At 64.9% G+C, this 110,767-nt stretch carries 107 protein-coding genes, 1 tRNA gene, 2 rRNA genes, 9 pseudogenes and 2 other annotated features (2 of these 121 only partly in view); of the genes and pseudogenes, 77 read left to right on the forward strand and 42 right to left on the reverse strand.

From position 1 onward, the window contains the following. From ACK8CO_RS11630 to ACK8CO_RS11640, 3 genes are all read left to right on the forward strand, one after another. Positions 1 to 1,481: ribosomal RNA gene (locus tag ACK8CO_RS11630) — 23S ribosomal RNA — on the forward strand (it extends 1,379 nt beyond the left edge of the window). Between the two features lie 79 nt (positions 1,482 to 1,560). After that, positions 1,561 to 1,675: ribosomal RNA gene (gene rrf, locus ACK8CO_RS11635) — 5S ribosomal RNA — on the forward strand. Between the two features lie 96 nt (positions 1,676 to 1,771). Then, positions 1,772 to 1,848 (forward strand) — tRNA-Met (locus ACK8CO_RS11640). A 252-nt stretch (positions 1,849 to 2,100) separates the two neighbouring features. Here ACK8CO_RS11640 and ACK8CO_RS11645 read toward each other — a convergent pair. Next, positions 2,101 to 2,301, reverse strand: a pseudogene (locus ACK8CO_RS11645) (transposase); the annotation flags it as partial. Between the two features lie 53 nt (positions 2,302 to 2,354). On the opposite strand from ACK8CO_RS11645, the pseudogene ACK8CO_RS11650 reads away from it, so the two are divergent. Beyond that, positions 2,355 to 2,531 (forward strand): annotated as a pseudogene (locus tag ACK8CO_RS11650) (IS3 family transposase); the annotation flags it as partial. Beyond that, positions 2,498 to 2,609, reverse strand: a sequence feature (AL1L pseudoknot). It overlaps the preceding pseudogene by 34 nt. Here ACK8CO_RS11650 and ACK8CO_RS11655 read toward each other — a convergent pair. The 4 genes and pseudogenes from ACK8CO_RS11655 to ACK8CO_RS11670 form a co-directional block, all read right to left on the reverse strand. Then, positions 2,529 to 2,890 (reverse strand): annotated as a pseudogene (locus tag ACK8CO_RS11655) (transposase); the annotation flags it as partial. Its footprint overlaps the feature before it by 81 nt. The pseudogenes ACK8CO_RS11650 and ACK8CO_RS11655 overlap by 3 nt on opposite strands. Before the next feature lie 359 nt (positions 2,891 to 3,249). Next, positions 3,250 to 3,948 carry a methyl-accepting chemotaxis protein gene (locus ACK8CO_RS11660; protein WP_414896733.1) on the reverse strand — a complete coding sequence of 233 codons (699 nt, stop codon included), beginning with the start codon at positions 3,946 to 3,948 and terminating at the stop codon, positions 3,250 to 3,252. A gap of 24 nt (positions 3,949 to 3,972) precedes the next feature. Continuing rightward, positions 3,973 to 5,126 (reverse strand): IS3 family transposase gene (locus tag ACK8CO_RS11665; RefSeq protein ID WP_414896734.1). Its coding sequence is split into 2 segments (ribosomal slippage): positions 3,973 to 4,874 and positions 4,874 to 5,126, totalling 1,155 coding nucleotides; the frame shifts between segments, so codons are not numbered across the junction. Between the two features lie 194 nt (positions 5,127 to 5,320). Then, complete coding sequence (locus ACK8CO_RS11670; RefSeq protein WP_414896735.1) at positions 5,321 to 6,133, reverse strand: VWA domain-containing protein; 813 nt, start codon at positions 6,131 to 6,133, stop codon at positions 5,321 to 5,323. Between the two features lie 331 nt (positions 6,134 to 6,464). Between ACK8CO_RS11670 and ACK8CO_RS11675 the strand changes: the two genes are divergently transcribed. Next, positions 6,465 to 6,965, forward strand: coding sequence for an Lrp/AsnC family transcriptional regulator (locus tag ACK8CO_RS11675; protein ID WP_080617673.1), 501 nt, complete (start codon positions 6,465 to 6,467; stop codon positions 6,963 to 6,965). 24 nt (positions 6,966 to 6,989) lie between these two features. On the opposite strand, the gene ACK8CO_RS11680 is transcribed toward ACK8CO_RS11675, so the two are convergent. Both ACK8CO_RS11680 and ACK8CO_RS11685 read right to left on the reverse strand, forming a co-directional pair. Continuing rightward, on the reverse strand, positions 6,990 to 7,754 hold the full coding sequence (locus tag ACK8CO_RS11680) for a Hint domain-containing protein (RefSeq protein WP_080617672.1): 765 nt from the start codon (positions 7,752 to 7,754) through the stop codon (positions 6,990 to 6,992). 181 nt (positions 7,755 to 7,935) lie between these two features. After that, positions 7,936 to 8,694 carry a hypothetical protein gene (locus ACK8CO_RS11685; RefSeq protein WP_414896736.1) on the reverse strand — a complete coding sequence of 253 codons (759 nt, stop codon included), beginning with the start codon at positions 8,692 to 8,694 and terminating at the stop codon, positions 7,936 to 7,938. Positions 8,695 to 8,902: 208 nt separating this feature from the next. Between ACK8CO_RS11685 and parA the strand changes: the two genes are divergently transcribed. Both parA and ACK8CO_RS11695 read left to right on the forward strand, forming a co-directional pair. Continuing rightward, a complete protein-coding gene (parA, locus tag ACK8CO_RS11690; RefSeq protein WP_414896737.1) occupies positions 8,903 to 9,538 on the forward strand; it encodes a ParA family partition ATPase in 636 nt (211 codons plus the stop codon). A gap of 501 nt (positions 9,539 to 10,039) precedes the next feature. Beyond that, on the forward strand, positions 10,040 to 10,588 hold the full coding sequence (locus ACK8CO_RS11695) for a YdcF family protein (RefSeq protein WP_414896738.1): 549 nt from the start codon (positions 10,040 to 10,042) through the stop codon (positions 10,586 to 10,588). A gap of 331 nt (positions 10,589 to 10,919) precedes the next feature. Here ACK8CO_RS11695 and ACK8CO_RS11700 read toward each other — a convergent pair whose 3' ends face one another. Continuing rightward, positions 10,920 to 11,321: a MarR family winged helix-turn-helix transcriptional regulator gene (locus ACK8CO_RS11700; RefSeq protein ID WP_414896739.1), complete on the reverse strand. Its 402-nt coding sequence runs from the start codon at positions 11,319 to 11,321 to the stop codon at positions 10,920 to 10,922. A 151-nt stretch (positions 11,322 to 11,472) separates the two neighbouring features. Here ACK8CO_RS11700 and ACK8CO_RS11705 point away from each other — a divergent pair, with 151 nt between their 5' ends. Continuing rightward, positions 11,473 to 11,802, forward strand: a complete 330-nt coding sequence (locus ACK8CO_RS11705; protein ID WP_414896740.1) for a DnaJ family domain-containing protein — start codon at positions 11,473 to 11,475, stop codon at positions 11,800 to 11,802. Positions 11,803 to 12,039: 237 nt separating this feature from the next. On the opposite strand, the gene ACK8CO_RS11710 is transcribed toward ACK8CO_RS11705, so the two are convergent. From ACK8CO_RS11710 to ACK8CO_RS11720, 3 genes are all read right to left on the reverse strand, one after another. After that, positions 12,040 to 12,360 (reverse strand): antibiotic biosynthesis monooxygenase family protein, encoded by a 321-nt coding sequence (locus ACK8CO_RS11710; RefSeq protein ID WP_414896741.1) that lies wholly within the window; start codon positions 12,358 to 12,360, stop codon positions 12,040 to 12,042. 33 nt (positions 12,361 to 12,393) lie between these two features. Next, the gene (locus ACK8CO_RS11715; protein WP_080618092.1) at positions 12,394 to 12,801 is read right to left on the reverse strand and encodes a universal stress protein; all 408 of its coding nucleotides are present in this window, start codon (positions 12,799 to 12,801) and stop codon (positions 12,394 to 12,396) included. 144 nt (positions 12,802 to 12,945) lie between these two features. Further along, positions 12,946 to 13,842 carry a LysR family transcriptional regulator gene (locus tag ACK8CO_RS11720; RefSeq protein ID WP_414896742.1) on the reverse strand — a complete coding sequence of 299 codons (897 nt, stop codon included), beginning with the start codon at positions 13,840 to 13,842 and terminating at the stop codon, positions 12,946 to 12,948. A gap of 141 nt (positions 13,843 to 13,983) precedes the next feature. Between ACK8CO_RS11720 and ACK8CO_RS11725 the strand changes: the two genes are divergently transcribed. The 19 genes from ACK8CO_RS11725 (at position 13,984) to ACK8CO_RS11815 (ending at position 35,465) form a co-directional block, all read left to right on the forward strand. Beyond that, complete coding sequence (locus tag ACK8CO_RS11725; protein WP_414896743.1) at positions 13,984 to 15,534, forward strand: ABC transporter substrate-binding protein; 1,551 nt, start codon at positions 13,984 to 13,986, stop codon at positions 15,532 to 15,534. Further along, entirely contained in the window at positions 15,531 to 16,430 is a 900-nt protein-coding gene (locus ACK8CO_RS11730; RefSeq protein WP_414896744.1) for a dihydrodipicolinate synthase family protein, read from the forward strand. Before ACK8CO_RS11725 ends, ACK8CO_RS11730 begins: the two co-directional genes overlap by 4 nt. 34 nt (positions 16,431 to 16,464) lie before the next feature. Next, positions 16,465 to 17,430, forward strand: a complete 966-nt coding sequence (locus ACK8CO_RS11735; protein WP_080617663.1) for a nucleoside hydrolase — start codon at positions 16,465 to 16,467, stop codon at positions 17,428 to 17,430. Continuing rightward, a complete protein-coding gene (locus tag ACK8CO_RS11740) occupies positions 17,427 to 18,395 on the forward strand; it encodes a nucleoside hydrolase (RefSeq protein WP_414896745.1) in 969 nt (322 codons plus the stop codon). Before ACK8CO_RS11735 ends, ACK8CO_RS11740 begins: the two co-directional genes overlap by 4 nt. Beyond that, positions 18,392 to 19,363 (forward strand): ABC transporter permease, encoded by a 972-nt coding sequence (locus tag ACK8CO_RS11745; protein WP_414896746.1) that lies wholly within the window; start codon positions 18,392 to 18,394, stop codon positions 19,361 to 19,363. The genes ACK8CO_RS11740 and ACK8CO_RS11745 overlap by 4 nt, the downstream gene beginning before the upstream one ends. Position 19,364: 1 nt before the next feature. Next, a complete protein-coding gene (locus tag ACK8CO_RS11750) occupies positions 19,365 to 20,303 on the forward strand; it encodes an ABC transporter permease (RefSeq protein WP_080617660.1) in 939 nt (312 codons plus the stop codon). A 3-nt stretch (positions 20,304 to 20,306) separates the two neighbouring features. Continuing rightward, a complete protein-coding gene (locus ACK8CO_RS11755; RefSeq protein WP_080617659.1) occupies positions 20,307 to 22,130 on the forward strand; it encodes an ABC transporter ATP-binding protein in 1,824 nt (607 codons plus the stop codon). Then, complete coding sequence (locus ACK8CO_RS11760) at positions 22,127 to 23,017, forward strand: ribokinase (RefSeq protein ID WP_080617658.1); 891 nt, start codon at positions 22,127 to 22,129, stop codon at positions 23,015 to 23,017. The genes ACK8CO_RS11755 and ACK8CO_RS11760 overlap by 4 nt, the downstream gene beginning before the upstream one ends. 528 nt (positions 23,018 to 23,545) lie before the next feature. Further along, the gene (locus ACK8CO_RS11765; protein WP_080617657.1) at positions 23,546 to 24,550 is read left to right on the forward strand and encodes a DctP family TRAP transporter solute-binding subunit; all 1,005 of its coding nucleotides are present in this window, start codon (positions 23,546 to 23,548) and stop codon (positions 24,548 to 24,550) included. Positions 24,551 to 24,634: 84 nt separating this feature from the next. Further along, on the forward strand, positions 24,635 to 25,129 hold the full coding sequence (locus tag ACK8CO_RS11770; protein ID WP_414896747.1) for a TRAP transporter small permease: 495 nt from the start codon (positions 24,635 to 24,637) through the stop codon (positions 25,127 to 25,129). Next, entirely contained in the window at positions 25,122 to 26,450 is a 1,329-nt protein-coding gene (locus tag ACK8CO_RS11775) for a TRAP transporter large permease (protein ID WP_414896748.1), read from the forward strand. The genes ACK8CO_RS11770 and ACK8CO_RS11775 overlap by 8 nt, the downstream gene beginning before the upstream one ends. A gap of 770 nt (positions 26,451 to 27,220) precedes the next feature. Beyond that, entirely contained in the window at positions 27,221 to 28,852 is a 1,632-nt protein-coding gene (locus ACK8CO_RS11780; protein ID WP_414896749.1) for a sigma 54-interacting transcriptional regulator, read from the forward strand. Between the two features lie 350 nt (positions 28,853 to 29,202). Further along, the gene (gene nifH, locus ACK8CO_RS11785; protein WP_414896750.1) at positions 29,203 to 30,030 is read left to right on the forward strand and encodes a nitrogenase iron protein; all 828 of its coding nucleotides are present in this window, start codon (positions 29,203 to 29,205) and stop codon (positions 30,028 to 30,030) included. 114 nt (positions 30,031 to 30,144) lie between these two features. Beyond that, complete coding sequence (anfD, locus tag ACK8CO_RS11790; protein ID WP_414896751.1) at positions 30,145 to 31,725, forward strand: nitrogenase iron-iron protein, alpha chain; 1,581 nt, start codon at positions 30,145 to 30,147, stop codon at positions 31,723 to 31,725. A gap of 11 nt (positions 31,726 to 31,736) precedes the next feature. Beyond that, positions 31,737 to 32,084 carry a Fe-only nitrogenase subunit delta gene (anfG, locus tag ACK8CO_RS11795; protein WP_414896752.1) on the forward strand — a complete coding sequence of 116 codons (348 nt, stop codon included), beginning with the start codon at positions 31,737 to 31,739 and terminating at the stop codon, positions 32,082 to 32,084. Positions 32,085 to 32,097: 13 nt separating this feature from the next. After that, positions 32,098 to 33,483, forward strand: a complete 1,386-nt coding sequence (anfK, locus tag ACK8CO_RS11800; protein WP_414896753.1) for a Fe-only nitrogenase subunit beta — start codon at positions 32,098 to 32,100, stop codon at positions 33,481 to 33,483. 70 nt (positions 33,484 to 33,553) lie between these two features. Next, on the forward strand, positions 33,554 to 34,234 hold the full coding sequence (anfO, locus tag ACK8CO_RS11805) for a Fe-only nitrogenase accessory protein AnfO (RefSeq protein ID WP_414896754.1): 681 nt from the start codon (positions 33,554 to 33,556) through the stop codon (positions 34,232 to 34,234). Beyond that, positions 34,231 to 34,794: a gamma-glutamylcyclotransferase family protein gene (locus ACK8CO_RS11810; RefSeq protein WP_414896755.1), complete on the forward strand. Its 564-nt coding sequence runs from the start codon at positions 34,231 to 34,233 to the stop codon at positions 34,792 to 34,794. The genes anfO and ACK8CO_RS11810 overlap by 4 nt, the downstream gene beginning before the upstream one ends. A 23-nt stretch (positions 34,795 to 34,817) precedes the next feature. After that, a complete protein-coding gene (locus ACK8CO_RS11815; RefSeq protein ID WP_414896756.1) occupies positions 34,818 to 35,465 on the forward strand; it encodes a pyridoxamine 5'-phosphate oxidase family protein in 648 nt (215 codons plus the stop codon). 14 nt (positions 35,466 to 35,479) lie between these two features. Here ACK8CO_RS11815 and ACK8CO_RS11820 read toward each other — a convergent pair whose 3' ends face one another. Continuing rightward, positions 35,480 to 36,208, reverse strand: a complete 729-nt coding sequence (locus ACK8CO_RS11820) for a type 1 glutamine amidotransferase (RefSeq protein ID WP_414896757.1) — start codon at positions 36,206 to 36,208, stop codon at positions 35,480 to 35,482. Positions 36,209 to 37,514: 1,306 nt separating this feature from the next. Then, the gene (locus ACK8CO_RS11825; protein WP_414896758.1) at positions 37,515 to 38,351 is read right to left on the reverse strand and encodes a helix-turn-helix domain-containing protein; all 837 of its coding nucleotides are present in this window, start codon (positions 38,349 to 38,351) and stop codon (positions 37,515 to 37,517) included. Between the two features lie 155 nt (positions 38,352 to 38,506). Here ACK8CO_RS11825 and ACK8CO_RS11830 point away from each other — a divergent pair, with 155 nt between their 5' ends. Genes ACK8CO_RS11830 through ACK8CO_RS11845 form a run of 4 tightly spaced genes read left to right on the forward strand, consistent with a single transcriptional unit; the run spans position 38,507 to position 43,692 of the window. Further along, the gene (locus ACK8CO_RS11830) at positions 38,507 to 40,681 is read left to right on the forward strand and encodes a TonB-dependent siderophore receptor (protein WP_414896759.1); all 2,175 of its coding nucleotides are present in this window, start codon (positions 38,507 to 38,509) and stop codon (positions 40,679 to 40,681) included. Positions 40,682 to 40,703: 22 nt separating this feature from the next. Continuing rightward, positions 40,704 to 41,816 carry an ABC transporter substrate-binding protein gene (locus ACK8CO_RS11835; protein WP_414896760.1) on the forward strand — a complete coding sequence of 371 codons (1,113 nt, stop codon included), beginning with the start codon at positions 40,704 to 40,706 and terminating at the stop codon, positions 41,814 to 41,816. Next, a complete protein-coding gene (locus tag ACK8CO_RS11840) occupies positions 41,813 to 42,883 on the forward strand; it encodes a FecCD family ABC transporter permease (protein WP_414896761.1) in 1,071 nt (356 codons plus the stop codon). The genes ACK8CO_RS11835 and ACK8CO_RS11840 overlap by 4 nt, the downstream gene beginning before the upstream one ends. Then, positions 42,883 to 43,692: an ABC transporter ATP-binding protein gene (locus tag ACK8CO_RS11845; RefSeq protein WP_414896762.1), complete on the forward strand. Its 810-nt coding sequence runs from the start codon at positions 42,883 to 42,885 to the stop codon at positions 43,690 to 43,692. Before ACK8CO_RS11840 ends, ACK8CO_RS11845 begins: the two co-directional genes overlap by 1 nt. Positions 43,693 to 44,591: 899 nt before the next feature. On the opposite strand, the gene putP is transcribed toward ACK8CO_RS11845, so the two are convergent. Continuing rightward, entirely contained in the window at positions 44,592 to 46,061 is a 1,470-nt protein-coding gene (putP, locus tag ACK8CO_RS11850) for a sodium/proline symporter PutP (protein WP_080617640.1), read from the reverse strand. Between the two features lie 101 nt (positions 46,062 to 46,162). After that, positions 46,163 to 46,348: pseudogene (locus ACK8CO_RS11855) on the reverse strand (IS3 family transposase); the annotation flags it as partial. 38 nt (positions 46,349 to 46,386) lie between these two features. On the opposite strand from ACK8CO_RS11855, the gene ACK8CO_RS11860 reads away from it, so the two are divergent. The 9 genes and pseudogenes from ACK8CO_RS11860 to ggpS all read left to right on the forward strand — a co-directional run bounded on the left by ACK8CO_RS11860 (position 46,387) and on the right by ggpS (position 52,066). Then, complete coding sequence (locus ACK8CO_RS11860; RefSeq protein ID WP_414896763.1) at positions 46,387 to 46,722, forward strand: transposase; 336 nt, start codon at positions 46,387 to 46,389, stop codon at positions 46,720 to 46,722. Beyond that, positions 46,677 to 46,793: a sequence feature (AL1L pseudoknot), on the forward strand. (Overlaps the previous gene by 46 nt.) 46 nt (positions 46,794 to 46,839) lie before the next feature. Further along, the gene (locus ACK8CO_RS11865; RefSeq protein ID WP_414896764.1) at positions 46,840 to 47,247 is read left to right on the forward strand and encodes an IS3 family transposase; all 408 of its coding nucleotides are present in this window, start codon (positions 46,840 to 46,842) and stop codon (positions 47,245 to 47,247) included. Then, positions 47,175 to 47,345 (forward strand): annotated as a pseudogene (locus ACK8CO_RS11870) (IS481 family transposase); the annotation flags it as partial. The gene ACK8CO_RS11865 and the pseudogene ACK8CO_RS11870, both read left to right, overlap by 73 nt. Positions 47,346 to 47,533: 188 nt before the next feature. Further along, positions 47,534 to 47,710 (forward strand): annotated as a pseudogene (locus ACK8CO_RS11875) (IS3 family transposase); the annotation flags it as partial. Between the two features lie 18 nt (positions 47,711 to 47,728). Then, positions 47,729 to 47,911 (forward strand): annotated as a pseudogene (locus ACK8CO_RS11880) (DDE-type integrase/transposase/recombinase); the annotation flags it as partial. Beyond that, on the forward strand, positions 47,901 to 48,140 hold the full coding sequence (locus tag ACK8CO_RS11885) for an IS3 family transposase (RefSeq protein WP_414899018.1): 240 nt from the start codon (positions 47,901 to 47,903) through the stop codon (positions 48,138 to 48,140). The pseudogene ACK8CO_RS11880 and the gene ACK8CO_RS11885, both read left to right, overlap by 11 nt. 516 nt (positions 48,141 to 48,656) lie before the next feature. Continuing rightward, positions 48,657 to 49,781 (forward strand): NAD(P)H-dependent glycerol-3-phosphate dehydrogenase, encoded by a 1,125-nt coding sequence (locus ACK8CO_RS11890; RefSeq protein ID WP_414896765.1) that lies wholly within the window; start codon positions 48,657 to 48,659, stop codon positions 49,779 to 49,781. Then, a complete protein-coding gene (locus ACK8CO_RS11895; RefSeq protein WP_414896766.1) occupies positions 49,778 to 50,560 on the forward strand; it encodes an HAD-IIB family hydrolase in 783 nt (260 codons plus the stop codon). Before ACK8CO_RS11890 ends, ACK8CO_RS11895 begins: the two co-directional genes overlap by 4 nt. A gap of 3 nt (positions 50,561 to 50,563) precedes the next feature. After that, entirely contained in the window at positions 50,564 to 52,066 is a 1,503-nt protein-coding gene (gene ggpS / locus ACK8CO_RS11900) for a glucosylglycerol-phosphate synthase (RefSeq protein WP_080617634.1), read from the forward strand. A gap of 232 nt (positions 52,067 to 52,298) precedes the next feature. Here ggpS and gyrB read toward each other — a convergent pair whose 3' ends face one another. The 8 genes from gyrB to mutM all read right to left on the reverse strand — a co-directional run bounded on the left by gyrB (position 52,299) and on the right by mutM (position 61,866). After that, positions 52,299 to 54,716, reverse strand: a complete 2,418-nt coding sequence (gene gyrB / locus ACK8CO_RS11905) for a DNA topoisomerase (ATP-hydrolyzing) subunit B (RefSeq protein WP_414896767.1) — start codon at positions 54,714 to 54,716, stop codon at positions 52,299 to 52,301. Between the two features lie 78 nt (positions 54,717 to 54,794). Next, a complete protein-coding gene (locus ACK8CO_RS11910) occupies positions 54,795 to 54,950 on the reverse strand; it encodes a hypothetical protein (RefSeq protein ID WP_155774105.1) in 156 nt (51 codons plus the stop codon). Between the two features lie 366 nt (positions 54,951 to 55,316). Further along, complete coding sequence (recF, locus tag ACK8CO_RS11915) at positions 55,317 to 56,444, reverse strand: DNA replication/repair protein RecF (protein ID WP_414896768.1); 1,128 nt, start codon at positions 56,442 to 56,444, stop codon at positions 55,317 to 55,319. Between the two features lie 79 nt (positions 56,445 to 56,523). Beyond that, a complete protein-coding gene (gene dnaN / locus ACK8CO_RS11920) occupies positions 56,524 to 57,642 on the reverse strand; it encodes a DNA polymerase III subunit beta (protein ID WP_080617631.1) in 1,119 nt (372 codons plus the stop codon). 123 nt (positions 57,643 to 57,765) lie between these two features. Continuing rightward, a complete protein-coding gene (gene dnaA / locus ACK8CO_RS11925; RefSeq protein ID WP_080617630.1) occupies positions 57,766 to 59,136 on the reverse strand; it encodes a chromosomal replication initiator protein DnaA in 1,371 nt (456 codons plus the stop codon). Between the two features lie 588 nt (positions 59,137 to 59,724). Further along, complete coding sequence (rpsT, locus tag ACK8CO_RS11930) at positions 59,725 to 59,991, reverse strand: 30S ribosomal protein S20 (protein WP_080617629.1); 267 nt, start codon at positions 59,989 to 59,991, stop codon at positions 59,725 to 59,727. 184 nt (positions 59,992 to 60,175) lie between these two features. Then, the gene (locus ACK8CO_RS11935; protein WP_042457055.1) at positions 60,176 to 60,952 is read right to left on the reverse strand and encodes an enoyl-CoA hydratase; all 777 of its coding nucleotides are present in this window, start codon (positions 60,950 to 60,952) and stop codon (positions 60,176 to 60,178) included. Positions 60,953 to 61,014: 62 nt separating this feature from the next. Further along, positions 61,015 to 61,866 carry a bifunctional DNA-formamidopyrimidine glycosylase/DNA-(apurinic or apyrimidinic site) lyase gene (gene mutM, locus ACK8CO_RS11940; RefSeq protein ID WP_414896769.1) on the reverse strand — a complete coding sequence of 284 codons (852 nt, stop codon included), beginning with the start codon at positions 61,864 to 61,866 and terminating at the stop codon, positions 61,015 to 61,017. A gap of 87 nt (positions 61,867 to 61,953) precedes the next feature. Between mutM and ubiE the strand changes: the two genes are divergently transcribed. Both ubiE and ubiB read left to right on the forward strand, forming a co-directional pair. Then, positions 61,954 to 62,706, forward strand: a complete 753-nt coding sequence (gene ubiE / locus ACK8CO_RS11945) for a bifunctional demethylmenaquinone methyltransferase/2-methoxy-6-polyprenyl-1,4-benzoquinol methylase UbiE (protein ID WP_080617627.1) — start codon at positions 61,954 to 61,956, stop codon at positions 62,704 to 62,706. Further along, entirely contained in the window at positions 62,707 to 64,239 is a 1,533-nt protein-coding gene (gene ubiB, locus ACK8CO_RS11950; protein ID WP_414896770.1) for a 2-polyprenylphenol 6-hydroxylase, read from the forward strand. Between the two features lie 39 nt (positions 64,240 to 64,278). On the opposite strand, the gene ACK8CO_RS11955 is transcribed toward ubiB, so the two are convergent. Next, the gene (locus ACK8CO_RS11955) at positions 64,279 to 64,941 is read right to left on the reverse strand and encodes a flagellar hook capping FlgD N-terminal domain-containing protein (RefSeq protein WP_414896771.1); all 663 of its coding nucleotides are present in this window, start codon (positions 64,939 to 64,941) and stop codon (positions 64,279 to 64,281) included. 12 nt (positions 64,942 to 64,953) lie between these two features. After that, positions 64,954 to 66,666: a flagellar hook-length control protein FliK gene (locus tag ACK8CO_RS11960; RefSeq protein WP_414896772.1), complete on the reverse strand. Its 1,713-nt coding sequence runs from the start codon at positions 66,664 to 66,666 to the stop codon at positions 64,954 to 64,956. Between the two features lie 117 nt (positions 66,667 to 66,783). On the opposite strand from ACK8CO_RS11960, the gene ACK8CO_RS11965 reads away from it, so the two are divergent. From ACK8CO_RS11965 to ACK8CO_RS11990, 6 genes are all read left to right on the forward strand, one after another. Further along, the gene (locus ACK8CO_RS11965) at positions 66,784 to 67,092 is read left to right on the forward strand and encodes a rod-binding protein (protein ID WP_414896773.1); all 309 of its coding nucleotides are present in this window, start codon (positions 66,784 to 66,786) and stop codon (positions 67,090 to 67,092) included. Then, the gene (locus ACK8CO_RS11970; RefSeq protein WP_080617622.1) at positions 67,079 to 67,417 is read left to right on the forward strand and encodes a hypothetical protein; all 339 of its coding nucleotides are present in this window, start codon (positions 67,079 to 67,081) and stop codon (positions 67,415 to 67,417) included. The genes ACK8CO_RS11965 and ACK8CO_RS11970 overlap by 14 nt, the downstream gene beginning before the upstream one ends. Before the next feature lie 209 nt (positions 67,418 to 67,626). Further along, positions 67,627 to 68,826 carry a flagellin gene (locus tag ACK8CO_RS11975; protein ID WP_080617621.1) on the forward strand — a complete coding sequence of 400 codons (1,200 nt, stop codon included), beginning with the start codon at positions 67,627 to 67,629 and terminating at the stop codon, positions 68,824 to 68,826. A gap of 80 nt (positions 68,827 to 68,906) precedes the next feature. Then, positions 68,907 to 69,287 carry a flagellar biosynthesis regulator FlaF gene (flaF, locus tag ACK8CO_RS11980; RefSeq protein ID WP_080618091.1) on the forward strand — a complete coding sequence of 127 codons (381 nt, stop codon included), beginning with the start codon at positions 68,907 to 68,909 and terminating at the stop codon, positions 69,285 to 69,287. Next, a complete protein-coding gene (gene flbT, locus ACK8CO_RS11985) occupies positions 69,284 to 69,694 on the forward strand; it encodes a flagellar biosynthesis repressor FlbT (protein WP_080617620.1) in 411 nt (136 codons plus the stop codon). The genes flaF and flbT overlap by 4 nt, the downstream gene beginning before the upstream one ends. Next, entirely contained in the window at positions 69,691 to 70,989 is a 1,299-nt protein-coding gene (locus tag ACK8CO_RS11990; RefSeq protein ID WP_414896774.1) for a DUF1217 domain-containing protein, read from the forward strand. Before flbT ends, ACK8CO_RS11990 begins: the two co-directional genes overlap by 4 nt. Positions 70,990 to 71,032: 43 nt before the next feature. On the opposite strand, the gene ACK8CO_RS11995 is transcribed toward ACK8CO_RS11990, so the two are convergent. Continuing rightward, positions 71,033 to 72,385 carry a FliI/YscN family ATPase gene (locus ACK8CO_RS11995; RefSeq protein WP_080617618.1) on the reverse strand — a complete coding sequence of 451 codons (1,353 nt, stop codon included), beginning with the start codon at positions 72,383 to 72,385 and terminating at the stop codon, positions 71,033 to 71,035. 84 nt (positions 72,386 to 72,469) lie between these two features. Here ACK8CO_RS11995 and ACK8CO_RS12000 point away from each other — a divergent pair, with 84 nt between their 5' ends. The 9 genes from ACK8CO_RS12000 to ACK8CO_RS12040 are packed head-to-tail and all read left to right on the forward strand — an operon-like array spanning position 72,470 to position 77,110. Next, positions 72,470 to 72,859: a FlgB family protein gene (locus tag ACK8CO_RS12000; protein WP_414896775.1), complete on the forward strand. Its 390-nt coding sequence runs from the start codon at positions 72,470 to 72,472 to the stop codon at positions 72,857 to 72,859. A 21-nt stretch (positions 72,860 to 72,880) separates the two neighbouring features. Beyond that, positions 72,881 to 73,273, forward strand: a complete 393-nt coding sequence (flgC, locus tag ACK8CO_RS12005; RefSeq protein ID WP_080617616.1) for a flagellar basal body rod protein FlgC — start codon at positions 72,881 to 72,883, stop codon at positions 73,271 to 73,273. Between the two features lie 12 nt (positions 73,274 to 73,285). Then, positions 73,286 to 73,576, forward strand: coding sequence for a flagellar hook-basal body complex protein FliE (gene fliE, locus ACK8CO_RS12010; RefSeq protein WP_080617615.1), 291 nt, complete (start codon positions 73,286 to 73,288; stop codon positions 73,574 to 73,576). Positions 73,577 to 73,580: 4 nt separating this feature from the next. Next, entirely contained in the window at positions 73,581 to 73,847 is a 267-nt protein-coding gene (locus ACK8CO_RS12015) for a flagellar biosynthetic protein FliQ (protein ID WP_080617614.1), read from the forward strand. Between the two features lie 3 nt (positions 73,848 to 73,850). Continuing rightward, a complete protein-coding gene (locus ACK8CO_RS12020) occupies positions 73,851 to 74,573 on the forward strand; it encodes a flagellar hook-basal body complex protein (protein ID WP_414896776.1) in 723 nt (240 codons plus the stop codon). A 19-nt stretch (positions 74,574 to 74,592) separates the two neighbouring features. Continuing rightward, the gene (gene flgG, locus ACK8CO_RS12025; protein ID WP_080617612.1) at positions 74,593 to 75,378 is read left to right on the forward strand and encodes a flagellar basal-body rod protein FlgG; all 786 of its coding nucleotides are present in this window, start codon (positions 74,593 to 74,595) and stop codon (positions 75,376 to 75,378) included. Beyond that, a complete protein-coding gene (gene flgA / locus ACK8CO_RS12030; protein WP_414896777.1) occupies positions 75,378 to 75,815 on the forward strand; it encodes a flagellar basal body P-ring formation chaperone FlgA in 438 nt (145 codons plus the stop codon). The genes flgG and flgA overlap by 1 nt, the downstream gene beginning before the upstream one ends. Positions 75,816 to 75,830: 15 nt before the next feature. Continuing rightward, positions 75,831 to 76,568, forward strand: a complete 738-nt coding sequence (gene flgH, locus ACK8CO_RS12035; RefSeq protein WP_414896778.1) for a flagellar basal body L-ring protein FlgH — start codon at positions 75,831 to 75,833, stop codon at positions 76,566 to 76,568. 8 nt (positions 76,569 to 76,576) lie between these two features. Beyond that, entirely contained in the window at positions 76,577 to 77,110 is a 534-nt protein-coding gene (locus tag ACK8CO_RS12040) for a flagellar basal body-associated FliL family protein (protein WP_414896779.1), read from the forward strand. A 107-nt stretch (positions 77,111 to 77,217) separates the two neighbouring features. On the opposite strand, the pseudogene ACK8CO_RS12045 reads toward ACK8CO_RS12040, so the two are convergent. From ACK8CO_RS12045 to fliL, 10 genes and pseudogenes are all read right to left on the reverse strand, one after another. Then, positions 77,218 to 77,355 (reverse strand): annotated as a pseudogene (locus ACK8CO_RS12045) (IS481 family transposase); the annotation flags it as partial. Positions 77,356 to 77,426: 71 nt separating this feature from the next. Continuing rightward, a complete protein-coding gene (locus ACK8CO_RS12050) occupies positions 77,427 to 77,771 on the reverse strand; it encodes a hypothetical protein (protein WP_414896780.1) in 345 nt (114 codons plus the stop codon). After that, a complete protein-coding gene (locus ACK8CO_RS12055; protein WP_414896781.1) occupies positions 77,771 to 78,850 on the reverse strand; it encodes a flagellar biosynthesis protein FlhB in 1,080 nt (359 codons plus the stop codon). The genes ACK8CO_RS12050 and ACK8CO_RS12055 overlap by 1 nt, the downstream gene beginning before the upstream one ends. Next, complete coding sequence (locus ACK8CO_RS12060) at positions 78,847 to 79,617, reverse strand: flagellar biosynthetic protein FliR (RefSeq protein WP_414896782.1); 771 nt, start codon at positions 79,615 to 79,617, stop codon at positions 78,847 to 78,849. Before ACK8CO_RS12060 ends, ACK8CO_RS12055 begins: the two co-directional genes overlap by 4 nt. Continuing rightward, positions 79,614 to 81,701, reverse strand: a complete 2,088-nt coding sequence (gene flhA, locus ACK8CO_RS12065; protein ID WP_414896783.1) for a flagellar biosynthesis protein FlhA — start codon at positions 81,699 to 81,701, stop codon at positions 79,614 to 79,616. The genes ACK8CO_RS12060 and flhA overlap by 4 nt, the downstream gene beginning before the upstream one ends. Positions 81,702 to 82,041: 340 nt before the next feature. Then, the gene (locus ACK8CO_RS12070) at positions 82,042 to 84,432 is read right to left on the reverse strand and encodes a hypothetical protein (protein ID WP_414896784.1); all 2,391 of its coding nucleotides are present in this window, start codon (positions 84,430 to 84,432) and stop codon (positions 82,042 to 82,044) included. Beyond that, positions 84,429 to 85,298: a flagellar motor stator protein MotA gene (gene motA, locus ACK8CO_RS12075; protein WP_080617603.1), complete on the reverse strand. Its 870-nt coding sequence runs from the start codon at positions 85,296 to 85,298 to the stop codon at positions 84,429 to 84,431. The genes ACK8CO_RS12070 and motA overlap by 4 nt, the downstream gene beginning before the upstream one ends. A gap of 64 nt (positions 85,299 to 85,362) precedes the next feature. After that, complete coding sequence (locus ACK8CO_RS12080) at positions 85,363 to 85,974, reverse strand: MotE family protein (RefSeq protein ID WP_414896785.1); 612 nt, start codon at positions 85,972 to 85,974, stop codon at positions 85,363 to 85,365. After that, complete coding sequence (locus tag ACK8CO_RS12085) at positions 85,971 to 86,405, reverse strand: hypothetical protein (RefSeq protein WP_414896786.1); 435 nt, start codon at positions 86,403 to 86,405, stop codon at positions 85,971 to 85,973. The genes ACK8CO_RS12080 and ACK8CO_RS12085 overlap by 4 nt, the downstream gene beginning before the upstream one ends. A 10-nt stretch (positions 86,406 to 86,415) precedes the next feature. After that, positions 86,416 to 86,922 (reverse strand): flagellar basal body-associated protein FliL, encoded by a 507-nt coding sequence (fliL, locus tag ACK8CO_RS12090; RefSeq protein ID WP_414896787.1) that lies wholly within the window; start codon positions 86,920 to 86,922, stop codon positions 86,416 to 86,418. A 143-nt stretch (positions 86,923 to 87,065) separates the two neighbouring features. Between fliL and fliF the strand changes: the two genes are divergently transcribed. Genes fliF through fliP form a run of 4 tightly spaced genes read left to right on the forward strand, consistent with a single transcriptional unit; the run spans position 87,066 to position 90,313 of the window. Beyond that, positions 87,066 to 88,688 (forward strand): flagellar basal-body MS-ring/collar protein FliF, encoded by a 1,623-nt coding sequence (fliF, locus tag ACK8CO_RS12095; RefSeq protein WP_414899019.1) that lies wholly within the window; start codon positions 87,066 to 87,068, stop codon positions 88,686 to 88,688. Beyond that, entirely contained in the window at positions 88,688 to 89,284 is a 597-nt protein-coding gene (locus tag ACK8CO_RS12100; protein WP_414896788.1) for a flagellar biosynthesis protein, read from the forward strand. The genes fliF and ACK8CO_RS12100 overlap by 1 nt, the downstream gene beginning before the upstream one ends. After that, the gene (locus tag ACK8CO_RS12105; RefSeq protein ID WP_080617598.1) at positions 89,277 to 89,570 is read left to right on the forward strand and encodes a FliM/FliN family flagellar motor switch protein; all 294 of its coding nucleotides are present in this window, start codon (positions 89,277 to 89,279) and stop codon (positions 89,568 to 89,570) included. The genes ACK8CO_RS12100 and ACK8CO_RS12105 overlap by 8 nt, the downstream gene beginning before the upstream one ends. Positions 89,571 to 89,575: 5 nt before the next feature. Further along, a complete protein-coding gene (gene fliP / locus ACK8CO_RS12110) occupies positions 89,576 to 90,313 on the forward strand; it encodes a flagellar type III secretion system pore protein FliP (protein ID WP_080617597.1) in 738 nt (245 codons plus the stop codon). Positions 90,314 to 90,643: 330 nt separating this feature from the next. Here the strand turns inward: fliP and ACK8CO_RS12115 are convergent. Further along, positions 90,644 to 90,772: pseudogene (locus tag ACK8CO_RS12115) on the reverse strand (IS3 family transposase); the annotation flags it as partial. 126 nt (positions 90,773 to 90,898) lie between these two features. Between ACK8CO_RS12115 and ACK8CO_RS12120 the strand changes: the two are divergent. From ACK8CO_RS12120 to ACK8CO_RS12155, 8 genes are all read left to right on the forward strand, one after another. After that, on the forward strand, positions 90,899 to 92,011 hold the full coding sequence (locus ACK8CO_RS12120) for an S-(hydroxymethyl)glutathione dehydrogenase/class III alcohol dehydrogenase (RefSeq protein ID WP_414896789.1): 1,113 nt from the start codon (positions 90,899 to 90,901) through the stop codon (positions 92,009 to 92,011). A gap of 924 nt (positions 92,012 to 92,935) precedes the next feature. Beyond that, complete coding sequence (locus ACK8CO_RS12125; RefSeq protein WP_080617594.1) at positions 92,936 to 93,736, forward strand: S49 family peptidase; 801 nt, start codon at positions 92,936 to 92,938, stop codon at positions 93,734 to 93,736. A gap of 189 nt (positions 93,737 to 93,925) precedes the next feature. Beyond that, positions 93,926 to 94,909, forward strand: coding sequence for a calcium/sodium antiporter (locus ACK8CO_RS12130; protein WP_080617592.1), 984 nt, complete (start codon positions 93,926 to 93,928; stop codon positions 94,907 to 94,909). Next, positions 94,906 to 95,688 carry an SDR family oxidoreductase gene (locus ACK8CO_RS12135; RefSeq protein ID WP_414896790.1) on the forward strand — a complete coding sequence of 261 codons (783 nt, stop codon included), beginning with the start codon at positions 94,906 to 94,908 and terminating at the stop codon, positions 95,686 to 95,688. Before ACK8CO_RS12130 ends, ACK8CO_RS12135 begins: the two co-directional genes overlap by 4 nt. Before the next feature lie 299 nt (positions 95,689 to 95,987). After that, the gene (gene uvrC / locus ACK8CO_RS12140; RefSeq protein ID WP_414896791.1) at positions 95,988 to 97,865 is read left to right on the forward strand and encodes an excinuclease ABC subunit UvrC; all 1,878 of its coding nucleotides are present in this window, start codon (positions 95,988 to 95,990) and stop codon (positions 97,863 to 97,865) included. 17 nt (positions 97,866 to 97,882) lie between these two features. Beyond that, positions 97,883 to 98,449: a CDP-diacylglycerol--glycerol-3-phosphate 3-phosphatidyltransferase gene (gene pgsA / locus ACK8CO_RS12145; protein WP_414896792.1), complete on the forward strand. Its 567-nt coding sequence runs from the start codon at positions 97,883 to 97,885 to the stop codon at positions 98,447 to 98,449. Then, positions 98,446 to 98,694 carry a molybdopterin converting factor subunit 1 gene (gene moaD, locus ACK8CO_RS12150; protein ID WP_414896793.1) on the forward strand — a complete coding sequence of 83 codons (249 nt, stop codon included), beginning with the start codon at positions 98,446 to 98,448 and terminating at the stop codon, positions 98,692 to 98,694. The genes pgsA and moaD overlap by 4 nt, the downstream gene beginning before the upstream one ends. A 1-nt stretch (position 98,695) precedes the next feature. Further along, positions 98,696 to 99,142: a molybdenum cofactor biosynthesis protein MoaE gene (locus ACK8CO_RS12155; RefSeq protein ID WP_080617587.1), complete on the forward strand. Its 447-nt coding sequence runs from the start codon at positions 98,696 to 98,698 to the stop codon at positions 99,140 to 99,142. A 108-nt stretch (positions 99,143 to 99,250) separates the two neighbouring features. On the opposite strand, the gene ACK8CO_RS12160 is transcribed toward ACK8CO_RS12155, so the two are convergent. Then, complete coding sequence (locus tag ACK8CO_RS12160) at positions 99,251 to 100,849, reverse strand: phosphoenolpyruvate carboxykinase (RefSeq protein ID WP_080617586.1); 1,599 nt, start codon at positions 100,847 to 100,849, stop codon at positions 99,251 to 99,253. A 333-nt stretch (positions 100,850 to 101,182) separates the two neighbouring features. On the opposite strand from ACK8CO_RS12160, the gene ACK8CO_RS12165 reads away from it, so the two are divergent. From ACK8CO_RS12165 to ACK8CO_RS12195, 7 genes are read left to right on the forward strand one after another with little or no spacing between them, the layout of a single operon-like run. After that, positions 101,183 to 101,884 carry a response regulator transcription factor gene (locus ACK8CO_RS12165; RefSeq protein ID WP_080617585.1) on the forward strand — a complete coding sequence of 234 codons (702 nt, stop codon included), beginning with the start codon at positions 101,183 to 101,185 and terminating at the stop codon, positions 101,882 to 101,884. 24 nt (positions 101,885 to 101,908) lie between these two features. Then, positions 101,909 to 103,606, forward strand: a complete 1,698-nt coding sequence (locus tag ACK8CO_RS12170; RefSeq protein WP_414896794.1) for an ATP-binding protein — start codon at positions 101,909 to 101,911, stop codon at positions 103,604 to 103,606. Between the two features lie 34 nt (positions 103,607 to 103,640). Further along, on the forward strand, positions 103,641 to 104,069 hold the full coding sequence (locus ACK8CO_RS12175; RefSeq protein WP_080617583.1) for an HPr kinase/phosphorylase: 429 nt from the start codon (positions 103,641 to 103,643) through the stop codon (positions 104,067 to 104,069). Continuing rightward, positions 104,069 to 104,995: an RNase adapter RapZ gene (gene rapZ / locus ACK8CO_RS12180; RefSeq protein ID WP_414896795.1), complete on the forward strand. Its 927-nt coding sequence runs from the start codon at positions 104,069 to 104,071 to the stop codon at positions 104,993 to 104,995. The genes ACK8CO_RS12175 and rapZ overlap by 1 nt, the downstream gene beginning before the upstream one ends. Continuing rightward, the gene (locus ACK8CO_RS12185) at positions 104,992 to 105,384 is read left to right on the forward strand and encodes a PTS sugar transporter subunit IIA (RefSeq protein WP_080617581.1); all 393 of its coding nucleotides are present in this window, start codon (positions 104,992 to 104,994) and stop codon (positions 105,382 to 105,384) included. The genes rapZ and ACK8CO_RS12185 overlap by 4 nt, the downstream gene beginning before the upstream one ends. Positions 105,385 to 105,406: 22 nt before the next feature. Next, the gene (locus tag ACK8CO_RS12190; RefSeq protein WP_369822796.1) at positions 105,407 to 105,673 is read left to right on the forward strand and encodes an HPr family phosphocarrier protein; all 267 of its coding nucleotides are present in this window, start codon (positions 105,407 to 105,409) and stop codon (positions 105,671 to 105,673) included. A gap of 12 nt (positions 105,674 to 105,685) precedes the next feature. Further along, positions 105,686 to 106,525, forward strand: a complete 840-nt coding sequence (locus ACK8CO_RS12195) for a lysophospholipid acyltransferase family protein (protein ID WP_080617579.1) — start codon at positions 105,686 to 105,688, stop codon at positions 106,523 to 106,525. Between the two features lie 85 nt (positions 106,526 to 106,610). On the opposite strand, the gene ACK8CO_RS12200 is transcribed toward ACK8CO_RS12195, so the two are convergent. Then, positions 106,611 to 107,486: a 3-hydroxybutyryl-CoA dehydrogenase gene (locus ACK8CO_RS12200; protein ID WP_080617578.1), complete on the reverse strand. Its 876-nt coding sequence runs from the start codon at positions 107,484 to 107,486 to the stop codon at positions 106,611 to 106,613. Between the two features lie 150 nt (positions 107,487 to 107,636). Between ACK8CO_RS12200 and ACK8CO_RS12205 the strand changes: the two genes are divergently transcribed. Then, on the forward strand, positions 107,637 to 108,470 hold the full coding sequence (locus ACK8CO_RS12205; RefSeq protein ID WP_080617577.1) for a DUF6473 family protein: 834 nt from the start codon (positions 107,637 to 107,639) through the stop codon (positions 108,468 to 108,470). Positions 108,471 to 108,549: 79 nt separating this feature from the next. On the opposite strand, the gene ACK8CO_RS12210 is transcribed toward ACK8CO_RS12205, so the two are convergent. The 3 genes from ACK8CO_RS12210 to ACK8CO_RS12220 form a co-directional block, all read right to left on the reverse strand. Continuing rightward, positions 108,550 to 109,476: an electron transfer flavoprotein subunit alpha/FixB family protein gene (locus ACK8CO_RS12210; RefSeq protein ID WP_414896796.1), complete on the reverse strand. Its 927-nt coding sequence runs from the start codon at positions 109,474 to 109,476 to the stop codon at positions 108,550 to 108,552. A gap of 1 nt (position 109,477) precedes the next feature. Next, a complete protein-coding gene (locus ACK8CO_RS12215; RefSeq protein ID WP_414896797.1) occupies positions 109,478 to 110,239 on the reverse strand; it encodes an electron transfer flavoprotein subunit beta/FixA family protein in 762 nt (253 codons plus the stop codon). Between the two features lie 199 nt (positions 110,240 to 110,438). Beyond that, positions 110,439 to 110,767 carry the end of an SDR family NAD(P)-dependent oxidoreductase gene (locus tag ACK8CO_RS12220; RefSeq protein WP_414896798.1) on the reverse strand. The gene runs 502 nt beyond the window's last position, so 329 of the gene's 831 nt are visible here — the last part of the coding sequence; its start codon lies beyond the right edge, outside the window; it ends in the stop codon at positions 110,439 to 110,441.

Below are 110,767 nucleotides of genomic sequence, written 5' to 3' on the forward strand. Positions count from 1 at the left end.
GGAGGGTGAGAGACCCTCCCGCCGAAAGTCCAAGGGTTCCTGCTTAAAGCTAATCTGAGCAGGGTAAGCCGGCCCCTAAGGCGAGGCTGAAAAGCGTAGCCGATGGGAACCACGTTAATATTCGTGGGCCAGGAGGATGTGACGGATCGCAGGTGTGGTGAGACCTTATCGGATTGGTCTTGCCGCTGAGCGGTTCCTGGAAATAGCCCTCCATCAGACCGTACCCTAAACCGACACAGGTGGACTGGTAGAGAATACCAAGGCGCTTGAGAGAACGATGTTGAAGGAACTCGGCAAAATGCCTCCGTAAGTTCGCGAGAAGGAGGCCCGGTTCGTGGGCAACCATGGGCCGGGGGCACAAACTAGGGGGTGGCGACTGTTTACTAAAAACACAGGGCTCTGCGAAGTCGCAAGACGACGTATAGGGTCTGACGCCTGCCCGGTGCCGGAAGGTTAAAAGGAGGGGTGCAAGCTCCGAATTGAAGCCCCGGTAAACGGCGGCCGTAACTATAACGGTCCTAAGGTAGCGAAATTCCTTGTCGGGTAAGTTCCGACCTGCACGAATGGCGTAACGACTTCCCCGCTGTCTCCAACATCGACTCAGCGAAATTGAATTGCCTGTCAAGATGCAGGCTTCCCGCGGTTAGACGGAAAGACCCCGTGCACCTTCACTACAGCTTCACACTGGCATCAGGCATGCGATGTGCAGGATAGGTGGTAGGCTTTGAAACCAGGACGCCAGTTCTGGTGGAGCCTCCCTTGAGATACCACCCTTCTCCTGCTTGATGTCTAACCGCGGTCCGTTATCCGGATCCGGGACCCTGTGTGGCGGGTAGTTTGACTGGGGCGGTCGCCTCCCAAATAGTAACGGAGGCGCGCGAAGGTTGGCTCAGAGCGGTCGGAAATCGCTCGTTGAGTGCAATGGCAGAAGCCAGCCTGACTGCAAGACTGACAAGTCGAGCAGAGACGAAAGTCGGCCATAGTGATCCGGTGGTCCCGAGTGGAAGGGCCATCGCTCAACGGATAAAAGGTACGCCGGGGATAACAGGCTGATACTGCCCAAGAGTCCATATCGACGGCAGTGTTTGGCACCTCGATGTCGGCTCATCTCATCCTGGGGCTGGAGCAGGTCCCAAGGGTACGGCTGTTCGCCGTTTAAAGAGGTACGTGAGCTGGGTTTAGAACGTCGTGAGACAGTTCGGTCCCTATCTTCCGTGGGTGTAGGATACTTGAGAGGAGTTGCCCCTAGTACGAGAGGACCGGGGTGAACGATCCACTGGTGGACCTGTTGTCGTGCCAACGGCAGTGCAGGGTAGCTATGATCGGACAGGATAACCGCTGAAGGCATCTAAGCGGGAAGCCCCCCTCAAAACAAGGTATCCCTTGAGGACCGTGGTAGACCACCACGTCGATAGGCCGGAGATGTAAGCGCAGCAATGCGTTCAGTTGACCGGTACTAATTGTCCGATAGGCTTGATTTGATCCAGTAATAGCCAAGCTATACTGCTCAAAAGCAACACATCCCCAGTGTATGCGACTTGGAATATGGCTCTTCCTCGGTTTGGTGGTCATAGCACGAGCAAAACACCCGGCTCCATTCCGAACCCGGCCGTTAAGTGCCGTCGCGCCGATGGTACTGCGTCTCAAGACGTGGGAGAGTAGGTCGCCGCCAAACCTAGAAAGAGCCATGTAACTCTCAATACGATATCTCGTCCCAATACCGATAAACCAATGGGACGAAACCCCTGTGCACTCAAAAGCACAGTATTGGCGCGGGGTGGAGCAGCCCGGTAGCTCGTCAGGCTCATAACCTGAAGGTCGTAGGTTCAAATCCTACCCCCGCAACCAAATATCGAAAACATATCAGGTGCTTAGAGCTCGACGCAAGCCGTTGGGCTTTTGGCGTTCCGGCTTGCATCAACAGTAAGCGTTACAATGGGCCCCCTAGGGTGCAGACTCATTGAGTTTCACAGCCAGAACAAGACGGTTGCGGCGGGCATGATCGCAGAGAAGAAGGTTTCTGGGCAGGCCGACCATGATCCGGGCGAAGACCCCGTGTTCGTGGCTTCTCTCGAACCAGTGGCGTTCAACCACTCACCTCCAGCGCTTCCAACGGTTATAGAGGGTCTTCGCCGGGCCGTATTCCTTCGGCGCATCGCGCCAACGCAACCCATTGCGATTGATGAAGATTATGCCGCTGAGGACGCGACGATCATCGACGCGGGGCTTACCATGGCTCTTGGGAAAGAACGGCTTCAGGCGTTCCATCTGTGCATCGCTCAGCCAGTAAAGATTGCTCATCGATCAGGTCTCCTTGCGGAGCCTGAATCATGCCAAATGCCTCAAATCAATGGGGCTGCAGCCTAAGCCCTGCCCGCCGCCGCCGTTGCATCGACCACGTCGGGCAGAAGTTCTCCCTCTCGGAGCGCTTCGCCTGCCGGACACTTGGTCAGCATCGCTCGACACAACGCAAGGTGCCGCGGGGCCGTCCCGACGAAGACGCGCTGACCGCGGACATCATCGCACTCGCCATGCGCATCCCAGTGCGCCTCGATAAAATCCACCATCACTTCGACCGGCGGTCGAGCTCCGCCATCGCAAAATATGCGCTCGCCTTACGCAGGATCTCGTTCGCCTGCCGGAGCTCTCGGTTCTCGCGCTCAAGGGCCTTCATCTTGTCAGCTATGTCGCTCGGGATACCGGCACGCATCCCGCTGTCGACTTCGGCCTTCTTGACCCAATCGTTCAGCGTGTTCGCCGAACATCCGATCTTCGCGGAGATCGACGTGATCGCCTGCCAGCGAGAGCCGTGCTGGCCCTCGTTGTCGAGAACCAACCGCACGGCGCGCTCGCGCACTTCAGGGGAAAACTTATTCGTGGTCTTGCTCATGATGCTCCATCCTACTCAGGAGTTGGAGCCTCCGGCAAACCCGGCGCGATTCACGGCGGTTCGTGGCGTCGTCCCTGGACGGCACGAAATCGCAGAAACCTGTCTTTGCAACGTCGAGCGCGCGCTGAGCCGCGCAGGGCGCTCGCTGCCGAGAGGCGACGTTCGTACCAAATGCGGCAGAGGTCTGCAGGCAGCCCCAAAGCGGAACGCTAGCGCTTCAAGTCTCTATAATAATTTTTTGGATTGAGTGACGATGATGGCGGATCGGGACCCCAACGGCATTGGTGTGGCGAAGTGAAGGCGGCGCGGAGAACATTTCAATGGCCCAGAACGGGCGGTTGCGATCCAATCCAAGCCGATCACTCCGCAGCAAAAGGGTGCATACCGGAGCGCTCTTGGGCAGGCAGCTTGAACTTCCGCACTAACTCAACCAGAGTGTCTGCCTCAGTGGTCAATTCTTGGCCTGCCGTAGCTGTTTCATCCAGAATGGCCGCATTCTTCTGCACATCATGATCGAGGCTTCCGACCGCGGTGTTGATCTCGGTTATGCTGGTCGCCTGTTCGACTGCCGTTGCAGATATTTCGGTGACCTTGTCGTATACGTGGACAACAGCGTCTTGAATGGACGACAGGGCATCGACCGTCTCAGAGACGTGCCTCACGCCATCGACGACATGCCCTTCGCTGCTCCGGATAAGGCTGTTGATCTCTCCCGCAGCTTCGGTCGCGCGCTGTGCAAGGGCACGCACCTCGGAGGCAACGACTGCAAAGCCCCGCCCGGCCTCGCCCGCTCGGGCGGCCTCTACTCCAGCATTGAGAGCCAGAAGATTGGTCTGGAACGCCACATCTTCGATCATGTCAGTGATTCGCCCGATCGATTGCGAGGATTGCTCGATCTTGCGGATCGAATCCACAGCGCTGTCCGCAACGGAACGGGTGGCCTCGGCCCGTTCCCGTGCGGTCGTCACATGGCGTTCGGCGCTCTTGGCGTTCTCGGTTGCGCCGCGGACATTGTGTTCGAGCGTCTGCAGCGCCGCTGCGGTTGAGCTACTCCCCATCGGTTGGACAGTATCTGGCGTAATTTAAGCTACTCTTTGCACCTGCTGATCGGGTTTTTTGATATCATTTCTCTGCCAATAAACCAGCGCCGGTGGCTTGCCGCCGAGGGCTGAGTGAGGACGCTGGTGGTTGTAGAAGGTCATCCATTTCCGGATAGCCCCTTTCGTCTCTGATCCGGTCTCCCAGGCATGCAGGTAGACGCATTCGTATTTCAGGGTTCGCCACAGCCGCTCGATGAAGATGTTGTCGAGGAATCGGCCTTTCCCATCCATCGAGATGCGCACACCGGATCGGCGGAGCCGGTCGGTCCAGGCGAAGGACGTGAACTGGCTGCCCTGATCCGTGTTCATGATCTCGGGCGGGCCGAACTTGTGGATGGCCTCGCTCAGTGCTTCGACGCAGAAGTCGGCCTCCAGGGTGTTCGAGATCCGCCAGGATAGAACCTTGCGCGTGTGCCAGTCCATGATCGCTATGAGGTATAGGAACCCGCGGCGCATGGGCAGGTAGGTGATGTCCGAGCACCAGACCTGGTTCGGACGATCCACGTGCAGCCCTTTCAGAAGGTAAGGATAGGTCTTGTGTCCTTTCGCCGGCCTGCTCGTGTTGGGCTTCTGGTAAATCGGCATCAGCCCCATGAGGCGCATTAGCCGGCGTATTCGCTTCTCGTTCACGAGATGCCCGTCATTGCGCAGGTGCCAGGTCATCTGGCGGACACCGAAGAACGGCGTCTCCAGGAACTGCTCGTCGATCTGCCGCATCAGGCCGAGGTTCTGTGCGGTCTCTCCCTTCGGCTCGTAGTAATAGGACGAGCGCGCAATCGACAGCAGCCTGCACTGCTGACCGATGGACAGCTGAGGATGGTCAGGCTCGATCATACCGCGCCTCACTTCCCGCCCCAGGGCTTCAGCTTTCGTTCCAAAAAAGAGTCGGCCACCGCCAGCTCCCCGATCTTGGCGTGGAGCTCCTTCACCTGCTCCTCGTCGATCTCGGGTCTCTTGCGGCCGCCGCGCTCGAACACGCCGGACGCGCCTTCGAGCAGGGCGCGCTTCCATTGATGGATCATCGTCGGATGCACTCCGAACCGGCTCGCCAGCTCGGCCGCCGTCTCTTCACCCTTCAGGGCTTCCAGCGCGACCTTCGCCTTGAACTCAGGCGCGTGCTGCTTGCGTTTCGACATCTCTGATCTCCTTCTCGTCGAAGATCAGCAGACTGCAAATCGTAGCTTACGTCACTGTCCGAATTTCGGGGGGTAGCTCATTGACCTGGAATGAGGCTGGAGCCTGTACGAAAAAGTCGGGGTCCGCGTTTCTGCGCAGACCCTCATGTCTTTCGCATCCGCGACCGCCTCGGGGGATCCGGATGGCCTCGGTCTCAGGTCGTCGTCTGACGGCGCCGGACGAAACCGAAGACGCCCAGACCGGCCAGCAGCATCGGCATCGCCGCCGGCAGCGGAACCACCCCGGTATTGCCGCCGGTATCGTCGATCACCTGGCCGATCTTCGCCTCGATCGCCGCGCCATAGGCGTCGAAATCGGCGACCGGGATCACGAAGCCCGTCTCGGTCGCGTTCGGCAGGTTGCCGAGATCGGCCGCGATGACCCCGTCATCGGCATCGCCGCTGGTGCCGAGCCCCGCGATCCGGGCCATGTTCGACAGCGCATAGGGGCTGCTGACCCCGCTGCCGACCGCCTCGAGGCTGATCCCGTCGACCCCGGCCGTATTCGCGGCCAGCGCCGCGCTTTCGGTCAGATATTGCGAATTCGGCGAGCCGTCGGTGGTGGTGTTGATGAGGGTTGTATCCCCCAGCCCCTCATCGAGGAAAAGATCGGTGATATAGGTGATGGCCCCGGCGGTGTCGGTACCGCCGTCGTCCTTGTAGGCGGTCAGCACGGCGGACTGGATCGAGGCGATGTTGGCGGCGGTCACGACGGTTGGCGGGACCACCGTGTAGCTGGAGTAACCGTAAGAGGTCACCGCCACCCGGTATTGATTGTCGCCGCTGGTCGGGATCTGCGACAGGGCAGCCGAGAGCGCTGCTGTCGCGCTGTCGAAGTCATATGAGCTCACGCTGCCAGAGCCGTCCAGTACGAAGCCGAGATCGATGACCGCAGCACTGGCCGTTCCCGCGCCGAAAAGGATGGAAATCGCCGCCGTCGCGGCCCGCAGGGTCTTATTCCTTGTCATACTGACATTCCTTCCTGAAAAAATGGAAGGGGCAGGAAAAAATGCACTTTTCGAAAACGAGTTTGGATTCCCCCAAGCCTACCCCGGGTGAAATGTCACCGAACAACCGTTCTTCGGCAACTGATTCGAACCGCTCCCCCGGGGTTTTCGGTATTGCCGCCCGGACCGGCTGGCGCTACGGGTGCCGGTGCGTTTCCGCTGGTCCGCAGGTCGCGACTCCCGTTGCCGCCAGGGTGGTGGAAATTTAAAGATCTTGCGTGGACAAGAAATATTATTGCGCATGAGCGAGCGCAGACATATGATCCGCGAAAAAAGAACCGAAGGAGCAGCCATGCCGGGCAGCCGACTTGACGCCATCGACCGCAAGATCCTCGCCGAGTTGCAGGCCGACGGTCGCATGACCAATGTCGAACTGGCGCGCCGGGTGGGGATCTCGGCTCCGCCTTGCCTGCGCCGCGTCCGTACGCTCGAAGAGGCGGGCTTCATCCGCGGCTATCATGCCGATATCAACACCCGCGAGCTGGGCTTCGAGGTTCAGGTCTTTGCCATGGTCGGGCTGCAGAGCCAGGCCGAGGCCGATCTGTCGCGGTTCGAGGCCCGTTGCCGGGCCTGGCCGCTGGTGCGCGAATGCCACATGCTGAACGGCGAGGTCGATTTCATCCTGAAATGCGTGGCGCCCGATCTGTCGACCTTCCAGAGCTTCCTGACTGAAGAGCTGACCGCCGCCGATAACGTGGCCAGCGTCAAGACCTCTCTGGTGATCCGCGGCGCCAAGGACGAGCCCGGCGTGCCCTTCGAGGTGCTTGAGGCGCGGCTGAGCAAGAGCGCCTGATCGGGCCCGCCCGCGCGGCGCCGGTCAGGCCGCGTTCAGCTTCTCCATCTCGAAGGCGGTCAGCCTCGGCACCTGCATCGGGCCGAAGCCGCCGAAACCGCTGACATGCGGAAACAGCGACAGGAACCGCAGGCGGTTGGCCTTGTCGATGAGAAGGCTGGCATTCTCGCCCGGGTGATAGCTTTCCACCTCGACCCCGTTGGCCAGAAGCACCTGCTGTCCGTGCAGGGCCAGATGATAGACCCGGGTCGGGCGCAGCACGCGCAGCGCGATCAGCGCGGTGCCGTCGACGAAGCCGGTGGCGGGGGCGAAGGCCGTCTCGGCGCCGGTCAGGGCGCGGCAGCGGGGATGGCGCATCAGCAATCGCGCGCGCGGCCCCAGTACCAGGTCGGGCATCGGCCGGCCGAGGCCGAGGCTGTCGGCGGTGAGCCGGGTGAGCGTGACGGTCTCGCGGCCTCGTCCGGCAGGCGGCACCAGCATGGTCGAGCCGACCCAGAGCAGCGGCTGTGCTCCGGCTCCGGCGGTGTCGATCTCCATCCCGGGTAGCAGGTCCTCGACCGCCACCGGTCCTTGCGGAGTGGCGATCAGGGTTCCATGCGCGAAGGCGCAGAAGGCTTCGTCGACATGCGGATCGGCGGGCATGGCGCGGGCGACGTCATGCGGCCTGCCGTCGGGGGTCATGCCCCGGACCTCGTAGCGGCGCATCGCCGGCTGCGGCCCGGTCATCCCGGAGGCGGGCCGGGCCTGCTGCGGGAAAAAGCCCGAGGCGCCACGAAAATGGGTTGCCATGCGATCGTTCCTTCCGGTCAGGTCCGGTCACATCTGCCACGGCCCCCACCAGGACGCAGAGAGACGTCAGGACTCTGCCAGAGCCGCGGGCTTTCGTCAAAACGCCGGGCTTTCAGCACCGGCATTCCGGCTGAACTTCGAGACAATTTCGCGTCTGAAACGGCTTTGATGCCGGATCAGGTCAGAATTCGATCCGGCTGCCGATCACCAGCCCGATCGACCGGTCGTTATGGATCCCAACGATTCCCCCAATCCGCAGCCAGGTGTCCTTTCCGATCCGGCGCGAGACGGCGGGCGACAGCTTCACCGTCCGTGGTTCGGTGGCGGCCTCCTCGCCCCATATTTCCAGCGTCAGCTGGGTGCGCGGGTTGGGCATGACGCCCAGCGTGATGTCGAGCTTGTAGTCGACCATGGCGCTTTGCGGACGGCTATCGGTGCGCGCGTCCAGACTGATCCAGCCGCTGCCGTCGGGGGTCGTGAAACCGGTGCCCCAGCTCAGGCCTGCCCGGATCACCGGCTCGGTCATCCCGCCCGGCGCGCCCGCTGCCCCGGCGCCGAATTCCGTCGCCAGTCGCCCGGGCAGCCAGTCGATCTCGGATCCGAACCGCAGGAAGGCGATGGCCTTCCAGTCATCGGCGGCCTCGCCCTTGCCCGCGTCGAGCCCGAGCGTCAGCTTCGGCGTCATGCCGTATTCGCCATAGACCGAGCTGTAGCCCCAGCGGCTGCCCCAGGTCCGGTCGCGATTGGCCTCGTGCGAGAAGGCCAGAAGCCCAGATCCCTTCTCCTGCAACCAGGCCCCGGCCAGCGCCGCAGGGGCCGCGCCCAGCGTCGCAGCCAGCACCGTCAGGGTCAGGACCATAGGGCGGGCCCCAGCGCGCAGCGTTGCGACGGCATCCGGGATGCCGGGCGCGGCCGGCGCAGGGGGGGCACCTGGGCGCATGGGGCGCTCCTTTCTCCGCGAGTTTCCGTCTGACGTGGTTAACTCAACGTTAACCCCGGGGCTCGGATAGCGGGGGGCAGGGTTCTGGCGCCGGATCGGTGCGGGCGGTCATGGCGTCCGGAGGCGATGCGAGCGGCTGCGGCGGATTGGGGCTGTGCAACCACGCCGGCTGCGGTATTCTGCGCTGCGGCATGGCAGGGGGGATCACATGGCTGGCACGATCATCACCATCGCGCAGCAGAAGGGCGGCTCGGGCAAGACCACGCTTGCGGCCAATCTGGCCGTGGCCTTCCGGCGCCGCGGCATGGCTGTCGCGCTGATCGACACCGATCCGCAGGGCAGTCTCGGCCGCTGGTTCATGACCCGGATCGAGGGGCGCGAGGCGCCCGACATGGAATTCTCGACAGCCTCGGCCTGGGGGGTCGGCTACGAGACCGCCAAGCTGGCGCGCGACCATGACGTGGTGCTGATCGACACCCCGCCCAAGGCCGACAGCGATCTCAGGCCCGCTCTGCGCGCCGCCGATCTGGTGCTGGTGCCGGTTGCGGCCTCGCATGTCGATCTGTGGGCGACCGAGGGGGTGCTGGATCTTGCCCGGCGCGAGGACAAGCCGGCGATGGTGGTCCTGAACCGGCTGAAGGCCAAGACCCGGCTTGCCGCCGAGGTGGCCGAGATCGCGGGGGGGATGGAGGCGGGGCTGGCGATGGTCCGGCTTGCCAACCGCGTCAGCTATGCCGAGACGCTGGGGCGCGGGCTGGGCGTGCAGGAAGCCGGGCGCCGGGGACCGGGGGCGGATGAGATCGAGGCGCTGGCCCAGGAGGTGCTGGCCGCGCTGGCCGATTGACGGCCTTCATCTACCGGACTGCCCTTGACGAGACCGCTTCGGGGCGGCCTCACCCGTCCGCCAAGAAAACCGCACGCCCTGGGCATCGCGACCGCCCCGCCGAGCCGGCAGGCATCGACTTGCCCGGCAGGGACGGCGAGAAGGCCCGCGAGGACAGCGGAGGCCGTTTGCGGGGCCGTGCAGCTTCAGGTTTTCCTGCGCCCTGCCGCCGTGAGGGCGACATGGGCGGCTATGTCCTGGCATTGGCAAGAACGCGGCCCCGTGCCCGGCGGCAGCACTCCGGGCGCCACGTCCTCGGGTCGGAAGCAACAGCTCGGGGCATGATCGGAGGCGCAGCGCAGGCCGCGCCGGGTCCGGGCCACGGAGCCGTCCGGCAAGGACGGCCTGGGTCGCTGCGCATTTGGGCCGGAGCGCGGGCGGGTGCGATGATCTTCGGGCGGCAGACGGTCACGCGCGTCGGAGCGCCCGGCCCGCAGGCAAGCGCCGATCAGGCAAGCGCCGATGGCGCGTGCGATTGAGGGCGGGGGGCTTGAGGATGATGCGATTGACGGGGCGGCCCGGGCGCGGCAGGCTCGGGTGATGGACAGGGCTCTTCTCGTTCTCGGTGCGGCGATGCGGGGTGTGGGGCAGCCCGGACCCGCGCTGATCCGCCGGGCGGAACATGCGGCGCTGCTGTGGCGCGCCACGCCCGAAATGCTGGTCGTGACCTCGGGGGCGGACGGTGAGGCCGAGGCGGCGGCCGCGATCTGCCGGGCCGCCGGGGTCCCGCCCGAGCGTCTGATCTGCGAAAGCGCCGCCCGCAGCACCGCCGAGAACATCGCCTTCTGCCGACCGATCCTTGCCCGGGAGGGGATCGGCAGGGTGACGCTTGTCACCGATGGCTATCACGCGCCCCGGGCGCTTTTCCTGGCGCGGCGGGCGGGGCTTGAGGCCGATGCGAACTGCCCGCCCCGCCCGCCGGGGGCGCAGGGTCGCCTTGCTCTTGCGCTGCTGCGGGAGGCGGCGGCGATCGCAAAGGCTCTGGCGCTTGGCCCGACACGCCGCCCGTGAACCGGATTCGTGAACCGGATTGCCCGGGCCGGTCCGGCCTGGGACCCGCGCCCTCACGCGGGTATTGTCCGTCTTCACGTCGCGGACTGCGTTAGGGGCTATGGCGCGGCGGTGTCCGAAACGATGGAGCGGTCCCCGGGTCATGAACCGAAGCCCTGGCGGCGGCCCTACGGCCTTGTCTCTCCTGCGCCATTGGCCTGCCCGAAGGCGTCGGCCGAAGCTTGCCTCTGGTCCCCGACCGCTGTCGGGCGAAACCTCGTTTCAGGTTGCCTGCCCGGATCGTAGATCCTGAAAGAGAACGGCCTTTCCTGCGCGCTGGCGCGCCCTGTGCCTATCTCCGCGCGCCGTCTCTCCGTTGCGCATCGAGATTTTCCTCGGTCAGCATGTTGGCGTAGAGCGCTTCCATGATCTTGCGGAATGCCAACAGCTCGTCTTCGGTGAACTGATCCGAAAACGCGGCAAAACTCCGGATTTCCCGCTCGCGGATTGCGCCGATAAGCTCTGAACTTTCAGCAGTCAGACGATAGAGGAACGATCTTGCGCGATCCGGGTTCGGCGTCTTCTCGATCATTCCCGCTTCCAGCAGGGCCTTGAGCTCGCGTGCCACGAACTGCCGCTTCATGTCGAGCCAGTCCGTCAGCATCGGCGCTGTCGCGCTCTTCGCTTCGCTCAGCGTCTCGAGGATTGCCCTCTGGCCGACGGTAATGCCGGTTCCTTGCAAATCGCGTTCCACGCGCGCGGTTATGCGACGCAGAAGCGGGCGTATGAGGCGGACACCGCCGTAAAGAGTGTCTCCGGGGGGCAAGCGCGCGTCCTCATTCTTGTCAACTGAGTTGACGTTTTGTCGGGTCTCCAGTAGGGTGCAGATTATAGAGACGGCTCAAATGGGGCAGCAAGCAATGTCGTTCGATAAACTTGCGGAAAGGCAGATCCTCAAGGCGCAGGCCGAAGGCTCGCTGGATCATCTCGAAGGCGAAGGAAAGCCGTTATCGGTTCGTCCGCACGAAGATGCCGTTGGCATCGGCATGCGGATCATGGCGGAAGCCGGCACGCTTCCGCGCGAATTCGAGTTGAAAAAGGCCGTGGACAAGCAGCTCCTGGTCTTGCAGGCGACCACCGGCGCCTTGGAGCGAAAAGCCGAAATGAAGAAGCTGGCCGATCTCACGTTGCAGCTGGAAATCGAACGAGAGGCACGGCGCAGCTTTTTCAAATGATGGCGACCTTGCTAGACGAGGTCATGCGCCCGGAGCTGCGCCGCCACCGTCTCGCCGCCAGTAAACGTGGAACGAGTAAACGGGGAGGCGGAGGTCGTGTCACGGCGCCGGATGTCCGCATTCCTGCCTCTCTTCGGACCCGCGCCCTGCTTCGAGAGGCCGGTTCGGGGATATGCCTGAGGACCGGGCCAGGATTGCCTGACACGGCTCAGTGCAGAATCCGGGGCGCCCGGTGCCTCAGTCGTAACTGGCGGCGACCTCGTACATCACCGGCTCGAAGCTCTTGCAGAGCTCGGCGAAGCGGCGGGTATGGCCGCGCATCTCGTCGCTGCGCAGCATCGCCTGGAAATCCTCGCGCCGCCGCCATTGCGAATAGTTCGCGATCCGGGTCTGGGCGTCGTTCACATGCAGCGCCGCACCGATGAAGCCGGGCTGTTTCGAGATGAACGCGGCGAAGGTGTTCTGCAACTCGTCGAGCAGGTCCTGGCAGGTGCCAGGGGTCACCTCGAAGGTGGTGATCACGGTCTGCAGGTCGGCCTGGGGAGTGATCTGGGGCATGTCTGTCTCCGATCTTCCTGGGGTGGGTGACGCTCAGCGTACGACGTGAACGGCGCAGGGGGCGTGACGCACCACGCGGGCGGCCGTCGAGCCGAGGAAATAATCCGTCAGGTCGGGGCGGTGCGAATGCATCACGATGAGATCGACGCCGTGGCGTTCGGCATAATCGACGATGGTAATCCCGGCATGCCCGGTGACCACGCGGATCTCGATATCGGACACGCCGGCCAGCGCGCCGGCCAGTTCCTGCCGGATCGTCGCGCGGGTCGCTTCCTCCTGCCCCTCGGGCAGATACTGTGCCACATAGGGCGGGATTGCTTCGGCAACGGTCAGCACCGTGATCGTGCCGCTCTCGCTGCGCAGCCGGCGCGCGATTGTCAGCACATCGCCCAGATCGGGCGCGTGATCGACCGCCACCGGCACAAGAATATTCGCATACATGGTCTCGGACCCTCCGGTTCTGCCGCCGAGCATCGCATCGCCGCGCGGCGCGATCCTTGACGTAAATCATGCCCTTGGACCCTAGAGAGGTCGCGCGGTGCTGGGAACCGGTTTTCCGTGCGGGCAGCACCGGCACATCCGCTTTCAGACCTGTGCCGGCGCATTCAGCTGGGCCTCGAGATGCGCTACGACGGCATCGAGAATGGCGATCCGATGCGCGCCGGGGGGCCGGATCGCGTAATAGCCGACGCCGATCTCGGGCCGGAACGGGATCGCGACCAGCGCCGCCCCGGCATTCTCGCGGGCCGCGCGGATCGAGATCTCGTCGACGATGGCCACGCCCATGCCGTCGGCCGCGAAATGGCAGCAGTTCAGCATCGAACTTTCCATCAGGCTGGCCGGAGCGGCGGCGGCCTGGGCCAGCGCGCTGTCCAGCGCCAGCCGCGCCGGCGAGTTCCGTCCCGGGATCAGCAGCCGCTCGCCCGCCAGATCGTCCGGGGTGCAGACCGAGCGCGCGGCCAGCGGATGCCCGGGCGGAACCGCTGCGACTGCGGCCATCTGGCGCAGCGGCCGGGCGCGCTCGTCCATGCGCTGGCGACCATAGACGAAGCCGATATCATATTGCGCGTTCTCGACCATCTCCCAGACATGGCGGCTGTTCTCGACATCGATCACCAGGGGCACGTCGCGGCGCTCGCCGATCACATCGCGGATGGCACGCTGCAGATAGGGCCGCACCAGAGAGGTGACGGTGCCGATCCGGATCACGATATTCTTGTGGTCGCGGATGTCCTCGGCGGCCTGGGCGATCTGGTCGAGCCCGAGATAAAGCCGCTCGACCTCGCGATAAAGCAGCGACGCTTCCGGCGTCGGGTCGAGCCGGGCGCCGCGGCGCTGGAAGAGCGACAGCCCGATCGTCTCCTCCAGATCGCGGATCAGCCGGCTGACCGCCGGTTGTGTCACATGCATGGCAGCTGCGGCCGAGGTGATGCCGCCGGTCATCATCACGCTTCGGAACGCTTCGACCTGTCTTTGTCGCAACCGCATGATCTTCCAATCCTATAACATGGAGGCATGATGAGCACACCAAATACAATTTCATGCCCATTCACAAAATGGGTAATTTTCTGTCGGCCCGGAGCGAGGGTGCGGGTCGCCATTGGTATACGGAGGACTATCCGGATGAAACGTTTTGCCTCGGCGGCACTACTCGCAGCCAGTGTCGCGGTCTTGCCCGCGCTCGTTTCGGCACAGGCGCTGACCATCGGTCTCGCGGCCTCGACCACCTCGATGGACCCGCAATTCTATGTCGTCGGTCCGAACAGCGCCATGGCGCGCAACATCTTCGACGGGCTGGTCAACCAGGACGACAAGCAGCAGATCCAGCCTGCGCTGGCGGTCTCCTGGCGCGTGATCGACGACACCACCTGGGAATTCAGGCTGCGCGAGGGCGTGACCTTCCACGATGGCAGCGATTTCACCGCCGAGGATGTGGTGGCCAGCCTCAACCGGGTGCCGAAGGCCTCGAAGAACAGCCCGAGTTCCTTCATGCCCTATGTGAAGGCGATCACCTCGGTCGAGGCGGTCGACCCGATGACGGTGCGCATCACCACCGCCGCGCCGACGCCGCTTTTGCCGAACGATCTCAGCCGGATCGCGATCCTGCCCGCCGAGGATGCGGATGTGACGACCGAAGAGATGAATGCGGGCAAGGGGGTGATCGGCACCGGGCCGTTCAAATTCGTGTCCTGGGTGCCCGACAGCGAGGTCAGGGTCGCCCGCAACGATGCGTACTGGGCCGGCCCCGCCGCCTGGGAAGACGTGACCTTCAAGGTCTACAAGAACAACAGTGCCCGGGTCGCGGCGATGCTGTCGGGCGATGTCGACATGATCGAGAGCATCCCGACGGCCGATACCCGACGCCTGAAATCCGCCGACGATCTCAAGGTCGTGTCGGTCGCGGGCAACCGGGTGATGTATCTGCACATGGATCAGGGCCGCGAGGTCTCGCCCTTCGCCAAGGGGCCCGACGGCAAGAACCCTCTGCGCGATGCGCGTGTGCGCCGGGCGCTGTCGCTGTCCCTGAACCGCGAGGCCATCGTCGACCGGATCATGGACGGCCAGGGCGTGCCCGCGGGCCAGCTCGTGCCCGAGGGCTATTTCGGCTTCGACCCCACGATCGAGGTCGATCCCTACGACCCGGCGAAGGCCAAGGCGCTGCTGGCCGAGGCCGGTTATCCCGACGGCTTCAAGCTGACCTTCCACGCCTCGAACGACCGCTATCCCAATGACAGCCGCGTGGCCCAGGCCATCGGTCAGTTCTTCAGCCGGATCGGCATCGGCACCTCGGTCGAGACCCTGCCCGCCAGCGTCTACTTCTCGCGCGCCTCGAACCTCGAATTCAGCTTCATCATGGGCGGGGCCGCGGTCGAGACCGGCGAGGCCTCGGGCGTCCTGGGGCCGCTTCTGGAGACCTATGGCGACAGCGCCGGGCGCGGCAACCGGGGCCGCTATTCGAACCCCGATTTCGACGCGACGCTGCAACAGGCGCGCCAGACCCTCGATGACGCGACCCGCCGCGAGCTGCTGCAGAAGGCGACCCGCATCGCGATGACCGGTCTCGGGGTGATTCCGGTCTTCTACCTTGCCAATACCTGGGCGCTGGAGGACGGGCTGAGCTATCCGGGCCGCTCCGACGGCTACACCCTCGCCTATGAGGTCACGGCCGAATGAGCGCGCCGAGGGAGCCGGGCTTTCACGGCGTCTTCCCTTATCTGGTCTCCCCGCTCGACGCCTCGGGCGGGGTCCGCGAGGACGTTCTGGCGGCTCTGGTCGAGCGGCTGATCGGGGCAGGGGTGCACGGGCTCGCGCCGCTGGGCAGCACCGGCGAATTCGCCTATCTCTCGAACGATCAGCGCCTTGCGGTCGCCCGGGCGGTGATCGGCGCGGCCAGGGGACGGGTGCCGGTGGTGCCGGGCGTGGCCTCCACCTCGACCGCCGATGCGGTGGCGCAGACCCGCGCCCTGGTCGCGGCCGGGGCAGATGGCATCCTTGCCATTCTCGAGGCCTATTTCCCGATCGGCGAGGCGGGCGTCGAGGCCTATTTCACCGCCATCGCCGAGGCCGCCGAGGGCCTGCCGGTGGTGCTGTACACCAATCCGAATTTCCAGCGTTCCGACCTGACGCTGCCGGTGATCGACCGGCTCAGCCGGGTGCCGAACATCCGCTACATCAAGGATGCCTCCTCGAATACCGGGCGGCTGTTGTCGATCCTCAACCGCTGCGGCGGCCGGATCGAGGTCTTTGCCGCCTCGGCCCATATCCCGGCCTGCGTGATGATGATCGGCGGCGTCGGCTGGATGGCGGGCCCGGCCTGCATCGTGCCCGAGCAGAGCATCGCGCTTTACGAGGCCGCCCGGGCGGGCGACTGGGAGCGCGCGATGGACCTGCAGCGCCCGCTCTGGCGCATCAACGAGTTGTTCGCGCGCTATTCGCTGGCGGCCTGCATCAAGGCCGCGCTCGAGCTGCAGGGCTTCGAGGTCGGCAATCCCGTCGCGCCGCAGGCCCCGCTCGATGCGGCGGCGCGGGTCGAGCTGGCCGAGGCGCTGGGCGCCATCGGCGCGCTCTGAGCGGCCGGGCGGTTCTCCTGTGAAGAACGGTTCCATGACAGCACCCCTTCCCGTGATTTTCGACTGCGATCCCGGCATTGACGATGCCATCGCGCTGCTTGGGGCCTTCGCGGCGCCCGAACTCGATATCCGCGCGATCCTCGCGGTCTGCGGCAACCAGCCGCTCGAACGCACGCTGCGCAATGCGCTGCAGATCTGCGAACTGGGCGGGCGCGAGGATATTCCCGTCCATGCCGGCGCCCATCGCCCGCTTTGCCGCGAGCCGATCCATGGCAAGTTCCATGGCGAGAGCGGGCTGGGCGACACGCTGCTGCCCGACCCGCTGAAGCGGCCCGAGCCGGTCGGTGCGGTCGAGGCGCTGATCGACCATCTGGGCCGCGCGGTGCGGGGCGAGGGGCCGAAGATCACGCTGTGCTGCCTCGGGCCGCTGACCGATCTGGCGCTGGCCCTCAGGCTGGCCCCCGACATCGCCGCGGGCATCGAACGGGTGGTGATGATGGGCGGCGCCTTCCGCGAGCCGGGCAACCGCTCGCTGACCTCCGAATTCAACATGCTGGCCGATCCCCATGCCGCCGCCATCGTGTTCGCGGCCGGGCTGCCGATGACCGTGCTCGGGCTTGACGCCACCCATCAGGTGATGCTGAGGCCCGATCATGTGACCCGCTTCGCCGAGGTCAGCGGCCGGATCTCGCGCAGCGTGGCCGGGCTGATGGCGTTCTGGGACCGCAACGACCCGCAGCGCTACGGCTCGCGCGGGGGGCCGCTGCACGACCCGCTGGTGACCGCCTTCCTGCTGGCGCCCGAGCTGTTCGAGACGCGTCCGGCCCGGGTCTTCGTCGAGACCGAGAGCCCGCTCTGCCTCGGCCAGACGGTGGCCGACTGGTTCGGCAAGACCGGCGGTCCCGCCAATGCCGATATCGCGATCGGGGTCGATGCCGGTGGCGTGATCGATCTCTATCTCGGGCTGATGGCGCGTTATGGCGCCGGCGCCGCGGCATGAACCGGATACCGGTCATCATCGATACCGATCCAGGCGTCGATGACGCGGCCGCGATCCTGATGGCACTGGGCTCGCCCGAACTCGACGTGCTGGGGATCACGGCCGTCGCTGGCAATGTGACGCTTTCGGCCGCGCTGACCAATGCCTGCCGGATCGTGGGGCTGACCGGGCGGACCGACCTGCCGGTCATGGCAGGCGCACGCGCGCCGCTGTTGCGCGATCAGGTCTTCGGCAAATATGCCGCGATCGGCGCCTTTCCCGCGCCGCTGATCGGCGCGGCTCCGGTCGCGCCCGCCACCGAGAACGCCGTGCGCTTCATCGCGCGCAAGACCCGCGCCGCCGCCAGGGCGGGCGAGCCGCTGACGATCTGTGCCATCGGGCCCCTGACCAATATCGCGCTGGCGCTCCGGATGCATCCGGAGGTGGGGCGCGGCATCCGGCGGATCGTCTGCATGGGCGGCGCCATCGCCATGCCCGGCCACCGCACCCCCTGGGCCGAGTTCAACATCCATGCCGACCCGCATGCCGCCGAGATCGTCTTCGGTTCGGGCGTGCCGCTGGTGCTGTTCCCGCTCGACGTGACGACGCAGGTCCTGTTCACCGACACGCATATCGCGGAGTTCCGCGCCCGGGGCGGGGCGGCCGGGCGGGCGCTGGCCAATCTGCTGACACAATACGACCGCAGCGACCCCGAGCGCTACGGCCGTCCGGGCGGGCCGCTGCATGACCCGATGACCATTGCCTGGCTGATGCAGCCGGATCTGTTCAAGGGGCGCAGCGCCCGGATCGGGGTTCAGGTCGGCGGCGCGACCAGCGGCCATACATTTGCCGATTTCAACGCGCCCTCGCCGCATATGGCGGTGATGACCGGGGTCGACGAGGCCGCCTATATCGCGCTGGTCCTCGATCGCATCGCGGCCCATGGTGAGAGGCGTGGAACGACGCCGCAGAAGGAAACGGAATGAGCGGGTATCTCTTCAGCCGGTTGCTGCAGACCGTGGTGACGCTGTTCGTCATGTCGGTTCTGGTCTTCGGCGGGCTGCACATGGTCGGCAATCCGGTCGACGTTCTGCTGAGCCCGACCGCGACGCCTGCCGAGCGGCTGGAGGTGATCCGGTCCTTCGGGCTCGATCAGCCGGTCTGGGTGCAATACGGGATCTTCCTCAAGAACGCGCTGTCGGGCGATCTGGGCAATTCCTTCGTCTACAACCAGCCCGCTCTGCATCTGATCCTGCAGCGCATGCCCGCGACGCTGGAACTGGCCGCCGCGGCGCTGGTCATGGCGCTGGCGATCGGGTTGCCGCTCGGGGTCTATGCCGGGCTCAGGCCGAACGGGTGGCTCGCGAAGTCGATCATGGCCTTCTCGATCCTCGGTTTCTCGCTGCCGACCTTCTGGATCGGGCTGGTGATGATCATGGTCTTCGCGGTCCAGCTGGGCTGGCTGCCCTCGTCGGGACGCGGCGACACTGTCGATGTCTTCGGCGTGCCGCTGAGCCTGTTCACCCTCGACGGTCTGGCCCATATCGCGCTGCCGGCCTTCAACCTCGCGCTGTTCAAGATCTCGCTGGTGATCCGCATCACCCGGGCGGGCGTGCTCGAGACCATGCAGCTCGACTTCGTGCGCTTCGCCCGCGCCAAGGGCCTGCCCGAGGGACGCATCGTCCGCATCCATGTGCTGAAGAACACGCTCATTCCGCTGATTACCGTGATCGGGCTGGAACTCGGCTCGCTGATCGCCTTCGCGGTGGTGACCGAGACGATCTTCGCCTGGCCCGGCATGGGCAAGCTGATCATCGATTCGATCGCCGTGCTCGACCGGCCGGTGATCCTGGCCTACCTGATGATCACGGTGGTCATGTTCAGCCTCATCAATCTCACCGTCGACATCCTCTATTCGCTTGTCGATCCGCGTGTCCGGCTGGAGGGCAACTGAGATGACCGCCCCGTCCGATACCCCCCGGTCCGTCCATGCCGCTGCCACGGCGGCCGTGCCGCCCGCCTCGGCCTCGCCGTTTCGCCAGACCATGGCCAGGCTTCTGCGCGACCCGCTGGCGCTGACCGGGCTCGTGATCCTCACGCTGCTGGTGATCGGGGCGGTCTTCGCGCCGCTGATCGCGCCGCAGGACCCCTATGATCTCGCCCAGCTCGACATCATGGATGGCCGCCTCGGCCCGGGCTCGCAAAGCATGACCGGCATGACCTATCTGCTCGGCACCGACGATCAGGGCCGCGATCTGTTCAGCGCGATCCTGTTCGGGCTCCGGACCAGCATTCTCGTCGGTCTGGCCAGTGCGGCCATCGCGCTGGTGATCGGCGCCTCGGTGGGGCTGTTCAGCGCCTATGCGGGCGGGCGGACCGACGCCTTCCTGATGCGGATCGTCGATATCCAGCTCAGCTTTCCGGCGATCCTGATCGCGCTGATCTTCCTCGCGATCCTCGGGCAGGGGGTCGACAAGATCATCCTCGCGCTCGTGGTCACCCAATGGGCCTATTACGCGCGCACGATCCGCGGCTCGGCCCTGGTCGAGCGCAAGCGCGCCTATGTCGATGCCGCGCGCTCGATGGCGCTGCCCGACCGGCGGATCCTGTTCCGCCACATTCTGCCGAACTGCCTGCCGCCGCTGATCGTCGTCGCCACCATGCGCGTGGCCTATGCGATCATGCTGGAAGCCACGCTGAGCTTTCTCGGCATCGGCCTGCCGGTGACCGAGCCCTCGCTGGGGCTGCTGGTCTCGAACGGCTATGAATACCTGCTGTCGGGCGATTACTGGATCAGCTTCTTCCCCGGTCTCGCGCTGTTGGTGCTGATCGTCTCGATCAACCTGATCGGCGACTCGCTGCGAGACATCCTGAACCCCCGCAGGGAGGGCTGAGCGATGGAGACCCCCGTTCTTTCCGTCGAGGCGCTGAGCGCGGCCTTCCGTGTCGAGGGCCAGTGGCGCAATGTCGTCGAGGGCGTCAGCTTCGATATCGGCCCGCAGGAGACGGTGGCCGTGGTGGGCGAGTCGGGTTCTGGCAAGAGCGTGACCGCTATGTCGATCATGCGACTGCTGTCGCCCGCCAATTCCCGCACCGAAGGCCGGATCGTCTTCGAGGGGCAGGACCTGCTGGCAATGCCGCTCGATCACATGCAGGCGATCCGGGGCAACCGGATCGGCATGATCTTCCAGGAACCGATGACCTCGCTGAACCCGGTGCTGAGGATCGGCGATCAGATCACCGAGGTACTGCGCCGGCATCGCGGGCTGGACGGCGCCGCGGCCGAGGCCGAGGCGGTGCGGCTTCTGGACCGGGTGCGCATCCCCTCGGCGGCGGCGCGGCTGGGCGAGTATCCGATGAATTTCTCGGGCGGCATGCGCCAGCGCGTGGTGATCGCCATCGCACTGGCCTGTTCGCCCCGGCTCCTGATCGCCGACGAGCCGACCACCGCGCTCGACGTCACGATCCAGGCCCAGATCCTCGAGCTGATCAAGACCCTGCAGGAGGAAGAGGGCATGTCGGTCCTCTTCATCACCCATGACATGGGCGTGGTGGCCGAGATCTCGGACCGGACCGTCGTGATGTATCGCGGCGAGGTGGTCGAGAAGGCCACGACCGAGGCGATCTTCCGCGAGGCGAAGCACCCTTATTCCCGCGCGCTCCTGTCCGCCGTGCCGCAGCTTGGCGCCATGGCGGGCCAGGACCGGCCGCTGCGCTTTCCGCGGGTCGACATGGCGACGGGCGAGATCGCGCCGCCGCCGCCCACCGCCGATACCGTGCGCGTGAATGAACCGCCGGTGCTGAAGGTCGACAATCTCGTGACCCGCTTCCCGGTCCGCAAGGGGATCCTGCGCCGGGTCGTCGGCCGGATCCACGCCGTCGAGGACATCTCGTTCGCGCTGCGTCAGGGCGAGACCCTGTCTCTGGTGGGCGAAAGCGGCTGCGGCAAGTCGACCACCGGCCGGTCGCTGATCCGGCTCGAGGACCCCTCGGGCGGCAGCATCGCGATGGATGGGCATGACGTGCGCGGGGCCGGGCATTCGGAGCTGACGAAGATCCGCCGCGACGTGCAGATGATCTTTCAGGACCCGTTCGAAAGCCTCAATCCGCGCATCCGCATCGGCGAGGCCATTGCCGAACCGATGATCGTGCACGGGCTCGTCTCGCGCCGCGAGGCGCCGGCGCGGGTGGCCGACCTGCTGGAGCGGGTCGGGCTGTCGGGCGAGATGCTGCAACGCTTCCCGCATGAATTTTCGGGCGGCCAGCGTCAGCGGATCTGCATCGCCCGGGCGCTGGCGCTGGAACCGAAACTTATCGTGGCCGATGAATCCGTCTCGGCGCTGGATGTGTCGGTGAAGGCGCAGGTCATCAACCTGATGCTCGATCTGCAGGAGCGCTACGGGCTCGGCTATCTCTTCATCAGCCATGACATGGCGGTGGTCGAGCGCATCAGCCACCGGGTCGCGGTGATGTATCTGGGCGAGATCGTCGAGATCGGCCCGCGTGCGGCTGTCTTCGAGACCCCGCAGCACCCCTATACCCGCAAGCTGATCGCCGCGGTGCCGGTGGCCGACCCGTCGCGTCGCAGCCGCCGGGTAGTGGCGGGCGACGAGATCCGGAGCCCCTATCGCCCGGCCGGTTACGTGGCACCGAAACGGCTTTACCGCGAGGTCGGAGAGGGGCATTTCGTTCAGATCCATGAAAGCGAGGCCGTCGCATGATCGTCACCTTCGGTTCTCTGAATGCCGACCTGATCTTTGCGGTCGAGACGCTGCCGCAGCCCGGCCAGACCCTGATGGCGAAGAGCTTCACCACCGAGGCGGGCGGCAAGGGCGCCAATCAGGCGCTGGCGGCCGCGCTTGACGGCGCCGAGGTGGCGATGGCTGGGGCGGTCGGACAGGACGCGCTGGCCGAGGTCGCGCTGGAGGGGCTGAAGGGCCGGGTCGATCTGACGCGCGTGGCCCGGCTTGAGGCGCCCACCGGCTGCGCCGCGATCCACCGCGATGCCTGTGGCCGGAACGAGATCGTGGTGGCGGGCGGCGCCAATCTGGCAGCCTCTGCCGACAGCGTCGAGGACGCGCTTCTGGACCGGGCCTCGGTCCTGCTTTTGCAGATGGAGAACGACCCGGCCGAGATCGCCCGGCTGATCCGGCGCTGCCGGAGCACCGACGCACTCTGTATCCTGAACCTCGCCCCGGCCGGTCGCCTCGACGCCGAGCTGCTGGGGCTTTGCGATCTGATCGTCGTCAACGAGGACGAAGCCGAGGCGATGGCGGGATGGCTGGGCTGCGCGCCCGATCCGCGCGCTCTGGCCGCCGCCTCGGGCGCGGGCATCCTGCGCACGCTGGGCGGCGAGGGGGCCGAACTGTGCTGGCAGGGGCAGGAGATTTCGATCCCGGCGATGCCCTGCACACCGAAGGACACGACCGCCGCCGGGGACTGTTTCGTGGGCGTCTTCGCGGCGGCTCTGGATCGCGGCGAGACGCCCGGGGCAGCGCTGCGCCGGGCGGCGGCGGCGGCGGCCATCGCCTGCACCCGGATCGGCAGCCAGTCGAGCCTTCCCGAAGCCCGCGACACCGACGCCGTGCTGGCCGCTGCGGCGGGCTGACCGGCGGGAAGGGCGGTTTCAGACCCTCGGTGCCGCCCCGAGGGGTCGGATCATCACAAGGGTGGAATTTCCGTCCGGCCGCTGGGCGGTCTCCTGTGCCCCGGCAGTTTCGTCGGCAGTCGGGATCGGGGGCGAGTGGTGTTGCGGTAACCGGCCTCGGGTTCGATCTCCTGCCCTTCGCCGGACGCGCGCTTCCTGCCACAGGGCCGCGTTCTGCCGCTATCCTGAGGGACCGGCGGGATGCGGTCGCGGGACGTCCTGCCCTTGTGGCCTCGGCGGCGCATCGCGGCGCCGGTCGGGGCCGTGCCGCGATCACGGGGGGCGAGAGAAGGCGATCCTTGCGTCGTGAGGTTGTGGTTGCGCAGTATTGTTTCGCCGGGTGGGTGTCTTCGGGCGATCTTGTTGCCGGGCAGGGGGCTTCTCGGCTTGTGCCGGGCGCCCGGTTCTGGTCTTGATATGGCCCGCGGGCAAGACCGGTCCGCCAAGGGACACTGCCCCGGACGGGCGGGCGAAAGACGGAGGAAACGGATGAAAGCGGTTCGACTGGGAGGCGGCGCGCTGGCCGCGCTGATCGCGGGGGCGATGATGCTGGGGACGGCCTCGGCCGAGACCCTGCGGCTGTCGCATAATGTCGGCGACACCACGACCTGGCACAAGGGCGCCGAGAAATTCGGCGAACTGCTGGCCGAGGCGACCGATGGCGATCTGAAGGTCCGGGTCTTCCCCAATGCCCAGCTTGCGGGCGGCGACCAGATGAAGATGACCGAGATGGTGGGCCGCGGCGCGCTGGATCTTGTCGTCACCTCGGCGATCAACGTCACGCCCCTGGTGCCCGAGATGGCGGTCTTCTCGCTGCCCTATCTCTACAGCTCCTATGACGAGGTCGATGCCACCACCCAGGGCGCGCCCGGCGAGATGATGTCGAAGATCCTCCTGGACAAGGGCATCGTGGTGCTGGCCTGGGGCGAGAACGGCTTCCGCGAGCTGACCAACAGCGTGCGCCCGGTGAAAGCCCCCGAGGACATGCAGGGCCTCAACATGCGGGTGTCGGGGCCGATGTATATCGACGTTATGAATGCGCTCGGCGCCAACCCGACCCAGATGCAATGGTCCGAGACCCTGACCGCGCTGCAACAGGGCGTGGTCGACGGCCAGGAAAACCCGATCGGCGCGGTGATCATCCCGCAGCAGGTCTACGAGATGCAGAAATACCTGACCGCCTGGCATTATTCCTACGATCCGGTCTTCCTCGGCGTCTCGCAGTCGAAATGGGACAGCCTCGATGCCGAGACCCAGGAGAAGATGCGCAAGGCTGCGGTCGAGGCGATGGCCTGGCAACGCCAGATCTCGCGCGAGGCGACCGCCGCGGGCATCGACTTCCTGCGCGAGGCGGGCATGGAGGTCTATGAGCCGACCCCCGAAGAGCTTGCGGCCTTCCGTGCCGCGACCAGGCCCGCCTTCGACAAATGGTCCGAGAAGGTCGGCCCCGAGATCGTCGAGGCCTTCCAGTCGGCCATCGCCGGCACCAACTGACCCCTGGCGCGCCGGGCCGGGCCGCCCGAGGGCAGGCTCCGGCCCGGCGCCTGCCACCCTGCAAAAGAGCCGGTAGGCCCGCCCATGCGCTTCCTTCTTCGAGAGGCAGAGAAGATCGTCTGTGCCGTGCTGTTTCTCGGCATGACCGCGATCGGCTTTGCCAATGTGGTGGTGCGCTACGGCACCAATTACTCGCTGGCCGCCAGCGAAGAGCTGCTGACCAACGGCTTTCTTCTGCTGACCGTCTTCGGCGCGGCCATTGCCGCGCGGCGGGGCGAGCATCTGGCGGTCACGCTGGTCCAGGACCTGCTGCCGCGCCCGCTGCGCAAGCCGCTTTTCGGGCTGGCAGCAGGGCTGTCGGCGCTGCTGCTGGGGCTTTCGGCCTGGGTGTCCTGGGATGTGCTGGTCACGCTTCGGGGCAACGGGATGCGATCCTATGCGCTGGGCATCCCGGCCTGGTATTATCAGGCGGCGGTGCCCTTCGGCTTCGGTCTGATCCTGATCCGCTATCTGCAACATGTCCGCGAGGTGCTGGGCCGCGCCCCGGCCGATCCGCCGCCGGAGGCGCCCCATGCCTGATCTGATCCCCGGCCTCGGCGCGGGCACCGAAATGGTGATCCTGTTCTTCCTGCTGATGGCGCTTCGGGTGCCGGTGGCCTTCGCGCTGGGGCTCTCGGCCTTCTATGCGATGGGACAGATCGGTTTCGGCTTCGATCTCGCGGGCGATCTGATCGTGGCGGGGGTGACCAAGTTCTCGCTGCTGGCGATCCCGTTCTTCATCCTCGCGGGCACGCTGATGGGCACGCTGGGCATTGCCGAGCGGATGATCCGCTTCTTCCGGGTGCTGATCGGCTCGATGCCGGGCGGCATGGGCGTGGTGGGCACCGTGGTCTGCCTGTTCTGGGGCGCGGTCAGCGGCTCGGGTCCGGCCTCGGTCGCGGCCATCGGTCCGATGATCGTCAAGGGCATGGAGGAAGACGGCTATTCCCGCGCCTCGGCGGCGGGGCTGGTCTGCACCGGGGCCGCGCTGTCCATCGTCATTCCGCCCTCGATCGGGCTGGTGATCTATGGCGTGATCGCCGAGACCTCGATCTCGCAGCTGTTTCTGGCGGCCGTGGTGCCGGGGCTGTTCATGGGGCTGGTGATGCTGGCGACGCTGCCCTTTGCCGCGCGACGCGGCGCCGGGCGGGAGGCGCTTGACGCGCTGAGCCCCGCACCGCATGCGGATCTGCCCTATGGGCGGCGGCTGGCGGCGTCGTTCCGCGAGGCGTTCTGGGGGCTGCTGACGCCTCTGGTCATTCTGGGCGGCATCTATTCGGGGATCTTCACACCGACCGAGGCGGCCCTTGTCGCCACGGTCTATGCGCTGGGGGTGGGGGCCTTCGCCTACGGGACCCTCACGCTCCGGGGGCTGTACGAGGCGCTTTCCGATGCCGCGGCCTCCTCGGCGGTGGTGATGCTGGTCGTGGCCTATGCCGGGATCTTCGGCTGGGTGGTGACGGTCGAGGATCTGGTCGGAACCTATTCCGGCGCGCTGCTGGGGCTGAGCGACAACCAATGGGTGATCCTGCTGGCGATCATGGTGATCCTGCTGGTCGCGGGCATGTTCATGGATGCGATCACGGTGATGTTCATCTCGCTGCCGATCTTCCTGCCGGTGATGCGCGAGATGGGCTGGGACCCGGTCTGGTTCGGCGTGGTGGTGATGGTCAACCTCGCCATCGGGCTGTTCACTCCGCCGGTCGGCATCAATCTCTATGTCGCGGCCAATGTGACAAAGCTCTCGATCGAGCAGATCGCCCGCGGCGCGGCGCCCTTCCTGCTGACCAGCCTGCTGGGGCTCGCGGCGGTCGCGGCCTTTCCGGACCTGTCGCTGAAGCTGCTTGAACTGCTGCGCTGACGCGTTCCGACATTGCAACCTTATCCGGGCGCTGAAGACCCCTGTCCGATAGGTCTGACTTCCTGGCGCGGCCCCAATCCGGGGTTGGAGCCGCGCGGTGACCCCCTTCAGCGCTTTCCGGAACAAGCCCCGGCTGCGGCGCCCCTTCGGGGCGGCGGATTTCCCGTGCGGGGGCTGGCGGGCCAGCCTGTCACTGGCGCAATAGGAGAAGCTTCATCGAATGGGGCATCATTATCGGCAAGATTTTCGCCGTATTCATCGGTTTCGCCGAGAGGGGCAGAGAAAGCGGATGAATGCGCAAACGAAGGCACAGGTCTGCGCAAGGGCTGTCAGGAAGGCAGACGGTTCGCCTGATGCTTCTGGGCTGATCTCTGACAGACGTTGCGGACGGCAGTACGTGGATGGCGGCATTCGCCTGATCTCCTCCTTGGTGTGGTCTTGGTCACGCAGCGTCTTGAACGTCCGGAACGGATCGAGGTGGTGCTGCGCGGCGCGATGGGCATTCTCGGCCAGCGCGTCTCCCTCCGCCGAGATGTCGATCCCGGCCTCGCGGACCTCCGCTGATCTGCACTGCGCGGCCGCGCCCTTGGCATGACGCCGCGCGTCGGCCCTTCCCGGATGGCTGCTGCCGCGGGCGCCGCTGCGCTTTGGGTGCGTAATTCCTGTGCGGGCAGCGTCTTCTGCGGACCGATCCCGCGTTCCCGGCCGGTTTCCGGCGCAAAGGAGCCCGGATATCGTTATGTGTATAATATACATAACGAGGCGCGCGGATGCCTGGCGAGGATGCGGAAAACCTGTTCGATCTGGGGGCGGTGGGCCCGGACGAGGAATTCACCCAGTGCTATTCGGGGGAATGCCGGGTCAACCTGTTGCCGACGCTCTACCGGCTCAACCACGCCATCTCGAACGCCACCGATCTTTCGGCGCCGCTGGGCATGATCCTCGACGTCATGCGGACCGGGATGCGGATGGACCGGGGCGCCGTCTCGTTGCTCGACCGCCGCCGGGGGCGGGTGTTCATCCATGACAGCTTCGGCCTGACCGATGAGGAGGAACGCCGGGGCGTCTATGCGCTGGGCGAAGGCATCACCGGCAAGGTGGTGGAAAGCGGCAAGGTCATCATTGCCCCGCGCCTGCATGAGAGCCCCGATTTCCTCGACCGGACCGGCGCCCATGCGGGCGAGACCCGGCGCAAGTCGGCCTTCGTCTGCGTGCCGAGCATGCTGGGCCGCAAGGTCCTGGGCGCGATTGCGGGCGAGCGGTGCTATGTCAGCCGGCGCCTGCTGAAACAGGACGCCGAATTCCTGGCCGCCATCGCGCTGATGATCGCGCCCGCGGTCGAACTTCACCTGATTGCCAATATCGAGCGGCTGGAGCTGGAACGCCAGAACCGCGAGCTGAAGGACGCGTTGAAAGAGCGCTTCCGGCCAACGAACATCATCGGCAATTCGAAGGCGATGATGGCCGATGTCTATGCGTTGATCGGCAAGGTCTCGAAGACGCGCGCGACCGTGCTGATCCTGGGCGAAAGCGGCGTCGGCAAGGAACTTGTCGCAAGCGCCATCCATTATTCCTCGGACCGCGCCGACGGACCCTTCATCCGCTTCAACTGTGCCGCGATCCCCGAGGCGCTGGCCGAGAGCCAGCTTTTCGGCCATGAGAAGGGCGCCTTCACCGGCGCCACCGCCCAGCGCAAGGGCAGTTTCGAACGTGCCGATGGCGGCACGATCTTTCTCGACGAACTGGGCGAGCTGAGTCCTGCGGTGCAGGCCAAGCTGTTGCGGGTGCTGCAGGACCGGATGGTCGAGCGCGTCGGCAGCAGCCGGGCGGTCGAGGTCGATGTCCGGATCATCGCGGCGACCAATCGCGATCTGCCGCGGATGGTGACGGAGGGGCTCTTCCGCGAAGACCTGTTCTACCGGCTGAACGTGGTGCCCGTCACCGTGCCGCCGCTGCGCGAACGCGGCAGCGACGTGATCCTGCTGGCCGATCATTTCGTCGCCCGGGCCTGTGCGGCGATGGGCAAGAGCGTCAAGCGCATCTCGACGCCCGCACTGAACATGCTGATGAGCTATCACTGGCCCGGCAATGTGCGCGAGCTGGAGAACGCGATCGAACGGGCGGTGATCCTGTCGGATGACGAGGTCATCCATGCCTGGAACCTGCCGCCCTCGCTCCAGACGCCGTCGGAAAGCGGCACCCGGCTGGGGGTGGGGCTCGATGACAGGGTGCGGACGGTCGAACACGAGATGATCGTCGAGGCGATGAAGACGACCGAAGGCAATATCGGCCGCGCCGCCGGGCTTCTGCAGATCAGTCGCCGGATGCTGGGCACGCGGATGGAGCGGCACGGCATCGACGCCAGGGCCTTTCGCCCCCGGGCCCTGCCGCCCCGCAGCTGACACCGACATCTGTCGATCCCGCGCCGCCCTCCCCGGGCGGCTTTTGCCGTTCCGGTACCCGTTCGACCCTACCGGGCGGGGCGACAGCGCGCAGCCGTTCGGCAGATGATTTACATATCGGTGCGCGTTTACCGATCGGTGCGCGGAACGGGCCGCAGTCCGGGCGCTCCGAGCGCCTGCGAAGCTGCCACCGCACCTGAGAAAACCATTTTGTTACAAGGCACAAGGCAGCCGATCCCGATGAGATCCGGGGGCATTCCGGGCTTGGCACGGGACCTGCTGTAGATCCGGCAAGGGGGCACGAGACCCGGCCCCTTCCCGATCTGGACCCCGAAACGAAGGAGCATTCCATGACCCGCAAGCTCGCCATCTATGGCAAGGGCGGCATCGGCAAGTCGACGACCACCCAGAACACGGCGGCCGCGCTGGCCTATTTCCACGACCAGAACGTCTTCATCCATGGCTGCGACCCCAAGGCAGACTCGACCCGACTGATCCTCGGCGGGCTGCCGCAGCAGACGGTGATGGACTCGCTGCGCATCGAGGGCGCCGAGAAGGTGACCGTCGACAAGGTGGTCAAGACCGGCTTCAAGGACATCCGCTGCGTCGAATCCGGCGGCCCCGAGCCGGGCGTCGGCTGTGCCGGGCGCGGCGTCATCACCGCAATCGACCTGATGGAAGAGAACGAGGCTTATTCCGAGGATCTGGATTTCGTCTTCTTCGACGTGCTTGGCGACGTGGTCTGCGGCGGCTTCGCCATGCCGATCCGGGACGGCAAGGCCGAAGAGGTCTATATCGTGGCCTCGGGCGAGATGATGGCGATCTATGCCGCCAACAACATCTGCAAGGGCCTGACCAAATATGCCCGCCAGTCGGGCGTGCGCCTCGGCGGCATCATCTGCAACAGTCGCAACGTGGATGGCGAGAAGGAATTCCTGGCCGAGTTCACCGAGGCCATCGGCACCAGGATGATCCATTTCGTACCGCGCGACAACATCGTGCAGAAGGCCGAGTTCAACAAGCAGACCGTCACCGAGTTCCAGCCCGAGGCCAACCAGGCCCAGGAATACAAGACGCTCGGCGCGAAGATCCTCGAGAACGACGACTTCGTGATCCCGAAGCCGCTGGCGATGGACGAGCTCGAGGCGATGGTCGTGAAATACGGCCTCGTCGACTGAGCCGGAGCCTCCCGGAGCGCCCCGGACCCGCGCAGGCCCCGTGGCCCGCGCGGCCCGCCCCGAGCCCCCGCGCCGTCCGGCGACCGGCGCCCCCACCCCCATGGAGACCGGCCAATGCCCTATCATGAATTCGAAGTCAGCAAGTGCATCCCCGAGCGCAGGCAGCATGCCGTCGTCAAGGCCCCGGGCGAGGATCTGACCTCCTGCCTGCCCAAGGGCTATCTGAACACCATCCCCGGCACGATTTCCGAACGCGGCTGTGCCTATTGCGGCGCCAAGCACGTGATCGGCACGCCGATGAAGGACGTGATCCATCTCAGCCACGGCCCTGTCGGCTGCACCTACGATACCTGGCAGACCAAGCGCTATATCTCGGACAACGACAACTTTCAGCTGAAATACACCTTCGCCACCGACGTGAAGGAAAAGCACGTCGTCTTCGGCGCCGAGGGGCTTCTGAAGACATCGATGCACGAGGCCTTCGACGCCTTCCCGGCGATCAAGCGCATGACGATCTACCAGACCTGCGCCACCGCGCTGATCGGCGACGATATCGATGCCATCGCCAAGGAGGTGATGAACGAGCGCGGCGATGTCGACATCTTCGTCTGCAACTCGCCGGGCTTTGCCGGTCCGTCGCAATCGGGCGGCCACCACAAGATCAACATCGCCTGGCTGAACCAGAAGGTCGGCACCCTCGAGCCCGAGCATCTGGGCGAGCATGTCATCAATTATGTGGGCGAATACAACATCCAGGGCGACCAGGAAGTCATGATCGACTTCTTCAACCGGATGGGCATCCAGGTGCTGTCGACCTTCACCGGCAACGGCACCTATGACGGGCTTCGGATGATGCACCGGGCGCATCTGAACGTGCTCGAATGCGCGCGGTCGGCCGAATATATCTGCGACGAGCTGCGCGTGCGCGACGGCATCCCCCGGCTCGACATCGACGGGTTCGGCTTTGGCCCGCTGTCGGATTCGCTGCGCAAGATCGGGCTGTTCTTCGGTATCGAGGACCGCGCCGAGAAGATCATCGGGGAAGAATACGCCAGGTGGAAACCCCAGCTCGACTGGTACCGCGAGCGGTTGGCAGGCAAGAAGGTCTGCCTCTGGCCCGGCGGCTCCAAGCTCTGGCACTGGGCGCATGTGATCGAGGAGGAAATGGGCCTTCAGGTCGTCTCGGTCTACACCAAGTTCGGGCATCAGGGCGATATGGAGAAGGGCGTCTCGCGCTGTTCCGAGGGGGCGCTGGCCATCGACGATCCGAACGAGCTGGAATCGGTCGAGGCGATCCGGATGCTGCAGCCCGACATCATCCTCACCGGCAAGCGGCCCGGCGAATTCGTCAAGAAACAGGGCGTGCCGTATCTGAACGCCCATGCCTATCACAACGGGCCCTGGAAGGGCTACGAGGGCTGGGTGCGCTTCGCCCGCGACATCTATAACGCGATCTATTCGCCGATGCGTCAGCTGGCCCGGCTGGATATCTCGGCCCCTGATGCCGCGATCGCCCCGGGTTTCCGCACCGCCACCATGCTGTCGGATCCGGACCTGCCGGAGGCGGTGAGACAGGACACCCGCCTGCACCAGTATACCGGCAAATACGACATGATCGCCGATATCCGGGCTCGCAATCAGGCCCATGCCGCCGAGCAGGCCGCGCAGCGCGCCGCCGCGACCCCGGCCGAGTGAGGACCCCCGAAATGGAGACGCTGAACGAACGCCTCGACCCCTTGGTCGATTACATCATGAAAACCTGCCTGTGGCAGTTCAACTCGCGCGGCTGGGACCGGCTCAGGCAAAGCGCAGGCATCCTCGGCCAGACCTGCCAGATCCTCTGCGGCGAGGAGCCGGTGCACGAGACCGCGCTCGACCGCTGTTACTGGGTCGATGCGGTGATGCTGGCCCGCGCTTTCCGCACCCGCTTTCTCTGGATCAACGGCCTGTCCAAGGACGAGATCCGCACCCTGATGACGGCGCTGCACGACAAGATCGACCACCTCACCGTTCACGGCTCGCTCAACGAAGAGCTGACCGTTCCCCATTACTGAAAGGATCACTCCCATGACATGTCAGATCGTTCAGAAGGAGCGGGACGGGGTCATCAACCCGATCTTCACCTGCCAGCCCGCCGGCGCCCAGTTCGCCTCGATCGGGATCAGGGACTGCATCGGCATCGTCCATGGCGGCCAGGGCTGCGTGATGTTCGTCCGGCTGCTGATCTCGCAGCATCTCAAGGAGAGCTTCGAGATCGCGTCCTCGTCGGTCCATGAGGACGGCGCGGTCTTCGGCGCGCTCGACCGGGTGGAAACCGCGGTCGAGGTGCTGCTGACGCGCTATCCCGGGGTGAAGGTGGTGCCGATCATCACCACCTGCTCGACCGAGGTGATCGGTGACGATGTCGACGGGCTGCTTTACAAGCTCGAGGAGGAATTGCTGCCCGAGAAGTTCCCCGGCCGCGAGGTGCATCTGCTGACGATCCATTGTCCGAGCTTCGTGGGCTCGATGATCAGCGGCTACGACCGCGCGGTCCACGACTTCGTCAAGCGCTTCGCCGAGAAGGGCGCGCCCTCGGACAGGATCAACCTGCTGACCGGCTGGGTGAACCCCGGCGATGTCACGGCGCTCAAGCATCTGCTGGCCGAGATGGAGGTCGAGGCCAATGTCCTGTTCGAGATCGAGAGCTTCGACAGCCCGCTGATGCCGGACCTGAGCCGCCAGTCCCATGGCAACACCACCGTCGAGACGCTGCGCGACACCGCCAATGCCAAGGCCACCCTCGCGCTGAACCGCTACGAGGGGGCGAAGGCCGCCGACTATCTGAGGAAGAAGTTCAAGGTGCCTTCGGTGATCGGCCCGACGCCCGTCGGCATTCGCAACACCGACGCCTTCCTGAAATCGGTCAGCGAGGTGACCGGCAAGCCGATCCCGCAAAGCCTGGTGGAGGAACGCGGCATCGCGCTCGATGCCATCGCCGATCTGGGGCACATGTTCCTCGCCGACAAGCGGGTCGCGATCTATGCCAATCCCGATCTCGCCATCGGCCTGACCGAGTTCTGTCTCGATCTCGGGATGACGCCGCGGCTTCTGCTGCTGGGCGACGACAATTCGGGCTATGTGAAGGATCCGCGGGTGCTGGCGCTGCAGGAAAACGCGCCCGATCTGGAAATCGTCACCAATGCCGATTTCTGGGATCTCGAGGACCGGATCAGGAACAGGGGGCTCGGGCTCGACCTGATCCTCGGCCATTCCAAGGGCCGCTTCATCTCGATCGACCATGGCATTCCAATGGTCCGCGTGGGCTTCCCCACCTATGACCGCGCCGGCATGTATCGCCATCCGGTGCTGGGCTATGCGGGCGCCACCTTCCTGGCCGAGCAGATGGCCAACACCCTCTTCGCCGACATGGAGGTGAAGAAGCGCAAGGAATGGATCCTCAACGTGTGGTGAGCAACGACCGCACGTCCCCTGCCGGGGCGCTCCTGCGGCCCGGCGCCCCTCCCCCAACAGGAGAGATCCCATGCAGATTGCCGTTCATGTCGATGACAGTGGCCGGCCCCTCGGCCTGCACGAGCCCGGGCGCCTCCGGATCTATCAGGGCACCGGCACCGGCTGGGCGCTGAGCAGCGAGTTCCCGTTCCGCTTGCCCCGCGAAGAGGGCGTGGCCGGGCTCCGCTGGGCGCTTGGCAGGCTGGCCGATGAAATCGCGCCTTGCCGGGTGCTGCTGTCGGCCGAGGTGCGGGGCTTTGCCTATGCCTACCTCCAGGACCAGCTGGGCTTTCACGTCTGGAAATCCGAAGGGCCGCTCGAGGGCCAGCTTGCGGCCGTGGCCGAGGGCGAGGACCGGATCGCAACCGAGGCCTGCGCCTGCGACAGCGTTCCGGAGGGCGGTTGCGGCAGCTGCGGCCCGGGCGGCGTCCCCGACGCGGCCCTGCCCCCTGTCCCGGTCGAGGACCGCGCCGACGGCACCCGGTTTCTCGACCTCGCCGCGGCGCTGGCCGGGGACCGGCGGCGCAACTCGATGACCGTGCTCGGCCCGCTTCTGGCCGAGGCGCCGTTCCGCCCGCTCATGGTCCGGATGGATCATCTGCCGCGCTGGTTTCGGCGCAGCCTGGCCGAGCGTGGACTTGCCTTCACCGAAGAGCCCCGCGACGGCGTGCTCTTCGTCACCGTCACCTCCAGGGAAAGCCCCGCGCCATGATCCAGCTCCCCAAACCCGCCAAACGCCCCGGACGGAGCGTTCACGTGCTGCACTTCGCCTATGGCATCGAGCTTCATCCCGATGAGATCGCCCGGATGTGCCCCGGCGCCGAGCTTGTCGCCCGCGCCAGCCTGCCCGGTTCCCGGATCGGCTTTTTCGGCCATTCCCGCGTCTGGGACGGGGCCGAGGAGGCGGCGGTGGCCGACCCCGGCGCCGCGCTGCCGGGCGTTCTTTACCGAATGTCCCCGCGCGACGCGGATGCGCTGGAGGCCGCGCGGGGTGTCAGGCTGAACGGCACCGGCATCTACTTCCACCACCCGGCCGAGGTGGTCACCGAGGATGGCAGCCGGGTCGCGGCGGTGATGCTGATGAAGACCGAACGCCGCGCACCCCGGCCGCCCAGCCGCGAATATCTCGGCCGGATCACCGACGGCGCCGCATTGCGCGGCCTGCCCGCCGTCCATGTGGCGGCCTTGCGCGCGGTGGCATCGGTGCCCGCGTCGTACCCGGTGCCGCGCCTGGCCGAACTGCCCTTCTCCCTGGCCTGCCAGGATTGCTGACCCTGTTTATCGAAGGATCCGACATGCCCGAAACCGCCCCCAGCGACCGCACCCGCGTCAAACGCTATCACTGGCTCGCGCGCTACGACCGCGAGACCATAGACGCCATCATCGACGGCGCCCTCGTCGCCCATGTCGGCTATCTGATCGACGGCGCGCCGGTGGTCACGCCCACCTGCCCCTGGCGCATCGGCGATCATGTCTACTGGCACGGCTCGGCCGCCAGCCGGATGCTGCGGGCTCAGGCCTCGGGCGTTCCGGTCTGCCTGAGCGTGACCCATCTCGACGGCGTCGCCTTCTCGCGCGCGGCCTTCAACCACAACCTGCTCTACCGCTCGGTGATGGCCTTCGGCAGCACCGAAGCCGTGGAGGGCGAGGACAAGCGCGTGGCGCTGAAAGCCTTCATCGACAAGCTGGCGCCCGGCCTCTGGGACCATGCCCGTCCGCCGACCGAGCAGGAATGGAAGGCTTCGAAAGTGATCCGGATGCGGCTCGACGAGGTCTCGGCCAAAGTCGCTGCCGCCCGGCCTGACGAGGATGCCGGGGATCTGGCAACCGAGCGCTGGGCCGGGCATGTGCCGCTGAGCCTGCAGGCGGGGCCCCCCGTTCCCGACCCGAAGCTGCCCGACGGGATCGCGGTGCCGGGCTTCGTCGCGAGTTTCCGGCTGTAACGGCCCGCCGCACGTCACTCGCGCGACGTCGCGGCAAGGACCGACAGGATGTTGTCGTTCAGCTGCCTCGCCGTGGCGCGGAAGGCCCCCAGATGGGGGGCCACCTCCGCCCCGAGGCCCCCGGCGCGTTCGGGCCCCAGCGCCGCCCGGAGGCTGGCCGCATATTCGGGGATCGCCTGCCAGTCGGCGACCGTCGTTTCGGTGATCTCGACATGGTATTGCAGGCCCCAGGCGTGCCGGCCCCAGCGGATCGCCTGGGTCGGACAGGCGGCATTCGAGGCCAGGACCACCGCGCCCTCGGGCAGGGTCCCGATCTCGGCGCCATGCCACTGAAAGCTCTGCATCCGCCGCGGAAGCCCGGCCAGCAGCGGGTCGGCAACGCCTTCGGCGGTCCGGATCACATCGGCCAGGCCGACCTCGGGGTGCGTCATCGGGACGACCTTGCCGCCCAGGGCCTCGGCCAGCAACTGATGCCCGAGGCAGATCCCGAGATACGGTCGCCCCCAATCGACGACCCAGGTGCGGATCGCGTCAAGCTCGGCCCGCATCCAGGGCAGCTCATCCTTCTGCCAGAGATCCTGCGGCCCGCCCATCGCGACCAGCAGATCGAAGGGCGCCATGTCGGGGATCGGATCGCCCGCATCGAGTTCGACGGCATGCCAGCCATGTCCCGCCTCTGTCCAGAAATCCCGGAACGCGCCGGGGTGTTCGACATCGAGATGCTGAAAGACGAGGATGTTCATCGGGGCTCCTGAGGCTGACGCTCGACATGGCGGGCGGCAATGTCCGCCACTCTTGGGCGGCGCAGATCTTCGGCGGTCGGATCATCGGGCAAAACGGCGCGCCACCTTTCCGAAATGCGTTATAAAGTAGACGCATATATCTCTTGTCACCCTAGGCGTGGGTGCCGGATTTGCAACCGGCGGATACTGTTGAAAAACTCACTGGAGCATCCAAGGAGTGCCATTTCATGGGAAACGGTTCTGCTTGCGCGTGACCCTGACTTGTAAAAAGTCATTTTCGGCCCGGGTGCAGAACAACGTTCCAACCCAAGATGGCTTCTCGGGCGCAGCGGGTGTTTTTCAACAATATCGGTGGATAGCGGTCCCCGGCCCCGCATCCGCTGGAGACCGGTTTTCTCATCGGTTCGACTGGCGCGTGCCCGGATCTGCAGCGGTGAGAGCTGTCAAGCCGATCTTGACGATCGAGAGTTGACAGGCCAGCTTTCGATCAAGCGCTGAACGGCCGCTATCGGCAGGTCTTGTCGACGAAAAGCGGGCAACCAGCCGCGCGGTGCAAGCTCCGAGCCCCTTGCCGCCATGGCGATCATCGACGGTCAATTCCCGGAGACGCCCTGCTACGGGTAGTGTCGGATGGCCCTCCACATGCAGGGTGAAGGGCGCAACTGCGGGCGTCATCGCGTCAGGCGGCTGATGAAGCCGGTGGTGCAGGGGGGCGGGGCAAGACCCCTGGGCACAAGATATACTCATGTCTTTTGATAGACGTGTCCATCGCGCGGCCCAATCGGGTCTGGTCTGCCGGCATCAGTTGCATCCCGATGCGTCGTGGATTTCTCTCCCTCATGGCCGTCATGGACTGACGTGGTGGGAAACGGTCGAACTGACGGTTGTCGAACACGATGGATGCGCTGGCGAAATACGGCAGGCCGGACATATCAACGCTGATCGGGTCTCACTTCACCGGCATCGCCGTCTCCGGCATGCTGCAAAACGCGAAGGGGAAGGTCGCGATGGACGGGCCCGGCCGCCGGACGAGGCCTGGGGCAGCCGGACACCGCCCCTGAAGATCGCCGTTTGGCATGCAACGGATGGCATAGCCCGGCCCGGCCGCAAAAGGTCGAAAGACCGGACCCACCTCTGCTCGCACCGCGTGTCGGTCATGCCCGGTGCAGCACGAGGCATGGTCAAGGCGTGTAGGGCTGGCCAGCCACTCCTGCGAACAGATCGCAGCATCAAAACCCGGGATCAGACACCTGGCCAGCCAGTTCTTCCCGACACAGGACGTTGTCGGGGCGGATGCCGCCATGCCTCAGCAGCGCATCTCTTTGGGAGAAATACCGAAGCGCTTGCGAAATGCCACCGAAAGATGGGCCGGCGTGTAGCCGACATTATAGGCGACCTGTGCCACCTGCAGGTTCCCGGTCTCGAGCATCTGATAGGCGCGATCCAGTCGCAAAGCCGCGATATATTCGGAAAAGCTCTGTCCGAACATCCGTTGAAAGCCCGATGACAGCTTCCGCCGGTTGAGCCCGACACGAAGCGCCATTTCCGCCAGGCCGGGGGGTGCGGCGAGTTCCTGCTCCAGCAGCTCAGCGGCCCGCTGCACGGCCGCATCCTCGTGCCTTTGCCGGCGCGGCAGTCCCGGGGGTCCGACACGCTCTTGCAGGATGCACAGGGCGCTGGCGGCAAATTCCAGCGCCTGGCTGCACAGAAAGAGGCTTCGCTCCGGCCCTGTGAGATCGCAGTGCCGCAGACGGTTTGCCAGCGAAAGGATGCCCGGCGAGGGAGGCAGCGATTGCAGGCCCGGACCGTTGCCGGGCTGCTGCAGCTGATCCGGAATGTCCCGGCCCGAAAAGGTATCGGGCGGAAGCGCGACCTGGATGTGTCGGATCTCTGTGCCGGGCACGAAGCGTTGCAGCCCCTCATGCGGCTCCCGGTTCCAGATCAGGCACAGACAGGGCACGTCAAAGCGGAACTGCCGCTGCGCGGGCAGCTTGCAATGAATCTCTCCGCTTTGCAGCAGGATGACCTTCAGGCCCTGGTGAAGCCGTTCGGTTTCCCAACCGGCATCGGCGGCGGGGCGCAGGGTGCCGTGGGCGAGATCGATATCGGACAGGCGGCGGAAGGTCTGGGGGCTGGCAGGCATGTCGCAACTCGGAGCCCGTGGCGGCGGCGAGGGCGGTTTCGGGGTCAGGATCGAAAGAAACAGTCACGCCAGCGAAAGTGCAGGGCGTTGTGACCGGGTCTTGCCCATGGGAGTAGCTAAACTGAGTAAAATTATCAACTAAGGTTGGGTTGGAAATGGTGCGTCCGTTCCTTGAGCGTATCCGGGGGAAATCCGGGGTATATGTGACGACGATTGCGGCGCTGTCCGCACCGGTGCTTGCCCCGGTGCTCGCCACGGCCGGGACGGCCCGAGATGGCGATGCCGTCATCCTCGATCCGATCCTGCTCTTTGCGGAACGCGAGGATGGGCCGGTCACCGGATATGTCGCCCAGAGCAGCAGCACCGCCGGCAAGACCGGGACGCCGATCCTCGAGACCGCACAGACCGTTCACGTGGCCGGACGACAGGAGATGGAGGATCGCGGGGTCGAGACGGTCACAGATGTACTAGGCTACATGCCCGGTGTCTTCGCGTCCAACGGCGCGGCGTCGCAGCGCTTCGACTATTTCAGCCAGCGCGGGTTTGCGGTCGGACCGACCGGCACATTGCTGGATGGGCTGAGGTCCACGACCCAGCAGTCCTTTATCCGCTATCAGCCGTTCGGGCTGGAGCGGGTGGAGACGCTGCAGGGCCCCGCCTCGGTGCTTTACGGCGCCAATTCGCCCGGCGGGGTGATGAACGCGATCAGCAAGCGCCCCACCTCCGAGCTGCGGCGGGAAGTCGGCCTGTCCTTCGGAAGCTTCGACAAGACGGAGGCCCGGCTGGATGTTTCGGGGCCGCTCGATGCCGAGAACACGCTGCGGGGCCGGCTGGTTGCGCTGCGTCGCGACAGCGGCACCCAATATGATCAGGTGCCGGACGATACCACCTATCTCGCACCGTCGCTGACATGGGCTCCGAGTGACGATACCAGCCTGACATTTCTCGGGTCCTATTCGAAGGACAAGATCGGGCCGCCACGCGCCTTCCTGCCGATCCAGGGGACGCTCCTGGACAATCCCAATGGCGATATTGCCCGGAATACCTATCTTGACGGTGTCGGGCTCGAGAACACCAACGAGCAGACCAATCTCGGCCTCGAATTCAACCATCGCTTCACGGATGTCTGGAGCCTCGAGGCCCGCGCGCGCTACACCCGCAACGAGCTGATGACCCAGACCCTTTCCGGGACGTCGCTGGCTTCCGACATGCGCAGTCTGAACCGGACCGCCTATGAGTTCGGCATCGATGGCGATGTCTTTGCCAGCGACATCAACCTGCGCGCGGATTGGGGGCAGGGGCGCGTGACCGGTACCTCCGTCATCGGCCTGTCCTATCGCAAGACGGAGGAGGACTATTACCTCAACTATGGCAGCGCCGCAGATATCGACATCTACGATCCGGTCCATTCGGCGCCCTTCTCCGCGACGACGCCCTTTGCGAGTACCGACCAGACCGGCGAGGAGATCGGGCTTTATGCGCAAAGCACGATCACCCTGGATGACAGGTTGGTGCTTGATTTCGGTGCCCAGCAGGACTGGTCCGACATCGATACCGACAATCGCCTGACCGGAACCTCCACGCATCAGGAGGACGACGCCTTTACCTACCGCATCGGCGCGACCTGGCTGGCGGGTAACGGGCTGGCCCCCTATGCCAGCTACAGCACCTCGTTCCAGCCCGTGGCCGGAACGGATTTCTACGGCAATGCCTACAAGCCGACCGAAGGCAAGCAGGCCGAGATCGGCATCAAATACGCACCCGAGGGGATGGATGCGCTCTTTTCGGCCGCGCTTTATCATCTCAGGCAGACCAATGTGCAGACCGCCGATCCCGACCAGCCGCTGAACCGCATCCAGACCGGAGAGGTGACCTCGCGCGGGCTCGAGCTGTCGGCCAGTGCCAATATCTCGCCCGCGTTCCGGCTGACGGCGAGCTACAGCGCCAACGATCTCGAAGTCACCGGCAGTACGGATCCCGTTGCGCGCGGGAACCGGCCGACCGGCAGCCCGGAACATCTGGCCTCGCTCTGGGGGCATTACGAGGTCCGGCAGGGGCCGCTGCAGGGTGTGTCCGTCGGGGCGGGGCTGCGCTATGTCGGCGAGACCTATGCCGATGCGGCGAACACGATCACCGTGCCCGATTTCACCCTGGTCGACCTTGCCCTGAGCTATGATTTCGGCGGCCGCGATCCGCGGCTCGATGGTGTTGGGCTCCAGCTGCGTGTCAGCAACCTGTTCGACAAGGAATACTATTCCGGCTGTTCGGCCAGAAGCTGCACCGAAGGCTTCGAGCGCCGCGTCAGCGCCGCGCTGACCTATCAGTGGTAACTCCCCAAAGAAAGAGTGTGACATGACCCCTCTGTCCATGCCGCAAGGGCTGCGGCTTCTTCTTCTCATGCTGATCGTGGCGGTGCCCCTCGGGGCCCGGGCCGAGCCGATCACGGTCACCGACATGACCGGGCGCGAGATCACCCTTCAGGCTCCTGCGCAGCGGATCGTTCTGGCCGAAGGGCGTCATGTTCTGACCCTGGCCCTGGTCGCCCCTGATCCTGTCGGGCGGCTGGTCGGCTGGGGCAACGATCTCAAGCGGTATTCGCCCGAGACCTATGATGCGCTGCGCGACGCCGTGCCTGCCATCGAGGATGTCACCGATCTGGGCGAGCCCATGGCCGGAAACTTCCCCATGGAAACCGTCATCGCGCAGCGCCCCGATCTGGTCATCCTGACCCTTTACGGGCCGCCTCCGGCGGGGCTGGAAAAGCTCGACGCGGCCGGTGTGCCTTATGTCTTTGTCGATTTCTTCCAGAAGCCGCTGGAGCGCACGGTGCCCAGCCTGCGCATCCTCGGTGCGCTGTTGGGAGAACAGGACCGCACCGAGCGGTTCATCCGGTTCTACGAGGCACATATGGACCGCATTTCCGAGCGGCTTGCCGGGCTTGAGACCTATCCCGAGGTCTTCTTCCATCTTAATCCCGGCGGCGGCGCCTGCTGCTATACCTCCGGCCCCGGAAACATGAGCGATTTTATTGCGGCCGCGGGCGGGCGCAATATCGGCGCCGATGTGGTGCCCGGCGCGATCGGACAGATGAATCCCGAGGCCGTCATCGCCGCCGATCCCGATATCTACCTGGCCGGGGGCGGCTCGACCGTCGCGCCCGACGGTCTTCTGATCGGGCCGGGGGTGCCTGACGAGACGGCCCGCCGGACACTTGGGCATGTCCTGCAGGCGCCCGCCCTGTCGCATCTGCGATCGGTGCGGGACGGGCGTGCCTCGGGTATCTGGCTCTTCTTCTTCGACAATCCGCTCTTCGTTCTGGGGGTCGAGGAAATGGCAAAGGCATTCCATCCGGATCTGTTCGCGGATCTCGACCCCAAAGCCTCGCTGGACGAGATCAACCGGACGTTCCTGCCCTTCGATCTGAGCGGCAGCTTCGCGGTCACGCCAACGGGCCAGGGGCAATGAACACGGATGCCGTCAGCGGGTCGGTCGCGCCGCCGGGCGGTCTCTTCGCGGCCCATGACAGCGCGGTCCGGCGCCGCTGCCTGCGGCTGGTTCTGTTGGCGCTCCTGCTGGTCGCGGGGGTGCTGGCGGATGTGCTGACCGGCCCCTCGGGCCTTGCGGTGCGCGATGTGCTGGCCGCCCTGATCGGGCAGGGGCAGGCCGATGCGTCGGTCGGGGTCATCGTCTGGCAGGTGCGCCTGCCGACGGCGATCCTGGCCGTTCTGGTGGGGGCGAGCCTCAGCCTGGCGGGGGCCGAGATGCAGACGATCCTGCGCAATCCGCTGGCCAGCCCGTTCACGCTTGGCCTGTCCTCGGCCGCCTCCTTCGGCGCGGCGCTCGTGATCGTGCTCGGGGTGGCATTGCCCCATGTGCCTGATCGGTTCGCGGTGCCCGCCATGGCCTTTGCCTTCGCCTTTGGCACGGTCTTGCTGATTCAACTCGTCGGCAACCGGCGCAGCGTGCCCCCCGGCGTCCTGATCCTTTTCGGGATCGCCATGGTCTTCGGGTTCAACGCCCTGGTCGCGGTGATCCAGTTCGTCGCCCCGGCCGATGCCTTGCAGCAACTGGTGTTCTGGACGATGGGCAGCCTCGGGCGGGCCGATACGTGGAGCAATCTGCTGTTGGGCGGGGTGTTGCTGGCGGTCATGCCCTTCTCGTTTCGGGCGGCCCGCGCGCTGACGGTGCTCGAACTGGGCCGGGAGCGGGCCGAGAGCCTTGGCGTGTCCTTTGCGCGGCTGCGCTTCGGCAGCCTGCTCCGGGCCAGCCTGATGGCTGCCACGGCCGTCGCCTTCTCCGGAACGATCGGCTTCGTCGGGCTTGTCGGTCCGCATGTAGCGCGATTGCTGGTCGGGGATCATCACCGGTTTCTGCTGCCCGCCTCGATCCTTTGCGGGGCGTCGGTCATGTCCTTTGCAAGCATCGCGGCGAAACTGATCCTGCCGGGGGTCCTGCTGCCGATCGGGATCGTCACGACACTGGTCGGGTTGCCGGTCTTCCTGCTGTTGCTGCTGCGCCAGTGGAGCCGTTGATGCACGGGCCTGTCGACGGGAAAGGTTCGCCCCTGCAACTCGAGGTTTCGGGCGTGTCGGTCAGGTTCGGCCGCCACACCATCTTGCGCGACGTCTCGCTTCCTGCCTTGCGCGCAGGAGAGATCACGGCCTTCGTCGGGCCGAACGGTGCCGGGAAATCGACCCTGCTCAAGGCAATCGCCGGCGTGGTGCCGGCCGAAGGCGATATGCGCCTGGATGGCGACGACCTGCATGCCCTGTCGCCCGCCAGGCGGATGCGTCGCGTCGGATACATGCCGCAATCGCAAGATACCCGGACGGGGCTTTCGGTCCTCGAAGCGGTTCTCGCCGGGCTCGATCTTCTGATGCCCGGGCTTTCGCGCGCCGAGCGGCGGGCGCGGGCCGCAGGGGCGCTTGTCCGGCTGGGGCTGGAGTCGCTTGCCGGGACCTCCCTGTGCGATCTTTCGGGCGGCCAGCGCCAGCTTGCCGTTCTGGCGCAATCGTTGTCCCACGATCCCGTCGCCCTGTTGCTTGACGAGCCGACCGCCGCGCTCGATATCCGGCACCAGTTCGAGGTGATGGAGGCCTTGCGCGGGATTGCGGCCGGCGGCCGGATCGTTGCGCTTGTCCTGCATGATCTGGCGCTTGCGGCGCAATGGGCCGACCGGATCGTCTTCGTGAAAGATGGCGGCGTCTATGCCAGCGGCAGGACAAGGGACTGCCTGACAGCCGAGAACATCCGCAATGTCTTCGAGGTTGAGGCGGAGGTCCTGCGCGATGCCGGTCATGGCCTTCATATAAACGTGCTCGGACGGCCCGGTGCGGCCTGACGGGGCGGCGGGCTATCATGCGCCGGTGACAGCTTTCACTGCCTGCAAAGGCCAGACTGGAGAAGCCGGACCCGGCGTCGCTCCCTCAAGCCGGCTGGACAACGACACGGGGAAGAGCTGTCGAGAGCGCTATCTTCCATGCGATGGTGACGCCATCGCGGAATACCTGAGGGATTTTCCCGGCGTCATCAGCAGGGTCGGTTTCGAGGACGGCACCATGGCCAGCACCGGTTCTTCGGCCCGCAGGCATGCGACCGTGATATCGTCTGCATGAAGGCCCGGCAGCTCGAGGCAGTGCTCTCGGCGATGCGGAGCAAGACGGATCGGAACGATGCGCGTGGCATGACACAGGTGCGAGAACCGGGCCGTGCTGTCCGGTCCATATGGAAAGCCGGGCAGCGCATGGCCTGCGCGCCCTGCAGAGCGCCGGAAAAGCATGGCTTGCAAGGACCACAGACCCGTCGAACGAGCTGCGCGCCCGGCTGAAGGCCTGCGGGATCTGGCTGCCGTCCAGCCTTGCCCATGGCTGCATCGAAAAGGTTGTCAGGCCCCTTGTGATCGCGAGAGGATGTCCTGACGAAAGCCCCGGTTCCCCTGCTCGATGCGCGTGCGGCTATTGGCGATATGGCCGCTGAGCCCATTATCGGCATTGCGAACCTCTTGCCGCGAGCGTGACTGGATCGAAGGCTGGCAGAAGGCCTATAGCCGGTTCCCGCAAAAAACGTTTTCGACGTGATTTGACGGCGACCGTACCGGAACGGGAAAACTGTCCGACGTCGAAAAGCGAACAACCGCCTCCCTGTCCGGAAACGGCAGCACCAGCATCCAGGCGGCTTGCCGACCGCCAAAAGTCGCTGGTCCAAAGGCAGAGGCCGACTTTCGGCCTCTGCCTGCAGGTCTCATTCAGCCGGTGCAGATACCATCGACCGGAACTCTCCCCGATCCCTGGTCGCGAGACTGACGACGAAGATCGCGAGACATGCGAGCACAAAGCCGGGGATTATCTCGTATACGCCGGTGGCCTCTTTCAGACCGGTGAAGATCCAGAGCCCGACGGTTGCGGCGCCCACCACCAGGCCCGCCACGGCACCGGCACCATTCATGCGCGGCCAGGTCAGGGACAGGATGACCAACGGACCGAATGCCGCTCCGAAGCCCGCCCAGGCATTGGCGACAAGGTCCAGCACCTCGCTATCCGGATCGCCTGCAATCAGCGCGGCGACGGCGCCGACTGCAATCACGGAAATGCGTCCGATGGTCACGAGGGTCTTCTCGGAGGCGCCCCTGTTGAGCACGAGCTTGTAGAAATCCTCGGCCAGGGAAGAGGACGAGACCAGAAGCTGGCTTGAGACCGTCGACATGATCGCGGCCAGAAGAGCTGCCAGAAAGAAGCCCGTGATCAGCCCGGGAAACAGGTTGTCGGCGAGATAGATGAAAATCGTCTCGCTATCCTCGATCACCACGCCGTTGCGCTCCACATAGGCGCGACCGAAGATGCCGACGCCCACCGCACCGACGAGGGCGATGCCCATCCAAGCCATGCCGATATTGCGCGCGGTCGCGACTGCGGCGACGCTCTTCACCGCCATGAAGCGGACGATGATATGCGGCTGGCCGAAATAGCCAAGGCCCCAGGCGAGCAGCGAGACGAACCCGATGAGCGTCATGTCGGGGGACCAGAGCTTCAAGGTGAACCCCTCGACCCCGGAGAGCGTCTCCCGGGCCTGGGCGAAGCCGGCGCCCTTACCGGAATAGAGCACGATCGCGGGCATGATGATCAGCGCCAGCATCATGATCAGCCCCTGGCAGAAATCCGTGAGAGACACGGCCAAAAAGCCGCCGACCACAGTGTAGGCCAGCACGACGCCGAGGGTCAGCCAGACGCCGAACTGGTAGCTGCCGTCGAAGGCGCTCTGGAAGAGCTTGCCTCCTGCGACGAGGCCCGAGGCCGTGTAGACGGCAAAGAAGACCACGATGATCACCGCTGAAACCATGCGCAGCGTGGCACCCCGCGACGGGAAGCGATTGGCCAGGAAGGCCGGGATCGTCAGCGCGTTGTCATAGCGTTCGGTCTGTTCTCTCAGGCGCGGCGCCACGACGATCCAGTTGACGAGCGCCCCCAGGAAGAGACCGATGCCGATCCAGGCTTCGACGAGACCCGAGGCATAGAGGGCTCCGGGCAAGCCCAGCAACAGCCAACCGGACATGTCGGATGCCCCGGCGGAGAGTGCGGCGACGGCGGGAGGAAGATTTCGTCCGCCAAGGATATAGTCCTCGGATGTCGCTGTCGATTTTCTATAGGCGTAAATCCCGATCCCGATCATCAGGATGAAATAAGTCGCCAGACTAATGATAGCTCCTATAGACACGTGTTCTCCGATCCCTGTTTATACAATCTTGGGGCCCTATCCGATGCCGCCACGCATAAACAATACGGATCATGGCTTCCGACTGACCTGCCCCTGAACGTTCATCCAGCCGCGATTTGAGCCCGGTTGGTATTTTCGTCGATCGGCGCGGCGAGAGCAATCGCCTGAGCTGCGGCGCTTTCATCTCGTGCAGCGGGGCAGGCGATTTCGGAGATCGGGATCCGCGCGTGATCCGCAGGGGCTGGTCGTCCAAGGCGGAGGGGGCGTTCGGTATTGAACCGCGCCGCCTTGCCCGGAGGGCCAAACTCTCAAAGGATGCCGTCGCATGGACAGGAAGAAGAACACGAGGAGTCCGTATCCGGCCGAGTTCCGTGAACGGGCGGTACAGATGGTCATCGACCCTCTCGACAGCTATGCGTCTTTGACAGGCGCGGTGCGCGACATCGCCGGCAAGCTGGGTTGCTCGCCAGACAGCCTGCGGGTCTTGTACAAGCAGGCTCGGCGTGACAGCGGCAAGGAAGCGGGCCCGACCAGTGCCGAGAAGGCCCGCATCAGGGAACTCGAGCGCGGGAACCGCGAGTTGTGGCAAGCGAACGAGATCCTGAAGAAGGCCAGCGCTTGTTTTGCCCGGGCGGAGCTCGACCGCCCGTTCCGCAAATGACTGGCTTCATTGATGAATTCCGGGAGGAATTCGGGGTCGAGCCGATCTGCCGCGTGCCGCCGGTCGCCTCGTCAACATACCATGCACGGAAGGCCGCCGCACGGGACCCATCGCGGGATGCGGCGCGATGCCGGGTTGAAGGACAAGATCCGGAAGATCTGGTCTGACAACCGCAAACTCTACGGCGCGCGGAAAGTCTGGCATGCCCTGAAGCGGGACAATGTCGCTGCGGCACGCTGCACCGTGGAGCGCCTGATGCGCGAGATGGGCCTGCAGGGCGTCATCCGTGGCAAGAAGGTGATCACCACAAACCCCGACACCACGCGCCCATGTCCGGATGGCAAGGTGAACCGGGAATTCCGTGCCGAGCGGCCGAACCAGCTCTGGGTGTCGGACTTTACCTGTCCACTTAACCTTCTTTCCATGCTATTTTGGGAACGGAGGACCCCGCCATGGATGGAACACCGAAAGCGACGAAACCCAAGGCTCGTGACGCGAAGACCAAGATCGCGCAAGCCCGCATGAGCGTTCTGGAACTGGCGAAAGAACTCGGCAACGTGGCCGAGGCCTGTCGCCAGCGCGGCATGGACCGCACCAGCTTCTACGAGTGGAAACGTCGGTTTTGGGTTTGAGGGACCGTGGCGCCGGTGGCGCCGCTGCCCCCGAACGGGCGGCGCGCCAGACACGGCGGGACGCTCTGGCACCACGGATCCGGGAAATCTCCGATGCGAGCCACCAGCGATACGGCGCGCCACGCAGTTGCCATTGACGCGCCACTGGTCCGAGCGGCAATGGCGACGCCGAACTTCACGATCAAGGCATCCGGGTGGCCAGGAAGACGGTGGCCAGGCTCATGAAAGATCACGATATCCGTCCGCCACGCCGGGGCCGCCGCGTTCCGCGGACGACCGACAACCGGCACAATCTCGGCATTGCGCCAAACCTGCTGCGGCGGAATTTCCGTGCCGCGGAGCCGGACAGCATCTAGCTGGCCGGCGTCAGCTACGTGCCCACTGACGGGGGCTGGCTTTACCTGGCGGCGGTGAAAGACATGGCGACCATGGAGATCGTGTGGTGGTCGATGTCGGACCGCCTGAAAAGCAGCCTTGCGGTCGACACGATGCGCATGGCGCTACAGAACCGGCGGCCGGTACCGGGACTGGTTTGTCACTCCGATCGTGGAGTTCAATACGCCAGCGGATCGAACGGTCCGGGGGGACCGTTCGAAGGCGCAGAACGCGCCGATGGAGAGCTTCTTCAGCTCGCTCAAGAACGAACCGGTCGACCGCACCAGGTTCCGGTCGCGCCAAGAGGCGAGGGCCGCGCTGTTCGAGTACATCGCGATTTTCTACAACCGCCGGCGCCGCCATTCGAGCATCGGTTGCCGCACGCCCGAACAGGCAAGGATGGCCGCATAGTGAACATCACCCCAGTCCGGGATCCGGGGGCAAGCTCACGTCCATGCGCGCGCAAGATATGGACTGATTTCGGCTGCCAGCCGCCGTTATTCTTCGTGTAACGAACTAAATTACGTGAAATCCGATCTCGGAGGTCCGCCCCTGCTTGGCCTTGCCGCCCGGGGGCGCGTTGTTCCGAGAGGTGGCGGAGTCTGCTGGCTGGCATGCAAGCAGGCCGAGCCGGCCTTGACGGGTCGAAAACTCCGTTCCTGACATGAGATCGCACAAGAAATGCGCTTCCAGTTGATTTGATATGCAGTTCGAGAATGGGGCGCGCGGTTTTGATCCGGCTTTGCGGACGCCTTGCGACATATACTTGATTTGACGAAGTATCCCTATAGGTTTGTCGGGTAACCCCGCCGGATCTGTTGCCTCGGCCCCTCCGGATCCGGTGGCGCCAGAGCTTGTTGCGCAACGGCACGTCGCTTCAGCGGCGGGGCAGGCTCTCAGATAGAGGCAAAGGAGACACGAACCGACATGAAAGACATCGCAGCCCCGGACCGGCAGTCCGCCCCCTTTGCCTCGGTCGCGGTCCTTGGCGCAGGGTCCTGGGGGACGGCGCTGGCCAGGGTTCTGGTGCGCAACGGCCGCCAGGTCCGGCTTTGGGCGCGTCGCCCTGCGCTGGCCCAGGAGATCGCCGCCACCGGGCGGAATTCGCAATATCTTCCCGGTATCGAGCTTGGCGAGACGCTGCGCGCGACCGCCTCGCTGACCGAGGCGCTGGAGGGGGCCGAGGCGGTGCTGATCGTGACGCCCTCGGCCACGCTGCGCGAGATGTGCCGCGCCGCCGCGCCGCACATGCCCGCCGGCATCCCCATCGCGCTTTGTGCCAAGGGGATCGAGCTTGGCTCGGGGCTTCTCTTGTCCGAAGTCGCGGCCGAGGAGCTGCCCGGCCATCCGATCGGCGCGATCTCGGGGCCGACCTTCGCCCGCGAGACCGCGCTTGGCCATCCGACCGCGGCGACCGTGGCCTTTCCCTTCACCTATGCCGACCGGCTGGCGCCCTATTCCAGCCCTGCGGCGCGGATGGCGATGTCGGTGGGCGGGCATGGCTTCCGGCCCTATGTCTCGGACGATCTCGTCGGCGTCGAGGTCGGCGGCGCGGTGAAGAACGTGATAGCCATCGCCTGCGGGATGATGTCGGGCGCGGGCTTTGCCGAGAATACCCGTGCCGCCCTGATCGCCCGCGGCGTCGACGAGATGAAGGTGCTGGCCGAGTCGCTGGGCGGGCAGCGCGAGACCGTGACCGGGCTTTCGGGCGCGGGCGACCTGACGCTGACCTGTTCCTCGACCACCTCGCGCAACATGGCGCTCGGCACCCAGCTCGGCCAGGGCATCGCGCGCGCCGACTGTTTCGGCGGCCGCCGGGTCGTGGTCGAGGGCGAGGTCAATGCCCGCTCGGTCGTCGATCTGGCCCGCCGGATCGGGGTGCCGATGCCGATCTGCGAGACCGTCAATGCGGTGCTGCACGAGGGCGCCGATCTCGAACGCAGCTTCTCGGATCTCTGGACCCGGCCGATCGAGGCCGAGCCGCGTGCCCTCACGCTGTCGCTCGACCATCCCGCACCGACCGTTCCCCTGCCTTTCGGAGTGTCTTCATGAACCTTGCCACCGCCCCCCATCCGCCGCTTTCGGATCGCCGCTTCGTGCTGGCAACCGATCTCGACGGCACCTTTCTGGGGGGGAGCGAAGCCGAACGGCGGCGCCTTTACGACTGGATCGAGGCCAACCGCGCCAGCGTGGGGCTGATCTTCGTCACCGGGCGCGACCCGGATTTCATCATGGAGATGTGTGCCGAGAACGGTCTGCCCTGGCCGGAATACGTGGTCGGCGATGTCGGCACCTCGATTGCCGAGGTCCATCCCGGCGAGGCGATCCGGCCGATCCCGGCGCTGGAAGAGGATATCTCGCGGCGCTGGGGCGACAGTGGCGCGCGAGTGCGGGCGGCGCTTGACGGTCATCCGGGGCTGAAGCTGCAACCCACCGAGTTCCGCTACCGCGTCAGCTTCGACATGGATGCCGGGGCCTACGACCCGTCGGCCGAGGCGAAGGTCGAGGCCATGGGGCTCGACTGGCTGATCTCGGCCGATCGCTATTTCGACGTGCTGCCGAAGGGGGTGTCCAAGGGCCCGTCATTACGCCGGCTGGTCGCTCATCTGAACATCCCCGAGGGCCGCGTGCTCGCCGCGGGCGACACGCTGAACGATTTGTCGATGCTGGAATGCGGTCTCAACGCCGTTGCCGTCGGCAATTCCGAGCCCGCCCTGATCGAGCGGGTCCGCGATCTCGACCATCTGCACATCGCCCGGGCGCATGGCGCCGCGGGCATCATGGAGGCCATCGCCGCTTTCGATCTTCATGCCATTTCAACAGGAGCCTGACACATGCCTTCGGATCTTGTCATCGTCTATCACCGCCAGCCCTATGAGGAGGTGGAGGAAGACGGAAAGATCGTCCTGCGAGAGAACAAGAGCCCGAACGGCATCGTGCCGACCCTGAAAAGCTTCTTCGGCCGGTTCGACAAGGGCGCCTGGATCGCCTGGAAACAGGCCGAGGACCCGGCCAATCCCGATTTCGAGCGGGTGATCGAGGTCGACGATGCCTTTGGTCAGTATACGGTCTCGCGGCTGCCGCTGACCGCGGAACAGGTCAGCAGCTTCTATCACGTCACCTCGAAAGAGGCGTTCTGGCCGATCCTGCATTCCTTCAAGGAACGCTACAATTACGACCCTGTCGACTGGCCGACCTTCCGCGAGGTGAACTGGATCTTTGCCGAGGCCGCCGCCGCCGAGGCCGCGCCGGGGGCCGTGGTCTGGATCCACGACTACAATCTGTGGCTGGTGCCGGGATATCTGCGCAAGTTGCGCCCCGATGTGAAGATCAGCTTCTTTCACCACACGCCCTTCCCCTCGGCCGACATGTTCAACGTCCTGCCCTGGCGCAAGGAGATCCTGCAAAGCCTGCTGGCCTGCGACGTGGTCGGGTTCCACATCCCGCGCTATGTGTCGAATTTCGTCTCGGCCGCGCGCAGTCTTCTCGATGTAGAGGTGACGGGACGCCAGAAGGTCGAGCCTGAATTCGCGGCCGAGGTGACGGCCCTGTCCGAGCGCAGCGTGCCGACGGAGCTGGAATACGAAGATCGTCGGATCACGGTTCAGGCCTCGCCGGTGGGGGTCGATGCCGATTACATCGATGCGGTCGCCCGGCGCGAGGAAACCGCCAAGCGGGCCGAAGAGATCCGAACGGAAATGGGCGGCGCCAAGCTTCTGCTGTCCGTCGGGCGGACCGATTACACCAAGGGCGGGATCGACCAGCTTCTGAGCTATGAGCGGTTGCTGGAGGCGCAGCCCGAGCTGCGCGGCCAGGTCCGGCTGATGCATGTCTCGGTGCCCGCCAATCGCAACATGACGGTCTACGAGAATATCCAGAACGATCTGGAGCAGATGGCCGGCCGCATCAACGGCCGTTTCGGCAGTCTCGACTGGCAGCCCATCGTGTTGATTTCGCGGGCGATCCCCTTCGAGGATCTGGTGGCCTATTACCGGGCCGCCGATGTCGCCTGGATCACGCCGCTCGCGGACGGCATGAACCTCGTCTGCAAGGAATTCTGCGCCGCGCGGGTCGATGGCGACGGGGTGCTGGTCTTGTCGGAATTCGCGGGCGCGGCGGTCGAGATGGGTGCGGCGCTGCTGACCAACCCGTTCTCGCACCGTTCCATGGACAGCGCCATTGCCCAGGCGCTGGAAATGCCGAAGGCGGAACGGCGCGACCGCATGGCCGCACTTCGCGACGTTGTCCATCGCCACGACGTGCGCTTCTGGGCCAATCATCAGATGGAGGCGCTGGCCGGCTCGGCGCCCGGGGCGGCTGCCATGCCTGCGGCCTGATCTTGTCCGGGCGGGGCGTCACCCTTGCGGGGCGGCGGCCCCCCCGCCGCGCGCGGGCCGGGTTCTGTATGGAAAGTGCCGCGATAGGCCCGGGAAGGTCGTCCCTGGCCTCAGCTTCCCGATTGCGAACCGCGAGACATGATCTCGCGATAGCCAGGCCCCCGGGCGAGGCCAGCTAACCGATGGGGATCGCGCAGCGTCACACGCGATCCCAGGCCCGGGTCAACATCGTTCAGAAATCGAGATTGGCCACGCTCAATGCGTTTTGCTGGATGAACTCACGCCGGGGCTCGACCACGTCGCCCATCAGCTTGGTGAAGATGTTGTCGGCCTCGGCCACATCCTCGACCCGCACCTGCAGAAGCGTCCGCGCCTCGGGGTCGAGCGTGGTTTCCCAGAGCTGTTCGGGGTTCATCTCGCCCAGCCCCTTGTAGCGCTGAAGCGTCAGGCCCTTCTCGCCCTCGGACAGGATCGCCTGCAAGAGTTCGGAAGGGGCGTGGATCGGCTGATCGCGATCCTTGCGGATCAGTCTGGCCGGGTGCTGGTAGATTTCCTGCAGCTTGTCCGTGAAGGTCCCGAGCCGGGCAGCCTCGGCCGAACGCAGGACCTGGCCGTCGAGCACCCGCACCTCTTCGACACCGCGTACCACGCGCGAAAAGCGCATGCCCTTGTCCTGGGTCGGCCGGCCGATCCAGCCGCGTTCATATTCAAGCGCGATCAGGTCGAGCCGCCGGGCCACCGCATCGGCGGTGCCCTGCAGGTCGGCGTCGATCTGGCCGGGCCGGAACGCCCCGGCAATGGCGGCCTGCTCGAGGATATGGGCAGGGTAATGGGTCGGGAAAGCCTGCAGGATGCGGCGCAGATGACGCGCCTCCTCGACCACCCGGGCAAGGTCCTTGGCGACGATTTCCTCGCCATCGCCAAGCCGCAGCACCGCCCCGTCGATGCCCATCTCGACAAGGTAATCCTCCAGCGCGGCCTGGTCCTTCAGATAGACTTCGGACTTGCCGCGCGCGACCTTGTAAAGCGGCGGCTGCGCGATGTAGAGGAAGCCGCCCTCGATCACCTCGGGCATCTGCCGGAAGAAGAAGGTCAGCAGAAGCGTCCGGATATGCGCGCCGTCGACATCGGCGTCGGTCATGATGACGATCTTGTGGTAGCGCAGCTTCGAGATGTCGAACTCGTCCCGCCCGATGCCGGTGCCGAGTGCGGTGATCAGCGTTCCGATCTCCTGGCTCGACAGCATCCGGTCGAAGCGGGCACGCTCGACGTTGAGGATCTTGCCCCGAAGCGGCAGAACCGCCTGATTGGCCCGGGCCCGACCCTGCTTGGCCGAGCCGCCGGCGCTGTCGCCCTCGACGAGGAAGATCTCGGACTTGGAGGGATCGCGTTCCTGGCAATCGGCGAGCTTGCCCGGAAGCGAGGCCACATCCATCGCCGTCTTGCGCCGAGTCAGTTCGCGGGCCTTGCGCGCCGCCTCGCGGGCCAGCGCTGCCTCGACGATCTTGCCGACGATGCTGCGGGCCTCCTGCGGATGTTCCTCGAACCATTCGGCAAGCTTTTCGTTCACCAGGCTCTCGACTGCGGGCCGCACCTCGGAGCTGACAAGCTTGTCCTTGGTCTGGCTCGAGAATTTCGGATCGGGCACCTTCACCGACAAGACGCAGGTCAGCCCTTCGCGGGCATCGTCGCCGGTGAAATTCACCTTCTCGCGCTTGGCGATGCCGCTCGACATCGCGTAATTGTTGATGGTCCGGGTCAGCGCCCCGCGGAACCCCGCCATGTGGGTGCCGCCGTCGCGCTGCGGAATGTTGTTGGTGAAGGGCAGGACGGTCTCGTGATAGCCGTCGTTCCACCACATCGCGACCTCGACACCGATCCCGTCGCGTTCACCGGTCATGAAGATCGGTTCGGCCATCACGGGCGTTTTCAGCTTGTCGATGTAGCGGACGAATTCGCGGACGCCGCCCTCGTAGCACAGCTCGACGCGCTGAGGCTCGGCCCCGCGCTCGTCCTCGAGCACGATGCGCACGCCGGAATTGAGGAAGGCCAGTTCGCGCAGCCGGTTCTCGAGCGTCTTGAAGGAATAGTCGAGATTCGAGAAGGTCTCGGTCGAGGCCATGAAGCGGACCTCGGTGCCGCTGCGCCCCCCGGACGGGCCGACTACGCGCAGATGCTCGGTGGTATCGCCATGTTCGAACCGGGCGACATGTTCATGCCCCTCGCGCCAGATCCGCAGCTCCAGCCAGTCCGACAGCGCGTTCACCACCGAAACGCCCACGCCGTGCAGGCCGCCCGAGACCTTGTACGAGTTCTGGTCGAATTTGCCCCCGGCGTGAAGCTGGGTCATGATGACCTCGGCCGCCGAGACACCCTCTCCCTCGTGGATGCCGACCGGAATGCCCCGCCCGTTATCGCTGACCGAGACGCTTGAATCGGCGTGGATTTTCACGGTGACGGCGTCGGCATGGCCCGCAAGCGCCTCGTCGATGCCGTTATCGACCACCTCGTAAACCATGTGATGCAGGCCCGAGCCGTCGTCGGTATCGCCGATATACATGCCGGGCCGTTTGCGGACCGCTTCCAGGCCTTTGAGAACCTTGATGGAATCGGCGCCGTACTCTTCGGCAGCCCGTGCGTTGTCGACCATGTGCAGGATCCTTTGTTCGTCACGGGTTTTATAAGGTGTCGTGGTGGGATTGTCACGCAGCGGCCACAAGATTTGGTGTCATGCGACGGGAAACATCCGCCCGACCGCGATCGGCATCGTGCCCGCGCCGCGATTGACCCGGCGCAGCGCCCGGGCACGGGGCGAAGCGCGCAGCACGGCGATGCAAAGCGCGAGAACGAGGCTGGAAAATCGGGGCAGCAAGAGGGCCAGCACCGCGCTTGGGAAAAGCGCACCAGATCAGCCGGGCCCTCCCGTGCTTGTGACGGGGAAGCAGGCGGGGGCGGGTGGCGCCGGGGACGCAGGCCCGGAAGGAATATCGGTCGGGGCCGGAGTTTCCTGTCGGCTGGCATGACCCGCAATCTCCTCAAGGGGCCGGTGCGCAGAGGGCCGCCCCCGCCCCCAAGGTGCGACTGCCCCGGGGCGGCTCCCTGGCCCGACAGGCGCCACTGTCGCCCCGGCGTGCGGGGCTTCGTCGGGCCGAGGTCCGGTCCCGGTCGTCGCAATGCCATGTCGATGGCCGGAAACGGGCAGAAGCAGGCCGGGCAGGGGCAAGATCGCTGCTGCCCAGAGCGTCGGAGGTCACGCGTTGCCGGGGCCCGGGCCGTCCCGCCTCTCGATCCGACTGGTGCCGCCGGTCTCGTGCACTTCAAGATATTGCGCCCGTTCGCCCAGAGCGGCGAACAGTTCGGCTCCGGTTCCGGTCATCCAGGCCTGCGCTCCCAGCGCCGAGATCTCGTCGTAAAGCGCCGCCCGGCGGCTGGCATCGAGATGCGCCGCCACCTCGTCCAGAAGCAGCAGCGGCGGTGCCCCGAAATCCTGTGCCAGCGCCCGCGCATTGGCAAGGATCAGCGCGATCAGAAGCGCCTTCTGCTCGCCGGTCGAGCAATACCGCGCTTCGATTCCCTTGGCGTCGAAGATGGCGGCCAGATCGGCCCGGTGCGGCCCGGCCAGCGTCCGCCCCGCTGCCATGTCGCGCGCCCGTCCGGCGGCCAGCGTCCCGGCCAGCACCCCGGCATCCTCCGGATCGGACCCTTCGGGCCCTGCCAGAGCCAGCGTCGCGCGCGGAAAGGCGGTCTCGGCTTCGGCCTGCGCCGTCTCGAGGCGCATCAGCGCGGCGCGCCGGTTTGCGCCCAGCGCCGCCCCGGCCTCGGCCATACGTGCCTCGAGCGCCGCGAACCAGTGCGGGTCGCGCACCTCGTCCTTCAACAGGCGGTTGCGCTCGCGCATGGCCTTTTCATAGGCCAGCGTCGCTTCGGCATGGCCGGGTTCGAAACTCAGCGCGATCCGGTCCAGAAACCTCCGCCGCCCCTCGGCGCCTTCGATCCAGAGCCGGTCCATCGATGGCACCAGCCACAGCACCCGCGCGATCCGCGCCAGCGCCACCTGCGCAGCGGCCTTGCCGTCAAGCCGAACCTGCCGGTTGCCGCCCGGCAAGGCCCAGGTTTCGACCTCATGCCCGGAACCCGGCCCGCTCAGTACCGCCGCGACCTTCCAGCCCAGCCGCCCCGGCGCCCGCGCCAAGTCCTCGGCCCCGGCCCGGCGCAGTCCCCGGCCGGGCGAGATCAGCGACACCGCCTCCAGCAGATTGGTCTTGCCCGCTCCGTTCGCTCCGAAGACAGCGACCGGGCGCGCGTCAAGCGAAAGCCGCGCCCGGTCGTGCGACCGGAATTGCGAAAGCGTCAGTTCTGTCAGCAGAAGCCCGGGCACGGCCTGCCCTTCTTCTTGGCGAAAATACCCGCGCCGCAGGCGCCTGGCATCAGCCGGGCCCCGCAAGGCTTGCCAGGGCTCAGACCCGCATCGGCATCACGACATAGACTGCCGAGGCATCGTCGCCCTCGCGCATCAGGGTCGGATCGCCGGATGAGTTGAACAGGAAGACGGCATTCTCGCGATCGACCTGACCGGCAATCTCCAGCAGGTATTTCGCGTTGAACCCGATCTCGAGCCGCTCGTCTCCATAGGCCACGGCCAGCTCTTCCTCGGCCGCGCCGCTGTCGGGCGATGTGACGGACAGCGTCAGCCGGTCTTCCTCGAGCGCCAGCTTGACGGCGCGCGAGCGTTCCGAACTCACCGTGGCCACGCGGTCGACCGCTTTGGCGAATTCGGCGGCATCGACTTCGAGCCGCCGGGTGTTGTTCATCGGGATCACCCGCGAATAATCCGGGAAGGTGCCGTCGATGACCTTCGAGGTCAGGGTGATTTCGGGCGTGGCGAAACGCACCTTGGTCTCGCTGACCGACACTGCGATCTCGATCTCGTCATCCTCGAGCAGCTTGCGCAGCTCTCCGACCGTCTTGCGCGGCACGATCACGCCGGGCATGGTCTCGGCCCCTGCGGGCAGGGTTGCGTCGATCCGGGCCAGGCGGTGACCGTCGGTCGCGACGCAGCGCAGCACCTGGCCGTCCTCGCCGGTCGCCACATGCATGTAGACCCCGTTCAGGTAATAGCGGGTCTCCTCGGTCGAAATCGCGAATTTCGACTTGTCGAAGAGCCGCCGCAGGACCGGTGCCTTGGCGATGAAGTTGGAGGTGTATTCCGATGAGGCCATCACCGGGAAGTCCTCGCGCGGCAGCGTTGCCAGCGTGAAATGCGACCGCCCGGCCACGACCGTCAGCCGCCCCGAGGCGCCGTCATCCGACAGCTCGACCAGCGCGCCGTCGGGCAGCTTGCGCACGATCTCGTGCAGCGTCACCGCCGGAACCGTCGTCGCGCCGGCGCGCTCGACCGTCGCGGGTGCCTTGTCGACGACCTCGATATCGAGATCGGTCGCGCGGAAGCTTACCGTCGCGTCCTCTGCCTCGATCAGGAGGTTGGCGAGGATCGGTATGGTGTTGCGTCGCTCGACCACCGATTGCGCCTGGCCCACCGCCTTCAGGAGTGCGCCGCGTTCGATGCTGAATTTCATGCCCCTCGCTCCTCTTGCGCCCGGGAGGCGAACCCTAACGGTTTCGCTTCCCTGCTCAAGCGTTTTGTTGGACTGTCCGAGACTTTGACAAGGGCGTCAAGGGTTGCCCGGATATGCGGCCGGTCAGGCTTCGAGCATGCGGCGCAAAAGTTCCAGATCCTCGTCGATCTGGCTGTCCTTGCTGCGCAGGTCCTCGATCCGCTTGACCGCATGCATGACCGTGGTGTGATCGCGCCCGCCGAAGCGGCGGCCGATCTCTGGCAGGCTGCGCTGGGTCAGCTGCTTGGAGAGATACATCGCGATCTGGCGCGGTCGGGCGATGGTGCGGTGCCGCTTGGGCCCGATCATGTCGCTCAGGCGCATGTTGAAATGCTCGCTCACCTTGCGCTGGATCTCCTCGATCGTGACCTTGCGGTCCGAGGCGCGAAGGATGTCGGCAAGACAGTCCTGGGCCAGGTCCAGCGTGATCTCCTTGCCAACCAGCGAGGCGAAGGCAAAGAGCCGGGTCAGCGCCCCTTCGAGCACACGGACATTGGTGGTGATCCGGTAGGCGAGGAATTCCAGCACCCCGTCGGCGATCACGAGCCCCGGATACTGCATCCGGTACAGCTCGACCTTCTGTTGCAGGATGCCCAGGCGCAGTTCGTAATCCGTCGGATGCAGGTCGACCACGAGCCCGCATTGCAGGCGGCTGCGGATCCTGTCCTCGAGATCCTTGATCTCGCCCGGCGCGCGGTCGGCGGAAATCACGATCTGCTTGTTCTGATCCACGAGCGCGTTGAAGGTGTGGAAGAACTCTTCCTGGGTGCTGTCCTTGCCGGCGATGAACTGGACGTCATCGACCATCAGCACGTCGACGGAACGGAACAGCGACTTGAAGCCCATCATGTCGCGTTCGCGCAGCGCCTGCACGAAGCGGTACATGAACTGTTCGGCAGAGAGATAGACGACCTTCTTTTCCGGCGCCCGGTGCAGCAGATCCCAGGCGATGGCATGCATCAGGTGGGTCTTGCCGAGGCCGACGCCGCCATAAAGGAACAGCGGGTTGAACGCGACGGGACCGCCTTCGCCGACGCGGCGCGCGGCGGCATGGGCCAGCTCGTTCGGCTTGCCGGTGACGAAGCTGTCGAAGGTGAAGCGTGCATCGAGCGGCGCGCCCGGCATGTCGCCCTCGTCGCGCGGCTCGGCCGCGGCGCGGCGGGCCGGCGCGGCCGCAGTGTCGGCTGCGGCAACGGCAGGGGCGACCCGCTTCGGCGCGGCGACGGAGAATTCGAGCCGGTCGACCTCGACGCCGCTACGGGTGAGGTGTTCGAGAATCTTGTCGCCGAAATTGCGGTTGACCCAGTCGCCGACAAAGCTGGTGGGAACACCGAACCGCGCAACCCCGTCTTCCAGGGCGCGGAATTCCAAAGGGGCAATCCAGGTTACGAAGTTGTTCTTGCCGATCGATTTCTCCAAGTCATCTCGAATGCGTCCCCAGGTGTCGTCTGTCATCTTCTTTGCCCGCTCTTAGCCGATCCAGCAAAACCGGAATCCCTGCCCGACGCCCCGTCATGGAGCGGCCGTCAGACCCCCGGTGCGCACCGACATGGAAGAGCCGACCCTTGCGCAAAACCGACACTCCCCGGCCGGGAACCGCCATCGCGGCGCCCGGATCTGCTCCAGTCGCTTTTGCCTTTCACGGTCCTTTTGGACATGAGGTACAACCCGCGGACGAGACTAGGCCCGTCTGGCTTGCGGCAGCTTTCGGTCAGAACGGTTTCCCTGAATACACGCTCTGTCCGGCAAGCCCCTCCTCGATCTTCTCCCTTGCCGGTCTCGGCCGGCTCAAAAGCAGATCGTGGCGCGGGTTGTTCCGCGTCATGCCCCCCCAAGTCGATGTGAATCGCCTAGAGACGGTAGACCGGTGGTCGTGAGGGGTGCAACCGAACTTCGACCTTGACGACGCGCCTGTGCGGAACGAATCCGGAGTGTGTTGCCGCAGGCCCATCCGGGCCGGGGAACCTGTCTCGAAAACGAAGGGCGCGACCCTTCGGCCGCGCCCTTCCGAGCTCTTGTTTTCAGGGCGCAAACGGCCTCGGATCAGGCGTTCAGCGCCTTCACGCGCGCGGCGAGTCGCGACATTTTCCGGGATGCGGTATTCTTGTGCAGGACGCCTTTGGTGACCCCGCGCATCAACTCGGGCTGGGCCTCGCGCAGAGCGGTCGCAGCGGCCGCCTGATCGCCCGAAGCGATCGCTTCCTCGACCTTCCGGAGGAAGGTGCGGATGCGCGAACGACGCGCCTTGTTGACGGCATAGCGGCGCTCGTTCTGGCGGGCGCGCTTCTTGGCTTGGGGCGAATTGGCCATGTGGTCCTTTTCCCTTTTCCGGGTCTCGTGGTCAAAATCTCTCGCGCAACGAGGCCCCGGCCGGGTTTTCCTACCACCGGCTGATTCCGGCCAAAGCGGGCCTCACGCGCATATAAGGCGCGGCTTATAGTGGAGCTTGTCGCGAAAGGGAAGCAGAAAAGGCGCCCCCCCCCTGCGACGCGCCTCACTTGTCGCGGAATTGCGGCTCGCGCTTTTCGACGAAGGCCTGCATGCCCTCGGCCCGGTCCTCGGTCGCGAACATCATGTGGAACATGCGCCGCTCGAACAGCAGCCCCTCGCGCAGCGTGGTCTCGAAGCTGCGGTTGACGCATTCCTTGACCGCCATCGTGGTCAGCGCCGATTTCTCGGCGATCTTCTGCGCCGCGGCCATCGCCTCTTCGATCAGCTTCTTGGCTGGGACGACGCGGCTGACGAGCCCGGCGCGCTCGGCCTCCTCGGCATCCATGAAGCGGCCCGTGAGGTGCATGTCCATCGCCTTGGACTTGCCGACCGCGCGGGTCAGGCGCTGGGTGCCCCCGATCCCGGCGACGACGCCCAGATTGATCTCGGGCTGGCCGAATTTCGCGGTGTCGGCGGCAATGATGAAGTCGCACATCATCGCCAGTTCGCAGCCGCCGCCCAGCGCATACCCCGCCACTGCCGCGATGATCGGCTTGCGGCAGGCCAGAAGGCGTTCGGTCTCTGGCGTGAACAGATCGCCCGCGAAGACGTCGACGAAGCTCTTCTCGCTCATCTCGCGGACATCCGCCCCGGCGGCGAACGCCTTTTCCGTCCCGGTCAGGACGATGCAGCGCACCTTTTCATTGGCGTTGGCCTCGCTCACGGCCTCTGCCAGTTCGCCCATCAACTCGCCGTTCAGCGCGTTCAGCGCCTCGGGCCGGTTCAGGCGGACCAGCGCCACGTGGTCCTCTATCTCGACGATCAGCGTCTTGTAAGCCATGGACTGACGGCCTCCGTTCGGTTCGAACCCGACTCCTTAACAGTCTCGGCCCCGCGATCAAGCTATCTTTGGCATTGCGGACAGTAGAAACTCGACCGGCCGGACTGCACGACCCGCAGGATACGGCCTGTGCATCCGGGAGAGGGGCAGGGCGCGCCTTCCCGGCCATAGGTGCGGAAATTGTGCTGGAAATAGCCAAGCTCGCCATCGGCCTGGCGGAAGTCCTTCAGGCTCGAGCCGCCGGCCTCGATCGCCTCGGAAAGGACCGTGCGGATCGCCGGAACCAGGGTCGCGACGCGGGCCGCGGCAATCCGGCCCGCCTTGCGAAGTGGGGAAATCCCGGCCCGGTGCAGCGCCTCGCAGACATAGATATTGCCGAGCCCCGCGACCAGATGCTGGTCGAGCAGCGCGGCCTTGATCGGGGTCTGCCGCCCCTTCAGCCGGCCCACAAGGTAGGTCTCGTCGAAGCCGTTGCCGAGCGGCTCGGGGCCGAGCCCGGCCAGCAGGCGGTGGTTCTCGACCGTCCCGGTCGGGGTCAGGTCCATCGCACCGAAACGGCGGGGGTCGTTGAAGGTCACGCGCGCGCCGCCCTCGAGCTCGATCACCACATGGTCGTGTTTCTGCGGTGCCGGATGCGGATGCACGAACTGCCCCAGCGCCACGCCCGAGACCAGCATCCGCCCGGACATGCCCAGATGCAGGATCAGCGTCTCGCCGGTCGAAAGATCGACGAGAATGTATTTCGACCGCCGCCCCAGCCGCAGCACTTGGGCGCCGGTCAGCCGCTCGGCCATCCGCTCGGGCAGGGGCCAGCGAAGGTCGGGGCGATTCACCCGGGTCGCGACGATCCTGCGGCCTTCCATCGCAGGCGTCAGCCCGCGACGCACTGTCTCTACCTCTGGCAATTCCGGCATAGGCCCCTTCCTTCCAGCGGGGAACACGTTGTAGTCCCCGCAGAGCGCCCTATAAGAAGGGCCGTGAAAACGAACGGCAAGGCCCCCATGACCGAGAGTGCCCAGAAGACCACCCATTTCGGGTTCCAGACCGTCGCCGAAGAGGAGAAGGCCGGACTCGTCCACGGGGTATTCACCCGCGTCGCCTCGCGTTACGACCTGATGAACGACCTGATGTCGGGCGGTGTTCACCGGGTCTGGAAGGACGCGATGATGGACTGGCTCGCCCCGCAGCCGCATCAGCGTCTTCTGGACGTTGCTGGCGGTACCGGTGACATCGCCTTCCGCTTTCTGGGGCGCGCGCCGGGTGCGACGGCGGTGGTCTGCGACATGACGGAATCGATGCTGGTCGAGGGCCGCAAGCGGGCCGAGGCCGACAACCTCGCCGCCAGTCTCGACTGGGTCGTGGGTGACGGCATGGCGCTGCCCTTCGCCGATAACAGCTTCGATGTCTTCACGAATTCCTTCGGTACCCGGAATATCACCCGGATCCAGGACGCGCTGAACGAGGCCTACCGTGTGCTGAAACCCGGCGGGCGGATGATGATCCTCGAATTCAGCCAGATGCCCAACCCGCTTCTGCAATGGGCCTATGACCGCTATTCCTTCAACGTGATCCCGCCGCTGGGGCAGTTCGTCGTCAACGACCGCGACAGTTACCAGTATCTGGTGGAATCGATCCGCAAGTTCCCCGACCAGGAGACCTTCGCGGCCATGATCCGTGAGGCCGGTTTCGAACAGGTGAAGTATCGCAACCTGTCTATGGGCATAGCGGCGCTGCATTCAGGGTGGAAAATCTAGGTGCGCGGTCCTCACAACATCTGGAGGCTGGTGCAGACGCTGGCCACCATGGAGCGTACCGGCGCGAACCGTTTCGTGCTGGAACAGCTGGGCGCGCCCGCCAGCGTCCGGGCCGCGGCCCGGGTCATGGGCTGGCCGTTCAAATGGCTCGGCGAGAACGGCGACGAGGCACTGCCGCCGGCGACCCGCGCAATTACCGCGCTGGGACCAGCCTATATCAAATTCGGCCAGATCCTCTCGACCCGGCCCGACGTGGTCGGCGACGAGCTGGCAGTGCAGCTGCGGGTTCTGCAGGACAAGCTGCCGCCCTTCCCGACCGCAATTGCCAAGGAGACCGTCGCCCAGGAGCTGGGTCAGCCCGCCGACGAGCTGTTCTCGGAATTCTCCGAGCCGATCGCGGCCGCCTCCATCGCCCAGGTGCATCGCGCCCGCATCGCCCGGACCGGCGAGCTGGTCGCGGTCAAGGTGCTGCGCCCCGGGGTCGAGCGCAATTTCCGCAAGGATATCGATGCCTTCTACTTCGCCGCCTCGACCATCGAGCTGTTGGCACCGTTCTCGCGCCGGCTGCGGCCGACCGATGTCATCGCTCATTTCGACGGGGTGGTGACGGGCGAGCTGGACCTGCGGATCGAGACCGCACAGGCGGCCGAATTCGCCGCCAATACCGAGGGCGACGCAGGTTTCGTGGTTCCGCGGGTGATCTGGCCGCTATCGTCCAAGCGGGTCATGACCATGTCCTGGTGCGAGGGCGTACCGATCGGCGATAATGCGGCGCTCGATGCCGCAGGCCATGACCGCCGCGCGATCGGCGAGCGGGTGTTGTCGATGTTCCTGCGCCACGCCCTGCGCGACGGCTATTTCCACGCCGACATGCATCAGGGCAACATGAAGGTCGGCGCCAGCGGCGAAATCCAGTGTTTCGATTTCGGCATCATGGGCCGGATCGACGAATATACCCGCAGGGTCTATGCCGAGATCCTGTACGGTTTCATCCGCCGCGACTACCGCCGGGTGGCCGAGGTGCATTTCGAGGCGGGCTATGTACCGGCCGACCGCGAGATCGACGAATTCGCCCAGGCCCTGCGCTCGGTCGGCGAGCCGATCTTCGGGATGGACGCGACCCATATCTCGATGGCGAAGCTCCTGGCTTATCTCTTCGAGGTGACCGAACGCTTTGGTATGGCGACCCGGACCGAGCTGATCCTGCTGCAGCGGACCATGGTCGTGGTCGAAGGCGTGGCACGCTCGCTCAACCCGTCGATCAACATCTGGGAGGTCGCGCGGCCGATCGTTGAGGAATACATCAAGGAAAACATTGGGCCTAAGGCGGTGGTTCGCGATCTCAGCCGCACCGTGCGGGTGTTGTCGCGCTTCGGGCCTCGGCTGCCGGAGCTGGCAGAGGCTGCGCTGATTCGCCAGTCGAAGGCCGAACCTGCGCGGCCGCCGCGCCCCTGGCTGCAGCCGCTCTTGTGGATGAGCGCTGGCGCGGCGCTGACCTGGATCGGCGCCGGACTGGCCTTGCTGCTGTCCTGAAGCCGGTCAGGCGGCCCGTCGGGGCCGCCTTGGCGACGATCAGACCGGATCGCGCAGTGCCGAGACCTCTGTCGCCTTCACGATGGTGCCGCTGTCGAAGACGATGCTGATCTCACCCTCTTCGGTGCGGACTTCCGCGATCTGGGCATAGATCCGGGCCTGGGCCTCCGACAGCTTGCTGCCATCCTCGGCATAGCTTTCCACGATGAAATCGTAGAGCCCGGCCTCGTGGTCCTCGCCGCCGGACCAGAGAATGGTCTTGGTGTCGGGGGGGATGGGCTCGGACTGCACGATGGCGCCGGTGTCATCGCGCACCACAAGCTTGGCAGTCGAAGCGTCCTTGTCGACCTCTGGGAAAACCGTGACTGGCGTCACTCCGTCATAGTTCGCTGGGACAGCGGCCTGGCCTTCCATTCCGACCCAGGACCCGTATTGGGACAGGCCGCCGCCGCCCAGATTGGCCGAGAGGGCCTTGAGCAGCTCGTTGGTCTGCACCTGCTGTTCGACCCCGGAGAACGTCGCGATCTGTAGAGCATAATCCGACGATTCCATCGGGTTCAGGGGGTCCTGATTCGCGAGCTGGGTGGTCAGCATGCGCAGAAATGTTTCGAAGTCGCTGCTGATGAGCGCCTTCGAATTTCCGCTGCTCGAGGCAGAGGCGGTCTTCGTGGCGGCGGTTGCGGCGGTCACGCTGTCGGTCATGGTATCTGTTCCTCAAAGCCGGAGATCGAGGCCGCCGCCCGCTGTTCCGGGCGAGGTCCTGGTCGTGGAAGAGAGGCCCATCTCGGTGCTCTCCTCGCTCGGGGCGGCCGCCCCGGCAGCAAAGCCGCGGCCCTGTCCCGATGAATCGTTCTGGCGACCGGCGAAGTCGAGAACCACCTCGCCGTAGCCGAGGTCGCGCATCGCATTCGTCAGCATGTCTCCATGGCGCCTCATCAGCTCGAGCGTATCGATGCGGTCGGCGGAGATGTTGACGGTGATGCCGTGATCGCCGGGTGTCAGAGACAGACGCACCCGACCGAGTTCTTCCGGGCTGAGGGTGAGGTGGACAGACCCGTCTGAAGCCCGGTGGAGCGATTCGGCAATCTGCCGCATGGCGGTTCGCGGCGTATCGGCAAGGGTGGGCGTCGCCGTGTGACGGGCGTTTTCGGAGGCCCGGATCTGGTCTGAGCCGCTGCGTTCGGATGCCCCCGAATCGACTGCAGTCGTTGCATCGGCGCGTGACGCATCCAGCGAGGCCTGGTTATCGATGGCAGCTCCGGCGATGGGTTGCGCGGTCGTGATCGTATCTGGCTGCGCGGCCGTTGCATGCCAGATTGCAGGTGCAGTCGGTGTTGTCGATGTGTTTTCCCGTCGTATCGATGCATGGCCCGTACGGTCGCCTTTGTGCTCCGAATCCGGGTCGCCCGAGGTGATCGCTCGTGCCGCTGCCACGACCGTCTGGCTTTGTGCGGCTTCGCGGCCGGGTTGCATGCCGTCGCCCTGCCGGAGGGTGGTCGGCCCATTGGAAACCTCCTTCGACGCGGCGGTTTCCGTAACGTTATCGGCTATTTCCGCAACGGAGCGGTTGGTCGTCCCATCCCTTGGAACAGCCAAGCTCATCGCGGCGCGCGCCTCGGTGCCGGTCGAGAGTGGTTCGGGTTTGGTCCCCGGCAGGGGGAGGGCGGCGGTTGCCTGAGCCGCGGCGGCGGAGGGTAATGAGGCGACCGCCTGTGCATCTTTCGAGGCAGATGGGCCTCTGTCAGAGCGGAGGGCGGTGTCTTCCGCTTGCGGTGTTTCGGCAGGTTGGGCTGCCGTGCCGCCGGTCGTGATCGTCGGGCGCGTGTCAAGCGGTGTGGAGGATGCGGGCAGGGAGGCGTTGGGCACAGAGCCTGCCGGTTGTTGTTTGGGACCGGCTGCCGGCGGCATAAGTGGTGTTTCGGTCATGTCGCTGTCGGCGGGCTTGGCGGTCGTGTCCGCCACCGCTGCCACAGCCTCTGTCGGAACGGTCTGCGTCACGGAAGACACTGTCGTCCCGGGCGGCGGTGGCACAGTCGCGGGCGTGGTTGCTGTGGATAATCCCGTTATGGCCAGGAGATCCGCCTCCGTGTCGATCGCGGAGGCTGGATCGTTTTTCACCGTGTCGCCGCTGGTCTTTGTGGCGGCCGTTTCATCGACCTCCTCGACGCTGCCCTCACCGTTTTTTCCGGTGCCGCGCGAAGCGGATGAGGCAGGCTCTTCGGTGCGGTGGGGTGCGGCAGATGCCTTGGAAATGTCCCGCTGCGGGGCTTCGCGGTCTGTTTCGTTCGTGGCAGGAGGTGTTGTCTCGTCGAAGGCCGCGCGGAAATCCGAGCGTTCCGTGTCCGCCGCACCGTCGGCGGAAGGCGGCCTGTCGCGCCGTGACGACGCGGCGGCGCCGGGCGTGTCGATGGCAAAGGGAACCTGCATGCGTTTGACCAGACTTCTGTATGAGCTGGCGGCAGATTGACCCGAGATCGGTTACCGGTCCTTTACCGGAATCCCCCAATAACGAAAAAAACGGCTCGCAGTTTAGGAGTTCATGCCATGCTGCCTTCATCCCCCACGCCGATCGGGTCGACATTGTCGACGGATCGCGACGCCAGGCTCGCGCGGCTGCGCGAAGCCGCCGAGGACCTGGAGGCCAGGTTTCTCTCTGAAATGCTCGCTTCGGCGGGGCTGGGCAACGTTTCGGGCGAGCTGTCCAGCGGCGCGTTCGGCGGCGGTATCGGAGAAACCCAGTTCACGTCTTTCCTGCGCGACGCCCAGGCCACGGAAATGGCTCACGCAGGAGGTATCGGCCTTGCCGAAAGCATCTTCGAATCACTCAAGGAGCGGATGGATGACCTCGATTGACATGATCGCCGACCTGCTCGAGCGCGAATACCAGGCGCTCCGGCACAGCGACTTTGCAGTGTTGCGCGCATTGACGGACGAGAAAGAGCAACTGGTCGCGCGGCTGCAGAGGCCGTCCGAAGCCGACCGCGAGGCGCTGGATCGGCTTCGCAGCAAAGCACAGCGTAACGACCGTCTGCTGGCAGCCGTCGAAAAGGGGCTCGAGTCGGCCCGGGTCTCGCTGAAGCGGCTGCGCGAACCTGCCGCTGCGCTCGATACCTATACCCAGCGTGGCGAGCGCACTCGCATCGGCGCCACGCCATCGGCTCTGACACGCCGCGCCTGAGCCCTATTTTAGCCAAATCCGACGTTTAGAGATGCCCTCGATTAGTCGTCCCTTAACCCCGGGCTGGAAAGTTCGGGGCGCGCCCTGAGACGGGTGGCACGGCACGGGGAAACTCCGCAGCCGTATGGGTCAGAAAGCCTTCAATTGCCGCTTATCCGCGGCTCAACCCCTTGGGCGTAAAGCGCCTTGTACTTGGAAGGATCATACCCATGTCCAGCATCCTGACGAACTCCAGCGCGATGGTCGCGCTCCAGACCCTCAAAGGCATCAACTCCAACCTCGAAAAGACCCAATCGGAGATTTCCACTGGCAAGTCCGTCGGCTCGGCCAAGGACAACTCGGCTGTCTGGGCCATCTCGAAGGTCATGGAAAGCGACGTGTCGGGCTTCGACGCCGTCTCCGACAGCCTCGCCACCGGCCAGGCGATGATCGGGGTGGCGCGGACCGCCACCGAAACGATCACCGACCTGCTGAAGGACATCAAGACCAAGGTCGTTGCCGCCCGTGACGCGACCGCCGACACCACCAAGTTGCAGAACGAAACCGACGAGCTGATCAGCCTGGTGGAAGCCACCATCGGTGCTGCCCAGTTCAACGGCGTCAACCTGATCGACACCGGTACCGGGACGTCGGTGGTCGGGTCGATCGACCGCAGCGGTGGCACGGTTACCGCGAACTCGATCACGATCGATGCCCAGAACCTGAACACTGCGGCTGCCGCTACCGCCGCCGGTCAGCTGGCCGCCGGCACCGCAGGTGGCAACCTTGTCGTCGCCGGCAACAACAATGACGGTGCCGTTGCAATCGGCTCCGGTGATCAGGAAGCCTTTGCCCTGTCGGCCGTGGCTCAGGGCGAAACCATAACCGTCACGCTGGGCGATCAGAACTTCAGCTATACCGTGACTGCCGATGATGTGGCTACCGGCAACGACGCGAACGAAATCGCGCTGTCCAACCTGCGCGATCTGATCAACGCGGCTGGCATCACCGGTGTCACCGCACTCTACGATCCGGTGGGCGCCGCCGGAGAACTCACCATCGACAACCAGGGCACCGACGATATCAACATGGCGGTGCGTGCGCGGGCCGATGGTGCGGGTGCTCTGGCTGGGCTGAACGGCTTCAGCATCACCGGCGGGACCGCGCTGGCAGATATCGAGACGATGATCAACTCTTCGATCGACGCGGCTGCGGCCTTTGGTGCGGCGGAATCCCGTCTGGAAACCCAGTCGAACTTCCTCTCGAAGCTGACCGATGCGCTGAAAACCGGTATCGGCGCTCTTGTCGATGCCGATATGGAGGAAGCCTCGGCCCGCCTCCAGGCGCTTCAGGTGCAGCAGCAGCTTGGCACCCAGGCTCTGGCGATTGCCAACCAGTCGCCGCAGAACCTTCTGTCGCTCTTCCGTTAAGGACGGCAGGCCGGGGCCAAAGCGCCCCGGCCTTCTCCGCCTGAGAGCTGAAAGCTATGTTAGGAATGGAAGGACAGAACGTGAACGCACTCCAGATGGCCCAATCGGCCTATTCCGCCCCGAACCAGAACAAGACCCGCAGCCCCCGTGCCACCGAATACGCTGCTTTCGTTCGTATCACGTCGCAGATCAAACAGGCTCAAGATGCCGGGCGGCGCGCGTTTCCCGCCCTTGCCGCCGCGCTGCATAAGAACCGCAAGCTCTGGCGTACGCTGGCAATCGACGTTGCCGACAAGGACAATGTCTTGCCTGCCGAGCTGAGGGCGCGCATCTTCTACCTTTATGAATTTACCGATCACCACACCGATGAGGTTCTCGCCGGTCGCGCCAAGCCGACTGCTCTGATTGAGATCAACACCGCCATCATGCGCGGGCTCGCCGAGCGGGAGCGCGTGTCATGAGTGGGGGGTTGGTTCTCAAGCTCGGTCCCAAGGAGCGTGTTCTGGTGAATGGTGCGGTGATCGAAAATGGCGATCGCCGTACGCGGTTGTCGATCAAGACGCCGAATGCAAACATCTTGCGCTTGCGCGACGCGATCCATCCTGAAGACGTCAACACGCCGGTTCGCCGGGTCTGTTATGTGGCGCAGCTCGTCCTGTCCGGAGACACGACTCCGACCGAGGCGCGTCCGCAATTGCTGCGCGGGATCGAGCAACTCAGTCAGGCGCTGACCGACCCGGATAGCCGGGCCCAGCTTGCGGCCGCCACAGATGCGGTCCTGCAGGACCAGTATTATCAGGCACTCAAGGCGTTGCGTGGGCTCCTTCCGCGCGAAGAACGTTTGCTTACGGGGCTCCGGGACCAATGAGTTTCCAACCGGTTCTCCCTTTGACGGGCTATGCCGGTTGGCGTTTCCTCGAGCGCACGATGGAGCGTCAGCAGGAGGCCTTCAACAATAGTCCAGCGACACGGAAGGAACTGGACTATTTTGCCAGCAATATCGGGAAGGTAACATCGGCTGACGAGTTGGTCTCGGACTATCGTCTGCTGAAAGTTGCTTTGGGGGCCTTTGGCCTGCAGGACGAAATCGGCAACAAGTATTTCATAAAGAAGGTCCTGACCGAGGGCGTCGACGATAAGGGCGCGCTGGCCAACAAGCTAGCCGACAAGAGCTATTACAAGCTCGCAGAGGCCTTCAGATTCATTTCCTCAGGGGGCTCCGCTGCGGCGATCGAGAAGGATTTCGCGAGTGAGTTGAGCCTCAAAATCGAGGGGGCCGGCTACCTCGCGGTGACGACGTCGACCGGCGGCGTCGCTTATACCCGTGACGCCAGCCTGAAGCGTGGCGCAGATGGTCAGATCGTCACTGCCGAGGGTTATACCGTTGCCTCTGTTACCGATGCCAGTGACGAAAAGATCGCCTTTTCAGGGGTCACCATTCCTGACTTGGCAAAGTCTGTCAGCATCAATGACAAAGGGCAGGTCTACGGCTATTTCGAAGAAGGTGGACAAGGCCTTCTGCTTGGCAGACTCGCTCTGAGCAGTTTCGCCGACGAAGAAAGCCTTGCCGTGCTCGGCGCCGACCAAACGACCGAGGAGGCGGACGCGACGCTCGTGGATCGGGAGCAGGCTTACTTCGTTGCCACCGAAGAGTCGGGCAAACCAATCGCGGGCCGCCCACTTCAGGATGGGTTCGGGAGTTTCGTGCGTGGCGAGGCCGTCGAGGCTGTCGAAGCCCAGCAGGCTTTCGATACCGAGACGATTGCCGCAGCCTTTCTGACCCGCAGCTTCGAAGTGGCTGTCGGCGAACAGGACGACAGCATGCGACTTGCGCTCAATATCGACCGGGAACTGGCGACGCTTTCCGCTGGCGACATGTCGGAGGATGCCAAGTGGTTTTCCATTATGGGATCCGAACCGATGCGCGCGGTTTTCGACACGGCCTTTGGCTTGCCCAACTCCTTCGCGTCGCTTGATCTCGACCGGCAACTCGATGTCTACAAGACTAGGGCCAAGGCCATGTTCGGGGAAGCCAGTGTCGTGCAATTCTCCGATGATGCCATGCGCGACAAACTGATCAAGTTGTACATGGTTCGGACCGAGACCAATACCGGCGCCGGCTATAGTTCTGGTCAGATTGCTCTGAGACTTCTGGGCGGATGATCGGGTGGCCGATCCTCATGCCCTGTGTCGGCTCGGTATAAGCTCAACCTTTGATCGTGCGTAGTTCCGGCTTGATCGGCGCGCTGTCGAGAATCGCGGCTAGGCGCGCGAAGCTCTCGGCGACGCCGCCTGGTGCGTCTTCCGACAGGAACGCGTCGAGTCTTGGCCAGACGGCGATTGCCGCGTCGATTTCGGGGTCGGAGCCGGCCGCATAAAGCCCCGCCTGGATCATCATTTCCGCTCGGTCATAAGCTCCAAGCAAACGGCGGGCCTGGGCGATGATCGCGTTTTCCTCCCCTGTGGCCGCGCGGGGCAGGCTGCGTGAGACCGAACGTAGCAGGTCGACCGCCGGAAACCGTCCGCGTTCGGCGATGCGGCGGTCAAGGACGATATGCCCATCGAGCACTCCGCGCAGGATGTCGGCGACCGGTTCTTCCATGTCGGAGCCAGCGACCAGCACCGAGAAAACGGCCGTGATGTCGCCGCTATCGGCCACGCCCGGACCTGCGCGTTCGGCCAGCGTCATGATCGCCTGTGCCGTCGAAGGGGGATAGCCGCGCAGTGCCGCAGGCTCGTCGGCCGCCAGGGCGAGTTCGCGATGCGCCTCGGCGAAGCGCGTTACGGAATCGGCGAGAAAGAGAACATGATTGCCCTGGTCACGGAAATGCTCGGCCACTGCCATGGCGGCCCAGGCCGCGCGGCGACGCACCATTGGCGACTGATCCGAGGTTGCGGCAATGACAACGGCGCGCGCCATGCCTTCGGGGCCAAGCACCTGGCTCACGAACTCTCCCACTTCGCGTCCGCGTTCGCCGACCAGTGCGATCACGGTCATGTCGGCCTCGACCCCGCGTGCGAATTTCGACAGGAGCGACGACTTTCCGACACCCGAGCCTGCGAATAGCCCGATTCTCTGGCCCCGCACGATCGGAAGCACCGTGTCGAAGGCGGCCAGTCCGGTGGCCAGGCGTTTGCCAAGCGGGCGCCGCGCGGTGGCGGGCGGAGGGGAGGAACGGAGCGGGCGCGACACCGCACCCGGCATCAGCGGCCGTCCGTCTAGCGGTTGTCCGAACGGGTCGACCACCCGGCCGAGCCAGGAACTATGCGGGGCAATCTCTCCCGGACCCAGCAGGACCGCCCGATCTCCGACCGACAGCCCCTCGGGCGTGCCATCGGGGAGCACCGTCACCGTGCCTTGGGCCAGGGCCAGAACCTCGCCACGCCGCCTTGTGCCACGGCTATGTCTGAACTCGACGAGATCGCCCAATCCGGCGCTTTCCGAGAGTCCCGCCACGGTGACGGTGCCGCTGCCCGCGGCCACGACCCGACCCATGGTTCGCACCGGGGTCAGGGCGGAAATTCGGGCGATAAGCGATGAAAACGGGTTTTGTGGCATGAGGATTCTCCCGAAACGATCATGACTTACGGTTTCTAAAGGAATCAAGCTTAAGCATCGTCTGAGACCGAGGGAGAAACCCCGATGTTCGATAAGCTTGAAATTTTCCGGATGGCGTCGGGGCTGGCCAAACATGCCGGCACACGCCAGGCTGTCCTTGCGCGAAACATCGCGAATTCCGACACGCCTGGCTATCGGGCGCAGGATGTCGCGGATTTTGCCAGGACCTATCGCGGGTCCGACACGGGCACCCAGATGCGTGCAACACGGTCCGGCCATATGGCCGGGCGCGAGATGGCCCATGCCGCTCAGAATACCGACAGGGCCGATCCGGAAGAGCCGAATGGCAATACCGTTTCGGTCGAGGATCAGATGCTCAAGGCGGTCGAGACAAAGCGCCAGCACGACCTTGCGCTGGCCGTTTACCGAAGCTCGCTCGGGATCCTGAGGACCAGCCTCGGGCGGCAGAGATAACCAGAATGGTAGGAGCGTGAGATGAACGATCTTAGCCAGAGTTTCGGCCTGTCGGCCAGCGGCCTGAAGGCCCAAGCAACCCGGCTGCGGCTGGTGTCCGAGAATATCGCCAATACCGATACGCCCGGATATCGACGCAAGCTGACCACCTTCGAGACCGAGCTGACTTCGCATGGTGCGACCGGGGAAGTCCGGACCGGTCGGGTGTCGCTCGATCAGTCGGATCTGACCAAGGTGCACGATCCGTCACATCCGCTGGCGGATGAAACAGGCAATTACGACGGCTCCAACGTGGATCTTGTCATCGAGATCGCTGACGCGCGCGAGGCACAACGCAGCTACGAGGCAAACCTCAAGATGTTCGACCAGGCGCGGCAGATGTCGCGCGGTCTGCTCGATCTGCTGCGTCGATAAGGAGAGACGGAGATGGACCTTAAATCCAATGTCGCCGCCCTTGGATATACCACGGCGCGCCCGGCGACCCAGCCCCAACCCGGAGAGGACGGCGTCGAGAAGACTTTTGCCGCCGCTGCCCAGGGCCTGTCGGATACGATCCGGAATGCCGAGCAGACCGCGATGTCGAGCATGACCGGCGGCGCCGATCCGCATGCCCTGGTGCAGGCGCTGGCCCAGACCGAACTTGCGGTCGAGACCGCGGTCACGATCCGCGACAAGGTGGTCGAGGCCTATCAGGAAATCCTGAGGATGCCGGTCTAGCGCCATGAATGAGCTCATCTTCTACGACACTCTGCGGCAGGGCCTCTGGATTTCGGTCGTGATCTCGATGCCGATTCTGACGGCTGCGCTGGTGACCGGCGTGGCGATCGGATTGTTTCAGGCCCTGACCTCGGTACAGGAGATGACGCTCACCTTCGTACCCAAACTTGCGGCGATCCTGGTCGTGTTCTGGATCTCGATGGCGTTCATGACCGAAACGCTGGTCGGGTTCTTCACCGGACGGATCGTTCCCATGATCGCGGGGATCTGACGGATGCAAACCACCGGCTACACCACGCTCACCCGGCAATCGGGCCTGATGCGCGAGATGCAGAGCATCGCCAACAATATCGCCAACAGTTCGACCATCGGCTATCGCCGAGAAGGGCTGATCTTTTCGGAATATATCTTCGATGTCGACGGGCCGGGCGGATCCTTGTCGATGGCCGAGGCCAATGTGCGCAATACCGATTTCAGCCAGGCGCCGCTGACACAGACCAAGGGAACCTTCGATTTCGCCATCGAAGGCGAGGGATTCTTCCTGCTCAATACCCCGCAGGGCCAGCGTCTGACCCGGGCCGGCAGCTTCACGCCCGATGCGGCCGGCAATCTGGTTTCGCCCGACGGCTATCAGCTACTCGATGCCGGCGGCGCGCCGGTCTTTGCCCCGCCCGATGCCGCCTCCTTGGCGGTCTCCGCCGATGGCACGATCAGTACCGATGGTCGGCCGCTGACCCAGATCGGGGTCTATCTTCCCGCGGATCCGAAGGCGATGACCCATGTTGCGGGCACGCTGTTCGATCCGGGCGGCGCCACCCAGCCGGTGCTTGACAGCAGTATCCTGCAGGGGTTCGTCGAGCAGTCGAATGTCGAGCCGGTGACCGAAATCTCCCGGATGATCGAGGTTCAGCATGCCTATGAACTCGGCCAGAAGTTTCTCGAACGCGAGGATGAGCGCATCCGCGATGTGATCCGGACCCTCGGGTCCAGCAGCTGATTCAGAAAGGACGAATTCCATGCGCGCTCTTCAGATCGCCGCGACCGGCATGTCGGCCCAGCAGATGCGGGTTGAAGTCATCTCGAACAACCTCGCGAACATGAGCACCACGGGCTACAATGCCCGCCGCGCCGATTTCGCCGACCTGCATTATCAGCAGGTCGCACGGCCCGGAACCATCAATGCCAATGACGGCACGGTTTTGCCGACCGGTGTGCAGCTGGGGCTGGGCGTGCGACCGGCCGCGGTGTCGGTGGTGCTGGCCCAGGGGTCGCTGTCGCAGACCAATGGCGACCTCGACGTTGCCATCGACGGCCGCGGCTATCTGGAAGTGACGCTGCCCTCGGGCCAGGCCGCCTATACCCGCGACGGGGCGTTGAAACGCACCGGAGACGGGCTCATCGTCACCTCCGACGGCTATACCGTGAGTCCGGGCATCACCATTCCCGACGATGTTCGCAGCCTCTCTGTCAACTCCGAGGGCGAGGTTTATGCGTATTTCGACGGTGAGGTCCAGGCTCAGCTTCTGGGTCAATTCAACCTCACAATGTTCAGCAATGACAAGGGGCTCGAAGCGATCGGTTCGAACCTCTTCGTCGAGACCGAGGCGTCGGGCGCGGCACTTGTCGGCACGCCCGGCGTCGATGGTTTCGGCACGTTGAGGCAGGGCTATCTCGAAGACAGTTCTGTCGATGCGGTGCGCGAGATCACGGATTTGATCGAAGCGCAGCGCGGTTACGAACTGAATGCCAAGGTCATCACCGCCGCAGACCAGATGATGAGTGCGACGACACAGGTGCGTTGATGCGACTGCTTGTCCTCCTTGCCGTTCTAGGCGCTGTATTGCCGGTCGTCGCCGATGCCGACATTCTTGTTGCGACCCGGTCGGTGCGGGGACAGACAATCCTTGGCCCCGGCGATGTGGCAGTGGTTGCCGGAGAGGCGGTCGGCACCCTGACCTCCCCCGAGGAGGCCATCGGTCAGGAGGCGCGGGTCAATCTCTATGCCGGTCGTCCGATCCGGATCAGCGATGTCGGTCCGCCAGCGATCATCGAACGCAACCAGATTGTCACCCTGCGTTATCAGAGCCGCGGCCTCAGCATCGCCGCCGATGCCCGTGCGCTCGACCGGGCCGGTGTCGGCGATGCCCTGCGCGTGATGAATCTTGCCTCCCGCAACACCGTCACCGGATTTGTCGCGTCTGACGGCAGCGTGGTCGTCGGCGCCAGCCTGAAACCCTGAGGAGCCCCTCCGTCCATGAGACCCCTTGTCCTTGTTTTCTGCGCCACGGCGCTGCTCGTTCCGGCGGCCTGCGACCGGCTGAAAGAGGTCGGCCGGCCCCCGTCCTTCAAACCCGTAGAAGGGTCCAACTCCTATTACGCGATGACGGACAGCACGACATTGCCTATGGAGGTCGAGCGTCGCAGCCCGCTCGACAATTCCTCGCTCTGGGCTCATGGGCGCCAGTCGCTTCTGGGCGACCATCGAGCCGGACGCCGTGGCGACATCCTGACCGTGGTGATCGAGATCGACGAAAAGGCTGAAATCTCGAATACGACCGCGCGGAGCCGGAGCGGCGCCACTTCGATGGGCATCCCACAGCTCTTGGGTATTCCGCAACGGATCAACAAGGCTCTGCCCGATGGAGTGACGATGGACAATGCCGTCGATGCAGATTCAAGTTCGAGCCATAGCGGTAATGGGTCGGTAAAACGCAAGGAGAAGTTGACGCTTCGGATCGCGGCCACCGTCACCGACGTCCTGAATAATGGCGTCATGAAGATTGAAGGCTCGCAAGAGGTTCGGGTCAATTATGAGATGCGCGAACTTCTGGTTAGCGGTTATGTCCGTCCCGAAGACATCTCGCGTCAGAACGAGATCACCTATGACAAGATTGCGGCAGCCCGCATCTCTTATGGCGGTCGCGGCCAAATCATGGACGTTCAACAGCCACGGATCGGCCATCAGATTGCCGATATCATCCTGCCATTCTGATAACCGAAATGGGCAAGCTCTTACCTGTCATTATTGCGCTCGTCGGCCTTGTGCTCGGCGGCGGTGCGGGGTTCCTTCTGAAACCTGCCCCGCCCCCGCCTGAGTCGATCGATCAAGGCACTCCCCAAGGTCAGGCCGAAGACGGCGGGCATGTGGCGGCCAATGGCCAGGCTGCGGGAGCGCCGCCTGCCGCCGGGCATGGCGGCGACCTCTCAGGCAGTTCCGAGTATGTGAAGCTCAACAACCAGTTTGTCGTACCGGTCATCCACGCCGGTAGGGTCGTTGCCCTGGTAGTCATGTCGATCAGTCTTGAGACCCCCACAGGCAGCAGCGAATTGGTCTTCGAACGCGAACCCCGACTGCGCGATGCCTTCCTGCAGGTCCTTTTCGACCATGCCAATGCGGGCGGCTTCGACGGAGCCTTTACCGAAAGCGGCAACCTGACGCTGCTGCGGCGAGCATTGCTGGAGGCATCGCAAAGCGTGCTGGGTCCGATTGTGTCGGACATCCTCATCACTGACCTCGTTCGGCAAGACGCATAGCAGTTTCTTGCCGAGCCTGCATCTGTCCGGATCGGAGGTCTGGGGACGCGATACACGCGCAAAGCCAGAAATTTCCGTTCTTTTCGGTACAGACCATCGACCGTCGCTCGCTTGCGCCACTTCGCAACCGTTTTGGGATTGATGCGCATCTCCCGGCTCAACGTCGCGAGCGAAGCTTGCGATCGTTGTATTGCTGCTCTGACAGCGTGCGTGGTCGTGGCGCTCCCGTGACGAACCTGGCCCATAATGCTTCCTTCCATTCCTGAGAGAGGATCACACCATCAAACCGTGGGATCAAACACCTAAGGCAGCCCGTTCAACGCTGTGTCCGGTTGAACAGTCCCCGGATCGCTTCGTCACGACCGAAAGCCCGGGCTGCGTCTCGCATCAAGACAGCCTCTTCTGCCCGAGCCCGGGCCAGTTCGGCATTCAGCGCGGTGCGACGTTGACTGTGTCGGAGCGTTCGGCTGCGGTCAAAGACCGCGCGCATTGCGATATCGTCGTCGGCGGCCGCCCGCAGGGCCTCGTCGTCGAGTTCCGCGATGGCGGCTTCGATCCGGCGGCACTCCTGCGCCGCTCGTCGCAGACGGTTCAGCGCGGCATCTTTAAGGACCGAGCCTATGCGGACGAGGCGTTCCGGCCTGTCATCGCGGTTGTCCATCACAGCCCTTTCGCCCTGGACCGCATTTCTTCTGCAAAGCGGATCGCGGCAGCCACGGCCTTGTAATGCTCTGGTTTGATTTCGTCGCCAATCTCGACGCTTCCATATATCGCCCGCGCTGTCGGTGGGTCGCTGCGCATCGGCACGCCGGCCTCGGCCGCGACCTCTCGGATCCGCGCCGCAACCTCGTCCACTCCTTTGGCCAGGCAGAACGGGGCGCCGCGGCTGGCGCGGTCCCATTTCAGCGCGACGGCATAATGCGTCGGGTTGACGATCACCACATCGGCATCGGGCACATCTCGCAACATCCGGTTGGTCGCGATATCCATGCCGCGCTGCCGTCGTTGTTGCTTGATATGAGGATCCCCTTCGGACTGCTTGAGTTCCTCCTTGAGTTCCTCGAGCGACATCCGATGGCGCCTGCGATGTTCGGCGATCTGCCACAGGTAATCGACCGCACCGATCGAGGCGGCAATAGCGACAACCACTGTCAGGAACTCGGCCGACATTCGCACCAGCTTGGCCGCAGCCATCGCGGGTGACAGATACATCGTGCCAAGCATTTCTTCGATATGATGGCTGAGATAGAGAGCAAGCAGGATGGTGTAGAGCGCGAGCTTGACGGTACTTTTGGTGAACTCGAACAGCCCGGAACGGCCGAACTTGTTCTTCGCGGTTTCGATCGGATTGATCCGCGACAGCTTGGGCATCAGCTTTTCCGGTGCGACGACCAGACTGCGCTGCGCCAAAACCGAAGCAAGGGCGGCAAGGGCGGGAATTGCAAGCCAGGGCAGCACGACAAGGCCAAACCGCGCCATCAGGCCTCCTGTTGGGGCGCTGCCATGCCCCTCCATAAGCAGAGGTGCCAGCCGGTCGGCCTGACCGATCATACCTGCGCCGAGCTCGCCCATCTTGATCAGGCTGCTGCCGCCGAGTGCCATCGCAGTCAGCGCGAACCCGGCATAAACTGCGGCCGTATTGATATCGGTCGATCGGGCGATTTCGCCCTTTCTCCTTGCATCATCGAGCTTTTTCTGTGTCGGCTCGAACTGCTTGTCGCCGGGATCCTCGTCGCTCATCCGCCCGCTCCGAACGGGGCCGCGAAAAGCGACAGGAGTTTGTCCTGCCAGAATGTCAGCATCGGCGGCAACGACAGAAACAGAATGATCAGTCCACCCGCCGTAATGGCCGGGGCGCCGACAAAGGCCACCATCAGCTGCGGCATCGCCTTGTTGATGACGCCAAGTGCAACATTATAAATCAATGAGGCGATCACGAAGGGCATTGCCAGGGTCGCGGCGAGGGCAAAACCTTTGGCGATGCTGCCGACTCCCCAATCGGCCAGATCGCCAGCATGGGGAAACTGGCCCGCAGGCAACAGGTCGTAGGACAGGATCATCGCCTCTGCCGCACGTACATGCAGCCCTGACATTACGGCCAGCGCCAGTCCGGCCATCAGCATGAGCCGCCCCATCGCCGGTTGCGGGTCCATCGAAGCCGCGCCGAGAATCTGAGCCAGAGAGGTGGCCTGCGCTGCGATTTCGCCCGCCATTTGCAAGGCAAGGATCATAAGCCGGAGGACCAGCCCGAGGGCGAGACCGATCACGGTTTCTGTCGTGAAGGCCAGCGTCAGTGAGGGCGGGGTCTCTATGAGGCCTGGGGACACGGCCGGAGACACGACCGCAGTGAAGGCAAGTGCGAGGCCAAGCCGAACCCTCATGGGGACCGCGCGTTCGCCGAAGGCCGGCAACATCGCCATGATCGCACCGACCCGCAGGAAGACGAGGAAAGCCGCCCAGATCAGGGGACGCCAGAACTCAAACGCCGGGGCGAGTTCGAGCGTCATGCCGCGACCATGCCCACCAAGGCGGGGCGCGTGTTGGTTCCGATCTCCTCGAAAGACAGCACCGGAGCGGCGATGCCCTTGGCCGAAAGCGCCATCTGGAGGAAACGGCGGCGTCGGCCCGATGTCGCGATCACCGGGAATATTCCATTCTCGCCGGCCTTGGCCAGCTTTTCGGACACGGCGCTGGCCAGACGATTGAATTCTTCCGGCGGCAGCGCGACGTCCGAGACACCGGCCTCGCCTCCGACCTGATAGGTCGAGAACCGCGCTTCCCACTCCGGCGACAGCTGTAATAGCGGCAGAGTGCCGTCTTCGCGGCGATGATCTGCGACGAGTTGGAAGCCGAGGCGCCGACGGACATGTTCGCAGATCGCCTCCGCACCCGCATGGCTCGGTCTGGCTTCGGCGATGGCCTCGAGAATCAGCGGCATGTTTCGAATAGAGACACGCTCCTCCAGCAGGAGCCTGAGTACGGCGAGAAGAAGGTCCGGCGGCACCTTTTCCGGGACAAGATCGTCGATCATCCGGCGATTGGCCTGGGCACGGGACTGATCCGACAGGTTCTTCAGCTCGTCGAAGATCTGCCGCAGGGCCTTGTTGGTCAGAAGTCGTGCGAAGTTTTTCTTGATAACCTCAAGCAGATGCGTCGCGAGCACTTCGGAAGCGTTGACCACGGTGACGCCCTGTAAAGCCAGTTCTTCGCGCCGGTCCGCCGAGACCCAGCGGGCGGGCGCGCCGTAGACGGGCTCGCGCACATCCTCGCCGGGGGGGAGGAGCGCGATATCGCCGGCCTGAAGGGCCAGCACCCGGTCGGGCCGAAGCCGGTCGCGTGCCTGTTCCACGCCCTGGATGCGTACGACATATGTGCCCGGCGTCAGGGCTCCATTATCGGTCAGCCGCATCTCGGGCAGGATCAGGCCGAAACTCTCTGCCACATGACGGCGCATGGACACGATGCGGGCTTCGATCCCGGTGGAAGGATCGAGCACCATCCCGACCAGGTCGGGCGCAAATTCCAGATGGATGTCGTCGAGATCGAGCAGATCGCCCATGCGGTTGGCGGGCTCGGCCTTTTCCGCGGCTTCGGGTTGGGCTGCTTGTTCGGCCTCGCGCTGAATGCTGCGCCACCGATTGAACGCCGCGATCCCCAGCACCAGGCTGCCGACGATGAAGGGCAGGAATGGCAGTCCAGGGACCAGCGCGAAAAGGCCGAGTAGAACCGATACAGTTCCAAGGGCGGCCGGATGCTTGCCGAGTTGATTGAAAACCGCGAAATCCGTTGTGCCGGTCGTGCCGCCCCGCGACAGCAGAAGTGCGGCTGCGATCGAAATGATGACGGCTGGGATCTGGCTGACAAGGCCGTCGCCGACGGTCAGGATCGCATAGGTCTCGAACGCACCTTTTAGCGGCATGCCATGCATGATCACGCCGATGGCAAGCCCCATAAGCAGGTTCAAAAGCGTTATCAGCAGACCCGCCACCGCGTCGCCCTTGACGAATTTCGAAGCCCCGTCGAGCGAACCGAAGAAGGTCGTTTCGGCTTGTTCACGTTCGCGCCGCGTCTTTGCTTCTGTATGATCGATGGCCCCGGCCGCCATGTCGCTGTCGATTGCGAGCTGTTTGCCCGGCATTCCATCAAGGGCGAAGCGCGCACCGACCTCGGCCATCCGTCCCGCGCCCTTGGTGATGACGATGAAGTTGACGATCATCAGCACGCCGAACACGACCAGACCGAGGAAGACGTTCCCCCCCATGACGAACATCGCAAAACCTTCGATAACATTGCCGGCTGCCCCCGTCCCGGTATGACCCTGGCCGATGATGAGCTTTGTCGAGGACACATTGAGCGACAGCCGGAGCATCAACGATGCCAGCAGGATGGTCGGGAAGGATGAGAAATCGAGCGGTCGTTCGATGAAGAGCGTTACCGTGAAGATAAGGATTGCGATGGCGAAAGAGGCGGCCAGACCAATGTCGAGGACCCAGGCAGGCATCGGCAGCACCATCATGACGATGATCGCCATGAGCGCGAGCGCCATCAGAATTGTGGGACGGAACAGTTCGGAAACCGAGAAGCCGGGCATGAGTCAGGTTCCTTGGAGCCGGAATGACAAGGAGAAGCAACGTTCAGTCTGGATGTTCGGACGGCTCCGTCCGGTTTGCACCTTCGGGATATTGGGACGTGCTCTTTGGCATGCGTTCGGGAGAGGGGTGCAACTAACCGATTTTCGACGCGGACGGGGATACGGGATGGTGGCTCCGAATTCCGCGCGTCCTGCCCTGGTGGAGCCGGAAAGCGTTGGTGCAAGACGGAAGGGGCGTCCATGCAGGAGAGAGGGATGTGCCATTCTGGCCCGCTCAATTCGATCTAACTTGTCGGGAGCTTAGGTCGCATGGATTGACAAAGGCTGAACGAGAGCCGGATCAGGGCTGGGTGCTGGGCTGATCGAGCAGGGCCTTCAGCCTTTCACGCATGATCTCGCTGGATCCGAGGGCGTCGCGTGCCACAGCCAGGCTGGGTTCCATTGTGAGATCAGCAGGTTCCCGGTCGCGCCTCGTCTGAACGAAGGCGCGCTGGTTCGGTTTGCCCAAGGATTCGACGTCGTTCCAGTCGCGGGCACGCCAAGCCATTGCAGATTGCGCCGCGGCATCGCCAACCGCGCCGAGATAATCGGCAGCCGACTTCAGGTCACCTTGCCTTTGGGCGATCAAGGCGCGCAGCGCGTCAGCTTCGGGGGTGTCGAGCCCAGCGATATATTGCTGGGCTTCACCGGCACTTCCCTGTGCCAGGGCGAGGCGGGCGCGGACCAGTCGTTCGCGGGGTGTGCCCTGGGGCGCCAGTGGCTGGAGAACTTTTGCACCGCGATCCTGGAAGCCCATGGCTGTCAGCCGGTCCGCGACGGCCAGGCGCGCTTCGGCATCGAAGGATATGTCGGGAAGTGTCAGCGCGCCGAGATAAACCTCGCGCATGAATTCCTCGTCCGATCCGCGCCGCGCGAGCTCTCTCAGCAGTTCGGAGGACAACTCTGTTTGCCCTTCCAGTCCATGATGGGCCAGCATCGCGAAGGCCGTCTCGAAATCTGCACGGGCGCCGTGGCCGCGGATTGCGAGCGTAAGGAGCCGGGTGCCGCTGGCCGTTCCACGGCGTTCGAAGGCGAGCGACTCGGCAAGGGCCAGCGAATCCTCCGACGGCATCTGATCGCGACTGAGAGCCGTTTCGATCCGAAGTGCGAGTGCGTCGGCCGTGCCCGTTCCGCCAGAGGAAATTACCTCTTCGATTTTCCGGTCGGCCCGAGCGTCGGAACCGCGGGCCAGTTCGATTTGTGCCTCGATGAGCGTCAGGTCTGTGGTCTGACCCTTCACGCCGGTGCGTGCGACGGCATTGCGGATTTGAAGGGCAGTTGCCTGATCGCCGGCGGCAAGGAACCGTTCGGCCAGTTTCGGACCGAGATGACGTCGCAAATGGATCGGAAGCTCGGAAAAGCTCTGCAGAAGGGCGGTGCGGTTGAAGTCTGACAGATCCCGAAGCTCGGGTCGGGCCAGTGCGGCCCAAAGCGCTGCGCGGGTCGGGCAGGATATCTGGGAATCGAACAACTCAGGATGATTGGCCTGGCCAGTGTCGACGATGGCGGCCATCTCGCGCAGCAATGGCACAACGGACGTTTCCGTCGCGGTGGCGGCGAGAACGGCGCGCGCCTCGGCGCCGAAACCCATCGCGATATAGGCGCGAGCGAGGCCGATGACGCCGGAAGGGTCGGTGGTATCGCGCATGTCGAGAAGTGCGCTCCGCTTCTCGGCGAGCAGGTCGCCGGGGTCACGCTCTCCTCCCCAGCCGATCACATCGAAATTGTCGTCCGAGAGGCATCGGGTCCCATCTGCCGCCAGGGCGCCATCCCCGGAAACGATGTCAAGCCCGCGATCCATGCTGGTTTCGACCCTCATGTTGCGCCAGTCAGGCGGGGTGTCATCTTCCGCGACCGGCGTTTCTGCCTGGTCGCTCTCTTCCGTACGCTGGCCAGGGTCCGGCAGCGCGTCCCGGGCGGTCGGAGCCGCTTTTGCCTGGGTTGGATCGGGTTGAGCCGGCAGGTCCAGTGCTGGTTCAAGCAGGCCCTGTGCGGTGGCGCGGCCGATCTGTTTCATCAGTTCGGAGCGCATCGCCGCCACTCTCGGGTCGGTTTCTGCCGGGGAAATCTCAGGCTCCAGCATCTTTTCCACCATTGCGACCGGAGGTTTCATTCCTGCGGAAGGGGTGAGGGTGGAGGTCAGGCCTACATCGATAGGAAGACGAACCGCCGGGGTTTCAGGGATCGGGGTGGGGGGCTGGGCGGCGATATCGACGGCCCGAGGGGGAGCAGGGTCGGGGCGGACCGGTTCGGCAGGCGTGGGAAGAGCCTCTTCCTCAGCGGAAATGCCTGCATCAGATTGCAGGGCAGTTTCGAAAGGAGAATTCTCCGGCGCGGGGCCGGTACGAAAATCCAGAACGAGAAGACCGGGGCGCAATTCGAAGGCTTCGACATGCGCGTTCGGGCCGATGCGCAGGGAAACCAGTCCCGGCGCCACCAGCGCGGCATCAGTCAGGCGGCGGCGCGGTATCCTGTCGAAGACATCGCCCAGATCGAGGCGAAGTGCGCGGTTGTCAAATCGGAGCAAATAGCCGTCCGGACCGCGGCCGAGCGTCCACGCCTGCGGCGTTTCGGTCTCGAAGACCAGTCGCGAATATTCAGGATGCTCGCCCGAGCGGATCTCGACCTGTTGGGCGAGCGTCGGCTGGCCCACAAAAAGGGCCAGCGCCAGAAAGATGTGGCGCGCGTTCATGCGGCCTCCTGTTTCGACGCTTTCAGCGCCTCTTCCAGTTCGGAGAAGCTCGGTCGGCTGCCGCCAGGCGTGTTTTGCCGTCCGACTTCGATGCAGATCGCTGGCGGGTGGTTATGAAGATTGGCGACCAAGACCTCGCGGATCAGCAGGTAGAAATGCGCATCCTCCTCGACGACGACCTTCAGCTTCGAGGCGAAGGGCCCCATGAAGCCGTAGGCGAGAAACACCCCCAGAAAAGTCCCGACGAGGGCGCCGCCGATCATCTTGCCCAAAACCTCGGGCGGCTGGTCGATCGAGCCCATGGTCTTGATCACCCCCAGCACGGCAGCGACGATGCCGAGGGCCGGCAGAGCGTCGGCTACCGATTGTAACGCGTGACTGGAATGCATGGAATGGTGCAGATGCGCCTCGAGCCGCTTTTCCAGGACTTCCTCCACTTGATGGGGGTCGTCATAATTCATCCCGGCGGCGCGGAGCGTGTCGCAGATCAGATCGACGGCCTCGTGATCTGCCACGATCTTGGGGTAACGGCCGAAGATGACGGAATCGCCCGGAGCCTCGATATGGGTTTCCAGTTCCAGCGGGTTCTGGCGCGCAACGCGAATCAGCTCGAACAGCAGGCAAAGCAGATCCCGGTAGTCCTCGGGCTTCCAGTGCGGGCCTTTGAAAACCTTGGCGATATCCTTGAGCGTGTGCTTGATGGCGGCCATGTCGTTGCTGATGACGAAGGCCCCGGTAGCGGCCCCGCCGATCATTGCGAATTCGAAGGGCAGCGAATGCAGGATGATTCCCATCTTGCCGCCAGCCATAACGTAGCCGCCGAACACCATCACGAAGATGAGAATGATCCCGACGATACCAATCATGGATAGTGCTCCGCTACTCTGACCTTGTCGGGGACAGTCTCAGACCCGGGTTAACAAGGTGTGTTCACTCTTTTGGAGCCCGGGCGTTTCGTCCTGCCAGGATCACGCTGATCGAATAGGCGACGTTCGGTTCGAGCCCCGACATCACCGCAGCGGCCAGATCGGGCCGCATGCGTCCGAGGAAACCGGCCGCGAACTCCGGATCCATCTGTGCAAACAGGGCAGAGGCCTCTTCGGGTTTCATGCTCTCGTAGACGGCTGTGAGACGCGCGACATCGTTCTCGGCGGCCTGATCCGCCAGGGCCAGGGTCGATTTCAATGAGTCTTCGGCCGCCTGCAGAGCTACCATCTGCCGTGAGATCTCTTCCCCGGCGATATCGAGCGTTGCTGCCCTGTCTTCCAACGTAGCTTCGCGTGCGTCCAAATCAGCGGCGCGGGTTTTCAGTGCCTCAAGCAGATCGGCGATATCGGCGGGAGGCGGGCAGGGATCTGACGCGCTGTCATGCCCGCCGTCGGGGCCACCGTTTGAGGTGGGTGCGGTCATTTCCTGCAATTCCTGGGCCAGGGCCTGGGCAGTGCCATCGCCGAAGCGGATCAGGCCGGATGCGAGAAATAGCCCCGCGATGACCGGAAGGACGGCGCCGCTGGCCCGTTTCGAACGCGAGGATCCTTTCATTCCGCCGCCTCCCGGGCAGTGCGGCGGAACAGAACCGTGGGTTCGCCATCCGCCGTGCCGGTCGGGGCCGGCGCGGCCGGGGGCGTTTCCGGAGCTGCGGGGGCCGCAGGTTTCTGGCTGTAGGCGGCTGCCGTCTGAACCGTGTCCTCTGGCAGATCATGCATGGCGGCCACCAGCAGTTCGAGACGTCGTGCGACATCCTCTGCGCGGCCGGTCAGGCTTTCGAGGCTGTCGGTCGAGCTTTTCGCCGAGAACTGGGCGCCCTTGAGGGCCTTTGTCATGTCGTCGACCTGGGCCGAAAGCACGGCGATCGCGCCCCCCATGCCCTTTTCCAGGTCGTTGAAGCGCCGCAGTCGCCTCGCCAGAACATAGCAGTAGAGCGTGGCTCCGAGTGCTCCGGCAATGAGCAGAATGTCCGAGATCAGCGCCATGGGATTCTCCTCAGTTCAGCACGAATTCGGTAATGAGCAGATCGCGCACCCGGCCGTTTCCGGTGACGAGCTGCACCCGGCGCAGCATTTGCGCGCGGAGGGTGATGAGCGTGGTCGGGTCCTCGAGCTCGGCCATGTCGACCGCCCGCAGATAGCTGTTCAGCACGTCGAGGACGCGCGGCATCAACAGCGTGACGTCTTCCTTGTAAGCGGGCGTCACCTCGAGCTGGGCTTCGAAGCGCAGATGACGGCTCGCGGCTTCGGGCCCGAGCGAGATGATCATCTTTTCGATCGGAACGAAGGCAACATCGAGCGGCCCCGATTCGGCCGCTTTTTCGTCCCCGCCGTGAGCGCCCGCTGCGGTTTCCTGTGCCGGGTCGCCGCCGAGAATCAGTCCGGAATAAAGCGCAAAAAAAGCCCCGCCGCCCAGGACAAGCGCGAGCGCCACTCCGATGATGAGGGGTTTCTTCGAGGATTTCGCGGGTTCTTCCGCGCCGGCCATATCGGTCGCAGCCATGTCCTGGGCTCCTTCTGTGTTGGCTCCTCTATAGCCGGATGAGGGCTAACCGATTGTTAAGCCGGGCCTGCGAAGGATGTGAGGCAGAAACGGGGCAGAAGTCCCCCCGGAACGGGAGAAGTCTCTTGCAGCAGCTGTTGTCCATGTGGACCGGGCTGAGCCCACGCAGAAGAGTGGTCGTGGCCGTCGCAACTGTCGCCATGTTCGCGGCTGTGCTCGCACTGTCGCGGGTGGCCACATCGCCGCGCATGGCGCTGCTTTATTCCGGTCTCGATACCGCGGCCGCAGGGGATGTGATCCGCGCGCTGGATCAGGCGGGTGTGGCCTATGAGGTGAAAGGTCCCGCAATCTATGTAGATTCCAGCCAGCGCGACTCGCTGCGGATGACACTGGCCAGCGACGGGCTGCCCGCGATCGGGGCGGCGGGGTACGAATTGCTCGACGGCCTTTCGGGGTTCGGCACGACATCGCAGATGTTCGACGCGGCTTACTGGCGCGCCAAGGAAGGCGAACTGGCCCGCACGATTGCCGGCAATTCCCAGTTCCGCACTGCGCGGGTGCATATTGCCACGCCGAGTGCCCGGCCCTTTGCCCGCGACGTGCCGCCTTCGGCGGCGGTGACGGTCGCTGCGGCGGGCGGATCGGTCTCGGGCGCCCAGGCCAAGGCGCTCCGCTATCTGGTCGCGGCGAGCGTGTCGGGGATGAAGCCCGAGGATGTCTCGGTGATCGATGCCAATAGCGGTACGGTCGTGGCGGATGACTCGAGCCCCTCGGCGGCTGGTGACGACCGTGCCGAGGTCCTGAAGGGACGCCTCGAGCGACTGCTTTCGGCCCGGCTGGGGCCCGGGCGTTCGATTGTCGAGGTCAGTGTCGATACCGAGACGCAGCGCGAGTCGATCCGAGAGCGGATCATCGATCCCGAGGGCCGGGTCGCGATCAGCGAGAACAACCAGCAGCGGCAATCGAGCTCCAGCGATACCAATGGCGGTTCGGTCACGGTGGCCAGCAACCTTCCGAATGGCGACGGTGCTTCCGACCGTTCGTCGCAACACAAGGAGAGCGAGACCCAGGAAGTGGTCAATTACGAGGTTTCGCAGACAGAGCGCGAGATCCTGCGCGCGCCGGGCGCGGTCAAGCGGCTCAGCATTGCCGTTCTCGTCGAAGGCGTGACCTCGACCGCCGCGGATGGCACCGAAACCTGGCAACCGCTGCCCGATGCCGAACTCGAGTCGCTGCGCGAACTGATCGCTTCGGCGGCCGGTTTCAATCCAGAGCGTGGCGATGCGCTGACCATCAAGTCGATGCGTTTCGAGCCGCTCGATGCGGCTGGAAGCGGACCGCAAGGCAGCCTCTTCGGCGAGTTCACGCTCGATCCGCTGACGCTCATCCAACTGGCGGTTCTGTCGGTGGTCGCCTTGATCCTCGGCCTGTTCGTCGTCCGTCCGATCCTTGCCGATCAAGGCAAGGCCGCGGTCGCGGGGCTGCCTGCGCCGGCTGGCAGCGGTCAGGACCAGACCTGGCTCAATGGCGAGATCGATCCGGCCGATGGCCCGCAGGACGGGATGGATGGCGATCTTGGCCTCCCCGCCATGACCATGGCCGCGATCGACCCCGCCGATTTCACGGATCAGCCGCTTGGCATGGATGGCTTCGGTGGCGGCAGCGACAGCCCGGTTGACCGCCTGCGCGACCTGATTGAAAGCCGCCGCGAGGAATCGATCGCGATCTTGCGCGGCTGGATGGAAGACCGGCAGGAGAAAGCCTGATGTCTCGGTTGATGCTTGAGGATTTCTCCGATCAGGGGGCCTGTCCTCAGACCGAACCCGACCAGCCCGCAATTGATGCCCAGGAGATCCGGTTGAATGCCTATGAGGAAGGCTATCGCGCCGGCTGGGACGATGCCAGCGCGGCCGAAGCCGAGGCGCGCACAAGGATCGGCGCCGATTTCGAGAAGACCTTGCAGGAACTGTCATTCGGCTATCACGAGGCCCGGGTCCATGTTCTGGAGGCTTTGGAGCCGCTGCTTTGCGTCATGGTCGAGCGCGTTCTGCCGGAGCTCGCGCGGGGAGGGCTGGCCCGGAAGGTGGTCGAGATCACCCGCGAGATGGCTGAAACAGAGGCCAACCGACCGCTGCAGGTGCAGGTCTGTCCCGAGAATCGCGAAGCTCTCGAAGAGCTTGTCGGGAATGATCCCGGGCTGCCGCTGCGCATTGTCGATGATCCCACACTCGGACCCGGCCAGGCTGTGCTGCGCGGCAGCGCGGCAGAGCGAGAAATAGACATCGACGGCATGCTGGCGGCGATCCGCGGCGCGCTGAATGACTTCATGACCACCGAAGAGGAGGCACGCCGCCATGGCTGAAACATCTTCCGACGCGCCGGGCGAAGGTCTCGGCGCCAAGTTTCTCGATCAGGTTCCGATCGAGATCACCGTTTCGGTCGGCAAGGCCCGTCCGCTGCTGCGCGACCTGCTGCAGATCGACCGTGGCGGGGTTCTGCCTCTCGATCGCCGGATCGATGACCCCGTCGAACTCTATATCGGGGACCGTCTGATCGCGCGTGGCGAATTGCAGGAGGTCGAAGGCGCCCAGGCCGGTCAGATCGCAGTCCGCCTGACCGAGATCATCGACACCGTTTCGGGGGCCTGAACGACATGTTCCTGCGCCTTGTTCCGGCCGTCCTGTTCCTGCTTTTCCTGGCCTTGCCCGCCCAGGCGCAGGAAATTTCGATCTCGCTCGGAGAGGGCGGGTCGCTGGCCGGGCGCGGGGTCCAGATGATCCTTCTGGTGACGGTCCTCAGCCTGGCCCCCGGTCTGGCGATCATGTTGACCTGTTTTCCGTTCATCGTGACCGTCCTGTCGCTCCTGCGTCAGGCGATCGGGCTGCAGCAATCGCCACCCAACATGCTGATCGTCAGTCTGGCGCTGTTTCTGACCTATTTCGTGATGGAGCCGACCTTCACCCAGGCATGGCAGGCGGGGGTGGTGCCGATGATGAACGAGACGCTGCCGATCGGCGAGGCCCTGCCGCGCATTCTTGACCCGTTCCGCAACTTCATGGCCGGGCGCGCCGATGCCGAAACCTTCGAACGTCTGCTGTCGCTCCGCCCGCAGGCCGATCCCTCTGCCGCGATTGCCGATGCGCCGCTCTCGCTCCTGGTGCCGTCGTTCCTGCTCAGCGAAATCCAGCGTGCCTTCGAGATCGGCTTCCTGATCTTCCTGCCGTTTCTGATCATCGACCTCGTTGTGGCCGCCATTCTGATGTCGATGGGAATGATGATGGTGCCGCCCGCCGTGGTGGCGATGCCCTTCAAGCTGGCCTTCTTCGTTGTTGCCGACGGCTGGAGCCTGATTTCCGAAGCTCTCGTGCGCGGCTACTTCCCAGGGGGGTGAAGGCGGGGCGTGCATGTCGGATCGTGTCCCGCCCGATTGCGGCCCGTGCCCTCGGCTCTCTGTTGCGGAGAAGGCGGGACCGCGCCGGTGACCAAGGTCACGCGTTTTCGGATCACCGGCGTTATTTCGCTGAAACGAGGCAGCAGGCCGCGTCGGGCGATTTTGCCCCGGGGGGCCCGGGGCTATGCCGAACCACCCGATGGAACAGCCCATCCGTGCCCTGTCCTGCAACGGGTTCGCCTAACGAGATCCAGCGCATGAACCGCTGCCCGGTTCAAGGACAGGCATAAAACGACGCCATGGCGTGAGTGACCTGCCGCTGAATCTTCTTCCGGCGGCGACCGGAGCCCGGTTGGTGTCTAAGCTGGTCGGCGCGGGTTGAGCAATCGCTCGGCGCGCGGAGCTTTCATCTCGCGCAGTGGCGCGGGCGAATTCGGTGGTTGGGGTCGGCGCGTAGTCGGTCGTGGCATTGCGGGCTCTCTGTAGGTCGGGATGCCAGACAATGTCGCATTTGTCGGTGGCAGAGAGGGCTTTCATACTCTTAAAGTATAATGTCTATAAATCTGTCTCCGGAGGGAATATTCCATGAGAACCCGTGCCGCTGTGGCGTTTCAGGCGGGTAAGCCGCTTGAGGTGACCGAGGTCGAGCTGGACGGTCCGCGCGAGGGCGAAGTCCTGGTCGAGATCAAGGCGACCGGCATCTGCCACACCGACGAATTCACCCTCTCGGGGGCCGATCCCGAGGGACTTTTCCCCGCCATTCTGGGTCATGAGGGCGCGGGTGTGGTGGTCGATGTGGGGCCTGGGGTGAAAAGCGTGAAGAAGGGCGATCACGTGATCCCGCTCTACACGCCCGAATGCCGGGAATGCGATTACTGCCTGAACCCCAAGACCAATCTCTGCCAGTCTATCCGCACCACCCAGGGCCAGGGGCTCATGCCCGACGGCACCTCGCGCTTCCGCACGCTCGATGGCGACCCGATCCTGCATTACATGGGCTGTTCGACCTTCTCGAACTACACGGTCCTGCCCGAGATCGCGGTTGCCAAGATCCGCGAAGACGCGCCTTTCGACAAGGTCTGCTATATCGGCTGCGGCGTGACCACAGGGGTCGGTGCGGTCGTCAACACCGCCAAGGCGGAACCGGGCTGCCGGGCCGTGGTCTTCGGACTGGGCGGCATCGGGCTCAACGTGATCCAGGGGCTGCGGATGATCGGGGCCGACCAGATCGTGGGGGTCGATCTGAACCCGGCCAAGAAAGCCATGGCCGAACGCTTCGGGATGACCGATTTCGTCAATCCCTCCGAGATTGAGGGCGATCTGGTGCCCTATCTGGTGGATCTGACCAAGGGCGGTGCCGATTACAGCTTCGACTGCACCGGCAATGTCAATGTGATGCGTACCGCCTTGGAATGCGCCCACAAGGGCTGGGGCGAGTCGATCATCATCGGGGTAGCGCCCGCAGGCGCCGAGATTTCGACCCGGCCGTTCCAGCTGGTTACCGGGCGGACCTGGAAGGGCACGGCCTTCGGCGGCGCCCGCGGCCGGACCGACGTGCCGAAGATCGTCGAGTGGTACATGCAGGGCAAGATCGAGATCGATCCGCTGATCACCCACACCCTGAGCCTCGACGAGATCAACAAGGGCTTCGATCTGATGCATTCGGGCGAGAGCATCCGCAGCGTCGTTCTCTACTGAGGCGGCGCGGCACGGAAGCGGAGGGCCAGAACAGGGAAGGCGGGGCCGGTGAGGGGCAGGTCGTCGGCGACCCTGACCGGGCCCCCTGCAGCCTGCCTGCCATTCCGGAGCGGCCCCTGACGGGTTCTGGTGCCGCCGCGCCTGACGGGGCTTGGCTCTCCGCATGATATCGCGATGATCGGGGGCGGGTTTCAGCAGTATGCCGTCCCCGGACTGGAGGCCGGCCTTGCCCGCTTCCTGCCAATGGCGCGTCGCAGAAAAAGGCGCCGGGCACGAGCCCTGCGGGCAGGGTATGGGGTGAAGCATGGGGCCGGTCATGGCCGACGGGGGCAGGATCGCGGGGCGGGCAGCCATGTGCACCCCAGCAGGTCTGTGGCGTCATCGGCTCCCCCCGTCCAATGATGCGCCGCGGCGCAGGATCGACGCCTCGCCGCACTGGGCGATGTCGCCGGCCGGAAGGTGCTAGGCGTCCCTATCCGTAATCTGCCCGGCGCCGATCTGATCATGCTGAAGCGGAACTATGCCCTGCGGCAGGCGCGGGCATCCCGAGGCTTTCTCCGCGTTGAGCGCCGAAGGTCGGGCCCGGGAACGGCGGACTGTCCGTGTCGCGGGGCATGGCGGGGTGGACGGCGCCCGCGAGGAGAGGGCGTTCTCCGGTCGCGGCCTTGGATTCCAGGGCGCGTCGATCGGCCACGACGCCGGTGTTTTCAGGGTGGCATGGCTCGTTTCCGTCGCAACTGCGACGTGATCCGCCGATCCGGACCCGTCCGTTTCAGAGCCTGGGTGAGGGCCGGTCTGACGGCGTGGTGAGGACAGGCGCAGCCGCTGCACGCGCAAAGGGAAGGACAGGTCGCGGTGTCGCAATCGGTATGGTTTCGCAGCGATACCTTGTTCGCCGCTTGCTGCCACTCTACATCCGGTGACATGAAACGCTGGCTTCCCTTCGTCAAATCGGACCCGCTCGTCTCTGTTGTCCGCCTTTCGGGCAGGATTGCCGCCTCGTCCCGCGGCAGCGCGCTGTCGGATGCCGGGCTCGCACCGGTGATCGAGCGCGCCTTCAAGAAGGGCAAGCCCGACGCGGTCGCGCTGATTGTCAATTCGCCGGGCGGCTCGCCGGCCCAGAGCGCGCTGATCGCGGCCCGGATCCGGCGGCTTGCGGACGAGCATCAGACGCCGGTCTACAGTTTCGTTGAGGATGTCGCCGCCTCGGGTGGCTACTGGCTTGCCTGTGCGGGCGACGAGATCTGGGCCGATGCCTCGTCGATCCTGGGCTCGATCGGGGTGATCTATGCGGGCTTCGGCTTTCAGGACCTGATCGCGCGCCATGGCGTCGAGCGCCGGGTCCATGCCGCGGGCGAAAGCAAGAGCTTTCTCGATCCGTTCAAGCCCGAGAAACCCGAGGATGTGGCGCGGCTGATGCAGCTGCAGGAGCCGATCCACGCCGCGTTCAAGGCGCATGTGCGGGAAAGACGCGGCGCCCGGCTTGCGGCCGACCGCGATCTTTTCACTGGCGATGTCTGGGTCGGCGCGCAGGCGGTCGAGGTCGGGCTGGCCGACGGGCTCGGGCATCTCGTGCCGAAGATGAAGGAACGCTTCGGCGACAAGGTCCGCTTTTCGCTGCATGCGCCGCGGCGCGGGCTCTGGTCGCGGCTCGGGGCGCCGGGGGTTGCCGGGATTGCCGACGAGCTCGAGGCGCGGCTTCTCTGGTCGCGATATGGTCTTTAGCCGATGCTGCTGAAGGTCGCGCTTCTGTTTCTCATCGGCATGGCCGCGCTCGGCATGTTCGGAAAATTGCGCCTGCCGCGCCCGCGCGGCGGCTTGCTGCCCGGGCGACGGAAGCCCGCAAAATGCCCGCAATGCGGGCGGTTCAGGATCGGCAGCGGGCCATGCCCCTGCGGCAAGGGGTAGGGCCGGATGGCAAGCGATCTGCTGCATGCGGGGCTGGGGCTGGCGCTTTTGCTGCTGGCCGGCGACAGTCTGGTCAAGGGGGCGGTCAACCTGTCGCTGCGCCTCGGGGTTCCGGCGCTGATCGTCAGCCTCACGATCGTGGCCTTCGGCACCTCGGCGCCCGAGTTGCTGATCTCGATCAAGGCGGTGCTCGACAACTCGCCCGGGATCGCGATGGGGAATGTCGTCGGGTCGAACATCGCCAATGTGCTGCTGGTGCTGGGGATCCCCGCGCTGATGACGGGCATTCGCACCGATGAATGCGACACCCGGCGCACTTACGCGCTGATGGTCGGATCGACGCTTTTCTTCCTGTTCGTCTGCATGATCGGGCCGATCACCTGGATTCACGGCATCGGGCTGATGCTGGCGCTGGGCTTCGTGCTGGTCGATGCATTCCTCTCCGCGCGCAACCATCGCCGCGAGGCCGTAGTGGCCGCAGAGGCCGCCAGATGCGCCGCCTCGGATGAGACCGAGGAAGAGGTCGAAGGCGCCGACCCTTCGCTTGGTTGGTTCAAGATCGGCATGTTTCTGGTGCTGGGTCTTCTGGGGCTGCCGCTGGGGGCCGACCTGCTGGTCGATGCGTCGATCAGCATCGCGCATGAAATCGGCGTGTCCGACACGGTGATCGGCCTGACGCTGGTCGCGGTCGGAACCTCGCTGCCCGAGCTGGCCACCACGGTGATGGCGGCATTGCGGCGTCAGGCCGATGTCGCGATGGGCAACGTGATCGGCTCGAACATGTTCAACCTGCTGGCCATCATCGGCATGGCAAGCTTTTTCGGCGATATCGCCGTGCCGCCCGAAATGCTGCGCTTCGATCTCTGGGTGATGCTTGGCGCCGCCTTGTTGCTGACGCCCTTCGTCGTCTGGCGGCTCGCGCTGGGCCGGGTCTGGGGGGCGGTGTTCTTCCTGCTCTACGCGGCCTATGCCGGGGTGCTTCTGCTGTGAGCGGGCGGGCCCTTGTCACAGGCGCCGCGCAGCGGCTGGGCCGGGCGATGGCGCTGCATCTGGCCCGTCGCGGTCATGACGTGGCCGTGCATTATGCGGGCAGCGCCGATGCCGCCGCCGAGACCGTGGCCGAGATCCGGGCGCTGGGCCGGAGGGCGGTGGCGCTCCGGGCCGATCTGCTGGACGAGGACGAGACCCAGGCGCTGGTGCCGCGCGCGGCCGAGGCGCTGGGCGGACCGCTGACGGTTCTGGTCAACAACGCCTCGATCTTCGAATATGACACCCTTCGCACGGCCACCCGCGAAAGCTGGGACCGTCATCTCGGGTCGAACCTGCGGGCGCCCTTCGTGCTGATGCAGGGCTTTGCCGCGGGTGTGACCGAACCCGCGCGCGATGCGGCGGGCGAAGCGCTGGCAACCGGGCTGGTGGTGAATGTGATCGATCAGCGGGTGCTGAAGCCGACACCCGAATTCATGACCTATACGCTGGCCAAGATGGGGCTCTGGGCGCTGACCCGCACCGCCGCGCAGGCATTGGCCCCGGCGATCCGGGTCAATGCCATCGGCCCGGGACCGACCCTGAAGGGGGCGCGCCAGTCCGAGGACCACTTCGCCCGGCAGCGCGCCAGCACCGTGCTCGAACGCGGTGCGGATCCCGGGGACATCTGCGCGGCGCTCGACTATCTGCTGAGTGCGCGTGCGGTCACGGGGCAGCTGATCTGCGTCGATGGCGGCCAGCATCTGGGCTGGCGGACACCCGATGTGCTGGGCGTCGAATAGCGCACGGGGCCACTGCCGGCTCGGTTTTTCCACGGGGTCACGGGGACGTCACAGTTTGGTAATGATTTCTTAAACAATATCAAGCTTTTGTCACAGTCCGAAAAAATAATGCCGAAAATCAGCCAGTTGCGAGTGCGCCTAAAATTTGAGCGAACCAAGGAATGAGGCGGAAAACAATGGAAATTTGCAGGTGCCCGCAGGTTATGCTCAAATTTATCCACAGAAGTCGTGGATTTGTTTTCCCTTGCCTCTGCCGGGGGGCCGTTGCAGGGCATCGTCGGAATCACGGAGTCTGAGCGATGACCCCGACCGAGGATAGCGACGCCGCCCGGCGCCCCCGCGGCCATGCCTGCATCCAGTCCTATCTGGCCACGCTCGACAGCTCGCCGGGCGTCTACCGGATGCTCGATGCAGAAAGCCGGGTGCTATACGTCGGCAAGGCGCGCAATCTGCGCCGGCGGGTTTCGAACTATGCCAAGCCGTCGGGGCATAGCGCCCGGATCGCCCGGATGATCTCGGAAACCGCGTCGATGATGTTTCTCACGACGCGCACCGAGACCGAGGCGCTGCTGCTCGAGCAGAACCTGATCAAGCAACTCAAGCCGCGCTACAACGTGCTGTTGCGCGACGACAAGAGCTTTCCGAACATTCTGGTCGCCAAGGACCATCGTTTTCCGCAGATCCGCAAGCATCGTGGGGCCAAGACCGTGAAGGGGGCCTATTTCGGCCCCTTCGCCAGCGCCGGTGCGGTGAACCGGACCCTGAACCAGCTGCAGAAGGCGTTTCTGCTGCGCAACTGTTCGGATGCGATGTTCGAAAGCCGCACCCGGCCCTGCCTGCTTTACCAGATCAAGCGTTGCAGCGGGCCTTGTGTCGGGCGCATCTCCGAGGCGGGCTATGCGGCCGCGGTGCGCGATGCCGAGGATTTCCTGAAGGGCAAGTCCTCGGGGCTGCAGGAGGCGCTGGCGACCGAGATGCAGGCGGCCTCGGAGGCGATGGAATTCGAGCGCGCCGCGGGCCTGCGCGACCGGATCCGGGCGCTGACCCAGGTGCAGTCGGTGCAGGGGATCAACCCACGCGGCGTGCCCGAGGCCGATGTGGTCGCGCTGCATATGGAAGGCGGGCAGGCCTGCGTGCAGGTCTTCTTCATCCGCGCGCATCAGAACTGGGGCAACCGCGACTATTATCCCAAGACGGGCAGTGGCGCCGAGGCCCCCGAATTGCTGCAGGGCTTCCTCGGTCAGTTCTACGACAACAAGGAACCGCCCCGGCTGGTCCTTCTGTCCCATGACATCGAGGATCGTGACCTGATGGCCGAGGCGCTGTCCCAGAAGGCCGGACGCAAGGTCGAACTCGCGGTGCCCCGGAGGGGCGAGAAGGCCGAGCTGATCGAGAACGCCGCCCGCAATGCGCGCGAGAGCCTCGGACGGCGGATGGCGGAAAGTGCGGCCCAGGGCAAGCTTCTGGCCGGCCTTGCCGAGGCCTTCGGGCTGGAGGCGTCGCCGAAGCGGATCGAGATCTACGACAACTCGCATATCCAGGGCACGAATGCGGTTGGCGCCATGGTCGTGGCCGGGCCCGAGGGCTTCGTCAAGGGCCAGTACCGCAAGTTCAACATCCGCGGCGACGACCTGACGCCGGGCGACGATTTCGGCATGATGAAGGAGGTCCTGACCCGCCGCTTCCAGCGCCTGTTGAAGGAAGATCCCGACCGGGCAGGCGAGACCTGGCCCGATCTGCTGCTGATCGATGGCGGCGCGGGGCAGGTCGGAGCGGTGGCCGAGATCATGGGCGATCTGGGCGTGGAGGATCTGCCGGTCGTGGGCGTGGCCAAGGGCATCGACCGCGATGCCGGCAAGGAAGAGTTTCACCGTCCCGGCGAACGTCCCTTCGCGCTGAGGCATAACGATCCGGTGCTTTACTTCGTGCAGCGCCTGCGCGACGAGGCGCACCGCTTTGCCATCGGCACCCATCGCGCGAAACGGGCGAAAGCCATGGGGGCGACGCCCCTCGACGAGATCCCCGGCGTCGGCGCCACCCGCAAACGCGCGCTCCTGACCCATTTCGGCAGTGCCAAGGCGGTCAGCCGGGCCGGGCTCGCCGATCTGAAGGCGGTCGAGGGAATTTCCGACAGTCTCGCCGAAACCATCTACGGCTTCTTCCATGAGCGGGGCTGACGCGCTATGACCCGGCCATGAGATGGACTCTCCCCAATATCCTGTCGGTGCTGCGACTCGCGGCGGCACCGCTGTTCCCGCTGGTCTATTTCCTCTGGGACAGCCCCGTCGCCGACTGGGTCGCGCTGGTGCTCTTCATCGGGGCCTCGATCACCGACTGGGTCGACGGCTATGTCGCCCGGCGCTGGCATCTGACCAGCCGCTTCGGTGCGATGATCGACCCGATTGCGGACAAGGCGATGGTGCTGGCCGCGCTGCTGGTCATGGTGGCTAAGTTCGGCATGCCGACCTGGCTGACGCTTGCGGCCTCGGTGATCGTTTTCCGCGAGGTGTTCGTCTCGGGCCTGCGCGAATTTCTCGGCGCCCAGGCCGGGCGGCTCAAGGTCACCAAACTCGCCAAATGGAAGACCACGGTGCAGATGATCGCGATCTCGGTGCTGATCGCCCATGGCATCCTGCCCCATGCCGCCATCGAGGGGCTCGGCACCGCGCTGCTGCTGGCGGCGTCGGCGCTGACTCTGATCACCGGGGCCGATTATTTCGCCAAGTCCTGGCCCTATCTCAAGGAGGAGAAGGTGCCATGATCGACGTGCTCTATTTTGCCTGGGTCCGGGAACGGATCGGCCTGCCGAAAGAGCGGATCGAGACCGGGGCTCCGACCGTCGCCGCCCTGGTCGAGGAACTCGCCGCCCGCGAAGAGCGCTATGCCGCCGCCTTCGCCGATCTCTCGGCGCTGCGGGTCGCGCTCGATCAGGAGCTTGCCGATTTCGACGCGCCGCTTGCGGGCGCGCGCGAGGTTGCCTTCTTCCCGCCGATGACCGGCGGCTGAGATGCGCATCGGCGTCCAGTCCGGCCCGTTCGATTTCGGCGCCGAATGCGCTGCCTTTGCCAGCGGGTGCGGCAATGCCGGTGCGGTCGTGACCTTCGCCGGTCTGGTCCGCGACGATGGCGGGCTCGCCCGGATGGAGCTTGAACACTATCCCGGCATGACCGAGCGCGCGCTCGAGGCCATCGCTGCCGAGGCGATGACGCGTTTCCGGCTTCTCGACTGTCTCGTGATCCACCGCCATGGCAGCCTTACCCCTGGCGAGACCATCATGATGGTCGCGACTGCCGCTCCGCACCGTGCCGATGCCTTCGCCGCGGCCGAATTCCTGATGGATTACCTGAAATCCCGTGCCCCGTTCTGGAAGAAGGAATTCGGCACCGATGGCGCGGCCTGGGTTGCGGCCCGCGATGCCGATGAGGCCGCGCTCGCCCGCTGGTCGGACAGCTGACCCCTCCTTCTTCTTGGTGGAAATACCCAGTCCGGGCCGCAAGGCGGCCCTCTGAAACGAAATAGGCCCGGTCGCGAGACCGGGCCTATTCAATGCCGAGCCGACGGATCAGCCGATCGCGGCTTCCTTCACGTCGTCGTCGATGAAGGGCAGGTATTGGGCGAAGTTCTCCGAGAACATCCGGACCAGCTTCTGCGCCTGGGCGTCATATTCCGTCGGATCGGCCCAGGTGCGACGCGGGTCCAGCAATTCCTCGGAAACGCCATGCAGCGCGAGCGGCACCTCGAAGCCGAAATTGGGATCCTTGCGGAATTCGGCATCGTTCAGCGAGCCGTCGAGTGCTGCGGTCAGCAGCGCGCGGGTTGCCTTGATCGGCATCCGCGAGCCGGTGCCGTAGGCCCCGCCGGTCCAGCCGGTATTGACCAGCCAGCAGGTCGCGCCATGCTTGGCGATCTTGTCGCGCAGGAGGTTGCCATAGGCCTCGGGGCGGCGCGGCATGAAGGGGGCGCCGAAGCAGGTCGAGAAGGTGGGCTCGGGCTCGGTCACGCCCTTTTCGGTCCCGGCGACCTTCGAGGTGAAGCCCGACAGGAAGTGATACATCGCCTGGGCCGGGGTCAGCCGCGCGATCGGGGGCAGCACGCCGAAGGCGTCGCAGGTCAGCATGATGATATTCTTCGGATGCCCGCCCAGAGAGGTCTCGGAGGCATTCGAGATGTAGTGCAGCGGATAGGCGCAACGCATGTTGGCCGTCAGGCTGTCATCCTCGAAATCGAGCTCCTTGGTATGCGGATCGAACACCATGTTCTCGATCACGGTCGAGAATTTCGAGGTCGTGGCATAGATCTCGGGCTCGGCTTCGGGGTTCAGGCTGATGGTCTTGGCATAGCAGCCGCCTTCGAAGTTGAAGGTGCCGTTATCCGACCAGCCATGTTCGTCATCGCCGATCAGGGTTCGCGACGGGTCCGCCGAAAGCGTGGTCTTGCCGGTGCCCGACAGGCCGAAGAAGATCGCGGTGTCGACCGGGTTGTCCTTGGCGTGGTTGGCCGAGCAGTGCATCGCCATGATGCCCTTGCCGGGCAGGATGTAGTTCATCAGGGTGAAGACCGACTTCTTGATCTCGCCGGCATATTCGGTGTCGCCGATCAGGATCAGCTTCTTGGCGAAGTTCAGCGCGACCACGGTCTTGGAGCGGCAGCCATGGCGTTCGGGATCGGCCTTGAAGCTCGGGCAGTTGATGATGGTGAATTCGGGCACGAAGCTGTCGAGCTGTTCCAGCGCGGGGCGGCGCAGCAGGTGGCGCGCGAACAGGCCATGCCAGGCCATCTCGGTGACGACCCGCACGTCGAGCCGGTTGTCGGCATCGGCGCCGGCATACAGATCCTCGACGAAGACCTCGCGGCCCTTGAGATGTGCCAGCATGTCGGCATGCAGCCGGTCGAAGGCCTCGGGCTCCATCGGGCGGTTGTTCTCCCACCAGATATGCTCGACCACCTCCGGCGTGCGCACGACGTGCTTGTCCTTCGGAGACCGGCCGGTATGGACGCCCGTGGTCACGAGGAGGCTTCCCCCCTTGCCGAGGGTCCCTTCGTCGCGCTTGAGCGCTTCTTCGACCAGCGCGGGTTCAAAGAGGTTGTAATAGACCTTGCCCAGCCCTTCGATGCCCTGTGCCTCAAGGCGCTGATTGGGGTTCACGCGTCCGAATTCCATGGTCTAATGCTCCTTGCCACCGCATCTCGGTCCGCGCGGCTATAGCATGACGTTTCCATGAAACAACAGGGACCGACAGGGCGTTAGCGCAATCATAGTTTGATTTTTTCTCTGGTAGCGCAATCATTTTGCGCCTTTGGGTAAAAAAACCTGCGCAATTTGCATCGGCCCGGCGGCAGAGCGCTGTTAGCGGTTAGGTAAACGTTTTCCGGCTTCAATGTGCCTCAATGTGGTGCCGCGATTCGCATCGGGTCGGCGATTTGCGCTGTGACGTGAGTAAATGTCGCGTAAAATCATATGGTTCCGCTTGCGGACAGGATAAGGAAATCTTCCATGTCTAGGATTGCGCTCGTCGACGATGACCGGAATATCCTCACTTCCGTTTCCATGACGCTCGAGGCTGAAGGTTTCGAGGTGGAAACCTATAATGACGGTCAGGCGGCGCTGGACGCTTTCAACAAGCGCATGCCCGACATGGCCGTTTTCGACATCAAGATGCCCCGAATGGATGGCATGGATCTGCTGCAACGGGTGCGCCGCAAAAGCACGATGCCGGTGATCTTTCTCACCTCCAAGGATGATGAGATCGACGAGGTCCTGGGGCTCAGGATGGGGGCCGACGATTATGTCAAGAAGCCTTTCTCGCAACGGCTTCTGGTCGAACGCATCCGTGCCTTGCTGCGCCGGCAGGAGGTGATCGCCGCCGATGCCGGCCCGTCGCCCGAGGAAAGCAAGACGATGGTGCGCGGACAGCTCACGATGGATCCGCTGCGCCATTCGGTGACCTGGAAGGGGCTTGATGTGTCGCTGACGGTGACCGAGTTCCTGCTGCTGCAGGCGCTCGCGCAGCGCCCCGGTTTCGTGAAAAGCCGCGATCAGCTGATGGATGTGGCCTATGACGATCAGGTCTATGTCGACGATCGCACCATCGACAGTCATATCAAGCGGTTGCGCAAGAAGATGCGTCAGGTCGATACGGAATTCTCGGCGATCGAGACGCTGTACGGTATCGGCTATCGCTATAACGAGGAGTGAGGCGGATTTCCGGGGGCAGAGCCGGTGCGGGACAGCAAGCGGAGTGCCGATCAGGGGGCCGGGCCCGGGGACGCCCCCGGGCGCAGGGCGGCTGAACCCGACCGTCGGTGCCGTGGCCCGCGGTGTGGCTTCGTTTCGCTGAAGCGCTCGCCGCTGGCGCGGCGGATCATTGCCGCCAACCTTATCGCGCAGATCCTGCTCATCTCTGGCGTGCTGTATCTCAACCCCGCGCGCGACAGCCTGCTCAGCCTGCGCGAAAGCGGCATGGTGGCCGAGACCAATCTGGTAGCTGATGTGTTCGAGGCGCAGGCCCGGTTCGATGACCGGCCCGCCGCCCTTTCGGGCAACGGCCTCGATGTCGATGCTCTACTGACCGGTCTCGAACTTGCGCAGGGGGCCGAGGTCTTCGTGTTCGACAGGGAGCTGAACCTGGTCGGACGTGCCCGCGGCTCTGCCGGGACAGACTGGCCGGTCGGGGAATATGGGGATGACGGTTGGATCACCGTGATCACCGATGCGCTGTATCGTGCCTGGCTTGGCGGACTGTCGCTTTTCGGGCTGGAAAAGGGCGGCGATGCCGAGGGCGATCCTCAGCTGCGGCTGACCGATCAGGTCGCAACCACCCTGATTGACGGGCTGCAGGTCGAGACCGGGGTCGACTCTTCGGGCCGTACGACATTCACCGTCACCGCACAGATCCTTCAGGAGCGGCGGGTGATCGGCGTCGTGGCCATGGTCTCGGCCAGCGGCGAGATCGATCGCCTTGTCCGGATCGAGCGCGAGGAGGTGCTGCAGGTCTTCGTGATCGCGCTTCTGGTTTCGGTTGGCCTCGGTCTGGTTCTTGCCTCGACCATCGCCAATCCGCTTTCCGAGCTCGCGGCCGCCGCCGAGATCGGGCAGAACCGCAATGCACGCTCGATGAGCCCGGGGCGGGTCCGCATCCCCGACCTGACGGCCCGGCCCGATGAAATCGGGCGGCTTTCGGGGGCGCTGCGCGGCATGGTCGCGGCGCTTTACGACCGGATCGACGCCAATGAACAGTTCGCCGCCGATGTCGCACATGAAATCAAGAATCCGCTTGCCAGCCTGCGGTCGGCGACCGGGACGCTTCGGGTGGCCCGGCGCGAGGACCAGCGCGCCAGGCTGCTCGACGTGATCGAACATGACGTACGTCGGCTCGACCGGCTGGTCAGCGATATCTCGAATGCATCCCGGCTGGACAGCGAACTGGTCAAGGAAGAGGAAACGACGGTCGATCTGGTGCGGATGCTGCGCGGTCTTGCGGATCATCTCGGGAAGCAGGCGCGCGAGCGCGGCATCGATTTCATCGCCGACCTGCCACCGGATCCGATCGAGATCCAGGGCCTCGAGGCACGCCTGGCGCAGGTCTTCGTCAACCTCATCACCAATGCGATCTCGTTTTGCGAGGCCGGCGATGCGGTCCGGATCTGGGCGCGCAAACGCGACAATCGGGTGCTGGTCGTGGTCGAGGATACCGGGCCGGGCATTCCCGGACAGGCGCTGACCAAGATCTTCGACCGCTTCTATTCCGAGCGGCCGCCCGGGCAGTTCGGCAATCATTCCGGTCTTGGACTTGCGATCTCGAAACAGATCGTAGAGGCTCATCGCGGTGTGATATGGGCCGAGAACATCCGCCCGACCGAGGCCGACGTCACATCGGAGCAACTGGGCGCCCGCTTCGTTGTCGGCCTTCCGATCTGAGGCCCGACCCTTGCCGGAGAGGCCCGTGACCGCCATGCCCGACGTTCCAAGCCGCATCCTTCACGCCAGTACCGTGGCGCATCGGGGCCGGGCCGTGCTGATCAGCGGAGCCTCCGGCACCGGCAAGTCGGCGCTGGCGCTGCAGCTGATGGCCCTTGGCGCGGAGCTCGTCGCCGATGATCGCACGATCCTGACCCGGGTCGAAAACGGGCTTGTCGCCACCGCGCCCGACACGATTCGCGGGTTGATCGAGGCGCGGAGCGTCGGGCTGCTGCGCGCCGAGGCGGTCGCCTCGGCGCCGGTGGTGCTGGCGGTCGATCTCGATCATTCCGAAACCGAGCGGCTGCCGCCGGTGCGCATGACCGAGATCCTCGGGAAACCGCTGCCCTTGCTTCGCCGGGTGGATCGGCCATATTTTGCCGCAGCCATCCTGCAATACCTTATCGCCGGGCCAAGCGACTGATGTCCAATCCTCTCGAGAACGATCCGCCTGTCCGGCCCCAGCGCATCCTGCTGGTGACCGGGGCCTCCGGTGCGGGGCGCTCGACCGCGCTGGGTGTGCTCGAGGATCTGGGCTTCGAGGCAATCGACAACCTGCCGATATCGCTGATCCCGCGCCTTCTCGATGGTCCGATGCCAGGTCCGTCTCTGGCGCTCGGGGTGGATATTCGCACCCGCGATTTCTCGGCCCAGGCGCTGGCCGACCTGATCCGCGGGCTTTCTGCGGCGCCGGGGCTCGAGGCGGATGTGCTTTACCTCGATTGCCGCCCCGATGTGCTGCTGCGCCGCTTCTCCGAAACCCGGCGGCGTCACCCGATGGCGCCGGCCGAAAGCCCGGCCGAAGGGGTCGCGCGAGAGCTCGATATCCTCGGTCCGATCCGCGAACTTGCCAGCAGTCTGATCGACACGTCCGATCTGACGATCCACGAGTTCCGCGCCGAGATGACCGCGCGCTTCGCCCCGGGTGGCGCGGCGCCGCTTGCGGTCTCGCTGCACTCCTTTTCCTACAAGCGTGGCCTGCCCCTGGGCATCGACACGGCCTTCGATTGCCGCTTTCTGCGCAATCCCTACTGGGACCCGTCGCTTCGGACGCTGGACGGCCGCGATCCGGCGGTGGCGGCCTATGTCGCGGCCGACCCGCGTCATGCCGCCTTTCTCGACCGGATCTGTGACCTCGCCGCGCTTGTGCTGCCCGCGCATCGCGACGAGGGCCGCAGCCATATCTCGATCGGGTTCGGCTGTACCGGAGGGCAACACCGTTCGGTCGCCATGGCCGAGGCCGTGGCAAAACGGCTTGCGGCAACGGAATGGCAAGTGTCTATAAGGCATAGGGAACTGGAGAGGCGGGCACAGGGCGTGCCCGCAATGCGAACGGGAACGGGCGCGTGATCGGAATCGTCATCGTCGCGCATGGGGGCCTGGCCCGGGAATACCTGGCCGCGATGGAGCATGTCGTGGGCCCGCAGCCCGGGATTCGTGCCATCGCGATCGCGCCCGACGATGACCGTGCTGCCAAGCAGGACGAGATCTGCCGTGCCGCCGACGAGGTCGATGAGGGCGGCGGCGTCGTGGTGGTGACCGATATGTTCGGCGGTTCGCCCTCCAACCTCTCGATCCGAGCCTGCGCACCCGGCGATCGGAAAATCCTCTATGGCGCCAACCTGCCGATGCTGATCAAGCTGGCCAAGTCGCGCCGCATGAGTGTCAGCGATGCCACCGCTTCGGCACTGGCGGCCGCGCGCAAATATATTGACAGTTTCGACGCAGGCGGCCTGTGAGGACCCATTGACCAGCAACAGAGTGACACGAACCTTTGAAATCGTGAACGAGAAGGGGCTGCATGCCCGGGCCTCGGCCAAGTTTGTGGAATGCGTCGAGGAACATGACGCAACGGCAGAGGTGTATCGCGACGGGATGAACGCGTCCGGCGATTCCATCATGGGGCTCCTGATGCTCGCGGCTTCGAAAGGCACCGCGATCGAGGTCTCGACCCATGGGCCCGAGGCGCTGAAGCTTGCAGATGCGCTGGAACGGTTGGTCGCGGCCCGGTTCGGCGAAGACATGTAGGGCGGCGCGCGCATGCCTGCCCAGCCCGGGGCCGAGCCGCCCTATGATGCGCGCGAGCTGTCCTATGCCCGCACCTTTCCGGATCCGCTCCGTGCCCAGGCGATCCGGGCCATCGAGATCCTGACCGGCAAGCTCACGCTGCTGCGGCTGGTCCGCAAGTTCGAGGCCGGCGGTGTGCCCCGGGGCCAGGCGTTCTGGCGCCAGGCCCTCGACGTGATGGGCATCCGGGTCGCGACCCCGTCCGAGCAGGTGGCGCGGATCCCGCGCGAGGGGCCGCTGGTGGTCGTGGCGAACCACCCGCATGGGCTGGTCGACGGCATGGTGCTGGCCGAGCTCCTGGGCCGGGTGCGGAGCGATTACAAGATCCTGACCCGCTCGCTCTTGACCGATGTCGGCGAGGTGGCCGAATTCATGATCCCGGTGCCCTTTCCCCATGCCGAGGATGCGCGCGAACGCAATCTCGAGATGCGCCGGGCCGCGATGGACTATCTCGCTCAGGGCGGTGTCGTGGCGCTGTTCCCGGCCGGGGTCGTGGCCTCCTCGCCAACATTCTTCGGTCCCGCGGTCGAGGCCCTCTGGCACCCCTTCACCGCCAAGCTGATCCAGCGCTCGGGTGCACAGGTGCTGCCTGTCCGCTTCCAGGGGCAGAATTCACGCTGGTACCAGATCGCGAACCGGCTGTCGCCGACGCTTCGTCAGGGGTTGTTGCTGCACGAGGTCGTGCATGCGCTGAACAGGCCCCAGGCCCCGGCGGTCGGTGTCCCGATCGGCCGCGACGAGATCGAGCCCTGGGCCCGCGATCCGCGCGGTTTCCTGGCCTGGCTTCGGGCGCGCACCCTGGCGCTGCCCTGAAATCGGGGTTTGCGTCTTCTTCCTGGCAGAAATACCCATGCTGCCCGGGGCTTTCCCTGGCGGCCCCTCGGGGGCAGGGGCCTTCTCAGCGCGTGGGAACCGGCGTCTCACCGCGATAGTCGTAGAACCCGCGATGGGTCTTGCGCCCAAGCCAGCCCGCCTCGACATATTTGGTCAGCAGCGGGCAGGGCCGGTACTTGGTGTCGGCCAGCCCCTCATGCAGCACATTCATGATCGCGAGGCAGGTGTCGAGCCCGATGAAATCCGCCAGTTCGAGCGGCCCCATCGGATGGTTCGCCCCAAGCCGCATCGACTCGTCGATGGATTTTACCGAGCCCACGCCCTCGTAAAGTGTATAGACCGCCTCGTTGATCATCGGCATCAGGATGCGGTTGACGATGAAGGCCGGAAAATCCTCGGCCGAAGCCGCGGTCTTTCCAAGCGTCTCCACCACCTTGAGAAGGGTGTGATAGGTTTCCTCGTCGGTGGCGATGCCCCGGATCAGCTCGACCAGCTGCATCACGGGAACCGGGTTCATGAAGTGGAACCCCATGAATTTCTCTGGCCGGTCGGTGCGGCTGGCAAGGCGGGTGATCGAGATCGAGGAGGTGTTCGAGGTCAGGATGGTGGTCGGCGTCAGGTGCGGCTGAAGCTCTTCGAAAATCGCGGTCTTGACCGCCTCGCGTTCGGTCGCCGCCTCGATGATCAGGTCGGAGGAGCCCAGATCGGTCAGCGCCGTGGTGATCGCGATCCGCCCGAGCGCGTCGCGCTTCTCGGTTTCGGTGATCTTCTCGCGGCTGACCTGGCGATCGAGATTCTTGCCGATAGTGTCCAGTGCCCGGTCCAGCGCGTCGGCCGAAATGTCGTTCAGCCTGACCTCGTACCCCGCCAGCGCGAAGACATGAGCGATCCCGTTGCCCATCTGGCCCGCACCGACAATCCCGACCGTCTTCACGCCCATCAGCTTTCCTCACCCTGTTGGCGGCACCTTGGCCGATGCGGCGCTGCGGCACAAGGGCGACGTTATCCTTAAAATACGAAGCTTAGCGACTTGGAAACACGCCATGCCCAGTCTGGCAGGCGTGAGTCGCGAGGCGCGAGTGGGTGCAAGATGATCTTTGACAATCCGGGCAGCGGATCGCTTGCCTATTTCCCCTGCCGCTACGGCAATTCCAGGCTGGTGTTCCGGGGGCCGAAGCGGTCGCTGGATCAGCCCTATTGTGCCGTGGTGGGCGGCACCGAGACCTATGGCAAGTTCGTACCGAAGCCTTATCCGGCCCTGCTGGAGGAGGCGACCGGGCTGCAGATGGTCAATCTCGGCTGTAACAATGCCGGGCTCGACGTCTTCCTCAACGACGTCTCCCTGATGGATGTGGTCGCCGGGGCGCGGGTCACGATCATTCAGGCCCTCGGCGCGCATAACATGTCGAACCGGTTCTACGTCGTGCATCCGCGCCGGAACGACCGGTTCCTGCGCGCCTCGGCGATGCTGAAGGCGCTTTATCCCGGCGTCGATTTCACCGAATTCCATTTCACCCGCCACATGCTGAGCGTGCTGAGGCAGAAATCGCCCTCGTCCTTCGAGATCGTGGTAGCCGAGCTGCAGATGGCCTGGCAGGCGCGGATGCGCAAGCTGGCGGGGCGGATGCCCGGCGACAAGATATTGCTGTGGCTGCCGGGGCGGACCCCGGGAGAGGTCTCCTCCTGTGACGGTCTGGGCAAGGACCCGCTCTTCGTGACCCGGCATATGCTGGATACGGTACGGTCTTATTTCACCCGGGTCGTCGAATTCGAGCCGAGCCCGGACGCGCTGGCCCGCGGCGCCGAGGGCATGGTGCATGGCGAAGCGGATGAGGTGGCGGCTGCCTCGCTGCCGGGGCCTGCGGTGCATGAGGAACTGGCCGGGGTGCTGAGCGCGACGCTGCACGAGCTTCAGGCGATCTGATCCTGTCCCCACAGCTTCATGCGTCGAAAAAGGCCCGCCGGTGGGTGCCGGCGGGCCTCGTGATGCGTTCGGCGCTTCCTCAGAGCTTGGCGGTCAGCTCGGGCAAGGCGTCGAAGAGATCGGCGACGAGGCCGTAATCGGCGACCTGGAAGATCGGTGCTTCCTCGTCCTTGTTGATGGCGACGATGACCTTCGAATCCTTCATCCCCGCGAGGTGCTGGATCGCGCCGGAAATGCCCACCGCGATATAAAGCTCGGGGGCCACCACCTTGCCGGTCTGTCCGACCTGCCAGTCATTCGGAGCAAAACCGCTGTCGACGGCGGCACGCGAGGCCCCGACCGCTGCGCCCAGCTTGTCGGCCAGCGTTTCGATCAGCTTGAAGTTCTCTTCCGAGCCGACACCGCGCCCGCCCGAGACGATCACGCCGGCCGAGGTCAGTTCGGGGCGGTCGCTCTTGGCGGCGATGTCGGACAGCCATTCCGAAAGCGCCGGGTTGCCCGCGCTGGCCACATCCTCGACGGGCGCGCCCGCCGCCTCGCCAGCCGCATCGAAGGTCGATGTGCGGATCGTCAGCACTTTCTTGGCGTCGACGGATTTCACCGTCTGGATCGCGTTGCCCGCATAGATCGGGCGGTCGAAAGTGTCGGCATCGACCACGCCCACGACATCCGAGATCACCATCACGTCGAGCAGCGCGGCGACGCGCGGCATGATGTTCTTGGCATCGGTGGTGGCCGGTGCAACGATGTGGTCATACTCTCCGGCCAGAGACACGATCAGATCGGCGGTGGGCTCGGCCAGACGGTGGCCGTAGATCGCATCCTCGGCGACCAGAACCCTGGCCACGCCCTCGATCTTCGCGGCGGCCTCGCCCGCGGCCTTGGCATGTTCGCCGACGCAAAGCGCGGTCACCTCGCCCAGGGTCTTCGCGGCAGTCACGGCCTTGGCGGTCGCGTCAAGCTGCAACGCGCCCCCGGTGACTTCGGCAAGCAGAAGAACGGCCATCTCAGAGCACCCCCGCTTCGTCTTTCAGTTTCGTCAGAAGCTCGTCCACCGAGGCCACCATGACGCCGGCCTTGCGTTCGCGCGGCTCGGCGGTCTTCAGCACGGTCAGGCGCGGCGCGGTGTCGACGCCGTAATCGGCGGGCGTCTTCTCGTCGAGCGGCTTCTTCTTGGCCTTCATGATGTTGGGCAGCGAGGCATAGCGCGGCTCGTTGAGGCGCAGATCGACCGAAACGATGGCCGGCAGCTTGACCTTGATGGTCTGCAGGCCCCCATCGACCTCGCGGGTGACCTCGGCGCTGTCGCCGTCGATCTCGAGCTTGGAGGCGAAGGTGCCCTGGCTCCAGCCCAGAAGCGCCGACAGCATCTGGCCGGTCGCGTTCATGTCGTTGTCGATCGCCTGCTTGCCGCAAAGCACCAGCCCGGGTTGTTCCTCGTCGACCACCGCCTTGAGGATCTTGGCCACCGCCAGCGGTTCGATATCGTCATGGATGTCCTCGGCCGCGACCACCAGGATCGCACGGTCGGCGCCCATGGCCAGAGCGGTGCGCAGGGTTTCTTGGGCCTGCTTGACCCCGATAGAGACCGCGACGATCTCGGTGACCTTGCCCTTTTCCTTCAGGCGGATCGCCTCCTCGACGGCAATCTCGTCGAAGGGGTTCATCGACATCTTGACGTTGGCGAGATCGACCCCCGTTCCGTCCGCCTTCACGCGGACCTTCACGTTGTAGTCGATCACCCGCTTAACAGGCACAATGACCTTCATCGGCGTGTGTCTCCCTTGCAGTCACGCCCCGCTCATCGGGGCAAGTCAATGGTTCCGGAGAGTGTTAGCGGGTCTGAAACCGACGGAACAGACAAAAAGCGTCGAGAAAGTATATTTCGCCGCATGGTGCTGCCGAGGGCGTTTTGTTTCTCTCGGGGGCAGGGGCGGGCGCCGGGGCGTTCGGGTTTGCCCGGGCCGCCTATCCCTTGTCGATCAGCCAGTCGAGCGCGGCAGTCGGCAGCAGGCGCCGCGCGAGATTCATCAGATGGGTGGGCGCGGTCACGAAATAGCGCGGCTTCGGGCGCGGCGATTCCAGCGCATGGATCAGCTTGCGGCTGACCGCCGAGGGCGGCAATTCGAAAAAGTCGCGGCCGCGATCCTCGTAAAGCCGTGTCAGCAGCGAATTGCGGTACTGTTCGGCCCGGGCACTGTTCTGCCAGTCGATCCAGCGTTCGAAATGCGGGATCGAGTTCACCCGGATTTTCGACGTGATCGGGCCGGGCTCGATCAGGATCACCCGGATCGGCG

The sequence above is a fragment of the Rhodovulum sp. HP10 genome, assembly GCF_047553435.1.
Lineage (GTDB): Bacteria > Pseudomonadota > Alphaproteobacteria > Rhodobacterales > Rhodobacteraceae > Rhodovulum.

Coding starts and splice junctions, on each gene's coding strand:
- ACK8CO_RS12100 (WP_414896788.1), top strand. CDS start 88,688: ATGTCTCGGTTGATGCTTGAGGATTTCTCCGATCAGGGGGCCTGTCCT.
- ACK8CO_RS11995 (WP_080617618.1), bottom strand. CDS start 72,385: ATGCCACAAAACCCGTTTTCATCGCTTATCGCCCGAATTTCCGCCCTG.
- ACK8CO_RS11970 (WP_080617622.1), top strand. CDS start 67,079: ATGACCTCGATTGACATGATCGCCGACCTGCTCGAGCGCGAATACCAG.
- ACK8CO_RS11775 (WP_414896748.1), top strand. CDS start 25,122: ATGCCTGATCTGATCCCCGGCCTCGGCGCGGGCACCGAAATGGTGATC.
- ACK8CO_RS11670 (WP_414896735.1), bottom strand. CDS start 6,133: ATGACAAGGAATAAGACCCTGCGGGCCGCGACGGCGGCGATTTCCATC.
- ACK8CO_RS11725 (WP_414896743.1), top strand. CDS start 13,984: ATGAAACGTTTTGCCTCGGCGGCACTACTCGCAGCCAGTGTCGCGGTC.
- ACK8CO_RS12165 (WP_080617585.1), top strand. CDS start 101,183: ATGTCTAGGATTGCGCTCGTCGACGATGACCGGAATATCCTCACTTCC.
- anfK (WP_414896753.1), top strand. CDS start 32,098: ATGACATGTCAGATCGTTCAGAAGGAGCGGGACGGGGTCATCAACCCG.
- ACK8CO_RS12195 (WP_080617579.1), top strand. CDS start 105,686: ATGCCTGCCCAGCCCGGGGCCGAGCCGCCCTATGATGCGCGCGAGCTG.
- ACK8CO_RS12105 (WP_080617598.1), top strand. CDS start 89,277: ATGGCTGAAACATCTTCCGACGCGCCGGGCGAAGGTCTCGGCGCCAAG.
- ACK8CO_RS11780 (WP_414896749.1), top strand. CDS start 27,221: ATGCCTGGCGAGGATGCGGAAAACCTGTTCGATCTGGGGGCGGTGGGC.
- flhA (WP_414896783.1), bottom strand. CDS start 81,701: ATGCCCGGCTTCTCGGTTTCCGAACTGTTCCGTCCCACAATTCTGATG.
- ACK8CO_RS11960 (WP_414896772.1), bottom strand. CDS start 66,666: ATGCAGGTTCCCTTTGCCATCGACACGCCCGGCGCCGCCGCGTCGTCA.
- dnaN (WP_080617631.1), bottom strand. CDS start 57,642: ATGAAATTCAGCATCGAACGCGGCGCACTCCTGAAGGCGGTGGGCCAG.
- ggpS (WP_080617634.1), top strand. CDS start 50,564: ATGCCTTCGGATCTTGTCATCGTCTATCACCGCCAGCCCTATGAGGAG.
- ACK8CO_RS11730 (WP_414896744.1), top strand. CDS start 15,531: ATGAGCGCGCCGAGGGAGCCGGGCTTTCACGGCGTCTTCCCTTATCTG.
- rapZ (WP_414896795.1), top strand. CDS start 104,069: ATGTCCAATCCTCTCGAGAACGATCCGCCTGTCCGGCCCCAGCGCATC.
- flbT (WP_080617620.1), top strand. CDS start 69,284: ATGAGTGGGGGGTTGGTTCTCAAGCTCGGTCCCAAGGAGCGTGTTCTG.
- ACK8CO_RS11705 (WP_414896740.1), top strand. CDS start 11,473: ATGGGGCAGCAAGCAATGTCGTTCGATAAACTTGCGGAAAGGCAGATC.
- anfO (WP_414896754.1), top strand. CDS start 33,554: ATGCAGATTGCCGTTCATGTCGATGACAGTGGCCGGCCCCTCGGCCTG.
- ACK8CO_RS12125 (WP_080617594.1), top strand. CDS start 92,936: ATGAAACGCTGGCTTCCCTTCGTCAAATCGGACCCGCTCGTCTCTGTT.
- ACK8CO_RS11760 (WP_080617658.1), top strand. CDS start 22,127: ATGATCGTCACCTTCGGTTCTCTGAATGCCGACCTGATCTTTGCGGTC.
- ACK8CO_RS12085 (WP_414896786.1), bottom strand. CDS start 86,405: ATGGCGCTGATCTCGGACATTCTGCTCATTGCCGGAGCACTCGGAGCC.
- flgC (WP_080617616.1), top strand. CDS start 72,881: ATGAACGATCTTAGCCAGAGTTTCGGCCTGTCGGCCAGCGGCCTGAAG.
- ACK8CO_RS12205 (WP_080617577.1), top strand. CDS start 107,637: ATGATCTTTGACAATCCGGGCAGCGGATCGCTTGCCTATTTCCCCTGC.
- ACK8CO_RS12210 (WP_414896796.1), bottom strand. CDS start 109,476: ATGGCCGTTCTTCTGCTTGCCGAAGTCACCGGGGGCGCGTTGCAGCTT.
- dnaA (WP_080617630.1), bottom strand. CDS start 59,136: ATGACAGACGACACCTGGGGACGCATTCGAGATGACTTGGAGAAATCG.
- ACK8CO_RS12215 (WP_414896797.1), bottom strand. CDS start 110,239: ATGAAGGTCATTGTGCCTGTTAAGCGGGTGATCGACTACAACGTGAAG.
- ACK8CO_RS11810 (WP_414896755.1), top strand. CDS start 34,231: ATGATCCAGCTCCCCAAACCCGCCAAACGCCCCGGACGGAGCGTTCAC.
- ACK8CO_RS12120 (WP_414896789.1), top strand. CDS start 90,899: ATGAGAACCCGTGCCGCTGTGGCGTTTCAGGCGGGTAAGCCGCTTGAG.
- ACK8CO_RS11815 (WP_414896756.1), top strand. CDS start 34,818: ATGCCCGAAACCGCCCCCAGCGACCGCACCCGCGTCAAACGCTATCAC.
- ACK8CO_RS11865 (WP_414896764.1), top strand. CDS start 46,840: ATGCGGCGCGATGCCGGGTTGAAGGACAAGATCCGGAAGATCTGGTCT.
- pgsA (WP_414896792.1), top strand. CDS start 97,883: ATGAGATGGACTCTCCCCAATATCCTGTCGGTGCTGCGACTCGCGGCG.
- ACK8CO_RS11660 (WP_414896733.1), bottom strand. CDS start 3,948: ATGGGGAGTAGCTCAACCGCAGCGGCGCTGCAGACGCTCGAACACAAT.
- ACK8CO_RS12130 (WP_080617592.1), top strand. CDS start 93,926: ATGGCAAGCGATCTGCTGCATGCGGGGCTGGGGCTGGCGCTTTTGCTG.
- ACK8CO_RS11830 (WP_414896759.1), top strand. CDS start 38,507: ATGGTGCGTCCGTTCCTTGAGCGTATCCGGGGGAAATCCGGGGTATAT.
- ACK8CO_RS12050 (WP_414896780.1), bottom strand. CDS start 77,771: ATGGACAACCGCGATGACAGGCCGGAACGCCTCGTCCGCATAGGCTCG.
- fliL (WP_414896787.1), bottom strand. CDS start 86,922: ATGGCTGCGACCGATATGGCCGGCGCGGAAGAACCCGCGAAATCCTCG.
- flgG (WP_080617612.1), top strand. CDS start 74,593: ATGCGCGCTCTTCAGATCGCCGCGACCGGCATGTCGGCCCAGCAGATG.
- nifH (WP_414896750.1), top strand. CDS start 29,203: ATGACCCGCAAGCTCGCCATCTATGGCAAGGGCGGCATCGGCAAGTCG.
- anfG (WP_414896752.1), top strand. CDS start 31,737: ATGGAGACGCTGAACGAACGCCTCGACCCCTTGGTCGATTACATCATG.
- mutM (WP_414896769.1), bottom strand. CDS start 61,866: ATGCCGGAATTGCCAGAGGTAGAGACAGTGCGTCGCGGGCTGACGCCT.
- fliP (WP_080617597.1), top strand. CDS start 89,576: ATGTTCCTGCGCCTTGTTCCGGCCGTCCTGTTCCTGCTTTTCCTGGCC.
- ACK8CO_RS11745 (WP_414896746.1), top strand. CDS start 18,392: ATGAGCGGGTATCTCTTCAGCCGGTTGCTGCAGACCGTGGTGACGCTG.
- fliF (WP_414899019.1), top strand. CDS start 87,066: ATGTGGACCGGGCTGAGCCCACGCAGAAGAGTGGTCGTGGCCGTCGCA.
- ACK8CO_RS11755 (WP_080617659.1), top strand. CDS start 20,307: ATGGAGACCCCCGTTCTTTCCGTCGAGGCGCTGAGCGCGGCCTTCCGT.
- ACK8CO_RS11860 (WP_414896763.1), top strand. CDS start 46,387: ATGGACAGGAAGAAGAACACGAGGAGTCCGTATCCGGCCGAGTTCCGT.
- uvrC (WP_414896791.1), top strand. CDS start 95,988: ATGACCCCGACCGAGGATAGCGACGCCGCCCGGCGCCCCCGCGGCCAT.
- ACK8CO_RS11675 (WP_080617673.1), top strand. CDS start 6,465: ATGCCGGGCAGCCGACTTGACGCCATCGACCGCAAGATCCTCGCCGAG.
- ACK8CO_RS12015 (WP_080617614.1), top strand. CDS start 73,581: ATGAATGAGCTCATCTTCTACGACACTCTGCGGCAGGGCCTCTGGATT.
- ACK8CO_RS11895 (WP_414896766.1), top strand. CDS start 49,778: ATGAACCTTGCCACCGCCCCCCATCCGCCGCTTTCGGATCGCCGCTTC.
- ACK8CO_RS11890 (WP_414896765.1), top strand. CDS start 48,657: ATGAAAGACATCGCAGCCCCGGACCGGCAGTCCGCCCCCTTTGCCTCG.
- ACK8CO_RS11715 (WP_080618092.1), bottom strand. CDS start 12,801: ATGTATGCGAATATTCTTGTGCCGGTGGCGGTCGATCACGCGCCCGAT.
- ACK8CO_RS12160 (WP_080617586.1), bottom strand. CDS start 100,849: ATGGAATTCGGACGCGTGAACCCCAATCAGCGCCTTGAGGCACAGGGC.
- ACK8CO_RS12000 (WP_414896775.1), top strand. CDS start 72,470: ATGTTCGATAAGCTTGAAATTTTCCGGATGGCGTCGGGGCTGGCCAAA.
- motA (WP_080617603.1), bottom strand. CDS start 85,298: ATGATTGGTATCGTCGGGATCATTCTCATCTTCGTGATGGTGTTCGGC.
- ACK8CO_RS12080 (WP_414896785.1), bottom strand. CDS start 85,974: ATGAAAGGATCCTCGCGTTCGAAACGGGCCAGCGGCGCCGTCCTTCCG.
- fliE (WP_080617615.1), top strand. CDS start 73,286: ATGGACCTTAAATCCAATGTCGCCGCCCTTGGATATACCACGGCGCGC.
- ACK8CO_RS11735 (WP_080617663.1), top strand. CDS start 16,465: ATGACAGCACCCCTTCCCGTGATTTTCGACTGCGATCCCGGCATTGAC.
- ubiE (WP_080617627.1), top strand. CDS start 61,954: ATGACCGAGAGTGCCCAGAAGACCACCCATTTCGGGTTCCAGACCGTC.
- flgA (WP_414896777.1), top strand. CDS start 75,378: ATGCGACTGCTTGTCCTCCTTGCCGTTCTAGGCGCTGTATTGCCGGTC.
- ACK8CO_RS11695 (WP_414896738.1), top strand. CDS start 10,040: ATGGCGCGTGCGATTGAGGGCGGGGGGCTTGAGGATGATGCGATTGAC.
- ACK8CO_RS11935 (WP_042457055.1), bottom strand. CDS start 60,952: ATGGCTTACAAGACGCTGATCGTCGAGATAGAGGACCACGTGGCGCTG.
- ACK8CO_RS12055 (WP_414896781.1), bottom strand. CDS start 78,850: ATGAGCGACGAGGATCCCGGCGACAAGCAGTTCGAGCCGACACAGAAA.
- parA (WP_414896737.1), top strand. CDS start 8,903: ATGGCTGGCACGATCATCACCATCGCGCAGCAGAAGGGCGGCTCGGGC.
- ACK8CO_RS11770 (WP_414896747.1), top strand. CDS start 24,635: ATGCGCTTCCTTCTTCGAGAGGCAGAGAAGATCGTCTGTGCCGTGCTG.
- rpsT (WP_080617629.1), bottom strand. CDS start 59,991: ATGGCCAATTCGCCCCAAGCCAAGAAGCGCGCCCGCCAGAACGAGCGC.
- ACK8CO_RS12040 (WP_414896779.1), top strand. CDS start 76,577: ATGGGCAAGCTCTTACCTGTCATTATTGCGCTCGTCGGCCTTGTGCTC.
- moaD (WP_414896793.1), top strand. CDS start 98,446: ATGATCGACGTGCTCTATTTTGCCTGGGTCCGGGAACGGATCGGCCTG.
- ACK8CO_RS12200 (WP_080617578.1), bottom strand. CDS start 107,486: ATGGGCGTGAAGACGGTCGGGATTGTCGGTGCGGGCCAGATGGGCAAC.
- ACK8CO_RS11765 (WP_080617657.1), top strand. CDS start 23,546: ATGAAAGCGGTTCGACTGGGAGGCGGCGCGCTGGCCGCGCTGATCGCG.
- ACK8CO_RS12060 (WP_414896782.1), bottom strand. CDS start 79,617: ATGACGCTCGAACTCGCCCCGGCGTTTGAGTTCTGGCGTCCCCTGATC.
- ACK8CO_RS11740 (WP_414896745.1), top strand. CDS start 17,427: ATGAACCGGATACCGGTCATCATCGATACCGATCCAGGCGTCGATGAC.
- ACK8CO_RS11825 (WP_414896758.1), bottom strand. CDS start 38,351: ATGCCTGCCAGCCCCCAGACCTTCCGCCGCCTGTCCGATATCGATCTC.
- ACK8CO_RS11965 (WP_414896773.1), top strand. CDS start 66,784: ATGCTGCCTTCATCCCCCACGCCGATCGGGTCGACATTGTCGACGGAT.
- anfD (WP_414896751.1), top strand. CDS start 30,145: ATGCCCTATCATGAATTCGAAGTCAGCAAGTGCATCCCCGAGCGCAGG.
- ACK8CO_RS11820 (WP_414896757.1), bottom strand. CDS start 36,208: ATGAACATCCTCGTCTTTCAGCATCTCGATGTCGAACACCCCGGCGCG.
- ACK8CO_RS11685 (WP_414896736.1), bottom strand. CDS start 8,694: ATGCGCCCAGGTGCCCCCCCTGCGCCGGCCGCGCCCGGCATCCCGGAT.
- ACK8CO_RS12175 (WP_080617583.1), top strand. CDS start 103,641: ATGCCCGACGTTCCAAGCCGCATCCTTCACGCCAGTACCGTGGCGCAT.
- ACK8CO_RS12020 (WP_414896776.1), top strand. CDS start 73,851: ATGCAAACCACCGGCTACACCACGCTCACCCGGCAATCGGGCCTGATG.
- flgH (WP_414896778.1), top strand. CDS start 75,831: ATGAGACCCCTTGTCCTTGTTTTCTGCGCCACGGCGCTGCTCGTTCCG.
- ACK8CO_RS11750 (WP_080617660.1), top strand. CDS start 19,365: ATGACCGCCCCGTCCGATACCCCCCGGTCCGTCCATGCCGCTGCCACG.
- ACK8CO_RS11845 (WP_414896762.1), top strand. CDS start 42,883: ATGCACGGGCCTGTCGACGGGAAAGGTTCGCCCCTGCAACTCGAGGTT.
- gyrB (WP_414896767.1), bottom strand. CDS start 54,716: ATGGTCGACAACGCACGGGCTGCCGAAGAGTACGGCGCCGATTCCATC.
- ACK8CO_RS11975 (WP_080617621.1), top strand. CDS start 67,627: ATGTCCAGCATCCTGACGAACTCCAGCGCGATGGTCGCGCTCCAGACC.
- ACK8CO_RS11835 (WP_414896760.1), top strand. CDS start 40,704: ATGACCCCTCTGTCCATGCCGCAAGGGCTGCGGCTTCTTCTTCTCATG.
- ACK8CO_RS12155 (WP_080617587.1), top strand. CDS start 98,696: ATGCGCATCGGCGTCCAGTCCGGCCCGTTCGATTTCGGCGCCGAATGC.
- ACK8CO_RS12070 (WP_414896784.1), bottom strand. CDS start 84,432: ATGAACGCGCGCCACATCTTTCTGGCGCTGGCCCTTTTTGTGGGCCAG.
- ACK8CO_RS11990 (WP_414896774.1), top strand. CDS start 69,691: ATGAGTTTCCAACCGGTTCTCCCTTTGACGGGCTATGCCGGTTGGCGT.
- ACK8CO_RS11955 (WP_414896771.1), bottom strand. CDS start 64,941: ATGACCGACAGCGTGACCGCCGCAACCGCCGCCACGAAGACCGCCTCT.
- ACK8CO_RS11840 (WP_414896761.1), top strand. CDS start 41,813: ATGAACACGGATGCCGTCAGCGGGTCGGTCGCGCCGCCGGGCGGTCTC.
- ACK8CO_RS11680 (WP_080617672.1), bottom strand. CDS start 7,754: ATGGCAACCCATTTTCGTGGCGCCTCGGGCTTTTTCCCGCAGCAGGCC.
- ACK8CO_RS11710 (WP_414896741.1), bottom strand. CDS start 12,360: ATGCCCCAGATCACTCCCCAGGCCGACCTGCAGACCGTGATCACCACC.